Origin of the sequence: Limnospira indica PCC 8005, assembly GCF_000973065.1 — a bacterium.
GTDB lineage: Bacteria > Cyanobacteriota > Cyanobacteriia > Cyanobacteriales > Microcoleaceae > Limnospira > Limnospira fusiformis.
In genome coordinates, this window is the sequence record NZ_FO818640.1 from 2,800,480 (window position 1) to 2,915,822 (window position 115,343).

96 protein-coding genes, 6 pseudogenes and 1 riboswitch (2 of these 103 only partly in view) are annotated in these 115,343 nt (G+C 44.7%); of the genes and pseudogenes, 55 read left to right on the top strand and 47 right to left on the bottom strand.

All coding sequences use genetic code 11. From position 1 onward, the window contains the following. Positions 1-1,233: the 3' portion of an ABC1 kinase family protein gene (locus tag XZ46_RS12145; RefSeq protein ID WP_008050759.1), read on the top strand. It extends 414 nt beyond the left edge of the window; 1,233 of the gene's 1,647 nt are visible here — the last part of the coding sequence; the start codon falls outside the window, past its left edge; it ends in the stop codon at positions 1,231-1,233. A gap of 6 nt (positions 1,234-1,239) precedes the next feature. On the opposite strand, the gene XZ46_RS12150 is transcribed toward XZ46_RS12145, so the two are convergent. The 13 genes from XZ46_RS12150 to XZ46_RS12210 all read right to left on the bottom strand — a co-directional run bounded on the left by XZ46_RS12150 (position 1,240) and on the right by XZ46_RS12210 (position 15,620). After that, the gene (locus XZ46_RS12150; protein ID WP_006625697.1) at positions 1,240-1,902 is read right to left on the bottom strand and encodes a Na(+)/H(+) antiporter subunit B; all 663 of its coding nucleotides are present in this window, start codon (positions 1,900-1,902) and stop codon (positions 1,240-1,242) included. Continuing rightward, positions 1,902-2,531 (bottom strand): DUF4040 domain-containing protein, encoded by a 630-nt coding sequence (locus XZ46_RS12155; RefSeq protein WP_006625696.1) that lies wholly within the window; start codon positions 2,529-2,531, stop codon positions 1,902-1,904. The genes XZ46_RS12150 and XZ46_RS12155 overlap by 1 nt, the downstream gene beginning before the upstream one ends. Beyond that, complete coding sequence (locus tag XZ46_RS12160) at positions 2,521-2,802, bottom strand: monovalent cation/H(+) antiporter subunit G (RefSeq protein ID WP_006669178.1); 282 nt, start codon at positions 2,800-2,802, stop codon at positions 2,521-2,523. The genes XZ46_RS12155 and XZ46_RS12160 overlap by 11 nt, the downstream gene beginning before the upstream one ends. A gap of 3 nt (positions 2,803-2,805) precedes the next feature. Continuing rightward, entirely contained in the window at positions 2,806-3,066 is a 261-nt protein-coding gene (locus XZ46_RS12165) for a hypothetical protein (protein ID WP_008050762.1), read from the bottom strand. Next, positions 3,063-3,461, bottom strand: coding sequence for a Na+/H+ antiporter subunit E (locus XZ46_RS12170; RefSeq protein ID WP_006625693.1), 399 nt, complete (start codon positions 3,459-3,461; stop codon positions 3,063-3,065). The genes XZ46_RS12165 and XZ46_RS12170 overlap by 4 nt, the downstream gene beginning before the upstream one ends. After that, the gene (locus XZ46_RS12175; protein WP_006625692.1) at positions 3,458-4,918 is read right to left on the bottom strand and encodes a cation:proton antiporter; all 1,461 of its coding nucleotides are present in this window, start codon (positions 4,916-4,918) and stop codon (positions 3,458-3,460) included. The genes XZ46_RS12170 and XZ46_RS12175 overlap by 4 nt, the downstream gene beginning before the upstream one ends. Next, a complete protein-coding gene (locus XZ46_RS12180; RefSeq protein ID WP_006625691.1) occupies positions 4,915-5,253 on the bottom strand; it encodes an NADH-quinone oxidoreductase subunit K in 339 nt (112 codons plus the stop codon). Before XZ46_RS12180 ends, XZ46_RS12175 begins: the two co-directional genes overlap by 4 nt. A 135-nt stretch (positions 5,254-5,388) precedes the next feature. Continuing rightward, the gene (locus XZ46_RS12185; RefSeq protein ID WP_008050772.1) at positions 5,389-6,849 is read right to left on the bottom strand and encodes a cation:proton antiporter; all 1,461 of its coding nucleotides are present in this window, start codon (positions 6,847-6,849) and stop codon (positions 5,389-5,391) included. A 191-nt stretch (positions 6,850-7,040) separates the two neighbouring features. Further along, positions 7,041-9,707, bottom strand: coding sequence for a bifunctional acetaldehyde-CoA/alcohol dehydrogenase (gene adhE, locus XZ46_RS12190; protein ID WP_008050776.1), 2,667 nt, complete (start codon positions 9,705-9,707; stop codon positions 7,041-7,043). Between the two features lie 245 nt (positions 9,708-9,952). Next, on the bottom strand, positions 9,953-12,559 hold the full coding sequence (locus XZ46_RS12195) for an adenylate/guanylate cyclase domain-containing protein (protein WP_008050779.1): 2,607 nt from the start codon (positions 12,557-12,559) through the stop codon (positions 9,953-9,955). A gap of 128 nt (positions 12,560-12,687) precedes the next feature. Continuing rightward, entirely contained in the window at positions 12,688-13,821 is a 1,134-nt protein-coding gene (locus XZ46_RS12200) for a glycosyltransferase family 4 protein (protein WP_008050780.1), read from the bottom strand. A 102-nt stretch (positions 13,822-13,923) separates the two neighbouring features. Next, positions 13,924-14,721, bottom strand: a complete 798-nt coding sequence (locus XZ46_RS12205) for a DUF3153 domain-containing protein (RefSeq protein ID WP_006669183.1) — start codon at positions 14,719-14,721, stop codon at positions 13,924-13,926. Positions 14,722-14,804: 83 nt separating this feature from the next. Beyond that, positions 14,805-15,620 carry a carbohydrate ABC transporter permease gene (locus tag XZ46_RS12210; RefSeq protein WP_008050783.1) on the bottom strand — a complete coding sequence of 272 codons (816 nt, stop codon included), beginning with the start codon at positions 15,618-15,620 and terminating at the stop codon, positions 14,805-14,807. Between the two features lie 494 nt (positions 15,621-16,114). Here XZ46_RS12210 and XZ46_RS29345 point away from each other — a divergent pair. Beyond that, positions 16,115-16,507, top strand: a pseudogene (locus tag XZ46_RS29345) (zinc ribbon domain-containing protein); the annotation flags it as partial. A 141-nt stretch (positions 16,508-16,648) separates the two neighbouring features. Beyond that, positions 16,649-17,344 carry an aldehyde oxygenase (deformylating) gene (locus XZ46_RS12215; RefSeq protein ID WP_006625681.1) on the top strand — a complete coding sequence of 232 codons (696 nt, stop codon included), beginning with the start codon at positions 16,649-16,651 and terminating at the stop codon, positions 17,342-17,344. A gap of 79 nt (positions 17,345-17,423) precedes the next feature. Here XZ46_RS12215 and XZ46_RS34255 read toward each other — a convergent pair whose 3' ends face one another. Then, positions 17,424-17,570: a hypothetical protein gene (locus tag XZ46_RS34255; RefSeq protein ID WP_006625680.1), complete on the bottom strand. Its 147-nt coding sequence runs from the start codon at positions 17,568-17,570 to the stop codon at positions 17,424-17,426. Between the two features lie 681 nt (positions 17,571-18,251). Here XZ46_RS34255 and XZ46_RS12225 point away from each other — a divergent pair. The 5 genes from XZ46_RS12225 to XZ46_RS12245 all read left to right on the top strand — a co-directional run bounded on the left by XZ46_RS12225 (position 18,252) and on the right by XZ46_RS12245 (position 21,280). Then, positions 18,252-18,878: an IS607 family transposase gene (locus XZ46_RS12225; protein ID WP_108614909.1), complete on the top strand. Its 627-nt coding sequence runs from the start codon at positions 18,252-18,254 to the stop codon at positions 18,876-18,878. Then, positions 18,859-19,245: a transposase gene (locus tag XZ46_RS36645; protein ID WP_228116588.1), complete on the top strand. Its 387-nt coding sequence runs from the start codon at positions 18,859-18,861 to the stop codon at positions 19,243-19,245. The genes XZ46_RS12225 and XZ46_RS36645 overlap by 20 nt, the downstream gene beginning before the upstream one ends. Before the next feature lie 87 nt (positions 19,246-19,332). Then, positions 19,333-19,776: a hypothetical protein gene (locus XZ46_RS36650; protein WP_006625676.1), complete on the top strand. Its 444-nt coding sequence runs from the start codon at positions 19,333-19,335 to the stop codon at positions 19,774-19,776. After that, a complete protein-coding gene (locus XZ46_RS36655; protein ID WP_228116544.1) occupies positions 19,745-19,957 on the top strand; it encodes a zinc ribbon domain-containing protein in 213 nt (70 codons plus the stop codon). The genes XZ46_RS36650 and XZ46_RS36655 overlap by 32 nt, the downstream gene beginning before the upstream one ends. A gap of 303 nt (positions 19,958-20,260) precedes the next feature. Then, positions 20,261-21,280, top strand: a complete 1,020-nt coding sequence (locus XZ46_RS12245) for a long-chain acyl-[acyl-carrier-protein] reductase (protein ID WP_006625675.1) — start codon at positions 20,261-20,263, stop codon at positions 21,278-21,280. Positions 21,281-21,792: 512 nt separating this feature from the next. On the opposite strand, the gene iscB (XZ46_RS12250) is transcribed toward XZ46_RS12245, so the two are convergent. Then, positions 21,793-23,064 (bottom strand): RNA-guided endonuclease IscB, encoded by a 1,272-nt coding sequence (gene iscB / locus XZ46_RS12250; RefSeq protein ID WP_048895068.1) that lies wholly within the window; start codon positions 23,062-23,064, stop codon positions 21,793-21,795. A gap of 312 nt (positions 23,065-23,376) precedes the next feature. Beyond that, on the bottom strand, positions 23,377-24,579 hold the full coding sequence (locus XZ46_RS12255; protein ID WP_006625671.1) for an argininosuccinate synthase: 1,203 nt from the start codon (positions 24,577-24,579) through the stop codon (positions 23,377-23,379). Between the two features lie 122 nt (positions 24,580-24,701). Between XZ46_RS12255 and XZ46_RS12260 the strand changes: the two genes are divergently transcribed. The 5 genes from XZ46_RS12260 to XZ46_RS12280 all read left to right on the top strand — a co-directional run bounded on the left by XZ46_RS12260 (position 24,702) and on the right by XZ46_RS12280 (position 28,564). Next, positions 24,702-25,628, top strand: a complete 927-nt coding sequence (locus tag XZ46_RS12260; RefSeq protein WP_006670832.1) for a glycosyltransferase family 2 protein — start codon at positions 24,702-24,704, stop codon at positions 25,626-25,628. Between the two features lie 43 nt (positions 25,629-25,671). Next, positions 25,672-25,832: riboswitch (cobalamin riboswitch) on the top strand. A gap of 20 nt (positions 25,833-25,852) precedes the next feature. Further along, the gene (locus tag XZ46_RS12265; RefSeq protein WP_008050788.1) at positions 25,853-26,608 is read left to right on the top strand and encodes an energy-coupling factor ABC transporter permease; all 756 of its coding nucleotides are present in this window, start codon (positions 25,853-25,855) and stop codon (positions 26,606-26,608) included. Between the two features lie 8 nt (positions 26,609-26,616). Next, the gene (locus tag XZ46_RS12270) at positions 26,617-26,925 is read left to right on the top strand and encodes an energy-coupling factor ABC transporter substrate-binding protein (protein WP_008050789.1); all 309 of its coding nucleotides are present in this window, start codon (positions 26,617-26,619) and stop codon (positions 26,923-26,925) included. Continuing rightward, the gene (gene cbiQ, locus XZ46_RS12275) at positions 26,926-27,729 is read left to right on the top strand and encodes a cobalt ECF transporter T component CbiQ (RefSeq protein WP_006625666.1); all 804 of its coding nucleotides are present in this window, start codon (positions 26,926-26,928) and stop codon (positions 27,727-27,729) included. It begins immediately after the preceding gene. Further along, the gene (locus XZ46_RS12280; protein WP_006625665.1) at positions 27,713-28,564 is read left to right on the top strand and encodes an energy-coupling factor ABC transporter ATP-binding protein; all 852 of its coding nucleotides are present in this window, start codon (positions 27,713-27,715) and stop codon (positions 28,562-28,564) included. Before cbiQ ends, XZ46_RS12280 begins: the two co-directional genes overlap by 17 nt. Before the next feature lie 7 nt (positions 28,565-28,571). Here XZ46_RS12280 and XZ46_RS12285 read toward each other — a convergent pair whose 3' ends face one another. Continuing rightward, a complete protein-coding gene (locus XZ46_RS12285; protein ID WP_008050792.1) occupies positions 28,572-32,144 on the bottom strand; it encodes a sensor domain-containing protein in 3,573 nt (1,190 codons plus the stop codon). Between the two features lie 306 nt (positions 32,145-32,450). Here XZ46_RS12285 and XZ46_RS12290 point away from each other — a divergent pair, with 306 nt between their 5' ends. The 3 genes from XZ46_RS12290 (at position 32,451) to XZ46_RS12300 (ending at position 38,049) form a co-directional block, all read left to right on the top strand. Then, positions 32,451-34,478, top strand: a complete 2,028-nt coding sequence (locus XZ46_RS12290) for an amylo-alpha-1,6-glucosidase (RefSeq protein WP_008050795.1) — start codon at positions 32,451-32,453, stop codon at positions 34,476-34,478. A gap of 122 nt (positions 34,479-34,600) precedes the next feature. Then, positions 34,601-36,787, top strand: a complete 2,187-nt coding sequence (locus XZ46_RS12295) for a serine/threonine phosphatase (protein ID WP_008050798.1) — start codon at positions 34,601-34,603, stop codon at positions 36,785-36,787. An 8-nt stretch (positions 36,788-36,795) separates the two neighbouring features. Beyond that, a complete protein-coding gene (locus tag XZ46_RS12300; protein WP_006625661.1) occupies positions 36,796-38,049 on the top strand; it encodes a protein kinase domain-containing protein in 1,254 nt (417 codons plus the stop codon). Between the two features lie 14 nt (positions 38,050-38,063). Here the strand turns inward: XZ46_RS12300 and XZ46_RS12305 are convergent, their stop codons facing one another. Further along, a complete protein-coding gene (locus XZ46_RS12305) occupies positions 38,064-38,282 on the bottom strand; it encodes a DUF4327 family protein (RefSeq protein ID WP_006618883.1) in 219 nt (72 codons plus the stop codon). Positions 38,283-39,123: 841 nt separating this feature from the next. Here XZ46_RS12305 and XZ46_RS12310 point away from each other — a divergent pair. Next, positions 39,124-40,449 (top strand): serine/threonine-protein kinase, encoded by a 1,326-nt coding sequence (locus XZ46_RS12310; protein WP_228116545.1) that lies wholly within the window; start codon positions 39,124-39,126, stop codon positions 40,447-40,449. A gap of 8 nt (positions 40,450-40,457) precedes the next feature. Here XZ46_RS12310 and XZ46_RS29355 read toward each other — a convergent pair whose 3' ends face one another. Then, a complete protein-coding gene (locus XZ46_RS29355) occupies positions 40,458-41,075 on the bottom strand; it encodes a DUF928 domain-containing protein (RefSeq protein WP_071829339.1) in 618 nt (205 codons plus the stop codon). Between the two features lie 557 nt (positions 41,076-41,632). Between XZ46_RS29355 and XZ46_RS12320 the strand changes: the two genes are divergently transcribed. From XZ46_RS12320 to XZ46_RS12435, 24 genes and pseudogenes are all read left to right on the top strand, one after another. Further along, on the top strand, positions 41,633-43,222 hold the full coding sequence (locus XZ46_RS12320) for a class I SAM-dependent DNA methyltransferase (RefSeq protein ID WP_008050803.1): 1,590 nt from the start codon (positions 41,633-41,635) through the stop codon (positions 43,220-43,222). Beyond that, entirely contained in the window at positions 43,219-43,470 is a 252-nt protein-coding gene (locus XZ46_RS12325) for a hypothetical protein (RefSeq protein ID WP_006625654.1), read from the top strand. Before XZ46_RS12320 ends, XZ46_RS12325 begins: the two co-directional genes overlap by 4 nt. Beyond that, positions 43,467-43,784 carry a type II toxin-antitoxin system VapC family toxin gene (locus XZ46_RS12330; protein WP_006625653.1) on the top strand — a complete coding sequence of 106 codons (318 nt, stop codon included), beginning with the start codon at positions 43,467-43,469 and terminating at the stop codon, positions 43,782-43,784. The genes XZ46_RS12325 and XZ46_RS12330 overlap by 4 nt, the downstream gene beginning before the upstream one ends. A 55-nt stretch (positions 43,785-43,839) precedes the next feature. Next, a pseudogene (locus XZ46_RS29360) lies at positions 43,840-44,421 on the top strand (IS607 family transposase); the annotation flags it as partial. A gap of 331 nt (positions 44,422-44,752) precedes the next feature. Then, positions 44,753-45,535, top strand: a pseudogene (locus XZ46_RS38290) (zinc ribbon domain-containing protein). Beyond that, positions 45,536-45,694, top strand: a complete 159-nt coding sequence (locus XZ46_RS12345) for a type II toxin-antitoxin system VapC family toxin (RefSeq protein ID WP_006625651.1) — start codon at positions 45,536-45,538, stop codon at positions 45,692-45,694. It begins immediately after the preceding pseudogene. A gap of 7 nt (positions 45,695-45,701) precedes the next feature. Then, on the top strand, positions 45,702-45,833 hold the full coding sequence (locus tag XZ46_RS37550) for a hypothetical protein (RefSeq protein WP_006670405.1): 132 nt from the start codon (positions 45,702-45,704) through the stop codon (positions 45,831-45,833). Between the two features lie 171 nt (positions 45,834-46,004). Next, entirely contained in the window at positions 46,005-46,241 is a 237-nt protein-coding gene (locus XZ46_RS12350) for a DUF433 domain-containing protein (protein ID WP_006625650.1), read from the top strand. After that, positions 46,238-46,591 carry a DUF5615 family PIN-like protein gene (locus XZ46_RS12355; RefSeq protein ID WP_008050816.1) on the top strand — a complete coding sequence of 118 codons (354 nt, stop codon included), beginning with the start codon at positions 46,238-46,240 and terminating at the stop codon, positions 46,589-46,591. The genes XZ46_RS12350 and XZ46_RS12355 overlap by 4 nt, the downstream gene beginning before the upstream one ends. Before the next feature lie 99 nt (positions 46,592-46,690). Continuing rightward, positions 46,691-46,924, top strand: coding sequence for a hypothetical protein (locus XZ46_RS12360; RefSeq protein ID WP_008050817.1), 234 nt, complete (start codon positions 46,691-46,693; stop codon positions 46,922-46,924). Then, positions 46,911-47,135: a type II toxin-antitoxin system HicB family antitoxin gene (locus tag XZ46_RS12365; protein ID WP_008050818.1), complete on the top strand. Its 225-nt coding sequence runs from the start codon at positions 46,911-46,913 to the stop codon at positions 47,133-47,135. Before XZ46_RS12360 ends, XZ46_RS12365 begins: the two co-directional genes overlap by 14 nt. Further along, positions 47,132-47,389, top strand: a complete 258-nt coding sequence (locus XZ46_RS12370) for a DUF4926 domain-containing protein (protein ID WP_008050819.1) — start codon at positions 47,132-47,134, stop codon at positions 47,387-47,389. Before XZ46_RS12365 ends, XZ46_RS12370 begins: the two co-directional genes overlap by 4 nt. Before the next feature lie 47 nt (positions 47,390-47,436). Beyond that, entirely contained in the window at positions 47,437-47,697 is a 261-nt protein-coding gene (locus XZ46_RS12375) for a DUF4160 domain-containing protein (protein WP_008050826.1), read from the top strand. 2 nt (positions 47,698-47,699) lie between these two features. Beyond that, entirely contained in the window at positions 47,700-48,035 is a 336-nt protein-coding gene (locus tag XZ46_RS12380) for a DUF2442 domain-containing protein (RefSeq protein ID WP_008050828.1), read from the top strand. A gap of 106 nt (positions 48,036-48,141) precedes the next feature. Beyond that, entirely contained in the window at positions 48,142-48,315 is a 174-nt protein-coding gene (locus XZ46_RS12385) for a type II toxin-antitoxin system RelN family antitoxin (protein ID WP_008050830.1), read from the top strand. A gap of 399 nt (positions 48,316-48,714) precedes the next feature. Continuing rightward, entirely contained in the window at positions 48,715-48,873 is a 159-nt protein-coding gene (locus XZ46_RS12390) for a helix-turn-helix domain-containing protein (protein ID WP_111893796.1), read from the top strand. Positions 48,874-48,943: 70 nt separating this feature from the next. Beyond that, positions 48,944-49,333, top strand: a complete 390-nt coding sequence (locus tag XZ46_RS12395) for a type I restriction-modification system subunit M N-terminal domain-containing protein (protein WP_008050832.1) — start codon at positions 48,944-48,946, stop codon at positions 49,331-49,333. Continuing rightward, the gene (locus XZ46_RS12400) at positions 49,330-50,646 is read left to right on the top strand and encodes an ATP-binding protein (protein ID WP_321201303.1); all 1,317 of its coding nucleotides are present in this window, start codon (positions 49,330-49,332) and stop codon (positions 50,644-50,646) included. The genes XZ46_RS12395 and XZ46_RS12400 overlap by 4 nt, the downstream gene beginning before the upstream one ends. Before the next feature lie 264 nt (positions 50,647-50,910). Continuing rightward, positions 50,911-52,050, top strand: a complete 1,140-nt coding sequence (locus XZ46_RS12405; protein ID WP_228116590.1) for a DUF3387 domain-containing protein — start codon at positions 50,911-50,913, stop codon at positions 52,048-52,050. Positions 52,051-52,639: 589 nt separating this feature from the next. Beyond that, positions 52,640-52,891: a hypothetical protein gene (locus tag XZ46_RS12410; protein ID WP_006670412.1), complete on the top strand. Its 252-nt coding sequence runs from the start codon at positions 52,640-52,642 to the stop codon at positions 52,889-52,891. Positions 52,892-53,175: 284 nt separating this feature from the next. Continuing rightward, positions 53,176-53,775 (top strand): GerMN domain-containing protein, encoded by a 600-nt coding sequence (locus XZ46_RS12415; RefSeq protein WP_006625638.1) that lies wholly within the window; start codon positions 53,176-53,178, stop codon positions 53,773-53,775. Positions 53,776-53,956: 181 nt separating this feature from the next. Further along, on the top strand, positions 53,957-54,682 hold the full coding sequence (locus XZ46_RS12420) for a Bax inhibitor-1/YccA family protein (RefSeq protein WP_006625637.1): 726 nt from the start codon (positions 53,957-53,959) through the stop codon (positions 54,680-54,682). A gap of 496 nt (positions 54,683-55,178) precedes the next feature. Next, complete coding sequence (locus XZ46_RS12425) at positions 55,179-60,575, top strand: DUF4347 domain-containing protein (protein ID WP_008050844.1); 5,397 nt, start codon at positions 55,179-55,181, stop codon at positions 60,573-60,575. Positions 60,576-60,663: 88 nt separating this feature from the next. Then, positions 60,664-61,008, top strand: a complete 345-nt coding sequence (locus XZ46_RS12435; RefSeq protein WP_006625632.1) for a hypothetical protein — start codon at positions 60,664-60,666, stop codon at positions 61,006-61,008. Between the two features lie 24 nt (positions 61,009-61,032). On the opposite strand, the gene XZ46_RS12440 is transcribed toward XZ46_RS12435, so the two are convergent. Next, complete coding sequence (locus XZ46_RS12440; RefSeq protein ID WP_006625631.1) at positions 61,033-61,695, bottom strand: class I SAM-dependent methyltransferase; 663 nt, start codon at positions 61,693-61,695, stop codon at positions 61,033-61,035. A gap of 103 nt (positions 61,696-61,798) precedes the next feature. On the opposite strand from XZ46_RS12440, the gene XZ46_RS12445 reads away from it, so the two are divergent. Beyond that, complete coding sequence (locus XZ46_RS12445) at positions 61,799-62,302, top strand: sterol desaturase family protein (protein WP_008050847.1); 504 nt, start codon at positions 61,799-61,801, stop codon at positions 62,300-62,302. A gap of 376 nt (positions 62,303-62,678) precedes the next feature. Here XZ46_RS12445 and XZ46_RS12450 read toward each other — a convergent pair whose 3' ends face one another. Further along, on the bottom strand, positions 62,679-64,559 hold the full coding sequence (locus tag XZ46_RS12450) for an alpha/beta hydrolase (RefSeq protein ID WP_008050848.1): 1,881 nt from the start codon (positions 64,557-64,559) through the stop codon (positions 62,679-62,681). A gap of 461 nt (positions 64,560-65,020) precedes the next feature. On the opposite strand from XZ46_RS12450, the gene XZ46_RS12455 reads away from it, so the two are divergent. Further along, the gene (locus XZ46_RS12455; protein ID WP_048895070.1) at positions 65,021-65,905 is read left to right on the top strand and encodes a hypothetical protein; all 885 of its coding nucleotides are present in this window, start codon (positions 65,021-65,023) and stop codon (positions 65,903-65,905) included. A gap of 24 nt (positions 65,906-65,929) precedes the next feature. On the opposite strand, the gene XZ46_RS12460 is transcribed toward XZ46_RS12455, so the two are convergent. From XZ46_RS12460 to XZ46_RS12475, 4 genes are all read right to left on the bottom strand, one after another. Next, positions 65,930-66,940: a patatin-like phospholipase family protein gene (locus XZ46_RS12460; protein ID WP_006670420.1), complete on the bottom strand. Its 1,011-nt coding sequence runs from the start codon at positions 66,938-66,940 to the stop codon at positions 65,930-65,932. A gap of 30 nt (positions 66,941-66,970) precedes the next feature. Then, complete coding sequence (locus XZ46_RS12465; RefSeq protein WP_006625625.1) at positions 66,971-67,603, bottom strand: HAD-IB family phosphatase; 633 nt, start codon at positions 67,601-67,603, stop codon at positions 66,971-66,973. Positions 67,604-68,129: 526 nt separating this feature from the next. After that, complete coding sequence (locus XZ46_RS12470) at positions 68,130-68,360, bottom strand: hypothetical protein (RefSeq protein ID WP_008050854.1); 231 nt, start codon at positions 68,358-68,360, stop codon at positions 68,130-68,132. Between the two features lie 395 nt (positions 68,361-68,755). Beyond that, positions 68,756-69,838 (bottom strand): metallophosphoesterase family protein, encoded by a 1,083-nt coding sequence (locus XZ46_RS12475; RefSeq protein ID WP_008050856.1) that lies wholly within the window; start codon positions 69,836-69,838, stop codon positions 68,756-68,758. 74 nt (positions 69,839-69,912) lie between these two features. Here XZ46_RS12475 and XZ46_RS12480 point away from each other — a divergent pair, with 74 nt between their 5' ends. Continuing rightward, positions 69,913-71,358: a YcjF family protein gene (locus XZ46_RS12480; RefSeq protein WP_008050857.1), complete on the top strand. Its 1,446-nt coding sequence runs from the start codon at positions 69,913-69,915 to the stop codon at positions 71,356-71,358. 149 nt (positions 71,359-71,507) lie between these two features. Here the strand turns inward: XZ46_RS12480 and XZ46_RS12485 are convergent, their stop codons facing one another. Beyond that, positions 71,508-74,024 carry a glycogen/starch/alpha-glucan phosphorylase gene (locus XZ46_RS12485; protein WP_008050858.1) on the bottom strand — a complete coding sequence of 839 codons (2,517 nt, stop codon included), beginning with the start codon at positions 74,022-74,024 and terminating at the stop codon, positions 71,508-71,510. Between the two features lie 186 nt (positions 74,025-74,210). Continuing rightward, positions 74,211-74,690, bottom strand: coding sequence for an ankyrin repeat domain-containing protein (locus tag XZ46_RS12490; protein ID WP_006670571.1), 480 nt, complete (start codon positions 74,688-74,690; stop codon positions 74,211-74,213). A 254-nt stretch (positions 74,691-74,944) separates the two neighbouring features. Here XZ46_RS12490 and XZ46_RS12495 point away from each other — a divergent pair, with 254 nt between their 5' ends. After that, positions 74,945-75,799 (top strand): methyltransferase domain-containing protein, encoded by an 855-nt coding sequence (locus XZ46_RS12495; protein WP_006625616.1) that lies wholly within the window; start codon positions 74,945-74,947, stop codon positions 75,797-75,799. Between the two features lie 11 nt (positions 75,800-75,810). Here the strand turns inward: XZ46_RS12495 and XZ46_RS12500 are convergent, their stop codons facing one another. From XZ46_RS12500 to ltrA, 3 genes and pseudogenes are all read right to left on the bottom strand, one after another. Then, on the bottom strand, positions 75,811-78,246 hold the full coding sequence (locus XZ46_RS12500; RefSeq protein ID WP_008050860.1) for a DUF1565 domain-containing protein: 2,436 nt from the start codon (positions 78,244-78,246) through the stop codon (positions 75,811-75,813). A 226-nt stretch (positions 78,247-78,472) separates the two neighbouring features. Next, positions 78,473-78,970: pseudogene (locus tag XZ46_RS12505) on the bottom strand (HNH endonuclease); the annotation flags it as partial. Between the two features lie 912 nt (positions 78,971-79,882). Further along, positions 79,883-81,199: pseudogene (ltrA, locus tag XZ46_RS12510) on the bottom strand (group II intron reverse transcriptase/maturase); the annotation flags it as partial. Positions 81,200-81,965: 766 nt separating this feature from the next. Between ltrA and XZ46_RS12515 the strand changes: the two are divergent. The 3 genes from XZ46_RS12515 to iscB (XZ46_RS12525) all read left to right on the top strand — a co-directional run bounded on the left by XZ46_RS12515 (position 81,966) and on the right by iscB (XZ46_RS12525) (position 86,114). Beyond that, entirely contained in the window at positions 81,966-83,231 is a 1,266-nt protein-coding gene (locus XZ46_RS12515) for an inorganic phosphate transporter (RefSeq protein WP_006625611.1), read from the top strand. A gap of 126 nt (positions 83,232-83,357) precedes the next feature. After that, entirely contained in the window at positions 83,358-84,548 is a 1,191-nt protein-coding gene (locus XZ46_RS12520; protein WP_008050871.1) for a ferrochelatase, read from the top strand. 294 nt (positions 84,549-84,842) lie between these two features. Then, the gene (gene iscB, locus XZ46_RS12525; protein WP_008050874.1) at positions 84,843-86,114 is read left to right on the top strand and encodes an RNA-guided endonuclease IscB; all 1,272 of its coding nucleotides are present in this window, start codon (positions 84,843-84,845) and stop codon (positions 86,112-86,114) included. Positions 86,115-86,278: 164 nt separating this feature from the next. Here iscB (XZ46_RS12525) and XZ46_RS12530 read toward each other — a convergent pair whose 3' ends face one another. From XZ46_RS12530 to XZ46_RS12575, 10 genes are all read right to left on the bottom strand, one after another. Then, positions 86,279-89,029: a bifunctional acetate--CoA ligase family protein/GNAT family N-acetyltransferase gene (locus tag XZ46_RS12530; protein WP_008050875.1), complete on the bottom strand. Its 2,751-nt coding sequence runs from the start codon at positions 89,027-89,029 to the stop codon at positions 86,279-86,281. 431 nt (positions 89,030-89,460) lie between these two features. Then, positions 89,461-91,614 carry an FAD/NAD(P)-binding protein gene (locus XZ46_RS37830; protein ID WP_008050877.1) on the bottom strand — a complete coding sequence of 718 codons (2,154 nt, stop codon included), beginning with the start codon at positions 91,612-91,614 and terminating at the stop codon, positions 89,461-89,463. A gap of 121 nt (positions 91,615-91,735) precedes the next feature. Then, the gene (locus XZ46_RS12540) at positions 91,736-93,613 is read right to left on the bottom strand and encodes a family 2A encapsulin nanocompartment cargo protein cysteine desulfurase (RefSeq protein ID WP_008050878.1); all 1,878 of its coding nucleotides are present in this window, start codon (positions 93,611-93,613) and stop codon (positions 91,736-91,738) included. After that, the gene (locus tag XZ46_RS12545; RefSeq protein ID WP_006670576.1) at positions 93,613-94,536 is read right to left on the bottom strand and encodes a family 2A encapsulin nanocompartment shell protein; all 924 of its coding nucleotides are present in this window, start codon (positions 94,534-94,536) and stop codon (positions 93,613-93,615) included. The genes XZ46_RS12540 and XZ46_RS12545 overlap by 1 nt, the downstream gene beginning before the upstream one ends. Before the next feature lie 180 nt (positions 94,537-94,716). Further along, on the bottom strand, positions 94,717-95,676 hold the full coding sequence (gene epsC / locus XZ46_RS12550) for a serine O-acetyltransferase EpsC (protein ID WP_008050881.1): 960 nt from the start codon (positions 95,674-95,676) through the stop codon (positions 94,717-94,719). Positions 95,677-95,727: 51 nt separating this feature from the next. Further along, entirely contained in the window at positions 95,728-96,705 is a 978-nt protein-coding gene (gene cysK, locus XZ46_RS12555; RefSeq protein WP_006670577.1) for a cysteine synthase A, read from the bottom strand. A 336-nt stretch (positions 96,706-97,041) separates the two neighbouring features. Continuing rightward, positions 97,042-97,647, bottom strand: coding sequence for a Crp/Fnr family transcriptional regulator (locus tag XZ46_RS12560; protein ID WP_006625600.1), 606 nt, complete (start codon positions 97,645-97,647; stop codon positions 97,042-97,044). Positions 97,648-97,701: 54 nt separating this feature from the next. Beyond that, entirely contained in the window at positions 97,702-98,118 is a 417-nt protein-coding gene (locus XZ46_RS12565; protein WP_006670578.1) for a YidH family protein, read from the bottom strand. Further along, complete coding sequence (locus XZ46_RS12570) at positions 98,093-99,091, bottom strand: sulfate/molybdate ABC transporter ATP-binding protein (protein ID WP_006619898.1); 999 nt, start codon at positions 99,089-99,091, stop codon at positions 98,093-98,095. The genes XZ46_RS12565 and XZ46_RS12570 overlap by 26 nt, the downstream gene beginning before the upstream one ends. A 41-nt stretch (positions 99,092-99,132) precedes the next feature. Beyond that, positions 99,133-99,927 (bottom strand): Crp/Fnr family transcriptional regulator, encoded by a 795-nt coding sequence (locus tag XZ46_RS12575; protein WP_006625597.1) that lies wholly within the window; start codon positions 99,925-99,927, stop codon positions 99,133-99,135. Between the two features lie 175 nt (positions 99,928-100,102). On the opposite strand from XZ46_RS12575, the gene XZ46_RS12580 reads away from it, so the two are divergent. The 4 genes from XZ46_RS12580 to XZ46_RS12600 all read left to right on the top strand — a co-directional run bounded on the left by XZ46_RS12580 (position 100,103) and on the right by XZ46_RS12600 (position 106,089). Beyond that, positions 100,103-101,164 carry a sulfate ABC transporter substrate-binding protein gene (locus XZ46_RS12580; protein WP_006670579.1) on the top strand — a complete coding sequence of 354 codons (1,062 nt, stop codon included), beginning with the start codon at positions 100,103-100,105 and terminating at the stop codon, positions 101,162-101,164. 79 nt (positions 101,165-101,243) lie between these two features. After that, complete coding sequence (gene cysT, locus XZ46_RS12585) at positions 101,244-102,095, top strand: sulfate ABC transporter permease subunit CysT (protein WP_048895071.1); 852 nt, start codon at positions 101,244-101,246, stop codon at positions 102,093-102,095. Between the two features lie 36 nt (positions 102,096-102,131). After that, on the top strand, positions 102,132-102,998 hold the full coding sequence (gene cysW, locus XZ46_RS12590; protein ID WP_006619894.1) for a sulfate ABC transporter permease subunit CysW: 867 nt from the start codon (positions 102,132-102,134) through the stop codon (positions 102,996-102,998). 2,203 nt (positions 102,999-105,201) lie between these two features. Then, positions 105,202-106,089 (top strand): mechanosensitive ion channel family protein, encoded by an 888-nt coding sequence (locus XZ46_RS12600; RefSeq protein ID WP_008050884.1) that lies wholly within the window; start codon positions 105,202-105,204, stop codon positions 106,087-106,089. Here the strand turns inward: XZ46_RS12600 and XZ46_RS12605 are convergent. After that, entirely contained in the window at positions 106,082-107,470 is a 1,389-nt protein-coding gene (locus XZ46_RS12605) for a helix-turn-helix domain-containing protein (protein WP_008050887.1), read from the bottom strand. The two genes, XZ46_RS12600 and XZ46_RS12605, sit on opposite strands and share 8 nt — an antisense overlap. A gap of 170 nt (positions 107,471-107,640) precedes the next feature. On the opposite strand from XZ46_RS12605, the gene XZ46_RS12610 reads away from it, so the two are divergent. Next, positions 107,641-109,326, top strand: coding sequence for a GTPase family protein (locus XZ46_RS12610; protein ID WP_228116547.1), 1,686 nt, complete (start codon positions 107,641-107,643; stop codon positions 109,324-109,326). A 45-nt stretch (positions 109,327-109,371) separates the two neighbouring features. Continuing rightward, entirely contained in the window at positions 109,372-109,578 is a 207-nt protein-coding gene (locus XZ46_RS12615) for a hypothetical protein (protein WP_006625590.1), read from the top strand. Between the two features lie 997 nt (positions 109,579-110,575). On the opposite strand, the gene XZ46_RS36675 is transcribed toward XZ46_RS12615, so the two are convergent. Both XZ46_RS36675 and XZ46_RS12625 read right to left on the bottom strand, forming a co-directional pair. Next, positions 110,576-110,707: a type II toxin-antitoxin system HicA family toxin gene (locus XZ46_RS36675; RefSeq protein WP_006625586.1), complete on the bottom strand. Its 132-nt coding sequence runs from the start codon at positions 110,705-110,707 to the stop codon at positions 110,576-110,578. An 83-nt stretch (positions 110,708-110,790) separates the two neighbouring features. Then, the gene (locus XZ46_RS12625; protein ID WP_006625585.1) at positions 110,791-111,021 is read right to left on the bottom strand and encodes a type II toxin-antitoxin system HicB family antitoxin; all 231 of its coding nucleotides are present in this window, start codon (positions 111,019-111,021) and stop codon (positions 110,791-110,793) included. 176 nt (positions 111,022-111,197) lie between these two features. Here XZ46_RS12625 and XZ46_RS36680 point away from each other — a divergent pair. Next, a pseudogene (locus tag XZ46_RS36680) lies at positions 111,198-111,761 on the top strand (Uma2 family endonuclease). Positions 111,762-111,845: 84 nt separating this feature from the next. Here the strand turns inward: XZ46_RS36680 and XZ46_RS12640 are convergent. The 4 genes from XZ46_RS12640 to XZ46_RS12655 all read right to left on the bottom strand — a co-directional run. Beyond that, positions 111,846-112,781, bottom strand: a complete 936-nt coding sequence (locus XZ46_RS12640) for a hypothetical protein (protein WP_008050889.1) — start codon at positions 112,779-112,781, stop codon at positions 111,846-111,848. Continuing rightward, entirely contained in the window at positions 112,782-113,891 is a 1,110-nt protein-coding gene (locus tag XZ46_RS12645) for an AAA family ATPase (protein WP_006625582.1), read from the bottom strand. Next, positions 113,888-115,021: a DUF262 domain-containing protein gene (locus XZ46_RS12650; RefSeq protein WP_006669943.1), complete on the bottom strand. Its 1,134-nt coding sequence runs from the start codon at positions 115,019-115,021 to the stop codon at positions 113,888-113,890. The genes XZ46_RS12645 and XZ46_RS12650 overlap by 4 nt, the downstream gene beginning before the upstream one ends. Positions 115,022-115,218: 197 nt before the next feature. Continuing rightward, positions 115,219-115,343, bottom strand: partial view of an ABC transporter permease gene (locus tag XZ46_RS12655; RefSeq protein WP_006625579.1) — the end only. 1,126 nt of this gene lie beyond the right edge of the window; only the last 125 of its 1,251 coding nucleotides appear in the window; its start codon lies off the right edge, out of view; the stop codon is at positions 115,219-115,221.

Below are 115,343 nucleotides of genomic sequence, written 5' to 3' on the forward strand. Positions count from 1 at the left end.
TTGAAAGTACAGCGCCCAGGAATTTCTATTATTGTTGAACAGGATATTGAGTTAATTAAATCCTTGGCGGATTTAGTGGCGATTACTGACTGGGGAGAAGATTATGATATTGTGGCGATCGCTGAGGAATTTACTAGCGCTTTAAAAGCTGAATTAGACTTTACCTCAGAAGCTGAATATACAGACAAATTGCGGCAAAATCTCTCCAAAACTCGGTGGTTTGACCCCGAAAAGTTAATTATTCCCAAAGTTTACTGGGAATTTACAACTCCTAATTTACTGGTATTAGAATGGTTAGATGGTGTACCTTTATTGCTGTCAGAACCTTCTAAGAAACAGACAAATGAGGATGATCCACGCCGGGGAGAAATTACCAGTTTATTATTTCGTGCCTTTTTTCAGCAAATCTATTTAGATGGCTTTTTTCATGCGGACCCCCACCCAGGAAATCTGTTTTATCTTAATGATGGACGGGTAGCTATTTTAGATTGTGGAATGGTGGGAAGGCTAGACCCTCGGACTCAGCAAATTTTAACCGAAATGTTACTAGCAGTTGTGGATATAGATGCTAGACGTTGCGCCCAACTTACCTTAGAATTAGCAGAATCATCGGAATCGGTGCAACTGGGTCGCCTGACTAATGATTATGATAGTATGCTGAGACGATATTATAATCTGAGTCTGGCGGAAATTAATTTTAGTCAGGTATTCTATGAGATTTTGCAGATTTCTCGCAATAATAGAATTCGCCTCCCTAGTAATATGGGATTATATGCTAAAACTTTGGCGAATTTGGAGGGAGTCACCCGCAGTTTTAACCCGGAAGTTAATTTACTCAATGAGATTAAACCATTGATGACGGAGTTATTCCGCAATCAATTGTTAGGAGATAACCCCCTAGAGACTCTGTTAAGGACGGCTTTAGATCTCAAAAGTTTATCATTGCGATCGCCTAGTCAAATTGAACTGTTTTTAGACCGGGTTACTTCCGAAACTCTCAAATGGAATATTAGAATCCCAGAATTAACTAGCCTGAAAAATAGCCTAAATGATGCGGCTAACCGCCTGTCTTTTAGTATTGTACTCGGTTCGTTAATTATGGGGGCGGCGATGATTTCAACTGGGGCGCAAACTCCCCAGTTGTCTCTGATTAGTAATATCCTCTTTGCGGCGGCTTCCCTGGTGGGGTTATGGCTGCTGGTGAGTGTATTGCGATCGGGAAATTTACGGTAAATTAACCTATAATAAGCCCCGATAGCGAATAAAAATTAACACCGCCGCCCAGGACCCCAAAGCCACCTTTAAGGCAACTAAAATATTCAGTAATGGCATAATCCCACCACTGACTAAACTCCCTAATTCACCATGAGGTAATTCTATACCAAACAGAGTAATTACCGCCAATAAAATAAAGATGAGGACGGAAATTTTCTCCCAAATAGATGCCTGCCAACGCTGATAAATTCCCTGCATTAACTCCGGTGGAGAAGTGATCGCAATTAAACCGATCGCCGTCCCTCCTGCTACTCCGGCAGCAAAACCACCCCCAGGGCTAAGATGACCCCTAATGGCTAATTCAATACTCACCAAAGCCGCAATAGTCGCGCCTAGTCGCGCTAAAACAACGGAAGGCTGATCAGTAAATCGATACACTTTACTAAGGGGTTTCTCATTGGCGAGTAAAAAATTACAGCCCATAATTGAGATGGTAAAAACCACTACCTCGAAGATGGTATCATAGAGGCGATTTCTGAAAATGATGCCGGAAACCGCATTAGGTACACCACTATCTTGCACTACTACTTCCACAATGGAAGGACCCAACCATTCATCGATCGGGTTGGCAATCAGCAACATCTTGAGATAAAGTATCACACCCACAGCGACATAAACCCATTTCATTAGTGTTTCTCCCCAGATTCTGTTAAATTAAAATAGTTTAAAATGGTTCGGGATGATGTCAGTTCGGCTTGCATAATGTCATAGAGCCGTTTCAGCCTAGTAGTGGTATAATAGGGTAAAGGTTCCGGTTCTGCCGATTCTGGCGATTCTGGCGATTCTGGTTGATGAGATTTGGTCGGGTAAGGACTGGCAAATATTGAATGTAAAGGCTGGATACAAGTGGCATGAATTTCCTTGGTGACTAAGGCATGATGTAACTCTTCTAAGTCCTTATAAGGTACTAATTCAACCCGCATATAATGTTGGCGAAAAATTCCCCGTAATTCATCGACCAGTTGACCAAAAGGGCGATCGCTTTCCGGCTGTTGTAATTCCTCTTTCAGGACACCCAAACGCATAACCAAAGAAGAACGCACCGCCACCCCATACAGGGTAATTGCCAGCATCGTCCCCACTAATGCTTCAGTTAAGGCTACATCTGCAGCCCCTAAGATCGCATAAACCAAAGCAGCCACAGCACCCAATATACCACGAATTACTAAGGCATGATAGGGGTTAACTTGTAAAACTACCATGGCGGTGGCTAGAGGCATTAACGCCGTGATTAGATAGATAGTATTATCGTTCATCGTCACCTTCACTACTGGAACAGTAAGCTAATACATATCCTAAAACAGTATTCCAAATTGCCAAAGAAATAATGGCAAGAATCAGCAGGGGCCATTCGCTGGGAATTCTCAGTAATAGTCCGAAAACTATGGTCATGGAACCCAAGGTATCAGAGACTGATAAACCATGTAGTTTGAATAATACTGAGCGATCGCCGACTAGGGGAAAAGTTCCCCAAAACCAAAAGACCACCCCAACTAACATCAAAAGGTCACTGAATAAGTTAATCATGATTCACTTAGTTAATACATCACTCATGCGTCTAAGAATTTGAGCCAATAGCATTAAAGACGCATTCCCAACACTGAGAATAATTACCCCAACTACGCCAATCATCCAATCATCTCTTAAAACCGAGACAACTAGAATCATGATCGATGTTTTACTAGCAATACTAGAAAATGCTAACACCTTTTGCCAAATATTATCATCTTGGCAGGCTTCGTAAATAGGAATCATTAAAGCTACCAGCATTATCATTAAAATAGTGTTCATGAATCAGGCCTCCGGCGACGTACCCAATGGACTTCATACCAGCCCTCTTGGTGATATTTTAAAACAATTGTTTTCGGGGTAAAGGTAATGATAAAGATATCTAAAAAAATTAAACCCGGTGTTCTTTGGGGTTTCACTCTTTCCATGGTGATATCTTCATAATTATGGGGTTTTAAGATAATCTCAAAAGCCTCTAGGTAGGCTTGAGGCACTGACCTAATGACTTCCCCAAAAGCCCTTAACCAGTCGTTTAAAGCCGCCTTAGAGGGGCTACGACCGGGTAATAATAAACACACACTCACCCCGATAATGATATTAGCTAAACTCAGGTCAGCAGTAATCAGAAACCAAATAGCTAATCGCAGAATTAAGTTGAGAGACAGATATTTAATCATGCTATACCCACCGCGAAAATAAACCAAAAGAGCACTGTTAACATGATGGTCATTCCACCAATAATATGTTCCAGCTTTTCCCAGGATCTGGACAGGTTCACTACTAAGTCTTTAAACAGCACAAAATAAGCCAACCATCCGACACTTATAGTTACCAGAGATTTGACAATATTATCAATGGTGTAAACTGATTGATAATAGAAAAAGTTAGCCAAAATCAGCCCCCCCAGCAGAATTACCATGGCTGGTAATAACCCCCGTTGCTTTTCTTCAGTTTCTGGGGTTGCTGGTAGTTGAGTATGGGGAATAAAGATGAATTTAGCAAAGTATATGGTTGTTCCTATGGCGGCTATATTAAGGATGATTTCTTGCCAAGACCACAGATTTTTAAAGGTGATAATCTTCGCACCAAAGCCAGACAGTAAAGGGAAACCAGAGACAGACAAACTAGCTATCAATAATGGTATCCAAACTGAGGTATTAATGGGCTGCGCCTGTAGTTGCTTAAAGCTGCGACTAGGTAAACTTCCAGCTATTAAGAATAAAGCTGATTTAACCAAGCCGTGGGTGAGGGCATAAAAACCGCCAACTACTGGGGCGGCAAGAACAAATCCTAACTGGGAAATGGTGCTAAAAGCTAGGGTTAGCTTGGTGTCTTTTTGAAAAACTGCATAAACCACACCGAAAATGGCGGTGCTGATACCAAAGATTCTTAGCACTGGGTCAATCTCTGGTACAATTAGGGCGCAACGAATTAGGGGAAAGACTCCGGCTTTGACTACGACTCCTGAGAGAAGGGCGGAAACGGGGGTTTCCGATTCGGAGTGGGTTAGCGGTAGCCATAACCCAGAGACAAACACGCCACCTTTGACTAATAGTGCCATTAAGATTAGGGCTATGGCTTCTGGAGGTGAAGTCCGTAAGCCACTAAAGGCAAAGGAATGATCGGCTTGGTAGACAAGACCGACCCCGATCAGGTAGAATAGCATGGCGGTGTTGCTCACAAATAGATAGCGTAGGGCTATCCAAATTGAGCGATCGCTACGAGGGTAGGAAATTAACAGGAAAACTGCGATTCCTAAAACCTCTAGGGCTACATACAGGCTAAGAAAATCCTGACAAACAAATGTGGCATTAACACTGCCATGTAAAATCATTGTCTGGGCATAAAAAAAAGCGACTTTCTCCCGGTTCCAACAGTAAAAAATCACTGCAGTTGTGACTAGGGCGTTGGTCACAATCAAGTAGCCACTTTGTTGATCAACTAATAGTTGAACACCGAAGTTATCTAGTAGTTTGATTGGCAAATCTGTATCATTTAACAGAACCTGCAACCCATAAGCTAGGGAACAAAGGGCTGCCAAAACAGCTAGATAGCGATCGAATTTGGGAAGTAAATAGATACTGAACCCGATAAACATTGGTAATGCTATCAATGCGATCGTAATATTGGTCATGGGGTATTGTTCTTTTCGATCTCGTCGGTTTCTAGGGTGGGGTTATCGCGGGCTAACTTCATGACACCAACCAGCATTAATGCTTGGACGGAAAAGCCAATTACGATCGCTGTCAAAATCACCGCCTGTGGCACGGGGTCGGCATAATTGCCATTATCTCTGGCATTACCGATAATCGGCGTAAAAAAGCCATCTCGGGAGGCGATAAGTACATAATAGGCGATTACCCCTGTACTCATCACATCCATGGAGATAATTTTCATCATCAGGTTCTTTTTGAGAATGATGCCGAAAAATCCGAACATCACGGAGGCGAATACTAACGACTCTAACACAATGATCTGTCAGCTAAAGGAGTTGGTTAATTATATGTAAAGCATACACTATTTCCGCAAAAAACAAAATATCTTTTTGGGAATTTTGGCAAAATTTTAGTTAGCCAAAATGCTCGGGTTTATCATGGCAAAAATTTAGGAAATTTTTAACCACACAACCAGCCAAAATATACCAGTTAAACTCAGAGTCATGACCCCAATCAGATGGTCTAATTTTTCCCAAGTTTTCGGGAGGTTAATTAGGGAGTTTTTGAAAATCATAAAATAGGCTAACCAACCCACCCCAATAGTAGCTAAAGCCTTAGTAATCTTCTCGACGGTATAGGTAGACTCGTAGTAGGGAAGATTAGCGAAAATTAAGGCAATAAACAGAATACATATAGCTGGCAGTAATGCCACTTTTTGAGAGTCAAATTTTTCGGAGGCGGCGGACTGTTCGTGGGGAATAAAGATAAATTTGGCAAAATAGATGACGGTTCCCACTGAGGCAATATTGAGAGCGATATCTTCCCAGGCTGACAAGTCTTTAAAAACGAGGGCTTTTGCTGAAAAAATAGATAACAGGGGGAAACCAGATATAGATAAACTAGCCAGGAGTAGAATTAGCCAGAGGAAAGTGGTAATCGGCTGCTGGTGCAGTTGTTTAAAGTCGCGACTAGGTAGACTTCCTTCTATGAGGAATAAAGCTGATTTAACTAAGCCGTGAGTGAGAGCATAAAAACTTCCGGCGACGGGGGCGACAATCATCAAACCTAATTGGGAAATACTACTAAAAGCGAGGGTGCGTTTGGTGTCTTGTTCAAAAATGGCATAAATTGCACCTAACAAGGCGGCGGCTACCCCAAAGATGCTTAGAACTGGGCTAAATTCGGGTAGAATTAAAGCTAAACGTACTAAGGGAAAAACTCCGGCTTTGGTGACAATTCCTGAGAGAAGGGCGGAAACAGGGGTTTCTGATTCAGCATAGGTCATGGGTAGCCATAACCCTGAGACGAAGATACCACCCTTGGCTAATAAACCCATGAAGATTAGGGATATAGCCTCTGGAGAGGAACCCCGTAAGCCAGCAAAAGCAAAGGAATGATGGGCTTGGTAGACAAGGGCGACCCCTACCAGGTAGAATAGCATGGCGGTATTGCTAACAAATAGATAGCGTAAGCCTACCCAAATTGAGCGATCGCTGCGAGGATAAGCAATTAATAAAAAAACGCCTATTGCTAAGACTTCTAAAGCCACATATAGACTAATAAAGTCCTGGGACATAAAAATTGAGTTAAGGCTGCTATGAACAATTAATATCTGAGTAAAAAACAAGCCAGTAATCCGGGACTGCCAACAGTAGACAATCACTGCCATAGTGACTAAGGCATTGGTCAAGATTAAGTAGCCACTATTCTGATCAATTAATAATTGAACTCCAAAGTTATTCAATAATTGAATATTCAGGTTGGGGGGTTCTAAGATAACCCATAACCCGTAAGCAAAAGACATCAGGACAACCGCCATAGCCGAATAGCGATCGATTTTGGGGAATAGATAAATGCAAAATCCTACCAAAATTGGCAGTAATATCAAGACGATGGTGATATAGGTCATGGGCTGTTATGGTCATCCAGATAATTACTCAAATCAGGTTCTTAGTGAGAATCTAATATTCGGATTATACATGATAGACACCAAAATATTTATGGCTATGCTGGCCCCCATTTGAGCAAAAAAAAGAGGCGATCTGATCTAGTCAGAAACTCGCCTCTCAAATGGGCTTCAATTTATAGGTAACTCACAACCTATTCACCCATCATAACTGGTTCCGGGCCAAAAGTCGGAAATACAGTTTTGCCATTATTTTCGGTAGCGACGACTGGATGCCCATAATAGGCATCAATAATCAGTTGTTTGAGATCCTCAATTAAGGGATAGCGAGGATTGGCCCCTGTACACTGATCATCAAAGGCTTGATCTGCGACTTCATCAACCTTAGCCAAAAACTCGGCTTCGCTTTCTTTAACGACTTCTTTCATGGCTTTAGGAATTCCTACCTTATGCTTGAGTTCTTCAATAGCCAAAATTAGGCGATCGATTTTTTCATCATCAGTATTTCCGCCCAAATTCAAATAATCCGCGACGCGAGCATAACGCCATTTAGTGTTAGGATATTTGTATTGGGAGAAAGTGGCTTGTTTGAAGGGTGCATCAGTAGCATTGTAGCGAATTATATAGCTAATCATTAAGGCATTCGCTAAACCGTGGGGAATGTGGAATGTCCCCCCTAATTGGTGGGCAATAGAATGGCAAATACCCAAGAAACCATTAGCAAAAGCCATCCCGGCCATGGTAGAGGCATAGTGCATTTTTTCCCGCGCTTTCGGGTCATTCGCGCCATTGTTATAGGAACTAGGTAGATACTTGAAAATCAGCCGAATTGCTTCTAAAGCCATACCATTGGTGTATTCGGAAGCCAACACGGAAACAAAGGCTTCTATGGCGTGAGTTAAGGCATCAATACCCCCAAAAGCGGTTAAACTTTTTGGCATATTTAAGACCAATTCGGGGTCAACGATCGCAATATTAGGAGTCAAGGCATAATCTGCCAAAGGATACTTAATATTATTGCGGCGATCGGTAACCACAGCAAAGGGTGTCACCTCGGATCCAGTTCCCGAAGTAGTAGGAATTGCTACCATTACTGCTTTTTCTCCCAGCGGCGGCAAATCATAGACCCGTTTACGGATATCCATAAATCGCATCGCCAAACCTTCAAACTCAATATCTGGATGTTCATACATGAGCCACATAATCTTAGCAGCATCCATAGGCGACCCACCACCAATGGCAATAATGACATCGGGTTCAAAGGTATTCATGAGAGTTAAACCCCGTTGTACGGTATCCAAAGACGGGTCAGGTTCAACATCATAAAAAACGTCATATTTCACCCCGATTTCTTCGAGAACTTCCTCAAGAGATGCGGTAATTCCCAAATTAAACAAAGGCTTATCAGTGACAATAAAAGCCCGTTTTTTACCCGCCAACTCTCGCAAAGCGACGGGTAGGGAACCATACTTGAAATAGATTTTGGGAGGGACTCGGAACCACAGCATATTTTCCCGTCGTTCGGCAACGGTTTTAATATTCAACAGGTGAGTAGGTTCGACGTTTTCACTAATGGAATTACCGCCCCAAGTTCCACAACCCAGAGTTAAAGAAGGGTCAAGACGGAAGTTATACAAATCTCCGATCGCCCCTTGAGATGAAGGGGTATTAATTAACACCCGCGCGGTTTGTACCTTACCCTCAAAGGCATTAATATGATCAGTATTATTAGGGGAAGTATACAAAGCGGCGGTGTGACCACGACCTCCCAACTGTACCAAACGTTCAGCTTTCAGAACGGCATCCTCAAAATCTTTCGCCCGATACATAACCAAAACCGGCGATAGTTTTTCATGGGCGAAGGGGTCATCATCATCAATATCTGGTCGTTCGCCGATAATCACACGGGTATTATCAGGAAGACTTAGCCCCGCCATTCCTCCCAATTTATTAACAGTTTGACCGACAATTTCGGGGTTAAGATGACCGTCTACAAAAATCACCTTCGCCATGCGATCGGTTTCTTCTGGGGTGAGGAAATAAGCACCACGGGAGAGAAATTCCTCCCGTACCTGGTCATAAATAGAATCAACGACAATTACAGACTGTTCACTAGCACAAATCATGCCATTGTCAAAAGTTTTACTGAGGATAATCGAAGATACCGCCATTTTAATATGAGCAGAATCATCAATTAAAGCCGGAGTATTCCCCGCACCAACACCTAAAGAGGGTCGCCCGGAAGAATAAGCAGCCCGCACCATTCCCGGACCCCCTGTAGCCAGTATCAGTTTAACATCTTGATGCTGCATCAACGCCTGAGATAGGGGAACTGTCGGTTCATCAATCCAACCAATAATATCTTCGGGCGCACCGGCTTCAACGGCTGCTTCCAGAATAATACGCGCCGCCTCATTAGTACATTTTTGGGCGCGGGGGTGGGGTGAAAAAATAATCCCATTGCGAGTTTTTAAGGCAATTAAAGCCTTAAAAATAGCGGTAGAGGTGGGATTAGTAGTGGGGACAATACCTGCTAAGATGCCCACAGGTTCGGCGATTTTTTGGAATCCGAAGGATTTATCGGATTCAATAACACCACAGGTTTTGGTGTTTTTATACTTGTTATAGATGATTTCTGAGGCGAAGTGATTTTTAATCACCTTATCCTCAACTACCCCCATACCGGTTTCTTCGACGGCTATTTTAGCTAGAGGTATACGCGCAGCATTAGCGGCTAGGGCTGCTTTCTTAAAAATGTAGTCTACCTGTTCTTGAGTGAAGCCAGAGAATTTTTGCTGGGCTACTTTTACCCGCGCAATCAAGTTCTCTAATTCTTCGATATTGGTCACTCGATTAACCATGAAAATACCTCAGATAGGACTATTACCCAACTATGTACAGGGTCTTAGGCTGACCCATGCAGTACAGTAGTGGCTCAAAGATTTTGACTATCAGACAGTATAGCGCTTGTTTGTGATTTGTGTAGGTAGCATCTGCTCAAACATCAAGTTTGCTTGACTCCCCTACCGTTGATTATAGCCAAAGGGTGTATCCCATGATACATAATCAATCAATAATAATGAATTATTGAATCATTAATTATTAATTATTTAGTTGTCATAGTATGGATACCATCCCAGTCGGGGGGTGGGGGATTTTGTAAATAATTCTGGGCGCGACCGATGTGAATTTCGACAGCCCTATCATCCGATCGCATTTTTTGAGCTACTTCAAAATGCTGAATAGCCAAAGCAAAATCCCTAGCCAAATAAGCCTGTCGTCCCAGGTTATAATAGCCCAAAAAATCGACCAATTTATCATCTAAAGCCTGAGATTTTGAGGCAATCAACTCATAAATATTAACGGCATTATTTTTACCTTTCACCCGGACTTTATCCAACTCTCTCACCCAAATGCGATCGCCACACAAATGATAAGTCATCTCACTTAAAATAATATCACAGCCATACAATTTAGTCAGTTGTTCCAAGCGGGAACTCAAATTAACCCCATCGCCAATCACAGTATAATCCATCCGTTTTTGAGAGCCAATATTTCCCGATACGACTTCTCCGGAACTCATACCAATACCAATTTTAATTTGAGGTTCATTAGGTCGAGACTCATTAAAATCTTTCAACCGTTTTCGCATATCCAAAGCGGACTTAACCGCCATCCAAGCATGATTATCTCTGAGGGGAAGAGGCGCACCAAACACAGCCATAAGTGCATCCCCGATAAACTTATCCAAAGTTCCCTCATGGGAAAAAACGGCTTCGACCATAGTTTCAAAATATTGATTTAACAACGCGACGACATCAGAGGCTTCCAAATTTTCAGTTAAGGTGGTATAGCCACGAATATCAGAAAATAGAATAGTTACTTCTTTCCTTTCCCCAATCATCAAAGCATCTTCTCCCAAAGCCATAACCCGTTCAGCCACTCCGGGAGTCATATAGCGATACATGGTAGTTTTCATACGTTTTTCGCGGCTAATATCTTCCAAAACCACCAAACCACCCCGGACACCACCTTCGGGGTTAGTCAAAGGATTAACAGTCAAATTAATGCTACGTTCTAGCTGTCGAATTTCGGAAGCGATCGCCTCATTATCAGCCAAAGCATTGCCATCCAAAGGCTGATATTCTTGACCCCAAACATGATAAATATCTGGTTTTTTCTCATCAGGAACCACCAAAATGGGGATGGGTGTTGTATCTCCAAATTCCCCAACTATCATTTCGACTAATCCTACAGTTAAACTTTGTTCGGGGACAAAATGGCGGGCGGCAAATTTGAGACTATCCTCAAGACGCAATTGCAAATTTTCAATAGGAAGAACATCCCAGATATATTGTCCGCTAAGTTGAGATTCCCAATATTCGCGAATTTGTCGATGGCGGGGACGGTGACGGGGACAGCCGAGCAATTCTAAAGCGGCATCATTAATGGTAACAATGCGACCTTGTAAATCGGTAGAAATAACCACATCTGAGAGACTTTGGAGAATATCTTTTTGATACTGTTTCTCCACCATGACATTTTCAAACAGTTGGGCATTTTGCAAAGCAATACCCGCCTGAGCATTAAAAGCCCGCAGAAATTCCTCATCAGAATCGGTGAAACTGCCTTTATGTTTATTAATTAACTGAGTGACACCAATCAGCTCACCCTTAGCGTTGTAAACTGGCATACAGAGAATATTACGAGTGCGATAGCCAGTTTTGCGATCGGTTGTCGGGTCAAAGCGGGGGTCTGCATAAGCATTGGTAATATTTAGCACTTGACCTGTGGAAGCCACATAACCCGCAATTCCTTTATTAGCGGGAATGCGAATTTCCATCATGGTTTTACCATCAGCCTTAGCTACTTTAGTCCAGAGTTCCTCGGTTTCTTTTTTGAGTAGGAAAATGGTACTGCGATCGGCTTGCATTAGGTCTCTCGCCTGTTCCATTACGGATAACAAAGTAGTTTCGAGATCTAAACTTTGACCGAGGGTAGTGGTAGCCTTGAGGAGGGCTGCTACACCTCGCTGGTTACGGGCGGCCACAAAAAATGATTGACAGCTTTCGAGGATAATGCCAATAGAATCAGCAAAGGAGCGAAATTGCTGTTCGTCTTCCTCGGTAAAAGGGCGATCGCCTGCTTTATTGAGGAGTCGCACCACGGCGACGGCCTCTTGAGGATTTTGGGTGCTAAAAATGGGCATACAGAGAATGCTGCGCGCTTCGTACCCTGATGGTTGATCAATAGCGGGGTCGAAGAACTCATGGGTTTGAGCATCAGTGATATTGAGGGCTTCTCCGGTACAGGCGACATGGCCAAGAATACCCACATCCATAGGTAGGCGAATTTCCTCGGTATGTTTAGAGTCGGAGTTCCCCTCGCCGTCAGTTTCGTTGTTTTCGGGAGAGGTTTTGTACCAAAGCTGACCCTTGCTGCGATTAATCAAAAAAATGGTAGTGCGATCGGCTTCTAAGATTTGTCCGATTTTGAGAGTAAAGGCATCGAGAAGCTGTTCGAGGAGGGTTTCGATCGCTTCATTGTTAATCAGTTCGATAGCTCGGAGAAATTGTTGAAATTCTGCGGTAATGAAATCGAGAATACAAATAAACTCTCCCATTGGCAGATTTTTTACACGATCTGCCAACAAGCCCATGCGATTAACTTGAGTCAATGTAGCCAGAATGCTACCTGCGTGGGAAACTGTCATGGGTCGGGGTTAAATTGACAAAGGACTCCATCTGAACGGTTGATCCCCCGATTCAGTAGCCTAAAAAGGAAGAAGCAAGGAACAGCGATAATCCATTCCTTGTCTCAAGTCTACGGGTTTCCTCTCAACTAGGCAACAGAGGGCAGTGATTGACGAGTCAAAATATTTTGATAATAGCGCCTCAGTTGGCTAGTGGCCGCAGCCCACCCCCAGCGTTCGGCTTCTAATCGAGCATTTTGTCGCAACCTTTCCCGCTCATCACTATGGGATAACAGTCTACTGGTGGCTTTGATGGCTCCTTGTTCATCCTTGGGGTCAAACAGATAGCCATTTACTCCGTCAGTGACAATATCGGGAATTCCCCCAGACCGCGCGGCTACTACGGGGGTTCCTGCCGCCATAGCCTCGAGGAGGACTAAACCTAGGGTTTCTGTCCGGGAAGGGAAAATGAAGGCATCAGCGCAGGCGTAAGCGGCCGCTAATTGTTCTCCCCGCAGATAACCCACGAAGTTGGTGGGAGTTCCGGCGAAATGTTGTTCTAGGTTTTCTCGGTTCGGACCATCTCCGACTAGAGCTAGACGGGCGTTGGGTATTGCTGCTAGAATAGGTTTAATGCGATCGATTTCTTTTTCGGCTCCTAGTCTCCCCACATACAACAGTAGGGTATCGTCTGGGTTTCCCATACTGAGGCTCGCGCGCATTTCTTTAGTGGCTTTGTGGGGCTGGAACAGTTCTGTATCCACCCCCCTCTGCCATAGGTCTACCCGTTCAATGCCATGATTGCGTAATTCCTCAACCATAGCTGTGGAGGTACACAGGTTTAACATAGCCTGATTATGGGCTGTACGCAATAACCCCCACAGGAATTCCTCCAGCATTCCTAAGCCGTAGTGGTGCAGGTATTGGGGTAGATGGGTATGGTAGGAGGCTACTAACCCGACGTTGAGTTTTTTACCATAATATAAGCCACTTAATCCTAATACAGCCGGGTTAGCCACATGGATAATATCTGGTTTAAATTCGGCTAATTTTGCCCCAATTCCCGGATGAGGAAGACCGATTTTGAGTTCGGGATACATAGGGAGAGGAAATCCATCTACACCGTAGATTTGACAGCCTTTATATTCGGTTAATCCACCTTCTGGAGAAACTATTAGCACCTCATCACCTAGGCGATTTAGTTGTTCGGCGGTATGACATAAACGGGTAACAATCCCATCTATTTTCGGTAAAAATGTTTCAGTAAAAAGGGCGATTCTCATAAAAAGTTAGCGCGGCTTGTCAAATATTTGGGAGGGCTTTAGAGACCATAAAAAACGAGTCTTTAAAACTACAGTCATCACCATAGTAAAATTTACCCAGTTTTAGCTATCCGAGGTAAGGGGTTGATTATTATTGGCGGCTGGTGTGACAGTCGGTGATAACAGTCGATACTTCAGCAGGAAGCCAAAATATGCGAAAACGGCAATGATAGCTGTACCAATACCTACAGGACTAGGAACCCAGAAAATGGCTTCGAGTCGGTTAATCTCTCCAGGTTTGAGAGTCCATACTACCAACTTGCCGTTTTCTTCTGTGGTCGGGTTGGAGTCAGAGTCGGGGTTGCCGTCTCCTATGACCCGCGCCCCCCAAGGAGTAATCAGCCTAAATTCTAGGTCGATCAGGTTTTCGGCCCCAACAATAACGTTATCCTCGCTGGCTACTAGGGCTAGGGATGTTAGGTCTAATTCTAGGTTAATCCGATTACGCAGAGCAAATATTAAGTTATTTTGCTTTAAACGCAAATCTGAGGCAAATTGTGGTAGTTGCCCTTCTGTAGCCGGAAGCGATCGGCTAGAGGGGGGGGTCATGGGGTTAAAAAAGGCGCTAAATTTTTTCTGCAAATCTGCCCCATTGTCAAAGGGGATAGTAACTTCAATCTCCTGATTGGACAATTGTTTAGCTTTACCGTTGAGAAGTTTGGCGCGACGACGCAGACTCGGAAGCCACTCATCTAAAGCGTCAGATCCGAAGTTAGTCACTCCTTCGGCTAACCGGATATGCTGGACAATTTTGCCGTGGGTCTGATCAGAAAATTCAATCCCTATATCGGAGTGAACACATCCCCCCAGCATCAGGGAAACTAAACAACTGATGATCAGAACTCGCAATCGTTTCAACATCCAACTTGGCCTCACCAGAAAATCGGCTGCTCATCTGTTTCTCATCAAACCCGATCGCCAAACCATTGTCAATTGCTGAGGGGTTAATTTTTAATTCCTGTGGTAGCAATACCTCGGATGAACTGTCGCTGACCCAACAGGAATAAGATCACCACGGGGACAGTGGCAATAACTACGGCGGCCATTAGTAGTTGCCAACTGCTGGTAAACTGTTCCTGAAATTCGGCTAAAGCTAGTTGTACGGTTCTTAACTCAGGTCTGGTGGTAAATACCAGGGGCTTGAATAAATCATTCCATTCGCCAATGAAGGTAAATAGAAACAGGGTTACTAGGGCAGGACGGGCTAGGGGTAGCATAATTTGGGTGAGAATTTGCCAGCGGTTGGCCCCGTCAATGGTGGCCGCTTCCTCTAAGGCTACGGGAATGGTGATGAAATATTGGCGTAACAGAAAAATCCCGAAGCCGTTGACGGCTGTGGGTAGGATTAAAGCCCAGTAGGAGTTGAGTAAATGACCCCATTTGAGGACGAGAAAAATGGGAACGACTAATAATTGAAAGGGAATGACTAAAGTCGCTAACACTACTAAAACGATCGCCTGGCGGCCGCGAAATTTGAGTCGCGCTAAGGCATAACCCGCTAAGGCTGAGGTGATCACCTGAAAGGCGGTTACAGATAAGGCGACAAAGGTGGAATTGGCGAAGGCTAACAGAAAGCTACCCCGCTGCCATGCCTCTTGGTAGTTTTTCAGGGTAAGCTGAGAACTATCGACGGCACTAGGTTCTGATAGGGAGGATCCTACCACAATCACTAGAGGCAGCAGGACAATTCCCGCCCCCACCAGTAACAACAACAGGGTCAGTACCTGAAAAAAAGTAGTCCAGTTTACAGATTTTTTCATAAAGTTGAGTTATAAGGCGATCGCTAATTGGATTAAGATAAACTTATCAAAAATGCTATGATCATTAAGTTTAACTGGGTAGGTCAGGAACTAATCCTAGAAAATCCTACAAAGTTGGTCAATTCCTGGAATAAATAGATAAAGTAAACTATAAAGATCCTAATGCTTGCTGATGCTCAAGGCCATTGAGTTGGTCAGATACCATGATTGTGTGTGTCTGGATTATCAGTATAATGGCCAATAAGGAGTGAGGCAAGCTATAAAATAGACGATTTTTCGACCCCACTGTACGGTCAGGCAGATCGAAACAGGTTCTCGGGAATGAGAGCATGATTTAATCTCAAATTAGGTTAACATTTTACGGCAATACGGTATAATACCAAGTATGGTGCGAGACCTTCGGGTATGAAATAGAGCTGAAATGGGCGAAATAACTACCCGGTGAGGACTTCAACCCCTTGGTTGATTGGGTCGCATCCCTAGCCATCCCATAACACAGCCTGATTTTTTTGCCCCCCTTCGAGACTTCCAATATGGTTGCCAAGGTGAAGCGTCTAATCAGGTCTAAGACTGCCCGCGCCATGCTGAAATGGGCGCATTATCGATTCAAACTAACCCTGAGACATAAGCGCGGAAATAACTGAACAGTTGTAGATGTGACCGAAGAATACACCAGCAAAACCTGTACTCACTGTGGTCATGTCCATTCCCAGCTAGGTGGCTCAAAAGTGTTCCGATGTCCGGAGTGGGGGTTCACTCTACCACGGGACTGGAACGGTGCTTTTGGAATCTTTCTAAAAGCTTTGCGGGATACCGCCTCTGTTACCTTAACGGGTAATAGTGCTATCGTCGCATTGTCCGGGAACAACCGGATAAATGTCGCGTAAATGTATCAGATATCGACCTCTGGGTATCTGGCTTTTGAGTTAGATGTGTAAGTCGGATCGCTGAACCAAGAATTCCACTGTTAAGGGGCGTGGGAGTGTCAAGAACAGCTCATTTGTTTGTTACCAGGAGAAATCTAATTTATGCCACAGCTTGAAACAATTACTGAACTGGACTTTCAAAACGAAACCTATAAAGATGCCTATAGCCGGATTAATGCGATCGTAATTGAAGGTGAGCAGGAAGCATCTGATAATTACATCAAACTGGGTGAAATGCTACCTGAAGAACGGGAAGAGCTAATTCGTCTGTCGAAAATGGAAAAGCGTCATAAGAAAGGGTTTCAGGCTTGTGGTCGCAACCTGGAAGTTACCCCAGACATGGACTTTGGCCGTGAGTTCTTTGCTAAACTTCATGGTAATTTCCAAAAGGCGGCGGCTGAAGGTAAGTTGGTGACTTGTTTGCTGATCCAATCTTTAATTATTGAAAGTTTTGCGATCGCTGCTTACAACATCTATATCCCTGTGGCTGATCCCTTTGCTCGCAAAATTACCGAAGGCGTGGTTAAAGATGAGTACGAGCATCTGAACTTTGGCGAGGAGTGGCTGAAAGCTCACTTTGAGGAGTCCAAAGCTGAACTAGAAGAAGCTAACCGCCAAAACCTACCCCTGGTCTGGAAAATGCTTAACCAGGTGGAAAAAGATGCCAGTATCCTGGGAATGGAGAAAGAAGCCTTAATTGAGGACTTCATGATTGCCTATGGGGAAGCTCTGAGCAATATTGGTTTCACTACCCGCGATATTATGCGGATGTCTGCTTATGGTTTGGCAGGAGTTTAACTTAGTCAGGTTGAGATTTTGAACAAAAACGGTCGGTGCGGTCGGTGAGCTCCGCCGAACTGATCGCAGCCGAACCGCGCTAACAGGTGGGATCTGCGATCGCCAGAGTCTTAGTCGTCATAGCCTTATCAGAAAAAATGGGTTGAAAACCTCGTCCTTTTAGGGCGACTTGGTGTGAACATAAATTTAATTCGTTGACTTTGGGAACGCCGGAAACAAGAGACACTCCGTAATCCCTAAAACTCTAGCCATCACTGGTAGAAAATCTTTCATCGTCAGTCCAAATGGCCAGAGCGAAGTCAAAATCAAATAGGGTAGGGCATACCCGGATTTACGCTTGGGGAGTATTCTTGAAGAGTGCTTACTGTAAAAGGTGTAGTCAGATACGACATGAAACTGTAAGACCAAAACTAACGAGGGTTAGTGGAGGCAGGATTCAGCCCAAGAATCCCCATGCCTTTAGGCTGGGGACAAGGGTTCAGATTACCGGACTACGGGAACGCCATGAGATACCCGGCTACCAAATGTTGTCCCCCGCTCTGATTTTCAATGACCAGGCTTGTCATCTTTCCGTTCCGTTTCATTGTGTACAGCGCGAAACGGAACCCGGATCAAAATGTTGTGGCGGTTGATTTGGGTATCAATACCACAGCAACAGTCACAGTCGTAACCTTTGACGGCACTGTAATCCATCGTGAATTAATTCACCCTGGACCAGACATAGATCGTCGATATCAGCGACTCGAGTCTGTGGCAATGCGGGCCCTAATGACGATGGGAAAAGGAGGGAAACTTCACAAAGGCTTCTGCGCCCAGACGTGCTTGCTAGTAACAAAAAACTTACTCAAACCTACACACAAACCCAAAACCTTGTACTATGCAAACAACCACAATAACCGGAGTTAAAGTGCCAAAATATGTTACACCGAAGGAAGCCGGAGAAATCTTCTCCGTCAGCGTTGCCACCTTGCGAAGATGGGAAAAACTCGGCGCAATTAAAGCCGTTCGTACCGTTGGCAACCAACGAAGATACATCATCGAAGAAGCCGAGAAACATTCATGCATTGTCTGTTACGCAAGAGTCAGCACCCATTCCCAAAAGGATGACCTCACTAGACAAGCTGAATTTCTACGCAGCGCATACCCAACAGCAGAAGTTATTACAGAAGTTGGCAGTGGACTCAATTTTAAACGGCGAAAGTTCCTCGCTATATTGGAACGAATATACGAAGGAAATATCGGCACACTTGTCATCGCTCACGCCGATAGACTGGTCCGTTTCGGATTTCCACTCATTGAATGGTTATGTGCAAAAAGTGGATGTGAACTCGTGGTTCTCAGGAAAAAGAGTCTCTCTCCAGAACAAGAACTCGTTAGCGATATCTTGTCCATCCTCCACTGTTTCTCTGCTCGGCTTTACGGACTACGAAAGTACGAAAAACAAGCCCGTCAAGAACTTCAAAAAGAAACCCCGTCATCAGACAAGCCAGATGACTCCAAACAGTTTGAGCCAAGTGAGATTGTATCCTTGTAAAGAATTACACACCGTTGGGAAACGTTGGTTAGCAGCTTATAGGTGGATTTATAACCAGACCATTGCTACTTGGAAACAAGGGGTTCAAGGGAGCTGTTTTGACTGCCAAAAGTTAGTCAGAAATAGTGACAAACCGGAATGGGTAAAATCTTTACCAGGACATCAATTACCGGAAGCAGTAGCCGATGCTTTCGATGCTTTTAAACCAGCCAAAGTCAACCAAGGTAAAGTCCAATTAAAGTCCTGTAGGGCACCATCTCAAATCATTAAATTCAAGGTGAATAACTTTAAAAAAGGGACGTATCCCCGTTTAACTAAAGGTTTAACCTTTACTTCACCTCAAGCTCTACCTAAGAATTGCCTTTAGGTCACACAACTAAAATACGCAAGGGGTAAATGGTATGGTTGTTTTCCAGAGCATCAAGAGCGGGAAACAACAGAGCCAGAGCGAGTTATGGCTTTAGCTCCTGGCCTTCGCTCCTTTTTGGTGGGTTATGATGGTGAATCAATTACTGAATTTGCCACTAATGATATTAGCAAAATCAATCGCCTTTGCTACCATGTAGACGTGTTAATGAGCCAGATTAGTCAATGTCAAATCAAACGAAAACGATATCGAATGCGTAAAGCTTCTCATCGAATGCGCGAGCGTATTCGTAAGCTAGTGGACGATTTACATAAGAAAGTCGCTCATGTCTTGGTTAATCACTATAAACTTATCTTTCTTCCTACTTTTAATTCGAGTGAAATGGTTGTCAAATATCGTAGAAAGCTCAACTCTAAGTCAGCGAGACACTTGTTAACTTGGAGTCACTACATATTTTCTAAACGTCTCATGCAACAAGCAGAAAGAAAAGGTGTTTTAGTTGTCCGCGCTGAAGGAAAGTTATACCTCTAAAACCTGCCCCCATTGTGGTCAAATCCATGAGAAACTAGGGGGAAGTAAGGTTTTGAAATGTCCTAATTGCGGCTATACAGCACCCCGTGACTGGGTAGGCGCACGAAACATTATGCTTCGTGCTTTGCCGGCTACTGCCGTTGTCTTCCAAGACAATGCGATACTTTTTCAATCGGCGTAAAGCTTTAATAAGTTTTATACAGGTTTGAGAAGGTTAAATGTAGCACTCAGGCGAGTCCGGGATTAGCATTATGACACCCCCACCTCGCGCCGGAGCCGGTGGGGAGAGCTTTATTCGGAATTGCTGGCACTATGGGCAGGTTGGTGATAAGATTAAACATAAAATCACAAGCAAACCTGCTCCTTTGCAGGTAAAATTAATTTCTATGGTCCGGCATCGACTCATACAGCTCGTGCCGGGAGATGGGTAAATAAAATAGCCTCCCCCAAGAGGATGTTAACTCAAAAATAACTCAATCGAATCATGTTTGGTCTCATCGGTCATCTTACCAGTTTGGAACACGCCCAGGTTGTAGCTCGGGATTTGGGTTATGCAGAATATGCTGATCAAGGTCTGGATTTTTGGTGCAGCGCACCACCCGTAATTGTTGAGGATCTTAAGGTAACAAGTATTACGGGTCAGGTAATTGAGGGTAGGTATGTAGAGTCTTGCTTCTTACCCGAAATGTTGGCTACTAACCGCATGAAAGCTGCTACTCGCAAAATTATTAATGCTATGGCTCATGCTCAAAAAAATGGCATTAATATTACGGCTTTGGGGGGGTTTTCTTCGATTATTTTGGAGAGATTTAATTTGGATCAACTGGGTAGAATTCGCAACATTAAGTTGGAGTTTGAGCGCTTCACTACCGGAAACACCCACACGGCTTATATTATTTGCCGTCAAGTGGAACAAGCAGCGCCGAAATTGGGAATAGATTTGTCTAAGGCTACTGTGGCTGTTTGTGGCGCTACCGGAGATATTGGCAGTGCGGTCTGTCGGTGGCTAAATGGCAGACTTGATGTGGCTGAAATACTATTGATTGCTCGCGATCGCCAAAGACTCCAAAACCTACAAGCTGAATTGGGACGGGGTAAAATTATGGCTTTAGATGAAGCATTACCCCAGGCTGATATCGTGGTTTGGGTCGCTAGTATGCCACAGGGGGTGGAAATTGACCCGGAAGTTTTGAAAAAACCTTGTTTGTTGATTGATGGGGGCTACCCTAAAAATATGGCAACTAAGTTTCAAAGTCCCGGTGTTCATGTCCTGTCTGGGGGCATTGTGGAACACGCTTTAGATATTGACTGGAAAATTATGAAAATTGTCAATATGAATGTTCCCGGTCGCCAGCTATTCGCCTGTTTTGCCGAATCTATGTTATTAGAATTTGAGTCTATATATACCAATTTTTCTTGGGGCCGAAATCAAATCACTTTGGATAAAATGGATATGATTGGTCGGATGTCTATTAAACATGGTTTTAAACCACTGATGCTATAACTTTTCCCCCTCCTCACCCGCTACCCTCCAACTCGGTTAAACTCCCAATTTCGGGTGAGGATCTCATTATTATTTATGGCTTTGGGGGGTATGCACAAAATGTCGTTTTTGTCAAGGTCGGTAAAAATAGCCTAGGTATTTTCCCGAAAAACTCGTGAATCGTGAATTTAAATTTTTGCCGGGAGAATAATTTTAACCGCGATACAATCAGGGTTTCGGGCTTTATTTTATCCAATAGACACAGAAAGCCCTTGGTAGCAATTTCTGTAAGCAAACCACAACCCCCATAATCTCGTCAACTTTTGGCGAGCAATTTTCCCTAAAATTGTATTAATTCTTAACAATCTTTGCCAAAAACAATCTATTTGGTTGTATGAATTAGCAAAACTTATGTAAAATCCCATAAGTAGGGGGTGGGCGAGTTTCACGTAAACCTCTTGGGAGCGTGGAAGCCCCGTGTCTTTAGACCGGGGAGGAAACGCGACAGGGGGACTTTAGTCCCCGTCAATCTTTCAAGCATAGGCGTAACCATCCTTCCTGTGAATGGGTTGGCAGTATTTGTGGCTGATGCCTGCCACCCGTACCGAAGCGGTGGTAATATCAAAACTACCAGACGCACGGCAGAGAACCCGTCCTAGATATGAGCCAATTTTCTTCCCCGCTGTGACCAGTGCCGTCACCATGTCGCCAGTCTGAAAGCCTTTATGAATTTGCCTCCTGGAGCGGTGACGATTCGGGAATCCGTACTTATTCGTCCCGCACATCTGACGGGTTCCATGCCCCTTTGCTAAAATCAGCAACGGTTTTGAAGTCAGAACTTCGAGTGATTCGACTGGTCCAACACAGGCAGCATCAAGCCAGTGAGCTTTAGGTAGGTTGAGCCTCAGTCGATTGAACTTCGTTTGTCCGCCCGTTCCTGTGGTAACTGGGAGTCCTGTTGCTTTCAGAGCCTTGAACAAGGCCCATCGGGTCGAGTTAACGGCAGCCGCATCTTTAAGGGGTGATTTGGCCTGCCTGAGAAGACGACTCAGGACATCAGGCTGGCCCGATAAAAAATCCCGAATGTCCCCATTGCCTTTGGCTTGATTGCATGAGTGGCAAGCCAGGGTCAGGTTAGAAACCCGGTCAGAGCCACCCTTAGAGCGAGGCTGGATATGCTCAACTTCAAGTAGTACATTTTGAGCCCCACAGTAAGCACAGGTTCTGCCCCACTTTTCCAACAGGTATTCCCTGATTTCATAGCCTTGTAATTCTCCCTGCTGATACTCAACACCTGAAATCTCAGGGTTTTCCATCAATTGCAGGTCGAACCGTACTAGCTCTTGGGTAATGCGGCCAACTGGGGCAAGTCTACGAAATCGGTGAACCCAGGTCATTAGAGTATCTACTCGATGCTGCAAGCTGGGAGCTAACCAACCTTCGGGACGAGTCCGATTCAAGAACCGAGCTGGTCGATATCGGGTCTTGCGGTTTCGTCGAGAACGTCGGAGTTGACGACGAGAGAGCAATGCTTCTTTAATCTGCTGTCCTCGGTGCTGCAACTCGGCAGCAAAGATAATATGATTCCCTTGCTTTAAGGCAATTCCAGTGACTTTAGAGCCTGGGTCTAATTTGAGTTCGAGCGGTTCAGGATTAGCGTCAACCTCCTTGTTTAGAATAATGGTGAATGGGTAGCGTCGAAATACCGATGCTTTCCCGGCTTTGAGCAGTGATCGTGCCATCCCTGGCTTGCACGGTGTCAGGGGCTTGCGGTTGGTATCTAAAACGAAAATATGGTTAGACATTGTTGCGTCTGTTCTGATTGCTCGTAACGTTTGCGCTTGCGCTAACGCGCACGCTGCGCGAACGCTAATGTTCAGAGTCGGTACTTTCCAAATCGCACTGTCTTAACCCCTTAGAACTGTTTAACGATTTGGTTCTAGTGCCTGGAACTAGCACGCATTCCAGGGTAGGAACTTTAACTCTTGCTCGCTCACGTAGCCAGTTAAGGCTTAAGCTGGTCAGCTACCTGAAAGCGGGGGGCACGAAGCCCCCGTGCTTCAGCCGGGGGTGCTGACTTAACTGTAGAACCCGCCCCAATAATTGACAATTAAATCTTACTCTCTGATTTTTTCGGACCAAACGCGAGTGGGAAGACCCCAAACATAGATAAATCCTTCGGCGGCTTTGTGGTCAAATACATCTTCAGAACCGTAAGTAGCCAGGTCAAGGCTGTAGAGGGATTTGTCAGACTGGCGACCGACAATGTTGCAATTGCCTTTAAACAGTTTGACCCGTACAGTGCCGCTGACCCGTTCTTGAGTTTGTTTGATAAAGGCATCGATCGCACCTTTGAGGGGACTAAACCAGAGGCCATTGTAGACAATTTGGCTATAGGTTTCCTCAATGCCGCGTTTATAGCGGGTGACATCGGAAGTGAGAACCAGACTTTCAAGATCTCGGTGAGCCTGAATGAGTACAACCATGGCAGGGGATTCGTAAACTTCCCGAGATTTAATGCCTACCAAACGATTCTCGATCATATCAATGCGTCCGATACCGTGGTTTCCGGCGATCGCATTTAAGCGAGAGATGAGGTCAACGCCGTTGAGTGCTTCCCCATTGAGGCTAACAGGAATGCCAGATTGAAAGCCAATTTCTAAATATTCTGGCTGGTCAGGAGTATCAGCGATCGCTTTAGTCATCCCATAGACATCCTCTGGGGGTTCAACCCAGGGGTCTTCCAGAGGTCCAGCTTCGATCGCCATACCAAGCAAGTTGCGATCGAGACTGTAGGGGGAAGACTTTTTAACGGGGAAGGAAATGCCAAATTTTTCCCCATAAGCGATCGTCTCTTCCCGACTCATACCCCATTCCCTAGCCGGAGCTAAAATCTTAATATTAGGGTTGAGAGCGCCGATAGAGACATCAAAGCGGACCTGATCATTGCCTTTTCCCGTGCAACCGTGAGCGATCGCATCTGCTCCGTATTTTTCGGCAACTTCCACCAAAACCTGAGCAATCAAAGGACGTGCTAAAGCCGTAGCCAGGGGGTAGCGGTTCTCATACAAAGCATTAGCTTGAATAGCCGGAAAAGCAAACTCCTGTACAAATCGCTGTTGTACATCAATCACTAAAGACTCACTCGCGCCAGAGTCGAGGGCCTTTTGTTTCACTGGTCCTAGTTCATCACCTTGTCCCAAGTCAACCGCCACAGTAATTACTTCAGCTACCCCAAACTCATTTTTGAGATAAGGAATACAGACAGAGGTATCTACACCACCAGAGTAGGCAAGTACAGCTTTTTCAGCGCGACCCATAATCTACCAAAGCTCCTAGATCAACAAACATTTCATTATCACCCCAATCGCCACCATTGAAAAGTAAGGCTGTAACAATTAGGTTATAGTTGCAGAGCATCGCCAACTGTCCCAGAAAATATATGTTTTTTAGCGTTGTTATCCCTACCTATAACCGTTTGCCGATTTTACAGAAGTGTCTGAGAGCATTGGAAAATCAAACCTATAGCGCCGCCGTGACTGGCTATGAGGTGGTGTTAGTCGATGATGGTTCCACTGATGGGACTGTGGAATGGTTGGGAACTAACACCCTCGAATTTCCCCATCTTCGCATCTACCAGCAAGACCACCAGGGACCAGCGGCGGCGCGAAATTTGGGAGTTGAACAGGCGAGGGGAGATCTGATTGTTTTTATCGATAGTGATTTGGTGGTAACTGATAGCTTTCTTGCCGCTCACGCTACCGCCTTAATTGCCAACTCTCAAAAAAGCGATCGCATCTTTACCTATGGTCGAGTTGTGAATACCTGCAATTTTGAAAATCCCACCACAGAACCCTATAAAATCACCGATTTTTCTGCCGCTTATTTTGCCACCGGAAATGTGGCGATCGCCCGCCATTGGCTAATCGAAGCCGGATTATTTGACCCTAAATTTCAGCTTTATGGTTGGGAAGACCTGGAACTAGGAGTTAGGCTAAAAAAATTAGGCTTAAAATTAATCAAATGCCCCGCCGCCGTCGGATATCATTGGCATCCCCCCTTTAACTTAGACCAAATACCCGCCCTAATTGAAAAAGAAAAACAAAGAGGCAGAATGGGGGTAGTTTTCTATCAAAAACATCCTACCTGGTCAGTCAAAATGATGATTCAAATGACCATTTTGCATCGGATACTCTGGGGCATTTTATCCCTAAGAGGTCAACTCAATGAAAGGACCATGGCGCATTTTTTACAGTGGTTAATTAATCGTGGTCAGCCTCAATTAGCCTTAGAAATTTCTCGGATTTTTTTAAATTGGTATAACGTCCAAGCCGTCCAACAATATTGGGCCAGGCGAGAGCAAACTTAATTAAATATTTGCCAGCTTGGTTCACTGTTGACCTACACATGATACAATAGCGCCAACTATAGGTTCTAGTGGGGAACAGCCACTAGGAGTAATGGGGAAAGTTCGGTGTAAATCCGGCGCTGTCCCGCAACTGTAATCAGATTTCCGGCTAATTTGTCCACCCCATCTGTGAGTCAGGATGCCCGCCTATAGTTATTTCTCACTCACAAATCTGCGAGGTACAGATGAGCAAAAATCATCGAATGATACACCTAATCGCCATGATTGGGTTAACATTTTATTTGGTAATAGGTGCAGCCACTCCAGCTCAAGCAATGCACATTATGGAAGGTTTTTTACCTATTACCTGGTCAATTTTTTGGTGGGTGTTAATCATCCCTTTCTGGGTTATTGGTTTTCAAAAACTCACCAAAATTACCCGAAACAACCCCGAACTAAAGCTATTAATTGCCCTAGCAGGAGCCTTTACTTTTGTCCTGTCAGCTCTAAAAATCCCCTCAGTTACAGGGAGTTGTTCTCACCCCACCGGAACCGGATTAGGAGTGGTTTTATTCGGACCGTCAGTGATGACAGTTTTAGGCAGTTTAGTCCTACTTTTCCAAGCCGTATTACTCGCTCACGGCGGTTTAACTACCTTGGGAGCTAATGTATTTTCTATGGCGATTGTCGGCCCTTGGGTTGCCTATGGCATTTATCAACTATTCTGCCAATTTAACCAACAAAAGTTAGGTATTTTCTTCGCAGCAGCCTTGGGAAGTTTAGCCACTTATTTAATTACCTCCATACAGTTAGCCGTAGCTTTTCCGGCTGCTTCTGGGGGGGTTATGGCTTCCTTTATCAAATTTGCGGGGATTTTTGCAGTCACTCAAATTCCCCTATCAATTAGTGAGGGACTATTAACTATGGTAGTTTGGAATTGGTTAGAGTCCTACGCCTCAGAAGAACTGCAAACCTTGAAAATTGGGAAAGCTAATAGCTAAGTAAAATCATGACACCAACTTCTGATAAAGCTGTAAAAAATGGCAATTTGTGGATGATTTTAGCCGTCGTTATTTTATCGGTAACGCCGCTAATTTTTATCCGAGGAGACTATGAGGGAGCCGATGAACAAGCCGAAAATCTCATCGGCGAAATTCAACCGAATTATCAACCCTGGTTTGAACCTATCTTAGAAGTTCCCAGTGGCGAAATTGAGAGCCTGTTATTTGTTTCTCAAGCTGCTATTGGTGCGGGTATCGTCGGCTATGTGATTGGCTTATATAAAGGCCGTAAACAAGGCAAAAATCGCTCATCCTAAATGTACCATCAAATTGATGCGATCGCCTATACCAATCGGTTAAGGTATTTACCCTCAGAACATAAGTTAGCCTTTGCCGCCATCCTGTTTTGTCTCAGTTTGGCGGCTCCCCCCCTCCTGCAAATATTGATCACCATTTGGGTGACAATTTGGGTCGTGATTTACGCTAAAATTCCCCTAGGAATTTATCTGAAATTGCAAGCCATCCCCTTCAGTTTTTGGTTAACTAGCATTCCCGCCTTACTATTGGGGGTGGTTAATTCAGCTAATATTGAATTAATTAAAACTGATATTATCTGGGAATTTAACCTAGGTAATATCTTGATATATTTCAGTAATCAAGGAATGCAACAAGCTGGTTTTCTACTAACTCGCTCCCTAGTTTTAAGCTCCTGTATGTATTTTCTTTTACTCACTACCCCCTTCGTCGAAATCATTAGAATTTTCCGTAAGATTGGCTGTCCCAGTTTAATCACAGAACTATTAATGTTAATGTATCGGTTTATTTTTATGTTAACTGAAACCGCTAGTCAATTATTAATCGCTCAACAGGTTCGTATCGGTTATGGTGACTGGAAAACTACAATCCGCAGTTTAGGAATTGTCACCAGTCAACTACTCCAACAAACCCTAGAAAATTATCGACAAATTTGTTTAGGATTAACCGCGCGGGGGTTTAACGGAGAGTTGCGGGTTTGGTCGGTTTCTCGCCATCAATCCAACCCTCGATATACCTGGGAAGGATGTTGTGGTTGTCTACTATTATTGGTGATTATTGGATGGTTGTATGTCATCGGAATTTGAGTTACTAGAATTTGATAATGTTCAGTATACTTACCCCGGTAGTCAGCAGCCAACTCTGGAAAATATCACTTGTCAATTTGGTAGATATCAGCGTTATGCTGTCATTGGACGTAATGGCTGCGGAAAAACTACCTTATTTCGATTAGCTAATGGGTTATATCGTCCTCAGTCCGGGGTGATTAGTTGGCGAGGTCAACCGCTACAATATAAACGGCGATGGTTGAATCAATTGCGCCAAAAGGTGGGTTTAGTGTTCCCAAATCCTGAACAGCAGTTAGTAGCAACTACCGTGTCAGAAGATATTTCCTATGGCTTGTGTAATTTGGGTTTATCTACCTCAGAAATTGCTCAACGGGTGCGCCAAATTTTGGCTGAATTTGATTTAGTGGGTTTGGCGGATTTCCCGATTAATTATCTGAGTTTGGGGCAGAAAAAAAGGGTGTCAATTGCTGATATAATGGTGTTGCAGCCACAACTCTTGTTTTTGGATGAACCTACGGCTTATCTTGACTCCTATCAAGTTACTAATTTTCACTGCTTATTAAATCAGATTCAACAGCGAGGAACTACTGTGGTTATCGCTACTCATAATTTGGATTTTGTCGAAGCCTGGGCGGATTGGGTTTTGGTACTTGATAGGGGAAAACTGGCTTTTCAAGGTACACCAGAAGCCGTTTTTAGTCAAAGTCAACAACTCCAAGATTTAGGTTTGGGGGTTCCTTTAGTGGGGGATTTAATTAATTGGTTACAAGCTGAGAATATGGCTTTATCTCAACCACAGTTAAATCAGATTCAGCAACAGATACGCGATCGCTATTGGCGGTCAAATTCTTAAAATTTGGTTAAAATTGGGCAGGTAGTGGTAATCCCCTTTGATCATGGTTTAATAATGCTTCTACCGCTTGACAATTGAGGGGACGGAAGAAAAAATAACCCTGTCCATATTTACACTTAAAATTCTGTAAATGGTGGAGTTGTTCGGCAGTTTCAATACCTTCGGCGATCGCATCCATCTTCAGACTTTCAGCCAAAGCCACAATGACCCGGACAATTTCCCGCTTATCCTCACCTTCGGGAATTTGACTAACAAATGAGCGGTCAATTTTGAGGATATCTACTGGGAATTTATGCAGATAACCCAACGAACAGTAACCTGTACCAAAGTCATCAATACAAATTTTGATTTGTTGTTGTTTGAGTTGTTGTAAAGTGGCGATCGCTAATTCCGGGTCATTCATAATCGCCGTTTCTGTAATCTCTAATTTTAACTCCGAACCCGCCACCCCCGTCTCAACTAAAATCTTGCTAATGCGCCGACTTAAATCATTAGTAAATTGCTGAGAAGACAGGTTAACACTCATCATCAAATTAGAATAAACCGCAAATTTCTCTTTCCATTCGCTTAACTGAAAACAAGCCTGTCGCAATACCCATTCCCCAATATCAACAATTAAACCCGCTTCCTCAGCTATGGGGATAAACTCAGCCGGGGATATCAAACCCTCTTGGGGGTGGTCCCAACGCAATAAAGCCTCAAATCCTGCAATAGTCCCCGTCGATAGTTCAATAATAGGTTGATAGTTCAGCTCAAACTGTTGTTCTTGTAACGCTAAACGTAGCTGGGTTTGCAGGTATAAGCGCCGCAGAGCATTGGTTCGCATCGTCGAGTCAAAAACCACATAACAGCCTTTTCCTTGCCTTTTAGCGCGATACATGGCCGTATCTGCATCTCTTAATACCTCTGGAGAACTTTGATAATTAGAGTTACCCTCAACAATACCAATACTCGCACCCGTAAAAATCTGATTTTTTTCGAGGAATATCGGCAATTTTAAGGATTCCTGAATCCTTTCCGCCACATCGATCGCCTCTTGAATATCCCTAATATTTTCTAATAAAATCGTGAACTCATCCCCTCCCAATCGTGCGAGGATATGTGAATCCACAGAATCTGTAAGCCGCTTACTAACCTCGATTAGCAGTTGGTCGCCGATGGCGTGTCCGAGGCTATCATTAATAAATTGGAACCCATCCAGGTCTAAGAACAGAATAGCAAATTGATAATTATCTAGGGTCTTACACTTTCTAATAGAATCATCTAATTTATCTAGGAAAAATGCCCGATTCCATAAATCGGTAAGAGAGTCATGGGAGGCGCTATGACGCAGTTTAGCTTCCGTTTCTTTCAGGTGGGTAATTTCCATAATTGACCCTTCATAGTAAAGCACACGGTTATGGCGATCGCTATAAATAGCCCGCGCATTTTGCCAGATCCAAATTGCTTCACCATCCCGCCGATAAACTTGGGCTTCAAAATTAGAAACTGAACCCCGAGTTTGTAAAAGATTAATAAACCTATTATAAGTTTCCGGATCAGCATAAACATTCTTAATTTGGCTACCCCTAACCAACAGTTGTTGTTGAGAGTCATAGCCCAAGATTTGAGCTAAAGCCGGGTTAGCACTAATATACTTTCCTTGTAGGTCAATTTGAAAAATTCCCTCTAAAGCATTTTCAAAAATATCTCGATATTTCTCCTCTGCTTGCTTCCGTTGAAATACCGAACCCAATTGCATAGCCACTGAAGACACCAGTTTAACTAAGCGATTATCTTGTTCGCGCGGCATTGACATCAAAAACACTAACACCGCCAACACCCGATTATCTGCTAAAATCGGCACACCCAACCCCGCTTTAAACCCATATTGTTTAATCAGAGAATAGCGGGAAAAATTAGCCTGAGATTCCTCAGAAATATCTCGATCCCATTCCGGTTCTTGACCAGCCCATACCCTCCCGGCTAAACCATCATTTACACCCAGTAAAAACTTTTTACTCTGTTCATAAAAACCCGCGAAATCTGGTTTTTCTTGATAGCTAACTAAACTATATTCCAGATGAGTTTGTTCAGGGTTAGGAATCCATGCTTCCCCAAATTCCCAGCTTGTGGTTTGACAAAGAAGATCTAAAGCCACTGCTAAAGCTGAGTCAAAATCTACGGCGATGCTGACAGCGTGGGTAATTTGTTGAAGTAGTTGGAGTTCTTCATCGGCGCGTTTGCGATCGGTAATATCTAAACCAGCCCCCACAAAATATTCATATTCATCTGTTTCTTTATTAAAAACCGCACGACCATACCATTCTACAATAATTTCGCGATCGTCTTTCGTGATCATAGTTTCTTCCGTGCGTATGGGGAGGCGACGATTAATCATTAATTCAAATACCCAGGGCGCTGATTTTCCCTCTTCCTTCGGCACAAATGTGGCGCTGTAGTTCATCCCTTCCACTTCCTCTTGCTTATAGCCTAGAGTATTCAGCATCGAGGGATTCATGAATTTGACTTTTCCTTCCACATCTAGGACTATAAAAAAAGCCGGATTAGCTTCTAGTAAGGTTTGGGTAAAGTTTTTTTCTTTAATTAATTCCGCCTCCGCTTTATGGCGTTCCCAGATTTCTTGGCTAATTTGATTAGTTAGGGGACGTATAATCACCACTAAACAGGCTGTTCCCACCATGATAAATAGCATCATCGTTCCCGATAATAGTAAAATCTGGCGATAAACTGGGCTGTAGAGTTGCCGTTTCTTTTCACCCAGAATTAATGATGCTTCCAAATTGCGAATCGGACTGTAGGCGATGAAAGCATCACAGGAATTACACCATAGCCCCCCCGTTTGATTTCCGCGTTGGTAATTTCTTTTGATAATTTCTAAAATATCCGTTTGTTGACTCAGTGCCGATATTACCTGATTTGGTTGATTATAGTCAATCAAAATAGGCTTCAATTCATGATTATTTAAAATCGCCAATTCTAAGTAATTTGAATGATAAAAAGTGGCTTTTTGTCTGATTTTTTGGCGCAGATGTGATAAATTAAATAAAAATAAATGGCTGCCGTTAAATGTCCCATGCTTCTCAATCAGAATATGGGGAATATTATCAATTTCAAAGGGACCGATAATATCTCCTGTTACCGTAGAAATTTTATGCTTATTTAAAAATTCTATTGGTATGGATTGACCTACTGCTAAAATTACCGTTTTTTGCTCATTTATATAGGCAATTCCCGTCAGATAATCCCCCAATAAATCTTGCCACATTTCGCGGGTATTTTCTAGGGCTTGCGGAGAAATATCGGTTAGTACCTCAGCATTAATGGTTCTACCAATGCCTGGTTTTTGACTTATTTTTAATGATTTATCTAAATATTCATCAATCAAGTTATTAATAATTGATACACTGTTTTGACTCTCAAAAATAAGTTGTTTTTCCTTATTGTTTTTAAGTCGATTATATAGAGGAATTAAACTCAGGATAGCAATAACTGTACTAATCAATAGTAAACCGAGGGCAGAACCATTGATGATTGATGATTTAATTTTTTGTGTTTTTAGACCCGACTTCTCCTGCATATATTCCCCAAAAGTTAATGATTATCAAAGGTTAAAAATGAACTGAGGTATAAAAAAGCACAATCCTAAGTTTTTAGGGTACTGTCAAAGGTCGAAACAACAGAGCTTATACATAATACATTTCCCCAATCAGTAGGAACATTAACCATCCAGATTATGGTGGGTATACTAATAACCACACCAGATATGGTCTAGGTAAGTTATATTATTACTCATTACATGGGCATCTGAATTAATTTAATTTTTCTTTAAAGATAGATTATAATACATTTAAGTAATCTACACCACAGAAATTCAAGATAGAACATGGTTTTAGCATTTGGTCGAGAAATTTGCAATTATCTGAACTCAAGTGAATGTCGAGAGTGGTTAATCACTAATGGTATTGGGGGTTATGGTGCGGGGACGGTCAGCGGACTGTTGACCCGCCGTTATCATGGATTAATGATAGCGGCTTTAAATCCTCCTCTCAATCGAACCCTGTTATTAACCAAGTTAGATGAAACAGTGAGCTATGATGAGCAATTTTTTCCAATTTATACAAATAGGTGGGCTGACGGCAAAGTAGATCCCGAAGGTTTCAAGCATATTCAACACTTCAGACTAGAGGGGACTATTCCCGTGTGGGACTTTGCTTGTGGAGATGCTTTGCTAGAAAAACGAATATGGATGAAACCAGGTGAAAATACAACCTATGTCCAATATACCTTACTCCGGGCTACAAAAGCGATAAGTTTGTCGCTCAAAGCGATGGTCAATCATCGGGATCACCACTACAATACTCATGCCAATCATGGGAATAACTGTCAGATGGATATTAAATCCAGATCACAAGGGGTAGAGATTCGATTATTCCCGGATACTAGCCCCCTATATCTGTTCACCCAGGGAAGTGGGGAGGAAGAGGTAATGATTTCTACGCCGGGTAATCCTTGGTACTATGGATATGATTTGGCAATAGAACGTTACCGAGGGATGGACTGGACGGAAGACCACCTCCATGCTTGTACTTTACACACAACTTTGACACCGGGTAGCGCGGTAACTGTGATTGCCAGCACCAAAGCTGATCCCAATCTGGATATGATGACGGAGTTAGAGGCAAAGCGCCAAAAAGACGGCATCTTATTGGAGTATAAGTCACCCGCACCACAGACACCAGATTGGATAACTCAACTGATACTAGCTGCAGATCAGTTTATAGTCGATCGCACTCTAAAAGACGGAACCCCAGGAAAAACTATCATTGCTGGTTATCCCTGGTTTGGAGATTGGGGACGAGACACGATGATCTCGCTACCCGGTTTGACCCTATCTACCGGACGCGCAGATATTGCTCGCACGATTTTACAAACCTTTTCCCATTATGTTGATCGCGGAATGTTGCCCAACCGATTCCCAGAAGTAGGCGAGACCCCAGACTATAACACGGTCGATGCCACCCTCTGGTATTTTGAAGCCATCCGCGCCTATTTCGACCATACCCTAGATATTAACTTATTAGCAGAACTTTTCCCGGTCTTAGATTCGATGATCCATTGGCATCATCAAGGGACCCGCTATAATATCAAAGTTGATCCAGAAGACGGACTACTCTATGCAGGAGAACCCGGTTCACAACTAACCTGGATGGATGCGAAAGTAGGCGATTGGGTAGTCACACCACGAGTCGGTAAACCCATCGAAGTTAATGCCCTGTGGTACCATGCCCTACAGGTAATGATCCGCATTGCCAAAATATTAGATAAACCCAGTCAGGACTATGAAACCTGGGCAAAAAAAACGGCCCACGGCTTCTCCCGATTCTGGAATCAACAGGCAGGCTACTGTTATGATGTTCTGGACACTCCCGACGGGGACGATCGCTCCCTGCGACCTAATCAAATTTTCGCCATATCTCTGTCTCAATTAGGGAAAGTCGGCTATAGTTCCCTACTCACGCCGCCACAACAACGTCAGGTAGTAGATATCTGTAGCCAGAAACTGCTAACATCTTATGGTCTTCGCAGTCTGTCGCCGGAAGATGCGAAATATCAGGGTGTCTATGGTGGTGATGTGTTACAACGGGATGGAGCCTATCATCAGGGAACTGTTTGGGGATGGCTACTAGGCCCCTTTGCATTGGCTCATTTTCGGGTCTACGGCGCGCGCTCTCAAGCACAGTCATTTTTAGCACCCATGGCAGATCACCTCAATGCTCATGGACTCGGCACCCTCAGCGAAATTTTTGACGGCGATCCCCCCATGTCTCCGCGCGGATGTTTTGCTCAAGCCTGGACGGTTGCAGAAGTTCTCAGAGCCTGGTTTGAGTTAGAATCTAATCAAGGAGCCTGATTTAGGGTCGCCAACCCACTTCTGCTGAACTTAGCGAGGGTCGGAAAAATCCGGCGCTAACTTTCGGGTTAGTGTCGGGAATATGTCAAAATGGAAATAATTGCGCGCGGGGAACCCCAAAAATGCTTGTTTGTCCCCAATGTCAGTTTGAAAACCCAGACCATCATAAATTTTGCCAAAGCTGTGGCACATCTTTGAGTTTTCTGTTTTGTCCTCAGTGTAGCTGCGAAGTTTCCCTTGATCAGCTAAATTGTTGGAACTGTGGGGCTAAAACTGGGAAGGTGTGGCAGGCGGTTATATTGTGCCAGAAGCCAGCTCAGGAATCGCCACCCCAAGAAATACCCCCAAACTTGGCGGCTACAGATAACTTTGATCACCTCATGGGTGGAGTTGATGGCGTTCAGGATCAGATGTCCTCAAATTGGGATGTGATCACTACTCTATCTGCTGCTGAGGTGACATCAACAGAGTCTAGTCTGATGTTAGCTCAGGACTATGATACGGATTCGGTTTTGGAGACGGTAGGGGATGATTCTATGGCTGTGTCACTCTCTGATGAGCATGAGGAGGAGGGATTATTGCAGATGTCTAATGCTGAACAGATCGGAGATCGGGATTTGCTCTCGACGGATACGGAATTATCCCCCCCCTCGACTTCTATGGCTGAAGTTGATACGTCTGAAGAAGCTACTGTGGTGGATAAACCGGTTTATTTGGATTCCCAAGGACGATATAAACTGCTAGAACCCCGAGTGAGTTTACAGTTGGGGGAAATGGCAAGGGTCCCGGTGTTGGATTGTAAACCTTTGCAGGTCTCTCCCCTGGAGGCTTTGCAGTTGACTCCCGATGATCCCCAAAATAGGTCGGCTTTGCTAATTCCGGCGGCGCAAGTGTATTGGGATTTATACTATAGCTACCCCCAACATTTTCCCAAGGTCCATGATGCCTGGGAAGAAGCAGATCAGGCGATCGTGTTGTTGCCAGATTGTTCGGATTTGCCGGATTTTGAACAAAAGTGGCACGATATCCAGACTCCACTTCAACAAATTGTGGCTTGGTTACAACAGATGGCGCAACTCTGGGAAGTTCTCGAGCCTGGTCACTATCGCCAAAGTTTATTGCGGTTGGATAATTTGGCAATTTCTGGCACTGCTCCCGGCAGTTTATTTATTAAACAACTTTATGCTGATGACCCGGAAAAATTGCCGACTTTGGGGGATTTGGGACAACTTTGGCAAAGTCTATTTAAATTATCTGGACGGACTTTGATGGGTTCGATTACCCAAATGTTGCGGGATCTACGGGAGAGCAAATTGGAAGGGGTTGAACAATTACGCTTAAAGTTAGATGAAATTATGGCAGGACTGACACCACCAGAGCAACGGACAACAGAACCTCAGCGATCGTCTGTAACTCGTCTACAGACAGATGTGCCGATTACAGGATCTTCAGGGCAAATTGGAGATGCACCAACGGTTCCTAGGTTGCCTCAGTTGTTGGATTTACAGGCTTGTGGTCGTACAGACGTGGGAAAAGAGCGATCGCAAAATGAGGACTGCTTTGGTCTGCAAACTTTGTTAGAGCGTCAGGAAATCCCCGGTAGTCAGACTCTCTATGCTCGTGGTTTATATATCATAAGTGATGGTATGGGTGGACACGCGGGGGGAGAGGTGGCTAGTCGCATGGCTGTACATAGCCTGAAAGAATATTTTCAGACTCACTGGGCTGATAGTGATAGTTTACCCTCGGAACAATTAATCTTAAATGCGATCGCTGAGGCTAATGAGGCTATCTATAGGGTTAATATGCAGGGGACTCGTTCTGGTAGTGGTCGCATGGGAACTACTTTGGTATTAGTGATTGTAGCTAATACTCAGGTGGCGATCGCTCATGTGGGAGATAGTCGCCTTTACAGTTTTACCCGCAGTCAAGGTTTGCGACAAATGACTGTTGATCACGAAGTCGGACAGCGGGAAATTGCTAGGGGTGTAGACCCAGAAATCGCCTACACCCGTCCTGACGCTTATCAACTTACCCAAGCCTTGGGACCTAGGGATAGCAAGTATTTAAAACCAGATGTCAGATTTTGGGATATCACTGAGGATACTTTGCTACTGCTGGCTTCTGATGGGTTGACAGATAATGATTTAGTCGAAACCTATTGTCACACTCATATCCAACCTTTGATTGATTCTCAAGTTAGTTTAGATCGGGGAGTTGATGGCTTGATTGATTTAGCTAACGAACACAACGGCCATGACAACATTACCGCGATCGCTATTCGAGTCCTAGCGCATCACAGAGACTAACTCTAATTATGTCCGATATCTTGACATTGACCCTACTTGATGGCACTCGAACCAACCCCATTCAACAATGGCGGTTTCAAACGGAGCCTTTAGTTAAAATTGGTCGCGCTCCCGATAATCACGTCGTGGTTGTCGATCCCTTGGTTTCTCGATACCATCTCGATTTACAAAGATCTACTACTACCCAAAATTCTCGGTGGATGTTCAATAGCCGGGGAACTAATGGCACTTTTGTTAATGGTATTTTAGCGACCCAGGGACCTTTGACTGATGGCGCTTTATTAGAATTGGCTAAGGGTGGACCCTTACTGAAGGTCGCCATTGAACAACCTCCACCGCCTCCCCCTGTGGTTATTAATAAACCTAATTGTAATCATGATGGTAATCTACCAGATAGTCTATTCTGTATTCACTGCGGCTGGCCAATCAAGATTGAACGGAGTATCCGAACTTATCAGATTTTGCGAACCGTTGGTCAGGGAGGTATGGGAACCACCTCTTTAGCCTGGGATAGCAATAATAGCAAGGCTAATGCGCCTCAGACTCATTCCGGAAAGCCAATCCCCATTTTGGTGGTACTCAAGGAGATGAATGCAGATATGGCTAAGATAGCTAAGGCGCAAGAATTGTTTGAACGGGAGGCTAGAACTCTTAAATCCCTTAATCATCAGGGAGTCCCCAAGTTTTATGACTTTTTTGTGGATGGGGGTAAAAAGTATTTAGTTATGGAGATGATTCACGGTCAGGATCTGGAAAAACAAGTTGATCAAAGTGGACCCCTAACGCCGACAATGGCGATTAAATACATGATCCAAGCCTGTGAAGTTTTGGATTATCTCCATACCCAACAACCCCCTATCATCCACCGGGATATTAAACCGGCTAACCTGATGGTGCGCCATCGCGATCGCCGGATTATTGTCCTCGATTTTGGCGCGGTTAAGGAAATTGGTACCCCCCTAGAAACCCGTATTGGGGCGGAAGGTTATAGCGCACCAGAACAGGATAGGGGACAGCCACTCACTCAGTCGGATTTATATGCGATCGGTGCGACTTTGATTTTTTTATTGACTGGTGAGAGTCCCCTAAATTATATCGGGAAACAAGACCAAGAATACGGATTTGATCTCGATCGCATTCCCACTATTGCCCCGGACTTACGCGAGGTAATTAAACGGGTAACTAAATATACCCCTCGCGATCGCTATCAGACCGCGACAGACTTGGCTGATGCCCTCGCTAAATGCTTACCAAAATGTTAACGCTTCACAGAGTTTTATTCTTCATCCCAAACATCAACAGCCAACAGTTCACTAATCGGATCTTGCATGGAAAAACCGAATTCAATCAGTTCTGCTTTCCAATACTTCCACTTATCCCCAAATAGCAGTGCTATTTTCCACAGGCTATCTTCAGGCTTAACAATGTCAGACTTCACTAGGGAATGCACCTGACGCTGAAACTTATCCATCGGGTGTATAACCTTTTGGCTCATAATACCTCTTCAATTTTTGAAATCTTAAAGAACTTTTCGGGTTTTCCCCTCACGCGATGTCGCACCGATGCCTAAATTATCCGCATTTTTGGGGGAAGAGACCTCCTGATTATGTACAATAGCATACTTTCCAAAAAATGTCTAACTTTTTTTTCCACGTAAAACTCCTGGGAGGGTTGGAAGCTCCGTGATTGATCACGGAGAGGAAAACCGACTCAAGCGGCTGACCGCCGCCAGCACCCCTTTGCGGGGTGGAGGGGTATGGTTGCCCCTCCATGGAGCTATGGTTGGCTCCGACTCCCTTGCGGGGTAATGTTTGCGCTTGCGCTAACGCGCACGCTGCGCGAACGCCAATGTTCAGAGTCGGTACTATCCAAATCGCACGTCCTTAACCCCTTAGAGATGTTTAACGATTCGGTTCATGAGCCTGGAACTAGCACGCATTCCAGGGTAGGAACTTTAACTCTTGCTCTGAACGGAGCCAGTTAAGGCTATAGCTGGTCAGCTACCTGAAAGGGGGGCACGAAGCCCCCGTGCTTCAGCCGGGGGTGCTGACCCACGCGAAATGGTGAGTTGAACGGGAAAACCTAATTTAGCTACCCATAGTAGCAGAACGCCTTAGCTAAGACAAGATATGATCGGCAGATCCGGGAATATGACGAACTACAAGCTGTCACGCTTAGAGAATCAGCACGATCGCAGCCAGCCAGTTGGTTTGAGGAAAAACCCTGTGATGCTGAGTAAAGTTGCACCTTGGCATCTGTGCTAAAGCCATTATACCCATAAAGTGAAATTAATGCAATCGGTGCGTTTCCTCGTTCAACTTTACCCGGTCCCGACTATGTTAAATCCATTAGACTCCCCACCCAACCCTACTGTCATCCTGAATAACCGTTACGAGATCCTATTGGCGATCGCCAGCGGTGGCTTTGGCGAAACCTTTTTGGCGGAGGACAACCAAATGCCCTCTCGCCGCCGTTGTGCCATCAAACGCTTAAAACCGAAAGCTGATGACCCGAACGTTCATCATATCATCACGGAACGTTTTAGGCGCGAGGCGACAGTCTTAGAAAAATTAGGAGAAATTAGCGATCGCATTCCTAGCCTGTATGCTTATTTAGAAGAAGACGGCCAGTTTTACTTAGTCCAGGAGTGGATAGAAGGAGAAATTCTGACCAGTCGCATACAGCAACAGGGGTCGATGTCGGAAACCCAAGTCCGGGATCTTTTGTTAAACCTGCTACCAGTCCTCCACACCATCCACAGCCATGGTCTAATTCACCGAGACATCAAGCCAGACAATATCATCCTGCAACCTCCCCACTACAAACCAGTTTTGATTGACTTTGGCGCGGTTAAAGAGATTATGGGGACTGTGTTAAACTCTCGCGGTAATCCCACCCCGTCGATGGTCATTGGTACACCGGGATTTATGGCCTCTGAACAGGCGACGGGACACCCGTTTTTTGCCAGTGATTTGTTCAGTCTGGGAGTCACTGCTATTTATATGTTGACGGGGAAAACCCCCCAGGAGTTAGCCATCGATGAAAACACGGCGCAAATTCAATGGCGGCACTTAGTCCCAACGGTGAACCCAGAATTTGCGGATATTTTAGATCGCGCCACTCGCTTTCACCCTAGCGATCGCTTTTCTGATGCTCAAGAAATGCTGACCGCCTTAGAAGGATTATCCCATCCCATAGCATCGACGGAAATTTCTGTTCCCCCTTCGACAGTCATTTTTCCCAAAGCCACCTCACCGAAGCCACCCCAACGGCGACCCGATTGGCAAATCCCGGCTATAGTAGGTGTGATCTTAGGGATTCTCGCCGGTTTAGGATTGACCATATTTTGGCATTCGCAGTCAGAACCCAAGGAATCGGAAGCGATCGCCGAAACCTATCAACTACCCCTATCATTTTATTTTATTGGGGATTCTGCCTTTTATAGTCCCCACCAAGCGGAAAATAAGCGTCATTCTCTGTTGGAGGACGGCTACACCCAGGCTGATTTTTTCTGGTCAGCCAACTATAGCAACCTATCGAGCCATAATTCCTACCAAGTCTATAGCAAGTGGTTTGAGACTCAAGACGACTGCGAAGCCGCTTTAAAAGAGTATCATCAATATAACCCCAATTCTTATTGTGGATTTGCGACTAAACTTTAACCCCCTGTTCAAAACTCCCCATTCTCGATTATCGATTTTGGCAAATCTATCGCTCCCAATAATTCTTGCCAATCTTCTCGGTAAATGGGATTTTCCGGTTGTTCTTCTCGGAACTTCATCACCAGAGTTAACAGGTCGAACCAGATACTGTTGGCTGCATAAACTAGAGCCAAATCTCGACCGGATTTGTCTCGGATTTGTGCTTGTAAATCCTGGTCAAGTTCCCGTTTTAAGACTTCACCCCTGACGACTAAATCCCCAGTGCGATCGCTCGGTTCGCAAATAATTGACAAACGCCAATAGTAGTTAGTTTCGGTTTCCTCCAAATAAATATCTTCCGGGAGAGTGACTGCTATCAGTCCGGGGTTGACAGTTAAGCTAAATTCAACCAGGCGGTTTTTCCGAGGGTCTTGTAGTTCAAATTCCGCCGACCAGGATGAATCTTTAGATGCCGTTAAGTAAAACCAAAATTTCGGGTGCGCCGATAGGGTATAGCCCCAATTTTGGGTAGGAACTAAAGCGGTGATTTGGGTGTTTCTGGTGCAGTTTCCCCGCGCTCCAGCGCTACTGCTGCGATCGCCTGGTCTACCGCGATCTGGGAGTTGAAAATTGAGAGATTCTCTGATATTATCAGAGGTATGCGGTGCTGTATAATGCTGGGTTTACCGACTATCGAAAACCCGGAAAACAGAGGTATTTAATGCCAAGAGTAGGGCGAAAATCCCCACAAAAATTGTGTTTAAAAAAATCATAAAAACGGTTTATGGCGCGGGGGAAAAACCCCAAAATTCTATTCCCTCGTGGTCTAAATATAGTGGTTATGCTTCCAGTTTCTGAGTACCGGTTTTTTGAGGATGATTGCCCTCAGGGCAAAACCTAATCCAGAGGTAACCAGAGGTATCCAATACCCTACCAGAAAGCTGACAAAACAGATACCATATATGATAACTATGCTTATCTGCGTGTGTCCTTCCAGACCATCAACCGCTGGGAGAAGGGACGGGCCACCCCCTCCCCGATGGCAATGACCCTGATTGAGTTGCAGTTGGGGCAGATGAGAGAGCGAGGGGCGGATTTGATGTCCGGCTTATTTTTCAGAGTAGGTGCTTTCTTTGAGTGCGATCGCCTAGATTGAGTTAAAAAAAATCGATATTGTCCATTTTCTATAGAGTTCCATCCCTGAATGCCAAAGTCCAAGAAAACCCAATCCACCTCCAAGCAAAACGGAAACGGAGCCAATCTCGGTTTTGAACAAACGCTGTGGGCTGCTGCCGATAAAATGCGCGGTCACATGGATGCTGCTGAATACAAGCACGTCACCTTGGGGCTGATTTTCCTCAAGTACATCTCTGATGCCTTCCAAGAACGCTACGATGACCTGGCAGCAAGGCAAGAAACAGACTACACCGACCCCGAAGACCGCGATGAATATGTTGGGGAAAATATGTTCTGGGTGCCGCAGGAAGCGCGATGGTCAACAATTCAAGCCAGCGCCAAGCAACCGGATATCGGCAAGCGCATTGATGAGGCGATGCTGGCGATCGAGAAAGAAAACCCTCGACTCAAGGGCGTTTTACCGAGTAACTACAACCGCCCCGACCTGGATAAGCAACGCCTAGGGGAACTCATCGACCTGATTAGTACCATCGGATTGGGCGACGCTGAGAACCGCTCAAAGGATATTTTGGGGCGAGTTTACGAATATTTTCTGGGACAATTTGCCGAGAAGGAAGGTAAGGGTGGCGGTGAGTTTTACACGCCGCAGTCAGTGGTCAAGCTGTTGGTTGAGATGATTCAGCCGTACAAGGGACGAATCTATGACCCTTGCTGTGGTTCCGGTGGAATGTTCGTGCAGTCCGAGAAATTCGTGGAAGCGCACGGCGGACGTAAAGGTGATATTGCCGTTTACGGACAGGAATCGAACCCAACGACGCGGCGACTGTGCTTGATGAATCTAGCCATTCGCGGGATAGATGGCAACATCGGGGATAGACAAGCAGATAGTTTCACCAACGATTTACACAAAGACTTGAAGGCAGATTACATCCTGGCAAATCCTCCATTTAACATCAGCGATTGGTGGAACGAGAAGCTGGCAGAAGACGTGCGCTGGCAGTACGGGACACCCCCAAAGGGAAACGCTAACTATGCTTGGATTCAGCACATCATTCACCATCTCGCCCCCAATGGGATTGCTGGGTTCGTGTTGGCGAATGGTTCCATGAGTTCCAACCAGTCCGGTGAAGGGGAAATCCGCAAAGCCTTAATCGCTTCCGATTTGGTGGATTGCATGATTGCTTTACCTGGACAGTTGTTCTATACCACCCAGATTCCTGCTTGTTTGTGGTTTGTGGCGCGGGATAAGTCGGGCAAACCCACTGCCGGTCATAAATCCTGTCGGAACCGCAAAGGCGAGACCTTATTTATTGATGCTCGGAAGTTGGGGGTGTTGATGGACCGAACCCATCGGGAACTGATTGATGAGGAACTCGCCCGGATTGCTGGAACCTATCAGGCATGGCGTGGGGAACCGGAGGCAGATGATTATGAAGACGTGCCGGGATTTTGTAAGAGTGCCACTCTGGAGGACATCGCTTCTCATGGTTATGTGTTGACCCCAGGGCGCTATGTGGGGGCGGAGGAACTGGAAGAGGATGATGAGCTGTTTGAGGAGAAGATGGAACGGTTGACGAAGAAGTTGTACGCACAGTTTGAGGAAAGTGCCAAACTAGAAGCAGCGATTCGGGAAAATTTGAGGAGGTTAGGGCTATGAGTCCATTGCTACAAAACCTATTGCAGCAAGTTGAGCAGTTGTCCTATGAAGAACGGTTAGAACTGATTAGCGGTGTAGCACAGAGTCTGAAATCTCAGCCACACCAGACCAGCCCTAAACGGAAACTTAGTGAATTTCGCGGGATGGTAAAGCACCCATTTTTTGGCGAGGATGCTCAGGAATGGGTGACGCGAACTCGTCGAGAAGGGGATGAGCATCGGGAACGAGTCCTCAGAGGCGAATTATGAGGATTGATGAGGCGCTTTCTGGGGTATCGCGGCTGTTTTTAGATACATCGCCTGTTGTGTATTTTGTGGAGGAAAATCCTGATTTCTGGCCGCTTGTCAGGATGATTTTTGACCGGATTGAGAATGCAGGATTGGTGGGTGTTGTGGGGCCTATCACCCTGGCAGAATGTCTGGTAGTCCCCTACAGAACGGGAGATGTGAAGGGACAAAGAGAGTTTAGAGAGCTGCTAACGAACACAGAGAACATTCAATTTGTAGAAATTGGTCAATCGATGGGACAACTGGCAGGGGAGCATGATTTAATCTCAAATTAGGTTAATATTTTAGGGCAATAGGGTCTAATAAGCGAGAAGAGTTGAGGATAAACCTATTGCCAGATATGTCAAACCCAAGGAAGCCGCCCAAATCCTTGGAGTCCATGAAAGAACACTCCGCAGATGGGACGACAATGGCTCAATCGAGACCATCAGAACCCCCGCTGGGCAACGACGATACAACGTTGAGTGATATACTGCTGCCAAATCAGGCAGTGACAAACGCAAAGTCGTTATCTATGCCAGAGTTAGTAGCCGCGCCCAGCAGTCCGACCTCAACCGACAGGTGGCCGCACTGTCCAACCTCTACCCCGAAGCAGAAGTCGTCTCAGAAATCCGAGGCGGGCTCAACTTCAAGGGAAAGGGAAAGAAAATGCTGGCCTTACTGGGACAAGTCTTGTCAGGAGATGTCGGCATGGTTGTCGTTGCCCACAAAGACTGATTGGCAATATGGGGATTTGACTTGTTTCGATGGCTCTGTGAGCAAAACAGGTGCTCACTCATGGTTCTCAACCAGACAAGTCTCAGTCCAGAACCAGAAATGGTTGAGGACATCCTCGCCCTCCTCCACTGCTTTAGCTCCCGATTATACCGACGGAGTAAATACAAAACTCAGGTCAAAGAAGATCCGGATTTACCCCAGCCCGGAGCTAAATCAAGTCTGGCGTAAATGGCTGGCTGCTTGTCGGTATTGCTACAACCAAGCAATTGCATTATCCCGGAGTGGTAAACGACTAAGCAAACTGAAATTACGCAACGAAGTGATGCAGAGCGACTTGCCTGCATGGGTCAAAGAAACACCCTGCCACATTCGGCAAAATGCCATCTTTGATGCCTATCAGGCTTTGAGCGCCAGTCCTGATGCCAGGTTTAGAAGTTGTCGTGACAGCTCTCAAGGGATTAAGTTCAATAATACTAATTTCTCTTCAGGGAGTTGGTATCCAAGGCTCACGAAAGGATTAACTTTCATGGTTTCCGAAGCTATCCCTAAAACTTGCGGGCAAGGGACTCAGTTGGTGTTTACCAAAGGTCGATGGTTTGCGGTGTTTCCTGAACCTGTGGCCGTTACCCCAACTGAAGCGAATGGCGTAATTGCATTAGACCCGGGTGTGCGAACTTTCATAACCGGGTTTGATGGTTCACGATTTCTGGAATTGGGCTCCGGGGATATTGGACGCATTACTAGGCTATGTCAACATTTGGATGATTTGATGAGCCGAATCGCCAAGGAAACCTGTCGTTCAAGGAGGCGACGGATGAGGCAAGCGGCTCAACGAATGAGAACTAAAATCCGGAAATTTAGTGGATGAAGCCCACAAACAAATTGCTCACTACTTGACTCACAACTACAGCCCTAATTTTTTTGCCCCACCTTCGAGACTTCCGATATGGGTTGCCAAGGTGAAGCGGTCTAATCAGGTCTAAGACTGCCCGCGCCATGCTTGACATGGGGCCGCATTATCGATTCAAAACTAACCCTGAGACATCAAGCCGAGATAACTGGAACCACAGTTGTAGATGTGACGGAAGAATACACCAGCAAAACCTGTACTCACTGTGGTCATGTGCATTCCCAGCTAGGTGGCTCAAAAGTGTTCCGATGTCCGGAGTGTGGGTTCACTCTACCCAGGGACTGGAACGGTGCTTTTGGAATCTTTCTAAAAGCTTTGCGGGATACCGCCTCTGTTACCTTAACGGGTAATAGTGCTATCGTCGCATTGTCAGGCAATAGCCGGATAAATGTCGCGTAAATGTATCAGTTACGGGCAAGATACAATCTTCAATTACCAGATTCGCTGCAAATTGCCACGGCATTAGATGCTGGCTGTGAGGCATTTTTAACTAACGACCTGCAACTAAGGCGGATAACAGAATTAAAGATTATTGTTATTAGTCAATTAGAGGTTTAATTAGCCAATGAATGTTAGGCATTTAATTAATATTTTATTGCAGTTTGATAGAGAAACGCAAGCTGTCGTGGCGGAATATGAAGGGGGATTTAATAACATCACCGAGATTCAACCCCAAAAGCTCCGGCTGAATGTTTAAGTAAATCTTTGGAGGTAGGGGCTATGACGATCGCCGCTGAACCTCGCTCAGTGTGCAGGATTATCACCGCAGGGTAGAAGTGGAAATGTTGGCTGCTTCGGAGCGTGTAAAATTGATTGACGGGATGTAGCGGTGTTGATACACTAGAAAACAGTAGAGGAACGATTTATTATGGATAATTCTTTGTTAGAACGAATCACGATTAATCCAGAAATCTGTCATGGCAAACCCTGTATCCGAGGGTTGCGCTATCCAGTGGAATTTTTGCTAGAACTGCTGAGTTCCGGTATGACTCATGGGGAGATTTTGGCGGATTATGAAGATTTGGAAGAAGCTGATATTTTATCGGTGCTGCTATTTGCAGCCCGGTTAAGTCAAGTTAAGCGGGTTTATACCCTGGTCTTATGAAATTTCTAGTCGATGCCCAACTTCCCCTGCGGCTGGCTCGGTTCCTTCAAAATGCGGGTTATGATGCCATTCACCCGAGAGATTTACCCCAAGAGAATGCTACCCCTGACTCTGCTCTGAATGCTGTGTCAAGGCAAGAAAAGAGGGTTTTGATTACGAAATATGCTGATTTTGTAGAATCTTTTTTGCTCAAAACTGAGCCTTATAAACTTTTGCTGGTTTCTACGGGGAATATTAAAAATGATGACCTAGAAAATTTATTTCAACAAAATGTAGGCCAAATTATAGAGCTTTGGGAACGGCACAGTTATATTGAAATTAGCCGAAATACTCTCATTATTCATCAATGATAAAAAAAGGAAAGAATTGATAAAGCAGTTGGATGCACCGTTTGAGGAAAGTAGGAAACTAGAAGCAGTGATTCGGGAAATTTTGAGGAGGTTAGGGTTATGAGTCCGTTGCTAGAGCAGGTGTTGCAGGAAATTGAGCAGCTTACAATCGAGGAACAGTTAGAGGTGATTAGCCACGCCACAGAACAACTGAAGCGGCGGACGTTAACCCAACACAACCCTAAACGAAGCTGGCAAGAACTGCGTGGCATTGCTCCCAATTTGTTAAATGGGCAGGATGCTCAGGAGTGGGTAAATCAGTTACGGAGGGAGCAGGATGATGAGTCAATTTAAGTATCGGGTTAATCTTGTTTGGTCTGAAGTAGATGCAGCTTATCTGGTAGAATTGCCAGAATTTGCTACAGAAATTCAACGCTATTTTACCGATGGAGAAACCTACAAAGAAGCCCTCAAAAATGCTCAGGAGGTTCTGGAACTGCTGATTGAAAGTTATCAAGCCGAGAATCGACCTTTGCCCCAACCGCAAATTTTACAGGTAGGGTGAGAAATGATGCAGCGATTCTGGAGTTGATTTTCAGTGCAGCCATGATAAAACTTTTAGATGTGGTAGCCTTAACCGAAAATTTACCTGACTTCAACCTTCATCAAGGTCAAGTGGGTACGATTATTGAAGTTTACGAACCCGATGTATTTGAGGTGGAATTCGTAGACCTTCAGGGTAAAACCTACGCTTTAGAAATGTTAAGGGCCAATCAAGTGCTGCAACTTCACTATCAACCGCTTCCTCAAATGGCTTGAGGCATCAAAAGGCTAGGTTGATTTTGATATTTTGAGGAGGTGACGTGATGCCAGAGATTAGCCGCTTTTTTGGTATGGTGATTACGATGTACTATAACGACCATGCCCCACCACACTTTCATGTGCGTTATGGTCAACAAAAAGCCCTAATTACTATCGAGACCCTAACCCTGCTAGAAGGACAACTCAAACCCAGAGCATTAGGACTGGTGATTGAATGGGCGGCCCTGTATCAATCTGAACTGATGGATAACTGGGAACTAGCCAGACAAAATGCAGAACTTAACAACATCGAACCCTTAGAATAATCATGTTAAAAGATATAATTGAGGCCAAACCGCTAGAAGGATATGAACTTTATCTAAAATTTGAAGATGAGGTTCATGGGGTAATAAACATCACAGAAATCATTGAATTTACCGGCATCTTTGCACCCCTGAGCGATCCAGCTTATTTTGCTACAGTCACCGTTAATCCAGACTTGGGTACTATCTGTTGGGACAATGGGGCAGATATCGATCCGGTGGTTTTGTATGCGAAAGTTTGTCAGGTCAACCTAGAGGAGTATTTTGAAGCAAAAAATCAGCCACATGGCTCAGAGCATTACAAGCCGAGTCTGTGCAGAAAGCCTTCACCGGCGAACTGACCGCCAACATCCCAAAGATGACTGAGGAGGCTGCTTGAAGTCAATCCCTAGACTAAACTTAAAATAGCTTGAAATCACTCCCAATTCAACAACTCTATCACGCACCATGAAAGCAATTGAAACCACAGCCACAATTAACGAGAATGGAGAACTAACCCTCGATCGCTCTCTGGAAGTGACCAAGCCTCAGCGAGTCCGCGTCATCGTCTTGATGATTGAAGAAGGCGAGGAAGACCCGGATGAAACCCCTACGGAAATCGCCATAGAAGGTATTCGGTAGGGCTTACGGGAAGCCTTGACAGGAAAGATTATGCCCCTTTCACAAATGTGGGAAGGCATTGATGCAGAGCTATCACCCAAGTTTTAGAGGCGATCGCCTCGAAGAAATCACGCCCCCAAACGGTCACCCTTTGCCGCTTCACCCCAGCCCCATGATAAAAGCTGGAGTGCCTATTGCGACCCCCCTCCTGCAATCCCTGGACAATCTCAGCGAGGCCGCTTGTCTGAGTTGCACGGGACTGAATGGACTGAAATGCTGCACCAACAAGACATTCAGAAATTTAAGGAAATATTCAGAATGTTAGATTGCTTGTTGAGGTTATTGTAATAATAAGGAGTCCACCGACTTTGCAGACCTAATAACTCCTTCGGGCATTGCGTAACCGACTGAACCTCTCTGATGGAGAAGTTCGCCGCTTACCTCGGTGTTTCCTTTCAGACCATCAACCACTGGGAGAAGGGACGCGCAACCCCTTCACAGATGGCGATAAAGCTGATTGAGTTGCAGTTGCGGCAGATGAGAGAGCGAGGGGCTGATTTGATGTCCGGCTTATTTTAAAGATTAGGTGCGTTACGACCCAAACCGGCTGATATCTAGCCGAACCACTATAAGTAATTGTAAAGATTGAATGTTTGAGCAGACTTTTGAAAATATTAATGATTTCCTCTGGAAAGAGGCCGGTTGTACCACTGAACTCGATTACACGGAGCAAACTTCTTGGGTGTTGTTTCTTAAGTATCTGGATGACTTAGAACAGGAACGGGCAATGGAAGCCGAGTTAGTGGGCAAGTCTTATGAGTTTATTCTGGACGAACCCTATCGCTGGTCTTATTGGGCTGTGCCGAAGTTGCCCCGTGGAGAAATCGACCGCAACAATTCTTTAATCGCCGATGATTTGGAGGTAAATGCGGAATCATTACCCTGGAAACCCTTGAAAAATGGCTGCTTGTACCCACAGAGACAGAACGTCTTGAATTTAAAGAAGCCAAAGAACAGTATGATACGACTAAACTGCTGAAATATTGTGTAGCGCTGGCCAATGAAAGAGGTGGTTATATTGTTTTGGGCGTTACCGATAAACTGCCTCGCAAAGTAGTAGGTTCCCTAGCTTGGTCAACAGCAAGGGAGTTAAACAAGATTAAGGCATATATAGTTGAGCAACTCAAATTTCGTGTAGACGCGACAGAATTGCAGCATCCTGATGGACGAGTGCTGGTGTTTGAGGTGCCAACCCGTCCCGTCGGGCAACCATTAGCCTTTAATGGAACCTACCTAATGAGAGCGGGAGAAGATTTGGTGCCGATGACACCAGATGTACTCAAGAGCATTTTTGCTGAAGACAAACAGGAGTGGTTTTCCCAACCCGCTCAATGTAACGCAAGCCCTGACGATGTAATTGCTCTGTTAGATACCCAAACCTACTTTGAACTGCTAGAAATTCCCTATCCGACTAGCCGTGATGCCGTCCTTGAAAGATTGCAGAGCCAATATTTAATCAAACAAACAGTACAGGGTTGGACAATCACAAACCTAGCTGCCATACTTTTGGCAAAAAAACTGGATGCCTTTTCCCCTGCATTGGCTCGTAAAGCACCCCGTGTTGTTATATATGAAGGGATTAATAAGCTGCAAACTCGTGATGACACAACAGACAACCGAGGATATGCCGTTGGCTTTGACAAATTAGTAGATTTTGTCCACTCAGCAGCACCGCAAAATCGCTTTATCGAAGAAGTTGTGCGAGAAGAAGTAAAGATGTTTCCAAAACAGGCTTTACGAGAACTTATTGCTAATGCTTTGGTGCATCAGGATTTTCTAGTAACAGGTACTTCAGTGATGATCGAGATGTACAGCGATCGCATTGAGATATCTAATCCAGGCATCCCATCCATTAAAGTAGAGCGATTTATTGATGAATATCGTTCCCGGAACGAACAACTCGCCGATATAATGCGACGTTTCGGCATCTGTGAGGAAAAAGGTAGTGGTATTGACAAAGTGGTAAAGGCAGCAGAGGTATTTCAACTACCCGCACCAGATTTTCGAGTAGGTGACACGCGCACTACAGCAGTGCTGTTTGCCCATCAGAATTTTGCCGATATGAGCAAAATAGACCGAATTCGAGCCTGCTACCAGCATTGCTGTCTGCTGTATGTCAGCAATCAACGAATGTCGAATCAAACCCTACGGGAGCGGTTTCGTCTAAGCGAGTCAAAGGTAGTAATGGTTTCTCAGATTATAAAAGCTACCAAAGAAGACGGCTTGATCAAGACAGACGAATCCGAATCAACTTCTACCCGCTATGCTCGCTATGTCCCTTATTGGGCATAAAAGTGCTTAAAAGCAAACCGAGATAAGTCCCTCTCAAATCCTGGAACCCTGGCAGAGCAAACAAAAAAGTGCTTAAAAGCAAACCGAGATAAGTCTCTTTCAAATCCTGGAACCCTGGCAGAGTAAACAAAAAAGTGCTTAAAAGCAAACCGAGATAAGTCCCTCTCAAATCCTGGAACCCTGGCAGAGCAAACAAAAAAACGCGATCGCCTCCTTTGACCCATACCCTACCCGGATCCACCAATACGCACCGGCTTTTAGGCGATCGCGAAGCGTCTACTTAAGGAGAATCGCCTCTCCCAAACTGTCGGTGCCGACACTTATTCGACAAATCCGGCAAGACCTCAGAGGCGATCGCCTCTCCCAAATTGTAAAAACGCACTCAAAGATTACACCGAAGGCGATCGGACAGAAACAGGCATCCCCATCGAACAAGCGGTTGCCGTCATGCTGGAAAAATACGAAATCGTGGGGGCAATGTTTCACGGCTTCGATTATTCTGGTTTTCAGACCGGCACCCCACCGCAACGGCTCACCCTTTTGCACAACGCCACCGACTGGATTTTGCGTCCGGAGTTTGCAGGGGAGAACGGCATCCAGCGTTACATTCAAGCGGTTACCGAACTGTCCAAAGCCTTCGCGTTATGTTCTTCTGAGGATGAGGCGATCGCTCTGCGAGAAGACTTGGGCTTTTTCCAAGCGATTAAAGCCACCCTCGCCAAACATACCGTGGAAGGGAGCAAAACCAAGGCCGAACTGGATGCGGCAGTGCGGCAAATCGTCACCCGTGCGATCGCCTCTGACCAGGTTATCGATATTTTTGCCACGGGTGGACTCGACAAACCCGAAATTTCCATCCTCTCGGACCAGTTTTTAGAAGAAGTGCGCGGACTCCCCCAGAAAAACTTGGCCCTAGAGATTTTGAGGAAACTGCTCAATGATGAAATTCGGTCGCGGTCCCGCCGGAATGTGGTGCAGTCTCGGCAGTTCTCGGAAATGCTCGAGAACACCATCAAGCGCTACCAAAACCGTTCGATTGAATCGACTCAAGTTCTCCAGGAACTGATTGCCCTAGGTCAGCAAATCCGTGAGGCTCACCAACGGGGAGAACAACTAGGCTTGACTGAAGACGAACTGGCTTTTTATGACGCGCTGGAGGTCAATGATAGTGCGGTAAAACTACTCGGCGATGCTACCCTCAAGAAAATTGCTCGCGAACTCGTAACCGCAATTCGCCAAAGTGTGACGATTGACTGGACGGAAAGGGAAACCGTGCGTGCCAAAATGCGAGCTACTGTCAAACGATTGTTGCGAAAGCACGGCTACCCGCCCGACAAACAACCTAAAGCGATTGAAACCGTCATCACTCAAGCTCAAACCCTTTGCCGAGATTGGGCGGCTTGAATGGACTCTCATATCCAACCCTTGATTTCATAAACTTGTATCTAGTGAAACGGGTAGTCCGGGTGAGTTTAGAGACGGTAAAAATTGTGGAAAATTTACCGCCTTTAAATGATATGAACTAAACCAATAGGAAAAATGTACAGAATCGCTGTTATTCATTTTTTTAGGTCCTATCAATGTGGTGGTCAGGACTTTCAGTTTTTATGCAGGGAGTGAGGAATTTGGTAGGGAAAGTGGGAAGCGACAACAACCACAGGAAGAGACTCTACCTAAGTTTTTCCTTCCGATCTGCATAAAAGTCGGGTGTGTCAAAGATAACTACTTTAAAAGCACTTGCAACCTTCGGGAGGTTCTGTAACATGAATTTGACAATCACAGCAGTTTTATTCCTATCTCTGTCCACGCTGAACTTGATTTACGTCCCCTACCAGATCGTCGATACGGAAACTTCACCACTCTTTGTGATCTCAACAATTGATAATGTTGCGCTCTGGTTAATCCGGCTTAACTCTCGATCGCATTAGGGGGAATTGCTGGTCTTGAGACATTCCCCGAATGTCAATTATAATCGTTTTGTAAGGAGAAGATTATGACCTGCCCAATGGATCACTACGGCCGACCTAAATGCCACATTACCGCCCATCCAGACCACCCCCAGCAGCAGTTTTGTTCCGCCTGTGGCCGTCGTTTTCATCATACCGAAAAATGGAATGATATTTTTTTCTTAACTGTAGCCGTTTTCACATTACTACTCATCGCCATTAATCGACTGCCACAACCCTCCGGCATCACTAGAGAAATTCCCACCCTGGAAAATGCCGAATATATCATTCCCCGGTAATAATATCCTCCTCGGCTTCGGTTTCTTCGATGCCTTCAACCAGTCGCTTGGCTTCAGTTTCCCATTGTTTGAATTTCTAGCAAATCTAACCCCGACTTTAGATCAAGATTAAAAAATGGGCAGCGATCGCCCCCCGGTTCATCACTGGTAGCTGGTGAAATCGATCGCTGGTAACCGTGGGTGTGGGGTGGGCTTGAGAGCCTCAATCCCCACGACGATCAAATTAATTTGCCAGAACCCCCGATCGCCAGTTAAACTCAAAAATACAGTTGTCGATAGAAGTCATGAAAGAGCCACAACCCGATCGCCATCAAAATATTGCTATGATTGCTGGGGTAGCGCTATTCCTTGCCGCGATCGCCGCTGGCGTGACTTGGTGGCGAGTGAGTTTTGACACTGACCAACCCCCACAGATCATATCTCCTGAACCCCCAGAAACAACCGATGCGATCGAAAAAACCGTGAATATTTACTGGGTCGATGAAGCTGATAACCAACTTGTCTGGGTTCCCAACCCCGTCACCCTCACCGTCAGTGCTTCCCAACCCGATACCGTCCTAGCTGCCGCCTTCGATCGCCTACTCTCAGGCCCCCAGGAAGCCAACCAATATAGCGAAATTCCCCCAGGTACTCAACTACTAAATGTGACCGCCACCGAAGCTGGGGCGATCGCGATCGACCTATCGACCGAATTCACCACAGGCGGCGGTAGTGCCTCCATGATTGGCCGTTTAGGGCAAGTAGTTTACACCGCCACCAGTCTCGACCCCCTCGCACCAGTACGGATTTCCGTCAATGGCTTACCCTTAGAAGTCCTCGGCGGAGAAGGCTTAGAAATCCCTCAACCCATTACCCGACAACAGTTTGAACAGGATTTTAGGTAGGTTTCATCAGGCATAAGCTGTGCTTCCCAACCCTTGTCTAATCTTATGTGGCACTTGGTTTTCTGGTAGTTTATATTACAATATTCTTAGTGTTGGGTCCCCATTCACCCCGTCGTCAATTGCCTGATGATGCGGGTCTTCTTGCTAAAACTAGATAAATGCAAAACTTTTAGGAGTTGCTATGGCAAATACCAGTAATTTTCGGCAAGCAATGGCTCAAGCCAAAGGCCAAGCCCTTGTAGGCCCTAACGTCATTGCCAATGCCCTCCCCTTTGTGGGAGGTGGTTTGCTTCTCACTGCTGTTGGTTCCTTCGCCGGTCTGAATATCATCAGCACCAACCCGGGCATCTTCATGACCACCTTCTGGGTGGCTTTGATTGCTCAGTTAGCCCTATTTTTTATCGCTAGTAGCGTTCTCGCTAACGATAATAACCAGGTGGCCCTCCCCCTGTTAGCAACCTATAGCCTCATCACCGGATATACCCTCAGTGGCTTGTTATTTGTCGCCTTGGGAACTCAAGGTGTTGGCATTACTGGTATTGGTTTTGCTGCTCTCGGTTGCGGTGTCACTTTTATCGCCGCCCGTCAAATTGGGTCTAACCTGTCCGACTCTGATGGTATCGCCCTTACTCAAACCATCAGAATTGGTATTATTGCCCTACTGGTCGCTGTTTTTGGCCAGTTGATTTTGTCGTTTTTCGGCGTTTTTACCCCCACTTGGCTAGAAATTGGTATTTCTGGACTCGGTGTCTTCCTATTCGCTGGGGCTGCGGTGGTAGATTTTTATATTCTCCCCCGCACTTATCGTGATGACCAGCCTATTCCCGCCGCTTTGTCCATGTACCTCACCTACATCAACCTGTTTATCTTTATTTTGCGCTTAATGAATGTTCTTAATCGCAACTAAGTACCCAGTTGATAGCCACGGTTAATCTCACCGACTTTAACCTGGTATAACTACTTCTCCAACTTCTCCAAACCGTAGCTATAATAACCGTGCTACGGTTTTGTTGTGACTTTTTCTGGGCGCAAAAATCGCCCATAATCCTGGTATTATTTGACAGATATACTATGGCTTTTGTTAAGTTGATACAACCGTAAATTACCAGATTTGACTCGGACTCAGCCTCCAAATTGCGCTCAAAAGTTCAGTAAAAATACTGAGGCGATTTAAATCAAAATCTGTTATTTATAGAATAGGACTCAACAGGAAACACCTTAAAACTCAATTAAGGATTCCAATTAACGCTCTTTTAGGTTGGGCGGTGAGTCAACGGGGTTGGTGCTTCCTCCTGGTGGCTGAAAGGAAGTGCCAATTCTTTTACTAATGGAATTGGCAAATTAAACCTGAATTCATTAATCCAGGGTTGAATCTACCATTACACCTTTATGGATTATGAATTATGATGGCAATGTCTCGAAATGTAGCCTTATCTGCAACTGGTGCTTTACAGACGGCGAAAAGGTTAGTTTTTATTGACGCAGACCTAGAACATCCCGAAATTTTGGCTGATGGGGTGAGAAATGGCTTAGAAGCGATCATTCTCGATCGCCATCAAGATGGGATAGCACAGATTGGGGCTGTGTTATCTCATTATAGCAGCCTGGGTGCAAAAATTGCCCAGGTTCATATTTTGTCCCATGGCAGTCCAGGCTGTTTATATTTGGGGAGTGGGGTTGTTAATAGCGATACCCTGAAAAGCGATCGCCTTCACGGTTGGCGAAAGGCTTTATCAGAAACGGCTACTTTGTTCGTTTATGGTTGTCGGGTCGCCGCCGAAACCGGAACCAATTTTATCAATCAGTTAGCAGAAATTACCGGAGCAACAGTCGCCGCCTCTGGGGAAATTGTCGGTGCTGGCTATTGGCATTTGGAATATTCTACCGCGACGGTCGAGTTAAGTTTACCGTTGACGGAAAAAGCGATCGCTTCTTATCGGGGAACTTTCGGCACTATTACCGTCACCAATAACAACGATTCTGGACCTGGTTCTTTACGGGAGGCGATCGCTAATGCCAGTGACGGTTATACTATCACATTCGATAGCAGTTTGTCAAGTCAAACCATTAATCTTAGTCAAGAATTAGTCATTAACAAAAGCATCACCGTTGACGGAGAGTCTGCGTCAGGATTAACCCTAAGCGGTGGCGGAAATACTAGGGTTATTGACATCCAAATAAGTCCTGATTTTATCCCTCCATCAGTCACCTTAAAAAATCTAATTATTGCGGACGGTCTAGCCACAGGAGAAGGAGAAGATGGCGCGGGTGGAGGTATCCGCATGGCGAGTCGAACATCTTTAACCTTAGAAAATAGCCAAGTCAACAATAATCGCGCTGAGTTTGCGGGGGGTATTTTAACGGGATTTAGAAGTAATACAACCATCATTAATAGCCAATTTGACGGCAATGATGGAACCGCTGGAGGAAGCGAACGGGGAGGGGGTGCGATCGCCACGAAAAGCGCCGGAACTCTGACAGTGATTGACAGCACATTTACCAACAATAAAGGTATTAATGGCGGCGCAATTAATCACCTGTTAGGAGACTTAACTGTTGAGGGTTCAACTTTTCGGAATAATGACTCGACCCCTGGAGATTTAGGGGGTGATCCATCGGGTTATGGTGGTGCAATTTTTACTGATGGTGCGAATGCGTCAGGAGAGAATTTTGGACCCGGACCTGTGGGGGGAGAAATTCGGATTAGCAATAGTTTAATTGAGGATAATAAAGGTGCTGGACAGGGTGGCGGACTGTTCTTATATGCTTATCCTCCTGACCGTGTAATCATCGAAAATAGCCAAATTATTAATAATGAGGTGGTCGAAAGTAGTCGCGGACAGGCTCTAGGCGGCGGACTGCGACATGGTAATGCAGAGTTAACTATTAACAATACAACCTTTGCTAATAATCGTTCCGAAAATCAAGGTGGTGGGTTGTGGATTGGAGAAACATCTCCAGTGACAATTACCAATACTACTATTTCTGGAAATCGCGCGGAATCAGCGGATGGCTCTGGGTTGGGGGGTGGAATTACCTTCGCCAATGGTACTAATCCCACCAATATTACCAATACTACCATTGCTAATAATTACGCTGGTGGTCAAGGCGGTGGTTTTTGGGGTGGTGGGGATAATGTGACTTTAACTAACACAATTTCCGCCTATAATGTGGCGAATAATCGCGGCAATGATTGGAATATAAACCATCACACAGGAACTACATATAATGATGGCGGTGGTAATATTCAATCGAATGAATTGAACCCTAACGATACCTTAATTACCAGTAACGTTACATTAGCCGATCCACTCCTGGGAGATTTACAGGAAATTAATGGGGTATTAATTCATCCCCTTTTACCTGGAAGTCCAGCGATTGATGGCGGAATTACTGTTAATACAATTACGACAGACCAGCGGGGAGCAACTCGTCCGGTGGATGGAGATAATAGCGGGACAGCGGAGTTTGATGTTGGCGCTTATGAGATGATTCCTACCATCGATGAACCCAGTTTAATTGTTACTAATAATAATGATGCGGGGGAAGGTTCATTAAGGGAAGCGATCGCCAATGCAGCATCGGGAGATACCATTACATTTGCAGCGGAACTCACGGGGGGAAATACTATCACCCTGACGGGAGGACAGCTAGAAATTCCGGTGGGTAAAAACCTGATTATTGACGGGGGTAATAATGCCAATTTAACTATCAGTGGGAATAACATTTCTCGAGTATTTTATCTAAATTCAACCTCAGCGAATCCCACGAGTTTAACCATTCAAAATCTGACGATCGCCAACGGATATACTCCCGAAAGAGGTGGGGGTATTGCGACCACACACCAAGGGATTTTAACAGTCGAAAATGTCACCTTTAACGACAATGTTGCTGACCAGGGTGGCGGGGCAATTTTTAGCGCCTTTGAGGGAAGATTGACGGTTAATGAAAGTGATTTCAATCGGAATAAAGCGATCGCCGGGAATGACGAAAGAGGTGCAGGTGCGATCGCCTTTCGGGGACCCAATGAAATTATCGTCACCGATAGCGACTTTATCGGAAATGAAGGCATTAATGGCGCGGCGATTAATAGCCTAAATGGTCGGTTAACTGTGGAAAATTCCCGGTTTATTAATAATAGCACTACTGCCGCGTTTTACGATACCGGAAATGATAACCCTTCTTTAAGGGGATATGGTGGCGCAATTTACACCGATCGCGCCAGTACATCCAGTAATGATACATCGGGAACGATTACCATTAGGAACAGTTTATTTGAAGGAAATAGCGGACGCGGCGAAGGTGGTGCGGCTTACCTATACACGGGAACCCAAGATAACGTCATCGTTGAATCCAGCGTTTTTAAGGATAATGAAATTCTCCCGCTTCCCGGTGGAAATGGCGGAAATGGTGGTGCGATCGTTCAGATGAACAACGGCTTAAATCAAGGATTTGAAGTCATAAATACAGCATTTGTTAACAACACCGCCGCCAATCAGGGGGGTGGAATTTGGATGATGAATGCGCCGACTGTCATCACTAATACGACCTTTTCGGGAAACCGCGCCGAATCTTTGACGACTTCGGGAAATGGTGGTGCGATGGCTTTATATGGTCCTGCTGATATCATCAACACTACCATTGCGGAAAACTACGCCGGATGGGTGGGTGGCGGTATCGTCGCCTCTGCTGACCAAACGGTTACGGTCCGAAATACGATTTTCTACAAAAATACTGCTGATAACGGTACGAATAATTGGGGGATTCAACAACACACGAACCGCGAATTAGTTGATGGCGGCGGTAACATTCAATGGCTGGAAAAACTCACGAACCTTGCTAATGATTATAACGCGACTGCTACGATCGCGATCGCCGATCCTCTATTGGGTCCCCTGCAACATCAAAACGAAACCTATTTCTATCCGTTATTAGAAGGAAGTCCGGCGATCGATGGTGGTGTCAATGTGGGAATATCCACCGACCAACGCGGCGAACCTCGTCCCATTGATGGTGATGGAAATGGAACTCTTGAATTTGATATTGGCGCTTATGAATTTTCAACCATAACTGAACCGGAACCTGAACCGGAACCTGAACCGGAAGTTGAACCGACTCCTGAACCGGAACCGACTCCCGAACCGGAAGTTGAACCGACTCCTGAACCGGAAGTGGAACCCGAACCGGAAATTGAACCTGAACCGGAAGTTGAACCGACTCCTGAACCGGAACCGACTCCTGAACCGGAACCGACTCCTGAACCAGAGGTGGAACCCGAACCGGAAGTTGAACCGACTCCTGAACCAGAGGTGGAATCCGAACCGGAAGTCGAACCGACTCCTGAACCGGAACCGACTCCTGAACCGGAAATTGAACCGGAACCGGAAGTCGAACCGGAAATTGAACCGACTCCTGAACCGGAAGTCGAACCGACTCCTGAACCGGAAGTGGAACCCGAACCGGAAGTTGAACCGACTCCTGAACCAGAGGTGGAACCCGAACCGGAAGTCGAACCGACTCCTGAACCGGAACCGACTCCTGAACCGGAAGTCGAACCGACTCCTGAACCGGAAGTGGAACCCGAACCGGAAGTGGAACCGACTCCCGAACCGGAAGTGGGGGTTGAACCTACTCCTGAAGCACAACCGCAACCACAACCGCAACCACAACCGCAACCACAACCGCAACCGCAACCGCAACCGGAACCGGAAGAGACTCCTATTGCTGGACCTGTTCCTGTACCGGAAACTACTCCAGAAAGCAACCTTCAACCAGAGTCGGAATTAACTCCAGTGGTGACACCAAGACTAATACAACCATTAGACATCAGTGGTAGTATTAATATCCCATTGGTAAATATTCCCAGTTTGAATATTGATTCAATCCGCTTAATTAATGTGACTGAGGAGACCCTAGAAGGAACGGAAGCCGACGACTTCAAAGTGGGTACATCGATGGCTGAATCGATATATGGACGGGGTGGAAATGACACGATTTTTGGAATGGGAGGAGACGATAATTTAGAAGGAGGATTTGGGAATAATCTGTTGTGGGGAGGTGAAGGTAATGACTTCATCTTGGGAGGACCGGGAAATGATACTTTATATGGCGGTCAAGGTGATGATTTCCTGTTGGGAGGAGAAGGAAATGATGTAATTTGGGGAGACATCGGAAATGATACTATTGACGGCGGCGAGGGAGATGATTTAATCTTCGGCGGCGAGGGAGATGATTTAATCCTGGGAGGATTTGGGAATAATACGATTTATGGGGGTCAAGGAAATGATACTATCCACGGAGGAGATGGTAATGATTTAATCTTCGGAAATCAAGGAGCTGATTACCTACAAGGAAATCAGGGTAATGATACGATTTATGGAGGTCAAGACAATGATACTCTGTTAGGAATTGCGGGTAATAATCTCCTGTTGGGAAATCTCGGAAATGATTTTCTGGTAGGTGGTTTAGAATCTGATACTCTCTATGGCGGTCAGGGAAATGATACGCTAATTGGCGGGGATGGAGATGATTTCCTGAGTGGTGATAAGGGTAATGATCTTCTGATTGGGGGTGCAGGTCGCGATACTTTTGCGATCGCTTACGGACAAGATACGATCGCTGATTTGGAAGTGGGTGTTGACCAAATCTGGATCACGGCAGCTCTAGATCCTCGACAATTAGCGATCGCTCAAATTGACACCGGATCTCAAATCATCATCGCCGACACCGGAGAGGTCTTAGCCTTCTTAAATGGAGTGGAAGCGACTACCATAGATATAGAAGATTTTACCTTCTTCTAATTCGATGACCCCATCCATCTTCAAAATCATATATTTGCCACACTTAACCGATTTCGGTAAAGTAAACCAAAGGTAAATATTTGTCAATATGAAATTGAAGATTCTACTCACAACTGTGCTGGTGGTTTTCTGCGCTTGGGTGATACCAGTCCAAGCCGCAGAACCCCTCAAAACCTATTCCCTGAACATCCTACCAGAGATGTCCAGACAGAGCATCAAACTTGATCCCCCTGTCACCCAGATGACTGTCAGGATACTAAAGCCTGGAGATGTGGCTATTCCCTGTGGTGATGGTCAACAGACCTATACCTGCACTTCTGGGAAACTCCTCTGGATTCAATCTGACCAGGATCAGCCTATCAGCCAATTTTGGGGTCAGAATACGGCAGAAAAGCCTGTATATCTGACCCTAGAGGTTTTTCAGCAGCTATAGTCTCGAGAAGTTTAAGATGATTCGTCAAATTTGACGATGTGCAATCACTGCATAAAACGGGTCGCCGCCACCGAGTCCTAACATTTGCAAGACCGGGGGGACAGATGACTGATTGATAATTACTTCAGGGACGCTGAAGCCGGGTAATTCCCCACTACGGACTGAGTTAAAGTAGCTTTCTACGAGTTTGACTCGCTGGGGTTCTGTTCCGTCTCGCCATGCGGCGATCGCTTTTTGAAAAAACATCCGGTTAGAGAAACTCACAATCACCACTCCCCCCGGTTTTAAGACACGATGAATTTCACTAAATACGGCTTCAGGATACTGTAAATACTGTACTGATACGCAGATTAACACGGCATCAAATTCGCGATCGCCTAATGGTAATTTCGGGTCTTTATTCAGATCCTGAACAAAATAATGGTTCAGTTGACGGTTACGCGCCAACTCCTCCTCATTCATACCGTGTCCCTCTACATGGGAGAATTTCCGATCATCCGGGAGATGAGACACCCAGCTACTCATCAAGTCCAACACTCTGCTATTGTCTGAAAGGCGATCGCTATATAACCCCCTTAACCTATCAATAAATCCCTCGTCAACATGGGTCACAAATCGCGGATACTCATAAAATAATCTATCCTCGGTTTCGTCTAGTTTACTCCGTTGCTTCCCTGGTAACAACATCCCTAAATTTCTCCTATCCTAGATGATTCTCAAGTTTAACCTAACTATTAATTAAATTTAATCTCTATTGGTTACACTAGCCGCAAATTCTGAGGGTGAAGCCGTGACCGTTATCAAGATTATTCTCATAGCCGTGGTCTTACTATTGACCGGGGATTTCATCTCAACTTTTTTCTATCATGTCCCTGAACATATTTTCGGGAAATATCATGGCGCTGTTCATCATAGCCATAACCGCAGTTTTATTCGCTATGCGATCGCTACCCAAAATCCCCTCGTTTTAATTACTGGATTCTTAGCCGCCTTTCCCTATCTCCTCTTTTTACCTATCTTTTGGTCGATTTCTCCCACCGGTACTATCCTGGGTTTAGTCTTAGCACAATCTCATGTACAATTTCGTCATCTTTCCCCCACTACATGGACTACACCCAACACCATAAACTACATCTGTAAACTTCTCTTTATCACCACCCCAGAAAGACATTGGCAACATCATCGCAACTCCCGAATTGCCTACGGTGATATCTTTACATTCTACGATAAACCTGCTCAATTCTGGTTTAAATTTCTCCTACAATTTAAGCAGAAAATATCATCACAATTATAATGGGTAATTAACTCTCTATAATTACTTCCCTATTCCTTGATCGCTGCTGCTTTAGCATACTTTGATTAATGCCAATATCACAAAATGCCGTTTTTGTCAATACCCCTAAAAAGCCTGGCTAATTTTAGCCCCAAAACTCGTGTCTCGCCAGCTTAATCTTTTGGTCAGACAATAATTTTAATGGCGACATAATCGGGGTTGTAGCCTTTATTTTTGCATATAGACAGAGTAACCCCTTGGGAGCAATTTCTTTGAGCATACCACAACCCCCATAATCTCGTCAACTTTTGGCGAGCAATTGGCAATAAAATTGTATTAATTCTTAACATTCTTGAGAAAATCAAATCTATCTCACCGGAGAAATTAGCAAAACCTATTAAACATTGGGCTTAGAAAAGGGTTGACTGGGACGAAAACGAATAGGAGTATTTTCAATGAGTTGGTAAATGGTGGCTAAAGTATCTGACCGAGAGAGTTCATAGCGGGTAATCAGAAATTGTATAATCTCAAAACTGGGAGTATCAACCCAGTAATAGGCGCCGTGAACATCAATTTTATTAGCAAAGTATAAGAGGGCATTTACTAAATCTATGGGTAAAGCCGTCCCGGCGTTTAACTTCCATTTAACGCCATTTATCTTAGACATTTGGGAACAGTCGAAGTAGTTAAACTTTTCAAACAAATCATAAGCGGAGGTAGGTTCAACCGCCGCCTGAGAATTGACCATAATCCGAATAAATGGTCGATATTCCTCTTGGTCATCATGTGTTTTAACTGTTTTTAGGTAAACATTTCCCAAGCGTAAGCCAGACATAGCGACACTGGGTTCACTAAACCAATTACCCAAAACAGAAAGGTAACGCAGGACGAGATCGCGATCGCTAGAAAACAAATAAATTTCCCGACAGCGGAGAATAGCGGATCGCACATAATTATTGCGTCCCTCCCGCAAAAATTCTAAGGGGATATCTGGAGCAGATAAAATCAAGCGGTCAAGGCGCAAGTATTCCCCCATATCATTGCCTTGTTGAACTAAGCGATCCTCTTTCCCAAAGCGATCGGACAGAATTCGCAGAACATTAACCACCAATAGGCAGCCCATGCTATGACCAATGAGATTAACCTTCAAGGTAGGGAGGGGGGATAATGGTGGTTGTTCCCCTGGTAAAAAAGGCATAGAGGCATAAGGATTATCTCCCAGCGCCTTATCAAGTCGCCAGAAGAACTCTGCTAGGTCTGGTGCGCCGTAGTGAATAGCGCGATAGCGATCGCGCTGATAGACGACAATCCGCAGCAACTGGAATAGGAATAGCCACAGAAGAAACACGCTGAAAGCCACCCACAGCCATTGGCTAATTAAACCAGCCAGAGCATCCCAGGTTATCCATTGCCACAGGGAATCAACAATCGGTTTAATTCCCCATATTGTCAACAGGGGGGCTATTAATAAGCCTAGGACAAAATATAACACAGAGCCGCCCCCAAAAGCTGCGAGAGCCAGACCTACGAGAAACTTTAAAGAAATCCCCCAATAGCGGAAAGGGTCAGTCCATAGACCGGGACTCAAAATCGGTCTTTCTCCCGGCCAGCGATAGCCGATATAGACACTTTTTTCTTCCAAGGTTCCCACCTGATTAATGGGTCCTTTGAGGGAAAGAGACTCCGCCTCATTCACAAAAGCGGGGTAGAACCTTTCTGGGGGGGTGGCATAGCCGTGGGTACGGAGGGTAATGCGATTAAAATTCGCCAAGCGCATCATCTGACCTAGTTCAGCGATATTGAACAGGGGACGAAAGCGATCGCGACTGGGTAATTGGCGGTCAACATTTAGGGAACTCGGGGCGGTGCTGACCACTAAAAAAATATTGCTATGGTAGCGATCGGCATAAACTTCAAAGTTGCGACTGATCGCCTGAGTAAATTCTCGATTATGCCAACTATTGAGAGTGCGGATCACATAATCCTCATTTACCTGAGTCTCAAAGCCTGGGTATTCCAGGAGGTTACAAGACGATCGCAACACCGAGGCGATCTCTGCTTCGGAAGTGTAACCCCCATAGGTCGGCAGTCCCTCCACAGTCCCGGGTTTGGTATTGGGGGGATATGGGTAGCCAAGCTGGACAATGCGAGCTTTCGTCCAAGCGTCTGAAAACGGAGCGGTATTCCGAACAATTGATTCTAACCATCGGCGATCGTTTTCCAAGGTATCGCGATGCCAATAGAAGGGTAGGGTTTGGTAGCTGCGCTCAGTTCCCATATTGATTATCTATGAGTTATTGGGAGTTATATTATCAAACCGCAATTTAGCATTTTTGGCAATATCCCGCCGTCACCAACCCCTGGGTCTGTTTCTTCCCTAAGACATAAATTTTATCGGTTCCCAAAAACTAATGCGATCGGCTAGAAGCCTTAAATAATAGGAAAATTTCCACACTTAACATCAGGGATCAAGGAAACTTAGCCTTTCAATAACTCAAAACAGGTGATATATTATGAAGGCTTTTTGAGTCTGTTGTGGTGTTCAGAGCCTATCCTAAGCCTATTTCCCTTAGATGATAACCACCATCATAGCCACTCAATTCACTATAAACGGGGATAAAAACCATGTAAAACAATTGAACATTTGATTGTGCATCTTGTCAATATTGAAGGCTCCATAGATTATGAAAAGCCTCAAGTTGTCAGCTTCATAAATTTAGGAATTTTTGATTTTTAGTTATGGCGAAAAATCGTGCTGTTTTCAAGCATAAACTTCCATCAGGTAAATACATCAACACCCACCGTTATCATCAGCTAAATTCTCGTCAAAAAAGGCGGATTAATTACCGAATCAATTATTACCCCACCGTGACAGGAATTACTTGGTTTCTGGTAGGTTTTTTGGGATTTTTGGCTATCTACTCAGCCAAAATTAAAATCGAAAAAGATGTCGTTTCTTTGGTTAATTCACAGTCCAATAAAATCGACAAAAAGCTTCAAGCGACTAAGTTTCAGCAGATTAGTCACCGTTGGCTACTCGGTCATTCCTCTGGTGTTCATGTTCCCTTGAATACCCTATTTGCAGATTTAAACAGTCTCGGTGCTTTATCAATTTGTGCCGCCGAAGGAAACTGCGAGACCAATGGAAGACGAACTTCTCTAATTGCCGGTCATTTTGACCCAGCTACTGGCATCCTAAATAAAGGTTTTTGCAGTAACCACGGACGGGGTGGAACCCTACAGGAGGCTAACCAATGGTGTCTACAACACCTCAGATCACGGTCCTTTGTGATTGAACAGCAATTTAGGGAAGTCGGAATTAATCCTAACTCACATTTAGAAGGATTTATCAATGCGATAGATTTATGGAATCAGAGTCCCTATTTCGGCGCAAAATTTCCTCAGTTATACGCTTCTGAACTACGCGGAAGAAAAAAGGGAACTGACGCTATCCTCTCAGCCAGAGTCAACTCATTTAAAATCAATGGCAGTTATGAGCAGACAACTTTGGCTCATCCTCCTATTTGTCCATATTCCATAGATGCTAAGTCCTGTGTCAGACATGATCAGTCAAGACGCATGAATGCTATCTCTGGAGTGATGGAACATTTAGGCTTAAAATAGAGGCAATTAAGAGCAATCCCTCCATTACCTTAGCAATAAATCAACAATTGCATCTAATTCCTCACTATAGTCCTCAGCCAATTGCTGACCGACACGACGAATAGCCTGCAAATTTTCGTCAGATGACTTATCTATGGGTAGCATATTTTTATCCGTCAGGGTTGTATTTATTCTCAGATACTGTTGAGGACTTCTAGTAGCATCATAAATTTGCCTCATTTGATAATCTACGGTTTCCGCCACCCCGGTCATAATAATATCAAACAGGGGAAGTAACCATTGAAACTGACCCCAATTTCTAGCCTGTTCATAAGGATATCCCTTTTTCACGTCCCCAGTTCCCAAAGATAAAATTACCATATCTTTAGCGGTGGGATTATCTGGGAGTTTGCTACGAGCTTCCGCATAAGCACACAAGGTTGGATTATTGGCGAACACTCCCCCATCAACACAGGTATACATTTCATCACCTAAAGACCTAATTGCGGCTACCTTGAAAAAAGTCGGAGCGGCTGAGGTGGCGCGAATTACGTCTCTTACATAATAGTCTTTACTAGGACTGACTACCGCATCATGTTGAGTAAAAAAGTGGGTTTTTCTCCGAGAAATTTCATAGGAGCAAATTAAGGATGGTTTTAATAACTCGCTTAACTTTAAGTCCCCAAAAAAGTTTTGCATCATTAACTCGAATTTCTCATGGGAGTATTTTTCGTTTAACAGTCCCCAAAAGTTTTTGATGGCGTGGCTACAAGGTTGGTAAAAGATATTACGACTATTTTGGTAAAAAAAGTTCCTGGCTTCTTCCGCAGAGCATCGGGGTTTAGTGGGGTCTTGTAGGTCGGGAGATAGGTAAAGACAAGTCATAATTCCCCCGGCGCTTGTCCCAGCAAATAAATCAAAATACTCGACGAGTCTAGCTTGAGGATTGCCAGTTTTTTCCTGAATTTTATGCTCGACACTTACCAAAATTTCGGCGGGTATTAATCCTCGCAAGCCACCACCGTCAATAGAGAGAACTCTGGTAAACTCTGCCATTTGTCAAACTCCTGTTAATTATGGGATTCATTAAGCATTCCAGATTTCTCGGAGACGATCGCGAATATCTAAGAAATCTGTCCAAGCTATATAGGGCTTTTTCTGCTTATCTAAATACTCAGATAAGCGATCGCGCGCAAATACCACCGGAGCAGCGATCGCCATATTTAAGTCCGTTACCGAATCCCCGATCGCAATTTTCGGGTCACCTTTATATAACTCCATTACCCGCACTTTTGCTAGTAATTCTGTGTCCCCTTCAAACTCTGAATATACCCGCAAATTCGGTCCGTCCGTCTCCACATCCACCGCATAAATCCCCGCGACCCGATTAACTAATTCTCCTAATACTGTTTCTACCATAATCCGAATCCCCCCCGATACTACCACCAACGGCACTCCTTGGCTATCCAGAAAGTCTATTAATTCCACCAGTCCAGGACGCATTTCTTTAGTTTTTGAAAACTCGATAATCTCTCCATAAGCCCTCGAGGGTATTGATTCTAGCATCCTTCGCACCCCTGAACGTAAGCTGATCTCATGGGTGTATAGTTTCGGGATAATCTCCTCTGCTGCCTCCGGTGCGAATTGCTTTAGCATCGCCACAAAGGTCTCCTCTGCTGTAATTGTCCCGTCAAAGTCACAGAAAACAACTGGTTTCATTAATTACCCTTCACCAAAAACAAAAGCATCCTAAAGTTTACCTATCAAACTGGCATCCTGGCACTATGCACATTTTTGCTATTTTGTCAACCCCTGCCTCTGGGGCTTAAAACAATATTCGTGTCTCGCCAGCAAATTTCACTCAGGCGATCGCCCACTGCTTACCTCATATTAAATACGGCAATATAGCTGTTTCAGGTTATTTCCTGGTAGCCACAGATACTCAATAACTGCTTTTACCCACACGAAGACTAACTTTAACCTATAGACTCTACTCTATCATCCTGTTCAAGGGCTGTCAAGTGGCGTATTTTCGTGGCTAGTTGGGGCAAGAATGATAATCATTTTCACTCCATAAATTCATCAAGGTTTTGTTATTTGTATCTAACCAATCGCCAACAATAACCAAGACTTATATAAATTTCCTGGGGGTAGCTTATAGTCAAAGTTGCCATTTTCCGATCACGATAGTATCAAGTCAAATGCTGTCCCTTGACAGTCTCGCGCAGTCAAACCGGACAGTTTTTCAATCCATAGAAGATACCGATGTAGCTTTTAATATCAATAACTGACGACGAATTTTCTGGGTGTAAGCATCAAACTCATCAAGTTCTGAGGTAGTAATTATAATCCCTTTTTGAGACAACCTTTGCAGTCTATCCTGGCGTATATAGCCGGACAATTTGAAGTCAGGGTGCTTTCCGTAAGCGAACCCAGAAGATACTGGTAAGTGATGTGTATGAGCTTTGGTGGTCATAGTCGAGGGCTTTCGAGTTAATCATCAACAAAGTAAGCAGTAAGTCTTTAGGCTTATTCCCAAATCTATTCTTCTTTTATACAAACAAGCCATCATATTTGAGTAGGGTATGTGACCATCTATTGACCCATGGGGGGGAGTCAACAGCAACTCAAATTCAAATTTATTTAACAATCAAGCCTAAATCTATAGCGCGCCGAAGAAGGTAGGCAGGAAAATCGATACTTGACAATTTTTCATTCAATCTATCCCCTTTGTGTCTACCCTCTAGCCTCTAACTTATAACCTCTCTCTCATTTTGTCATGAATACACGATCGCCTATTGCTATAGATTGAGACTCCCTTGTAGTCGGTGAGCATAGAATACCCACATTCCCATATTCTGATGACATTATCTATAACCGCAAAATTGTCTGATTATCGATCGCCTCACTGGCAGTAAACCCCTCAAAATACTGTCGCGGTTGGGGGGGGAAGTCAGGAAAATCAAACCTGGCATCACCGCCAGCAATATCCGCCCAAAAATAGCGCAGACGGGGGGCCAACTCCTCGGCTTCTAATTGGGAAAGACCTAGGGGATGCCCCATTAATAACCTCATCATAAACGGAAAGGAGCGATCGCCCATCCATTCCCTAGAAATACTTGCTAAGTCAGGAAAATCGGGAACTGAGACAATGCGGTGCGACTCAATTTCCAGCTTCTGTTGACCCTGATCATCCCTGGAAAAATCGAGGATACGGTAGGGGTGAGGATAACTAACCAAAGAACCGGTAGTGATATCATAAACTCCCCGCCATTGAGCAATATCCTGCACATGGAGATGACCTGTAAAAACTAACTTAACTCCCCCCTCTTCCAGAACCTCCAACAATTGGGGAGCATTCGACAACATATAACGCCGACCTAGGGGGTTAGTAGACTGTCCGGGTAGGTGTTCAATGATATTGTGGTGAATCATCACTAACACCAATTCATCGGTGGATTTAGCCAAAACACCTTTCAGCCAATCTAGCTGCTTTTCGTCCACATATCCGATCTGATTTCCCTGTTCATCAAACCAATTGGAATTGAGACCAATTAAGCGCACTCCCGAGGTTAATTCGCAGGTGTAGTACAGACAACTCCTGTCTTGATAACCGCAGTGGGGATAGTATTCGGGAAACTCGGATAAACCAATTAGGGACCCTTCCCCTACGGCTAAAGGTACATCATGGTTTCCAGGAACTACATAAGCTGGGTAGGGTAGGTTTTTTAGGCGATCGCTTAACCAAGCGTGATTGTCCCGTTCCCCGTGTTGGGTGAGATCTCCCGGTAGCAGCAGAAAGTCTATATCCAGCTTTTCCAGATGTTTAAAGACCTGTTCTAGCGCCGGAATGCTAACTTCCACTAAATGAAAGCGTTGAGGATGATCCCAAATGGTCTCAGGAAGGGCAATATGTAAGTCGCTGGCGATCGCAAATCGAAATTTTAGAACCATAATCTAATACTTTATCATGCAGAACTCTCAGTTTTGATCTAAACTAGAAGCAGGGTTATGGCAAATTAACGGATATGGTTGATTACTTGCGTCGTCCCATCTTAGTTGGTGGTATTGGGTTATCTGTGGTTCTCTGGCTGTGGGATACAGTGGGTGAGTCGGCGGTGGAATTGGGAGAAACAGCAATTTTTGGGGCGATCGCTTTAGGCGGTGGTCTCTGGTGGCTACAGCGAAAACTTCCTCAGTCCGACCAGAACACGAAAAATTCCCCCCCTATTAGTCGGGAAGTGACCCAAGCGGCTATTGAGGAAACGGAAACCTTAATTGATCAGTTAGCGAATCAAGCGGAAACTATCCGGGTGGGAAATGACCTCTCACCGACTCTGGCTGATTGGCGAAAGCAAGTGGCTGACTTACACACAGCTATTGATAGACAAGATTTATACCTGGCTATTACCGGGAAACCACAAGTTGGGAAAACTTCCTTAAAAACCGTTTTAGAAACCACTACCTGGACTCAGAAACATTTAACTATTACGGAAGTTGACCCGGACTCCTCGGATCATTTGCTAACCGCTGATTTAGTTGTCTTTTTGGTAGATGGTGATCTGACTGAACCTGAATATAAAACCCTTGGGAATTTGTGCGATCGCCAACGCACCCTATTGGTTTGGAATAAACAAGACCAATGTCCTTTGGAACATCAGGTAGTCGTTTTAGAAAAACTGCGCCAAACCATGGCTAACCAATTGGCGGCGACTGATATCATTGGTATTTCCGCTTCTCCGAGTCCCATTAAGGTCCGCCAATACCAGGATGAAAATTCCGTTCAAGAATGGATGGAAACACCATTACCGCAAATGGAAACACTTACCGAAAATCTCGATCGCCTTTTGACCGAGACAGGTGAGGCTTTAGTTGTGGCCACCACCTACCGAAAAGCGATCGCACTTCAGCAGACCGTTAAAACCCATTTAAACACAATTCGCCGCCAGCAAGCCATCCCCACCATAGAACAATATCAATGGGTCGCTGCGGCTGCGGCTTTTGCTAACCCAGTCCCCGCCTTAGACCTTCTCGCCACCGCTGCCATTACTTCTCAGTTAGTGCTAGACTTAGGGAAAGTCTACGGTTGCCAATTTTCCCTCGAACAAGCACAGCAACTCGCTAAAACTCTCGGTTCCCAAATGGTAAAATTAGGCTTGGTCGAGTTATCCACCAAAACCTTAACAACCCTCCTCAAAACTAACACCGTCACCTATGTGGCTGGGGGAGTTATTCAAGGTGTCACGGCGGCTTATCTAACTCGCATTGCTGGCTTGAGTTTAGTTGAGTATTTCCAAACCTGCGAAACCGGAAACAACTTTTCCTTAAATATCGAGTCCTTCTCAAATACCCTCAAGTCCGTATTCCAAAATAACCAGCAGTTGTCAACATTACAGAGTTTTGTCGGACAGGCTACTAGCCATATTATCTCACCCAGGGAAGTTTCCCCAACTACCCCTTTATCTGCGAAGTGATAACAGCGGCGGCGGGTCGATTAAACCAAGTCCCAAAAGGGAAGTTAAGTCTACCCGCCAAAAACCGCCTATATATCGAAGCAATCAAGAAAGGGGAAGGTTAATCAAAATTTCCCTTCCTCCCACCCTAATTATATCATGATTAACCCTCAACTGTCAACTCTTAACGCCGTCTGTGGTTGGACATAATCAGCGAGTTGAATGGAAACTGGCGAAGAATGCCAGATCTGATCGCAGTATTCTCGGATAGCGCGGTCAGAAGAGAATTTACCACAACGCGCGGTATTGAGAATGGACATTTTCAACCAACGATCGCGATCGCACCAAACCCGAGAAATGCTATCCTGGCAGTCAAGATAGGATTGGTAGTCAGCAAATAGCATATACTGGTCTTGGTGTAGCAGGGAATCAATCAGAGGCTGAAATAGGGTGCTGTCTTCATCAGCAAAATGACCAGACCCAATCAGATCGATAATCTCCTTGAGTTGAGAATTGCCATAATAATAATCCCAGGGATTATAACCCTCAGCCTTGCGCTGGTAAACCTCATCAGCAGTCAAGCCAAAGCGAAAGAAATTCTCTTGACCAACCTCTTGGCAGATCTCAATATTAGCAGCATCCCAAGTTCCTATGGTCAAAGCACCATTAAGGCAGAACTTCATGTTACCAGTCCCAGAGACTTCCTTACCAGCAGTAGAAATCTGTTCAGAGAGATCAGCAGCCGGATAGAGGATTTGGCATAGTACATTATAGTCTGGAAGGAACACAACTTTCAAGCGATCGCCCACATCTGGATCATGGTTAATCACCTCAGCCACGGAGTGAATCAACTTAATCATTAATTTTGCCATAAAATACCCCGGAGCCGCCTTCCCGGCGAAAATAAACGTGCGAGGGGTAATATTTACAGTCGGGTCTTGCTTAATCCGGTGATAAAGAGTAACAATGTGCAGGATATTCAGATGCTGTCGCTTGTATTCATGAATAGGCTTCACCTGAACATCAAACAGAGACTCTGGGTTAACCGTCACCCCCAAACGCTGTTGAATATGACCAGCCAGAGAACGTTTTAGATCTAGTTTAACCTGTCCCCAACGATAGCGAAAATCCCCATCGTCTGCGAAGCCTTCTAACTGGCGCAAATCATCTAAATGGGTAATCCAATGTTCCCCAATTTTTTCAGAAATCAACTTAGTCATACCCGGGTTATTTTGGACTAACCAACGTCGTGGCGTTACCCCATTAGTTTTATTGCTGAACTTGTGGGGGAACAATTCATAAAAATCTCCCAGAGTATCTTTAGTCAACAATTCCGTATGTAATTCGGCTACCCCATTAATAGAGTGACTCCCCAAACAAGCCAGGTTAGCCATTCTTATATAACGTTCTCCCGTTTCATCAATTAATGAAAGTCTGGCAATTTTATGACCATCACGACCATTACTATTACGGACTTCTTCTAAAAAGCGGCGGTTAATCTCATAGATAATTTCTAGGTGTCGGGGAAGTAGACGACCCAACAAATTTACTGGCCACTTTTCTAGGGCTTCTGGTAGTAAAGTGTGGTTGGTGTAAGAGAAAGTTTGTTGAGTGATTTCCCAAGCATCATGCCACTGGATATCATGTTCATCCATTAATAACCGCATCAACTCTACTATAGCAATAGCCGGGTGAGTATCATTGAGTTGAACCGCAAATTTATCCGGGAAGGTTTCCAGGTTACCACCGGATTTTAGATGCCAGCGAATCATGTCCTGTAAAGCACAGGAAGCCAAGAAAAATTGCTGTTCTAAACGCAGTTGTCTTCCGGGTATATGTTCATCATTAGGATAGAGAACTTTGGTGATATTTTCAGATACCACTTTTTGATCAACCGCGCCGTAATAGTCTCCCAGATTAAATGCTTGGAAATTGAAAGACTCTGGCGCTTCTGCTTTCCACAGGCGCAGGGTGTTCACAGTATTGACTTTATAGCCACTAATAGGAGTGTCGTAGGGGATACCTTTAACTACTTGGTGAGGAACCCAAGTGGCTTGATAGTTGCCTTCTTCATCGGTGTAGCCTTCCGTATAGCCACCAAATTTGACCTCGACTGCGGACTCGGGACGGACGATTTCCCAAGGGTTGCCTTTTTGTAGCCATTTGTCAGTTATTTCTACCTGCCAACCATCTCGGATTTGCTGTTTAAAGGTCCCAAATTCATAGCGGATACCATAACCTATAGCGGGAATTTCTAAGGTGGATAGGGAGTCCATATAGCAGGCGGCGAGACGACCTAAACTGCCATTTCCTAGACCGGGTTCTGGTTCTTGTTCCGCCAATTTTTGCAGGTCTAAACCTGACTCTTCTACGGCTTGTCGAACTTGGTCATAAATTCCCAGGTTGATTAGATGATTGACTAAGTGGGGACCCACCATAAATTCTGAGGATAGGCAAGAGACTACTTTGGTATTATCTGATAGCTGGGTGACGGTGCGAACTGTATTTAACCATCTTGGTAAAAGGCGATCGCGCACCGTGTAAGCTAGGGCTAAATAAAAGTCATTTAAGGTGGCAATTTCTGTATATTTTCCGGTGATATAAAACAGGTTATCTGCTAAGGAATGCCGCAGATTTTCAATACTAACCTGTTGTTGATTGTCGTTATCTGATGAAGTGTCTTTCATAGTTTTTACCAGTTAAATAAGTTGTGAAAATCCAGGATTTGCGAATAATTAATGTCTTCAAAAAATTCCCTATTTACAAGTTGTTAAAATTGGGATTTTTACACCTGGCTTGTATGAGATTAATCCGGATGCAATGGGAGATTTTACACCCGGGAATTATCGTCAATTTGTGCTGGGAAGTATCAGCTAATTATGAGCGTCTCGCCATTTCTTAATCACCGCTACAACTTCTGGATGATTCTCAGAAGATGCCCAAATTAAAGCCGTCCAATTGTTGTTATCCTTAACCCGAAAATTTGCACCCTTATTCAGTAACATCTCAACCATCTGCACATGACCCCTACCAGCGGCTGCCATGAATGCTGTTAAGCCAAAATCGGTCTGAGCATCAATTTCAGCCCCAGCTTGTAGTAAACTTTCAGCTATGGTTAAATGGCCCTGTGCCGCCGCCTCCATCAGCGGAGTCCAGCCATCATTATCTCCCAGGTTAACATCAGCCCCAGCCTCTATCAGATTTTGGGCGATCGCCTCTAGTCCCTGTCCTACTGCTGTCAGCATGGCGGTTGTACCATCATCACCCACAGCATTGATATCTTTTTCCGCAGCTATTAAAGCTGATAATTCCTCAATATTGCCTGTTTTGATGGCTTGAATTAACTCGGTCATAGTCGCTTTACCCTTCTTGCCCTGATGTTATTATCTCATAACCTTAGATTTTGGGAAACTACCAAAAAGCGACTTCTTAATTAATGTTTGATTTGGCTAAAAAATGGGCTATTGTATGAGTTCAATGTACGCTATGATAGCACTAAAATCATGCGATCGCAACCCCCAGACCAGACTGGGGACTGAGACATATAGCATAACAAGTCCGTAGTGCTACCATTGACCCTAATTGATTGTCCATTAGAAAAGCAGCCATGAAATCCACTCTCAATCAACAGATTCAACAGTTTTATGATGCCTCCTCCGCCCTGTGGGAAGAAATTTGGGGGGAACATATGCACCATGGCTACTACGGACCGGAAGGGAATCGGAAAACGGAAAGACGACAGGCGCAAATTGACCTGATCGAAGAATTGCTAAAGTGGGGACTTGATGAGGGAACTCAAACGACTAAGATTTTAGACGTAGGTTGTGGCATTGGGGGGAGTAGTCTTTATTTAGCCGAAAAGTTTAACGCCAGAGTCACAGGCATCACTCTCAGCCCGGTACAAGCCCAACGAGCAGGCGATCGCGCCGCCGAAGCTAGATTAAGTGAAAATGTGAATTTCCAGGTTGCCAACGCCCTAGAAATGCCCTTTGAGGACGAATCCTTTGACCTGGTGTGGTCTCTGGAAAGTGGGGAACATATGCCCAACAAAATCCAATTTTTGCAAGAATGCCACCGAGTCCTCAAACCCGGTGGCACGTTTTTAATGGCTACTTGGTGTCATCGCCCCCTAGGGGGAGAGCAAGGACAACTAACAGACGCAGAACGTCGCCACCTCGCCCAAATTTACCAAGTTTATGCCCTACCCTATATAATCTCATTGCCAGAATATCAAGCGATCGCTACTCGGGTAGGGTTTAATGACATTGACACCGCCGACTGGTCAAAAGCGGTCGCCCCCTTCTGGAATCTAGTCATTGATTCCGCCTTTGACCCCGCAGCCATTTTCGGTTTACTCACCAGCGGACCTTCAACCATCAGAGCGGCATTATCCCTCGGATTAATGAGTCAAGGATATGAACAGGGTTTAATTCGGTTTGGACTACTGCGGGGGACTAAATAATCTAGCCTTGACTAGACAATGTAAGGAGAGTTGATCGCCTCAGCGCGCCCAGTGGCTACCAGAGTTTGATAGAGAATTGCCGAAATTTCCGCACGGGTAATATCCCGTTGAGGAGCGAGGGTAGTCCGAGTTGGATAGTTAACAATAATCCTTCGTTCTGTGGCAGTAGCGATCGCATCTGTAGCATAACTAGGAATCTGACCGCGATCGGTGTAACCATTCAAAGAATTAGGATTACCACCAGTCAACTTGAGACCATTAATCAATGATACCACCGCCTGAGCCCGGTTCAAATTCTCATTAGGTCGGAAAGTGCGATCGGGGAAACCCGCCAAAAATCCCGCCCGGTTGGCTTGTTCAATAGCCATTTTCCCCCAGAAATCAATAGCCACATCCCTAAATGCAGTCGCCTGCTGAATAGGAGCCATATCAAACGCCTTCGCCAGCAAAGCCGCGTGTTGCGCGCGAGTTAAATTCTCATTAGGTCGGAAAGTACCATCAGGGAAGCCACTGATAATATTCATATCAGTCAAGCGCACAATAAATTCTCGCGCCCAATGTCCGGTAATATCACTAAAGCGATCGCTTCCCGGAGGTGGAGTCGGAGTCGGAGTCGGACTGGGACTCGGACTCGGACTGGGACTCGGACTCGGACTGGGACTGGGACTGGGACTCGGACTGGGACTGGGACTGGGAGTCACATTAGCACTAAAATCAATATTTCCCTTCGTGTTAGTGGGGTTAATCTGATTTCCTACAGACACCAAAGTAAACTTCCCAGCATTCTGGACATCATACTTACCATTATTGCGGAAAATATTACCCCCCGCATCTTGAGGGCTACCCAAATCTGGAAAAGCATCTGCAATGACAGTCAAACCATCCTGAAGATTATTCTCAATCAGATTTTTCCGCAACACAGGCTTAGAACTACCCGAAAGTACAAGACCAGTGCGGTTGTTATAAATATGGTTGTCGCTAATCAGCGGAGCCGCAGAGGCTTGAACAGCGATCGCAAATCCAGTATCCTGTAGCTTGTTTCCGCGAATTTCTCCCTTAGCATTTCCCGCCAAAGCGATACCATTACCAGCATTTTTTTCAAAGTGGCTAGTCAAAATCTGAGGGATAGCAGTTCCGGTGACAAAAACCCCCTCCCGCTTGGAGTTAAAAAACCGACAATTAGCCACCACACAATAAACCGACTCGATCCAAACAGCAGTGCCGCGAATTTCCTCATTAGTCACACTCACACCGCGCAGGGTCGAGTTATTTTCCATGACAATAGTTACATTTTGTCCCGCCGCACTAGGACTAGCAAATCGACCACTTCCAGTAATTTGAGTCCCATTACCTTGGCTAGACTCATTACCGATCAACGTGACACCAGAGATCACATACAACGGGAAAGTCTCCCCTGTAGCTGCCGTATAAGTTCCCGGAGCCACTTGTACCACAGTTCCCGCCGTCGCCTGTTGTAAGCCACGGGTGATAGTTTTGAAAGGAGCAGAAGCCGTACCCGCCGCCGAATCATTACCTGTAGATCCGTTAACATGGATAGTAGTGGGTGAGGAAGTCGGAGCGCTCTGAGCCACCACATTGATATTACCCTGAACTCGGCCAGCACTGAGCAAATTACCAAAAGAGGCGATCGCCACTGAGCCAGCATGATTAATATCAAACCCGCCATTATTGCGAATCATATTACCACCCGATTCGCTGGCGCTACCCAAATCAGGAGCCGCATCATTAGTAATTACAACACCATCGCCAGTGTTGCGCTCAATCAAATTACGTCGTAGAATAGGGCGAGAGTTACCAGCAATTAGGAGACCCGAGCGATTTTCAAAAAGCGTGTTATCACTAATGCGGGTCTGAACTTCACCCTTAACCGAAATACCATAGCCCGTATTTTGGAAGGAATTGTTGCGTACTTCCCCTTGAACATTACCCTCCAGCGAGAGGCCATAGCCTTCATTTTCCACAAAGGCATTACTGAGGATATTAGGATAGCCATTACCCGTAGCGTAAATTCCCTCGCGCCGACAGCGGGTAAATGTGCAGTGTACAATATTAGGCGAGGTAGACTCGACCCAAACTCCCGTACCCCTCACTTGGTTATTAGTTACTGTCACCCCCCGCAGTTCAGCGTTAGTAGCCATCACGATAGTAACTTCTTGGCCGCCTGTACTAGGGCTACTATGGCGACCACTACCTTCAATCAAAATCCCGCTTCCGGTTCCCGATTCATTTCCCACCACAGTGACCCCGCTAGGAATCATAATTGGGAACTGTTCCCCAGTAGCGCTATTATAGGTTCCAGTTTCTAATTGAATGAAAGTTCCTGATTCAACTTTAGCGCAGGCTGCCGTCAGAGTTTTGTAGGGAGATGATTGGCTCCCGTCGCCCTGATCGTTGCCAGTAGATGGATTAACGTAAACTGTTGCCATAATTCTATTGTTGTTGGTGTTGCCAATTTCTGCAATATTTTCGGTAGCTGTTAAACCGCCTAGTTGATGGCACTTGCCACCAGTAACGTGGCGGATTTAGCGGTAGTGGGGGTTCTGTCTGACCCACAATCGGGAAACCATCGCGCACCATTAGGGGTCGAGAATGGAGTCGCCTCCATTCCCTCCCATTCAGAACCGTGCGTGAAAGTTTCCCTTCACACGGCTCCTAGTCTGACTGTTCCATTGTTAAGGATACAGCTTTGGCGTTGTTTAACGCCGTTTTATCATCGTGACAGTGGCGGTGTAATAGTTGAAGATTCTTATATTCATCCTTTCCACCTTGGCTTCGAGGTATAATGTGGTCTACTTCAACTAAATCCGATGGTGCGAAATACTGTCCACACCAGGTACACCTCCCCTTTTGCTTCTTGAGTAGTTTGGCTACTCTAATTGGCGTATCAATTGCTTGTCCTTTCCTGGTTGCCCAGTAAGTCCAATTTCCGTCGTATGGTGTTGCTTCCGGGCGTATTAGGGTATGTCTGACAATTGGAGTCCAGTTATGTTTCCATAATTGAATTCCATCCTTAGTCTTGAATAACCAAGTTTCATGTCTTTCTTTTCCGTTGCTAAGTTTAACCGTTCCTTTGTGGAAGTAGTTTCCTAGCTTTTCGTAACTTGCCTTTCCGCATCTTGATGATGTCCATGCCCGTAACATTAACCAAATGGTAGGGGTCGAAAGGAAAGTCACCTTTCCCAACTCCCATTCAAAACCGTGCTTGAAAGTTTCCCTTCACACGGCTCCTGATGTGGATACCCTCTTTGTCAAAGGAACAAGGTTACTACCCCCTGCTTTATGACTTCAACTTTGGGAGCTATATGCTTGCGTTAGTCTTTAAACTCGCTTTCGCCATTAAACTCTTACTTATCGCAGTCTCTATATCCATATCGTGACTAGTGGGCATATCCCAACCATTACAGTTAGGCATTGGCTTTCAGTCACATCCCTTCCCCTTATGGGCTTGCGCTTACACTTTTCACTACTCTACGAGATGTACTCGCAGAGAGCCCAACAGGGGTTTCAACGTTCCGTATATATGGGCATTCCATCTTTAGATTTGTCCTATCCACCGGGGTACATTTTAAAGGTCTGTGTAGGTGATGACATAATTACCCTACTTTTCCCCTTGTCCTTTTGGACGCAGCGTATCAGCCTATTTCGCCGCTAACTAGTTACGGTGGTTCAAGCCAGACATTCGGTTTCCCTAATCATGGATGGTTGGCAGTGGTCGCCTCTGGTAGTAGGTTCTACTTCACGCCTTCCGTTCCCCGCTTCAATCCCAGATTTGTGATTTCTGAAACTGGGGGTGGCTACCGCCTTTACTCTTTCCCAAATCACCCCAAGTGGGTTGAAATACTCCTCCTTGTAGTATACTTGGAAGATAAAAGTGTATTCTGTGATTTCTTAAATGGGATTGACCCTGAGTTCCCTGCCTTGCTTAGATTCACAACTCCCTAAGCGTCGGGACATATATACAGTTGAGGGGTTAGACCGATACTGAGTAACCGTGTAAAGGTCTAATTGCCCTCTAGGAGGTTATTTCGGCATTGCAGCCTTATTTGACTCCTAAACGTTTCGCACTATGTGGTCTAGTTTAACGAAGGTCTCAGATGAGACGACTCCTGAATAGTAGTTTGACCATCCCCTTATGATTGGGTTTAGTCTGCTAATCAGGGCTGATTGAGGTGCTGTTTTATGTTGTTCAATTACACCTTTTATCACTTCTGTATGGGCTTTAATTGCCTTTTTGTTGGGTTTGATATGAGTTTTGAGTCCCAACATTTTGTGAGGGTTTTTATTAAATAGGAAGCCTCCTTTTCTTCTTCCCCCACTTTTTCCAGATTTATATTTTCCTACTGGATATTGCCTGATATTGAATCCTAGAAAGTCAAATCCTGGTTCTTCTGTTTTGCCGTTATACTCAATGGGATTGAGCGTATGGCAAATTCGAGTCTTTTCAGGTTTTATTTCTAGTCCTACAGGTTTTAGCCATTCGGAAATGGCAATTTTGCACTGTTCAATGATTCTTAGGTCTTTGGATATGACCACAAAATCATCGGCGTATCTTATGAGGTTTACCTGAAAGGTTGTTCCTTTATTTGGATACATTGTCTTTATGAACCTAACCATCCCATCCAGTGCGATGTTGGCTAGGAGTGGACTTATTACCCCTCCTTGGGGTGTCCCTGCTTCTGTATCCTCGAATACACCGTTATCTAGCACGCCTGCTTTGAGCCATGATTTCAGGTCTCTTTTTAGACTGCTTGGACAATGAATTTTGGACAGAAGGTAATCATGGTTTATTCGGTCAAAACATTTAGCTATATCTGCATCCAGAACGTAATAACCTCCTTTGTTGATACTCTGAAAGATTCTGGATATTGCATCATGGGCAGACCTTCCAGGTCTGAATCCATAGCTAGTGTCTTCAAATCTCGATTCCCATTCAGGTTCGAGAGCCGATTTAACCAAGGCTTGCCTTGCTCTATCTTGGATGGTGGGTATTCCCAGAGGGCGTTTTTCATCCCTTCCAGGTTTTGGAATCCACTCCCGTCGCAGTGGTTTTGCTTTGAGATTTCCTTTGATGTTCTCAACAATTTCAAACCTTTGCCTTGGTGAGATTGCTCTCATTCCATCGACACCGGCTGTTTTCTTGCCTTGATTATCTTGGGTCACTCGCCGCACTGCTAAGAGTCGGGCATAATATGATTTCACCAGTAGACGTTGCAACCTTCGTGCCTTTGCGTTCTGTCCCGATTTAGCTGCTTGATATATCCTCTTTTGGAGCTTGAAAACTTTTCTCTGAGCTTTTGCCCAGGGAATTTGTTTCCATGCATTCGTAGTCTTGATTAGCTTTGATTTCTCAAAACCTTTCTTTAAACTCGCATTCGCCATAGTAACTCCTACTAGACTCTATTCTTTACAATCAAACCGTGACCCGTTAGCATATCCCTACCATTACAGTTGGGCGTTGGCTTTTGGTCACATCTCACCCCCTAATAGGCTTGCGCTTACACTTTCACTACTGATTATCTCGACCAGATACTCAGAGCCTAAAAGGGGTTAAAACGTTCCGTTTATATGGGCATTCCATCTTTAGACTTGTCCTGTCCACCGGGGTACTTTAAAGGTCTGTGTAGGTGTTGTTGTAATTACCCTACTTTTCCCCTTATTCTTTTGAACGCAGCGTGTCAACCTATTTCGCTACTTATTAATGACGATGGTTCAAGTCGGAGCATTCAGATTTCCTTAGTCATGGATGGTTGGCAGTGGTCATATTATTGGAACTAGGTTTCCCTCATGCCTTCCGTTCCCCGCTTCAATCCCAGGGTTGTGAATCCTAAAATTGGGGGTGGCTATCGCCGTTACTCTCAACGCAATTGTTAAGGAATCATTAAGATTTCCGGTTTTGCGTTTTGACCTTGAGTTCCCTGCCTTGTTTGGTATATTTTTTTATACCAAACGTTGGGACATATAAACAGTTATGGGATGGTCAGGATACGAGTTCCTTATATTCCACCAAGGGGTGAAAGTCCCACTAGGAGGTTATTTCAGGCATTGCAGCCTTATTTGACTCCTAAACGTCTCGCACGACATCATTAATATAACAAACACTCTCCCTAGTTATCCGGTTAATTTCATCTGAATTTCATCTTTGCTAATGGAAATTTCCCCCATCAACTTAATTCCCCTGTGGTTCGTCTGTCTGTTAGCTTTTTATGTGGCTTGCACCCTCGGAGCCAATGATGTGGCTAACTCTATGGGGACTTCTGTAGGGTCAAAGGCGATTACTCTCCGACAAGCTATTATCATCGCTGGGGTTCTGGAATTTTTTGGGGCGGTATTATTCGGGGGTAGGGTTTCGGAAACTTTGGCTACTGGGGTAGTCAAGCCGGAAGAATTTATCCGATCGCCTCAATTGTTCCAATTGGGTATGATAGCGGTATTAGTCTCGACCGGGTTATGGCTACAAATTGCTACCCGTAAGGGTTTACCCGTCGCCTCTTCCCATGCTGTGGTCGGTGCTATTTCGGGATTTAGTGCTGTGGCTGTAGGATGGACTGCTGTAGCCTGGAAAACTGTAGGTTTGATTTCTCTGGCTTGGTTAATTACCCCCCTCATTAGTGCGGCGATCGCTGCCTTACTCTACAGTCTCATTAAATACTGGATTTTGGAACACCCACACCCACAACAACAAATTCTCGAATGGACCCCCTGGCTCAGTTGTGCCATGATTGCAGTGTTTGGCACTTTAGTAGTCCCAGAAATTAGTCAACCCCTCGCCTCTTGGATGAAAAGCCAATGGGGTCTTAATTTTCCTACCCATGATTTGACTATTGCGATCGCTGGTCTCGCTGTAGTTGGCCTTACCTGGTTTAGTTGGCAACCTACTTTTAGATCCGGTGATAGCAAGTCCTCCATTGAAAAACAACTCGCTCAGTTTCAGGTTTTCAGTGCTTGCTTTGTTGCTTTTGCTCATGGGTCTAATGATGTTGGTAACACTGTCGCACCCCTTGCCATTATTGTCTATATCCGACAAACCGCTTCTGTCCCCCTCGGAGAGTTTCATATCCCCCTCTGGGTATTAGTTATTGGCGGCGCTGGTATTGCTACAGGTCTGGCGGTTTGGGGTCAAAAAGTGATCTCCACTGTCGGCGAAAATATTATCACTTTAACCCCTAGTGCCGGATTTTCGGCTGAACTGGCCACCGCCACCACTGTATTAATTGCTTCTAACTTAGGGATACCTGTTTCTACCTCCCATGCGTTAGTTGGCGGTGTCGTCGGGGTGGGAATTGTTCAAGGCTGGAAGTCTATTAAATTTGGGACTGTAGGTAATATCGCCTTGGCTTGGTTAATTACAGTCCCCACCGCTGCATTTTTGGCCGCTACAGGGTTTCTACTCCTGCGATATTTCATCGGGTAGCTTTAGCTATGGTAGCCCCCCACCTCCCCCACCTCCCCATAGTTATCAATATTTTGTCCCCCTCCCCCCCTAGGGGATGTTAAACTATGGGGAAATAGCTCATTGGTGAGATCAGAGGATAAAGACGTGGTGACAACTCCTGAGAAAATTACAAATCCTAGCACCCAATTAAGCGATCGCCCTAAATCAGATCGGGTAGCCGTTTTATTGATGGGTTATGGAGAAGTAGAAAGCTATGAAGACTTTGCCAATTATAATGAACAGGCTTTAAATCTGTTAACCGCCAAATTCGCCCCTGTTCCCACTTGGATTTATCCGCCTCTGGCGCGGATTTTGGCAATCTTTGACCTCCATGAATGGAGTCATCAGCATGGCAATTTCATTTCTCCCCATAATGCCATTTTTGAGAAACAACGCGCCGGAATTGAAGCACATTTACAACAAAAATGGGGCGATCGCATCCAAGTATTTAAAGCCTTTAATTTCTGCGCCCCCTTCCTACCAGAAACCGTTTTAGGTCAAATTAAAAGTGAAGGATTCGACAAAATCCTGATTTATCCACTGTTAGTAGTTGATTCAATTTTTACCAGTGGTATAGCTGTAGAACAGGTGAATAATGCCCTGGCAAAATTAGCCGATACCAACAGCCATTGGGTGACAGGTCAGCGTTATATCCCCTCCTTTTACAATCAGCCTGAATACATTGATTTAATGGCGGAATTAGTGCAGGCAAAAATTGAGGAAGAATTGGTGATCGCACATTTACCCTCCCAAACTGGCATCGTATTAATGAATCATGGATGCCCCCATAAAGCCAAGGGTTTTACATCAGGAATTGATGAAAGTCAAGCCTTATATGAAAAAGTCCGGGAAAAACTCATCAACCGTTATCCCTTAATTTCTGTAGGCTGGCTAAACCATGATACCCCCCTGATTGACTGGACTCAACCGAACGCACAACTAGCCGCCCATAATCTGATAGAATTAGGAGCAACGGCTATTGTCTTCATGCCCATAGGGTTTGCTACCGAAAACCACGAAACCCTATTAGATGTAGAACACATTATCGAGGCATTGCGGCGGCGACATCCCCAAGTAAGATATATTCAGATGGCTTGTGTCAATGACCATCCCCAATTCCTGGAGATGGCTGCTAATTGGGCAGATCCTCAGATTGAGGCATTGTTAAGCCAAACCGCATTATCTATTAATCCTAGCCTGGCAGTACAATCAGATCCAGGTCATCATAGCCATAGCCATCATCATCATAGCCATAGCCATAGCCATAGCCATGATCATGATCATCACCACCATTAAAACCTAGGGGCGGGTTCTCCAATTATCCCCTATGTCTACCAGATTATTCGTCAGCACCCCCGGCTGAAGCACGGGGGCTTCGTGCCCCCGCTTTCAGGTAGCTGACCAGCTTAAGCCTTAACTGGCTACGTTCAGAGCAAGAGTTAAAGTTCCTACCCTGGAATGCGTGCTAGTTCCAGGCACTAGAACCAAATCGTTAAACAGTCCTAAGGGGTTAAGACAGTGCGATTTGGAAAGTACCGACTCTGAACATTAGCGAAGCAAACGTTACGAGCAATCAGAACAGACGCAACAATGTCTAACCATGTTTTCGTTTTAGATACCAACCGCAAGCCCCTGAGACCGTGCAAGCCAGGGGTGGCACGATCACTGCTCAAAGCCGGGAAAGCATCGGTATTTCGACGCTACCCATTCACCATTATTCTAAACAAGGAGGTTGACGCTAATCCTGAACCCCTCGAACTGAAATTAGACCCAGGCTCTAAAGTCACTGGAATTGCCTTAAAGCAAGGGAATCATATTATCTTTGCTGCCGAGTTGCAGCACCGAGGACAGCAGATTAAAGAAGCATTGCTCTCTCGTCGTCAACTCCGACGTTCTCGACGAAACCGCAAGACCCGATATCGACCAGCTCGGTTCTTGAATCGGACTCGGAGCAAGGGTTGGTTAGCTCCCAGCTTGCAGCATCGAGTAGATACTCTAATGACCTGGGTTCACCGATTTCGTAGACTTGCCCCAGTTGGCCGCATTACCCAAGAGCTAGTACGGTTCGACCTGCAATTGATGGAAAACCCTGAGATATCAGGTGTTGAGTATCAGCAGGGAGAATTACAAGGCTATGAAGTCAGGGAATACCTGTTGGAAAAGTGGGGCAGAACCTGTGCTTACTGTGGGGCTCAAAATGTACCACTTGAAGTTGAGCAGATCCAGCCTCGGTCTAAGGGTGGCTCTGACCGGGTTTCTAACCTGACGATGGCTTGCCACTCATGCAATCAAGCCAAAGGCAATGGGGACATTCGGGATTTTTTATCGGGCCAGCCTGATGTCCTGAGTCGTCTTCTCAGGCAGGCCAAATCACCCCTTAAAGATGCGGCTGCCGTTAACTCGACCCGATGGGCCTTGTTCAAGGCTCTGAAAGCAACAGGACTCCCAGTTACCACAGGAACGGGCGGACAAACGAAGTTCAATCGACTGAGGCTCAACCTACCTAAAGCTCACTGGCTTGATGCTGCCTGTGTTGGACCAGTCGAATCACTGGAAGTTCTGACTTCAAAACCGTTGCTGATTTTAGCAAAGGGGCATGGAACCCGTCAGATGTGCGGGACGAATAAGTACGGATTCCCGAATCGTCACCGCTCCAGGAGGCAAATTCATAAAGGCTTTCAGACTGGCGACATGGTGACGGCACTGGTCACAGCGGGGAAGAAAATTGGCTCATATCTAGGACGGGTTCTCTGCCGTGCGTCTGGTAGTTTTGATATTACCACCGCTTCGGTACGGGTGGCAGGCATCAGCCACAAATACTGCCAACCGATTCACAGGAAGGATGGTTACGCCTATGCTTGAAAGATTGACGGGGACTAAAGTCCCCCTGTCGCGTTTCCTCCCCGGTCTAAAGACACGGGGCTTCCACGCTCCCAAGAGGTTTACGTGAACTCCCCCCTGTACAATGGTAGGGGTAGCGATCGCGATCGCTACCCCAGCACTAAAGAAACAATAACAAACAAATGCTAATCGGAAAGTTGAATTTCCGCCCTGACCATGGGTTCCCCAATTACCCGGTTAAGGGTAAATCCGATTTTTTCGCAGATATGCTGCATCACCCGGTTATCAGTGAGGATTTCTGCCATAATGGAAGTGAGTTTTTCCTGGCGACCAATATATAGGAGTTGTTCAAGCAACTGCGTCCCTACCCCTTGACGTTGGAAAGAATCAGCCACCAATAGGGAAAATTCCGCCTCATTGCTACCATACACCTTGCTAAGTCGTCCCAAGCCGATGATTTGTCGTTCGTGGGTTTCGGGATTGGTGTATTCTGCTACCAGAGCCATTTCGCGATCGTAATCGATAAAACAGAGTCGGGACATAGGTTCATGACCTGTCCGGGAACTAAGTTTGATCAGATGAGCATAGCGCAAATAAACGCTTTCCTCCGAAAGACTTTCATGGAATTTAACCGCCATGGGTTCATCTTCAGGACGGATAGGACGGATAGTAATAGGGATTTCCTTCTGAGAAACCCAATAGGTGACATATTGCTGAGGATAGGGTCGGATAGCCGGCTTAGATAATTGGTCTTCTGGGGTGTCTGGGTCATGAAGTACCACCCGCGCATCAAGGGCCACCAGTCGGTCTTCCGAAGCTACCAGAGGGTTAATATCAATTTCCTTAATCCAGGGTTGTTCGACCACTATATGGGAAAACCTGACCATAAGCTGTTCAAGGGCATCCATATCGACAGGAGGCCTTCCCCGCACTCCTAACAGGGCTTTATAGATTTTGGTCTGTTCCATCATCCGCCGCGCCAAAGTGGTGTTAAGGGGCGGTAAAGCCAGGATACGGTCCTTAAATACTTCCACCAGTTGCCCACCCGTACCAAATAGCAACACTGGTCCGAATTGAGGGTCAAGGCTACTGCCGATAATTAATTCATAGCCATCTAATTTAAGCATTTCCTGAACCGTGACACCTTGGAAATGTTCAGGTCCGACCTTTTCCGCTACCGAAGAAGCGATCGCCTCATAAGCCGCCTGTACTTCTTCAGCGCTAGTCAAATTAAGTTTAACCCCACCCACATCAGTTTTGTGGGTAATAGTTTCCGACAACAATTTGAGGGCTACCGGATAGCCAATAGCTTCCGCCGCCGCCAAAGCCTCCTCAACCCTTGAAGCCATGCGAGTATCAACCACCGGGATGCCATAAAGTGCTAGAAGTTCCTTAGACTCAAACTCAGTTAGCAAACTTCGTCCTTGGCTATGAACCTTATCAATCAGATGTTTAGCCGTTTCCAGTGTCGATAAATTATCCTCAGAAGCTGCGAAAGTCGGTGTTTCATACAAGCCACGCAAATTGTAGGTATAGCGCCACATATAGTTAAACATCCGCACCGCCGTATCAGGATAAGAGAAAGTGGCGATATTGGCTTGATTAAGAATCTTAGCCCCTGCCGCCACTTCTGCGCCACCCATCCAACTAGCCAAAATCGGTTTTTTGTGATCCTGCATTGCCAAAAACTTCAACTGTTCCGCCGTTTGAGTGGGGTCAGTCATAGCTTGGGGAGTCAAAATCACTAACAACCCATCCCCATTAGGGTCTTTCACCGCTATTTCAAAGGCTTTCGCGTAACGTTCCGGGTCTGCATCCCCCAGAATATCAATCGGGTTGCTGTGACTCCATTGGGGCGGTAAAACCTGGTTAAGGGCCTTAGTAGTTTCAGAGGATAGTTGTGCTAGGGTTCCCCCTTCAATCAGTAAAGTATCCGTGGTTAGCACTCCCGGTCCCCCTGCATTAGTTAAAATAGTGAGGCGGGGACCTTTCGGGCGTGGTTGTTTTCCCAGCAATTCCGACAGGGAGAATAAATGGGCGATATGATAGACCCGCAAAACTCCACAGCGCCGAAAAGCGGCATCAAGGACATCATCACTCCCCGCCAAGGCCCCCGTATGGGAGGCTGCGGCTTTGGCTGCGGCTTCTGTGCGTCCGGCTTTAATGACAATAATGGGTTTAGTTAGGGCTACTTCCCGCGCTGCTGATAGGAATGACCGTGCATCTCCTATGGACTCCATATAGATGACAATGCTTTTGGTGTTGGGGTCATTACCCAGGTAGTAAATTAGATCTCCCCATCCCACATCTAACATTGATCCGATGGAGACGAAAGCACTAAAGCCGACATTTTCCTGAAAACTCCAGTCTAAAATGGAGGTACACAAAGCCCCACTTTGACTGATAAAGCCTACACTACCGGGAATAGCCATGGCACTGGCAAAAGTGGCATTTAGTCCGGTGAGGGGGTTCATTAGTCCTAAACAGTTAGGACCAATAATCCGCATCGTGCTTTGGCGGGCATATTCCAGGATTTGTTGTTCTAATTCGACCCCCTTGGGTCCGATTTCTTTAAACCCAGCCGAGAGAATGATTGCGCCTTTGACTCCGGCTTCCACGCATTGCCGCACTATATCGGGGACTGTGGGCGCAGGGGTGATAATAATTGCTAAATCTACTGTCTCTGGGACTTCCCCTATGCTGGGATAGGCTTTGATACCTAAAACATTGCTACGTTTGGGGTTGATAGGAAATACTGTACCACCAAAGGGGTTACGAATTAGGTTCCACAGCAAGGTTCGCCCTACACTGTTGGGTTTTTCGGTGGCACCTATGACGGCTACTGTTTGGGGTGAAAATATGGCTTTGAGGGGTTGGTGGTCGTAGCGTAAAACGTCATGGGCTGGATCGGTGGTTCTTGATCTGGTGGCTTGCATAAACCATGCCTCTCTGTTGATGGGAGTTTTGCTCTGGTTGGTTGGTGAGTATATGTTACTATTATAGTTCCCATTCACTCTATTGGGCTAGAGGTATTGATTTTTTCCTGAGTTTGGTAACTTTCACTACTTTGGGAGTGTTCAGATACCTGGGGCTGATTTATCAAGGGTGCTTGACCTCGGTTTTTGAGTGGCTGCTCAATTTTTTATCATTTGGGGGTTAATTGTCGGTTAAGTTTAATTTAAATAACGAACTATAAATTCCCTACTCACAACGCTGTCCTCCCTCACAACAGCGGTCTCCCCTCTGGGATAGGGACCCAGAAAGGCGATCGCTTTTGAAGTTGTATTGCTCTTGATTAAATTTGCGGCAATATGCCAGTATTTGCTATGATTATAGATAGGTGATCTAGCGATATAATCGAGTGATTTTAAGGTCGATCGCCACACCATTCGTTGGCAGCGATCGCCTCTGCCATTTGACTCGGATAACTTAGATCAAGGTGTTCCATTAAGGTAATAAATTCTTCTCTACTGCGTTGACTTAATCGAGGATTGCACATTTTTTCTTCGCCAATGGTAGAAACCGTGCGACCCTTATAATCATGGGCAGGATAAACCAAAATATCATCCGATAGGGTAAATAACTTTCGTGTCACAGTATCATAAAGAGTTCCGGCATCTCCTGATTGTAGGTCAGTGCGTCCACAACCACGAATCAATAAGGCATCTCCCGTTAACAAATAACGATGGTTAATTAAATAAGCTAGATGACTATTAGTATGACCAGGAGTAGCGATCGCCTGAATATTTACACTTCCCAAATTGACAATATCACCATCATCTAACTGTCCATCTGCACCTTTAATTCGGTCATTTTTAGGAACTAAAACTTGACAACCTGTTAGCTTTCTCAATTGACCAGCACCAGTAATATGGTCAGCATGCAGATGAGTTTCTAAACAGTAACAAAGATTCAATCTCCAATCATTTATTAATTGTAAATCACGGTCTATTTTTGCCAACACTGTATCTACTAAAACTGCTTGTTTAGTCTCCAGATCAGCAATTAAATAAGTATAAGTGCTTGACTGTTGATCAAATAACTGACGAAATAATAAATTTAATTCACTGCTATGGTTATGATTAGATGTAGATAAAGGCGCTACAGGACGCACCCATAAAGGTAGATCATTTAATATAGTTGTTGCTAATAATTGGGCTTGTTCCCGGATTTCTTTGATAGCTGTAGTTTCCCATAGATCACCTTTCCGGGGAGGTCCAAGGGTATAAAGTAAACTAGAACCTTGACCTTGGGCATCTAATATCACCCCATTAGGTAAAGTATATAGTCCCAAACCCAAAGGGTTAGGACAGATTAATCCTTGGTTTCTTAAATCAGCAATTAAAGACTGTTTTGAGTTTCGATAATCTACTTGTATTCCCGTGCAATTAATCAACTTTTTAACTTGTATGCTTACATGAAAATTGCCTTTATAAATATCTACCAATATTCCACTATCTGTTTGTGTATAATTGCCAATTCTTCCAAATTTAATAATGAGTTTTTTAGCAATAATTAAACTTTCCATAATTTCGCCAATTTCTGAAGCCAAACGATGGCGATGAATATCCCAGTAACGGTTGACATGACGCAGAAATCTTTTTTGTTCAACGGCTGATAATTCTTGCCACAATTCTTGAGTCACCGGACGAAGCGAATCAATGACAGACTGCCAATTATAACCCAATTCCGTGGCTGTTTTAATCTCCGCACGAATAGACTTTAATAAACCCCTAATCGTTTTGGGCGCGGTATTTTTAGTTAAAAAATTCGGGTAGGGTTGGCTAGGCTGATGAGACAAAGGCAATAAACCATGACGGGAAACAGCATAAATTTTACCTTGGTGATGGCGATCGCGCAGAGACATCACCATATCCACCATTGTTAATCCTGTACCAATCAATAACACAGAATCATCGACCTCTAGCCCGGTTAACGCATCCTTTGACCAAGCATTGCGTATATAGGATGGGTGAATATTGGAATTACTCTGTAACTTACCTAAAGAAAGAGGAGGAGGAGTGGCTCCATTACCGAGAGCTAAAACTATTTTATCAGCGGCAAAATTATCTTGATTTTTGAGGCAAACAATTGCTCCATTATTTTGAGGCTTTATCCCAACAACTTCATCAATAATACGTTCGAGGTTGACATAACTTGAGGCAGTGGATTCAGCTTCTTGTAAAACCGATTGAATATATAGTCCATAAACTCGACGAGGAATAAAAAGACTGGAATCAGGTTGATTGGGCAGCCAAGTTTTTAGGGTATGATAATTAAAATTGAGCCAACGGAGGAGATGACTGGAGTCATCAGGAAAAGCACTCATTTTTCCTGCCGGAACATTGAGTAGATGGCTATTAGTTGTAGTCTTATAAGCAACTCCTTTGCCAATATCGTTACAATCTATGAGCTTTATTATCAGAGGTCTATGAGTATTTTTTAACAGGTGGACAGCCACCATTGTCCCACTAAATCCTGCGCCGACAATAGCCACGGTAAGAGAAGCATCTGAAATCATACGAACCCCCAGTTTAAAGCAAATTATTTTCTGATTTAACCAGCCTCAAAAAAAACGGAAAAAAGAAACCAGGTTTCTATCAAAAAAATTGACCAATGAAGAAACCTGGAATCTTTGCTAATTAGCCTAATTCCTTTTGTCGGATTCGTTCCAAAGCATGAACCAGAGCATCTACCTCGGATTTAGTATTATAAAAAGCCAAGGACGGACGCACAGTTACCTCTAAACCAAACCGTCGCAAAATAGGTTGGGCGCAATGATGACCCGCACGCACAGCGATGCCTTCTTGGTTGAGTGCTTGTCCTACAACTTCGGCTGAGAAACCATCCAAAACAAAGGAAAGGACAGCAGCTTTTTCTGGGGCAGTACCAATTAAATGCAGACCAGGAATAGTATTTAAACCCGTGGTCGCATATTCGAGCAATTCATGCTCATAACGGGCAATATTTGGTAAACCAATCTGTTGAACATAATCAAGGGCTGTGGCTAATCCCACTGCATCAGCAATATTCCCCGTCCCCGCTTCAAATCGGGCTGGACTATTTTGATAAACAGTGCGCTCGAAAGTGACATCAACAATCATGTTGCCGCCACCCTGCCAGGGGGGACTGGCGTTTAATAGGTCTTCGTGACCATAAACAACGCCAATGCCAGTGGGTCCAAAGATTTTATGACCGGAAAAAACAAACCAGTCGCAACCGAGTTGTTGCACATCAATGGGAATATGAGAGACGGACTGAGCGCCATCTAATAACACTTTGGCACCCACTTGATGAGCCTGGGCAATCATTTTTGCCGCCGGGGTAATGGTTCCCAAAGCATTAGAAACTTGGGAAAAAGCTACCAATTTTGTGCGAGGATTGAGCAGTTGTTGGTACTCTTCCAACAAAATTTGTCCGCGATCGTCTACGGGTGCAATACGCAACTTGGCTCCGGTCCGAGTTGCTAACTGTTGCCAAGGCACAATATTAGCATGGTGTTCTAAATGACTTAGAACAATCTCATCCCCGGCTTTGATGTTTTGTTCTCCCCAACTTTTCGCCACTAAGTTTATGGCTTCTGTGGTTCCTCGTACAAAGATGATTTCGTTGACGGAGGAGGCATTGATAAAATGACGAACTGTCTCTCTGGCGGCTTCGTAGGCATCTGTTGACCGGGCTGCTAATTCATGGGCGGCGCGGTGAACGTTGGAGTTTTCATGGGAGTAATAATGAACTAGGCGATCGATGACGGCTTGAGGTTTTTGAGTGGTTGCGGCATTATCAAACCAGATCAGGGGTTTACCGTTGACTTTTTCCTGAAAAATGGGAAAATCACGGCGGATAGTTTCGACATCGAAAATATCATGTTTTGTCACCGCCGCCAGAGGCACAAAAAATGGGTCAATCGGTGAATTTTGCCTGTAATTCTGTGGGGAATAATCCTCAACAGTTTTAGGGATGCTCTGATCTGGTTTTTGTCTTTCTACCCCTTGACTTAAATGTTCTAAAAAATAGAAGTTGGGGGTGACAGTTGGGATAGATGGTGTGGGAACCGATGCTAAGGATAGATCCGGAACTGTAGGAGTTGCGGGAGTTGCGATCGCCTGGGGAATTTCTTTGGGAATATGGGATGCAGCAGCGCGTACTTCCTCTACGGAATGGGGGGAGTCGGGGCGATCGACACCGGGATCGCTAAAATAGAATTGCGGCTCCCCAACAGATAAGTGAGGTGTGGATACTGACGGTAATTTCCCATCGAGATTTTGTTGATGAATATTGGAGCCCGGACCACTAACATCCTGAGCCGATTGAGGGATATTTAGGGAGTCGGGCAATGGCACATCAATGCCGCTGCGCTTCACTTCTTGAATAAAAGCATTCGCCAGTTGCTCAAAAGTGTCCGCTTTAAATAAGGGGTTGATGCCATCTCCCCCCAAATCAGTGACAGAGGGACTAGGGTTGGGTTTCGCCTGCCCTTCTGTCAGGGAATTTTCCGGGTAAAGTTTGGGGGTAGTCATTAGTAGGTGTGATACTGGTTGACATCAACGTTCTGAAGAACGGCAGCCGCATCGTCGGTCAGGACGGCTAAGGAACAGTACAGAGAGACGAGATAAGAGGCGATCGCTTTGCGGCTAATTCCCATAAAGCGCACGGACAGTCCGGGTCCCTGTTGACCGGGCAAATTCGGTTGATACAAGCCAACTACCCCTTGACGACTGTCGCCGACCCGCAGCAGTAAAATATTGGTTTTGCCCTCATTATTCACCGCGAGTTTATCGGAAGGAATTAAGGGCACTCCGCGCCAGGTGATGAATTGAGAACCAAATAAAGAAACGGTAGCAGGGGGAACGCCACGGCGGGTGGCTTCGCGACCAAAGGCAGCGATCGCTTTAGGATGAGCCAGGAAAAAGGCGGGTTCTTTCCAAACTTTCGCCAATAACTCATCAAGATCATCTGGAGTAGGAGCCAGACCTCGGGGCTGTACTTTTTGACTGTCAACAATGTTATTGAGCAACCCGTATTCAGGATTATTAATCAGTTCACTTTCTTGACGTTCTTTCAAAATTTCAATCGTCAAGCGCAACTGTTCATGGATCTGATCGTGGGGACTGCTATAAAGGTCAGAAACACGAGTGTGAACATCGATAACCGTATTAACAGCGCTGAGAAAATATTCTCGCGGCTGTTCTTGATAATCCACAAAGGTTTCAGGTAATTCTCGCTCATCTCGTTCTGAGCAAGCCACTTCGACTTGAGAAGGATTTTTGACTTTGTTGAGACGATATATCCCGGCTTCAACAGGTGTCCAGTGCAGCAGACGCACAAACCAACGGGGACTAATTGTGTCTAATTGAGGAACGGTTTTTGTGGCATTAGCCAACTGACGCGCTGCAACATCATTAACGGCTAATTGCAGTTCAGGGTTATTGGTGCTAGTCATCGATTGTAACTCCGATTTATTCAAGGAATGAGGTTAAAATCTATCGCTAAAATCACTGTCGCTTATTTTCCATAAACTGGGTTTCTGCTGTCTGCAGTGATTTATCAGCGGGTTGATAGGCGGGGATATCTTATTCCCTCTTTATAGCTATATGATCTGGCTGGGAATTAGAGAGGCAAGTTAAATGCCTGCCCCTGCATCAAAAATTTCCTCCCGTACTTGAGCTTGGGAGACAAAAGCTCCGGCTGGTACACTACGGGTTAGCCAAACATTGCCGCCTATGGTTGATCCTTGACCTATAGTGACTCGGCCGAGAATTGTTGCCCCGGAATAAATCACTACATCGTCTTCGATAATTGGATGACGGGGATTGCCTTTAATTAAACTGCCAGATTCGTCGCGAGGAAAACTTTTTGCCCCTAAAGTAACGGCTTGATAAATCCTGACGCGATCGCCAATTACAGTGGTTTCACCAATTACTACTCCTGTACCGTGATCGATAAAGAAACTATTGCCAATAGTAGCCCCAGGATGAATATCTATTCCCGTTTCTGAATGACCAATTTCCGCAATAATTCTAGCTAATAAAGGTGAGTCAATACGATACAGTGCATGAGCAATTCGATGATAGGTAATTGCCGTAATTCCCGGATAGCAAAACAGCACCTCGTCTAAATTCTTGGCGGATGGATCGCCATCATAAGCGGCACAAACATCACTTTCTAGCAGGTTTTTTATTTCAGGTAGTTGTTCGGCAAAAGCCTGCACTATTGACCTAGCTTTTTCCCGAATTTTAGATTCTTCTACCTGATTTTCTGAAGCAATCAACGACTGCTCTCGTTGGATTTGATGTTCGAGTAATTGCAGAGATTCATTAAGGGTATGACCTATAAAATAATGGGTAGAAGTTTCTCGGAGATCGGGATTGCCAAAGTGGAAAGGAAATAAAGCCCCCCTGAGTTTATCCACCATCTTAAATAAGATTTTACGGGATGGCAAGGGAACATAATTTCGCTCTTGTGAACAACTCCTAAAAGCCTGCTTGCGAGGCTGGGATAAAGCTGTAATCACTGACTCAATATCCCATGGAGTTTTGCTAACGGGGCTATAAGTTAGGGAAATATAGCTATCATTGGTCATGGTTTATTGTCAGCTAATACCGGGGCAAATATTAGGAAATTTAAGGCAAAATTAAACAGCTAAACCTTGCTCGTTAAATACTCCTTGGAAAAGAATAGAACTGAGATAACGTTCACCAGAGTCTGGCAAAATAACCACAATAGTTTTGTCCTGATTCTCTGGTCTATGGGCTAGTCTGACTGCCACTGCTGTCGCTCCTCCGCAGGAAATACCTGATAAAATTCCTTCTTCTTTAGCTAACCGTTGAGCGTAGAAAATTGCTTCTTCATTGGTGACAGTTTCTACGGCATCAACTATTGATAAATCCAGCACTTCTGGGACAAAGCCTGCACCAATGCCCTGGATTTTATGGGGGCCTGATTTTACTGGATCTCCGGCAATGGTTTGGGATATAACTGGGCTGGCTTCCGGTTCTACTGCCACTGATAATATGGCTTTACCTTGAGTGTGTTTAATATATCGGGATACTCCGGTAATTGTTCCGCCTGTACCCACTCCTGAAACCAGAATATCGATCGCTCCTTCGGTTTCTTCCCAGATTTCTGGCCCAGTGGTCTGCTCATGGATCCGGGGATTTGCTGGGTTACGAAACTGTTGCAATAAAACATAGCGATCGGGATTAGAAGCTGCAATTTCCTCAGCTTTTGCTACTGCGCCCACCATGCCTTTTGAGCCTTCGGTTAAAATTAGATTTGCTCCATAAGCCCGCAGCAATTTCCGTCGTTCCAAACTCATCGTTTCAGGCATGGTTAAGGTGAGGGGAATGCCTTTGGCAGCAGCGACAAAGGCTAAGGCAATTCCTGTATTACCACTGGTGGGTTCAACTATTTCTTTACCGGATCCTAATAAGCCTCGTTGTTCTGCATCCCAAATCATCGCCGCACCAATACGGCATTTAACCGAATAGGCTGGATTACGACCTTCAATTTTAGCCAGAACAGTCGCGCTACTATCACCAACTACGCGATTTAAACGGACTAGGGGAGTCCTACCGATGGCGAGACTGTTATCTAAAAACCATTTCACCATATTCAATACTCCTAGTTATATATTTCGGGACTGATGTTGTGCCCGGTCTAATAGGGCGACAACTTGCTTGTCAATCTGTAAATCTAATATACATGAATTTCAAAACATTTGCAATACATTTTTGAATTTTTTTAAATTTTGCGAGCGATCGCTTGTGTAACTACTAGATTCTTTGCTATCAAAGGGTTTCAGCTACTCGCTGCCGAGGGGAGTCAACTTCTGCTCAGGAAAAAATCTCCCTCTCCGAGAATTGGGAGGGGAGGTAGTATCAAAAACTCTTCTTCTTGAAATACAGTGCTTAGATCAAATCTTCAACCCAACTTGAGGTTATACCCATCAAATTTGATAGTACCAAGTGCTGTACTCATCGTTGAGGATAATTCTACTAGAATTTCTATAAATTAATCCTTCCGATTCAAATTGTTTGAGTAAACGAGTAATTGTGACTCGAGTCAATCCGCATAATTCGGCTAAATCTTGATGTGTCAACCTCACATCAATTAAATATCCCTCACTGGTACGATTACCAAAACGCTGAGATAACCAGTTGAGAACATTCAGCAAAATAAACCAAGCGCTGTGATTGGCACGAGCCATCAGTAACGTCTCGGTATTTTGCCAGTAGTTGAAAATTAATTCAGAGGAAGGTTGCCAAGAACTTGTGGGAATTGCTATCACTTTAACTGGGGTTAATGCTTCTATAATATAGGGTGAAGTTCGCGATAAAGGTTTACCCACAATATCATCAACTAACCAAATTCCGGTGCAGACAACTGTATTGTCTTCTGTATAAGCTATACTTCGGACAACTCCTTTTTTAATTAACCAAAAAAACTGACTTTCTTCAGGTAGAAAATCTCGCCGATTAAAAGACCTACTAGCAGCATTTTGTGGAATTTGGCTGATTTCTTGTTGGCTAATTCGGTGTGTTAAATCGCTCATGTTGATGGTCTATCAAGAGATAATGAAAATAATTCTGGGCTATTGAGATTCATCCTAAATATCAGTGATATTTAAGATTCCATAAACTAGGATTATCGCTAGTACCAATAAAGCGGAGCTGAAAACCACAATCCACCCTCCGGTTGGTTCATAGGTTTGACCATCAATTTTTTGTCGTACTAAAAAGTATTGATGTGTAGACATCACGATAGTTAATATTCCTAAACATAAGGACCCTAAACTTAGGAACAAAATCTGATTATTTTTAGCAGAAATATCTGGGATAAGATAACATAGACGAGCTATCAGAAGTCCAATGCCGACTAATCCTAGAGAGGTTCGCACCCAAGCTAGATAGGTGCGCTCATTGGCGAGATGATCCCGGACTCGAGAAGAATTTAAGACCGGGCTTTTTATCTCCTGAGAATGATGAGTTGATTGACGACTAACTAACAGCTTGAAGTGCTTCATCAAAGGCAACAACTTTATCTGAGAAAATGTAGACTTTTTTCTGGATATCCACACCTAGAATATCCCATTCATCCCGGGTTAATTGAGCATTAATCTGAGTGCCATCCCTTAAAGATAAGGCTACCTGTACATCCCATCCTTTATAGACTATCCGTTGAATTACTGCGGGGATAGTTTTATGATTAGCTATATTACTAATGCGGATATCGTGAGGGCGGATAAACACAGGAGAAGGACTATTAAGGCTGTTTTCCGGGAGCATATTAACGGGACCAATGAAACCCATGACAAAGGGAGTTGAAGGGCGATCGTAAATCTCTTGGGGAGTGCCGACCTGTTCAATCATACCCTTATTCATGACTACAATTTCGTCGGCAATTTCCATGGCTTCTTCGCGGTCATGGGTGACAATTAAGGTGGTGACATGAACTTCATCATGGAGGCGGCGCAACCAAGACCTTAAATCTTGCCGCACATTGGCATCTAAAGCGCCAAAGGGTTCATCTAATAATAACACTTTGGGTTCGACTGCTAAAGCGCGGGCGAGGGCTATGCGCTGGCGCTGTCCGCCGGATAGTTGCACGGGATAGCGATCGCCTAATCCTTCTAATTTAATTAAATCTAATAATTGGGCAACTCGCTGGCGAATATAAGACTTAGGACGGCGGGCAATTTCCATCGGAAAAGCGATATTTTGGCGCACGGTCATGTGTTTAAATAGGGCATAATGTTGAAACACAAACCCCACTTGTCTATCTTGAACCTGGGCATTAGTTACATCACCATTTTCTAAATAAATCCTCCCATAGTCTGGCTTTTCCAATCCAGCGATCGCTCTAAGTAAAGTCGATTTACCGGAACCAGACGGCCCCAATAGAGCCACCAGCGACCCGGTTTTAACTGTTAAATTGATGTTGTCTAAAGCTACAAAATTGCCAAAGCATTTTACCAGGTTTTCTACTTGAATAGTCATGGCTAAAATTCCGTTAATAATTGACAGTTGATAATTTGACCTTAACGCAGAGGCCACCAAGATACCTTGTCACGGGTGGCGCTGTAGATTTCTTTGAGTCCTTCGGGGTCACAAACCCGGATGGTGTCGTTAGAGGAATCGTCATTTTGAGGGGGTAGTAAAAGCCCTTGTTTACGCATTCCTTTTAAGACCTGTTCAACGGTGCGGTGGTTAAGTTGGGCGGCGTGAGCGATGATATCAATGGGTAGGTCAAAAACATAAATATCATCGGCTTGGGGTTGATTCAAAAGCGATCGCTCTTGGTAGATGAGTCCCCTTAATAATGCAGCCACCGCTTGGGGGGGATGGGTACTACAGTTAAGTAGGTGATATTGGAATTTTTCCCGCAGTTCAAATAAATAATCGTAGCGATCGCGGAATATCTCATTCTCAGCGTGGAGGGTTTTAATAATGTCTAGGTCAATCTCGATCGCATCAGTGGTTTTGTAAGCCTCCACCAAACTCGGAAAAGACCGCGACACTCGCCCATAGCCTAAAGCCAGATTTCGCATTCCAAAACAACTACCCGGATAGGTGATAGCAATGATTCGGTCTAAAGGTGAACTCCGCAGGATTACCGGACCACCACTGCTGACCACATAAAGGGATGCGATCGACGTATCAGGACGGAAGGCCGTATACACCGAACGACCCGAGTACAGCTTTTGGGGTGTGACTTCTCCCGTGGAGAGTACCTCCGACAGTTCAGCCACATCCAAACCCCGAAACAGATAGTTGTTTTGACTTAGTTCCTCCGCAATCTCCTGGATTGCCCCTGGTTCTGCTGGCTTGGCCATTGCCACTTAATTGTTCTCCACTTTTATAATACACCACCTGTATTTATTTTGCAAGCGTATCGCAAAACATTTATATTTCAGTTACACTTGACATATAATTAAAATGTGCTACGATTGCAATCAAAGCCCAATCAGACTCCCATCTGGGAACCTCAGATTTAAAAAAGATGTAGCCATGAAAGCCAACTTCCCCAGCCGATATCTCAATTCCAAGCCTTGGCGACAGCGCCTTTCCCTGTTTATCGTGGGAATTAGCGCCAGTGGGGTGATTGCTGCCTGTGGCACAACAGGGGATACAGCCCGAGATTCCGTAGATCTGACCCTAGTCTCCTACGCCGTCACCCAAGCCGCCTACGAACAAATCATTCCCCAATTCGCCGAGGAGTGGAAAGCCCAACATGGTCAAGATGTCCGTATTCGCCAAAGCTATGGCGGTTCCGGTTCCCAAGCTAGGGCCGTGATTGATGGTTTAGAGGCTGATATCGTAGCCCTCGCCTTAGCCCTGGATACCCAAGCCATTCAGGAAGCAGGACTAATTGAACCGGGATGGGAAAATGAAGCGCCCAATAATGCGATCATCCACCGTTCCGTCGCGGCCATTATTACCCGCCCTGGGAACCCCAAAAATATCCAAGACTGGCAAGACCTAGCCCGCGATGATATTCAAACCATCACCGCCAACCCCAAAACCTCTGGGGGGGCTCGTTGGAATTTCCTTGTCCTGTGGGGAGCCAAAACCGAAACCGGTCAAACCGAAGCCCAAGCCCTCGACTTTGTGCAACAGGTTTTTAGAAACGTTCCCGTATTACCAAGAAATGCCCGGGAAGCTACCGAAGTTTTCTATCGACAAGGACAAGGGGATGCCTTAATTAACTATGAAAATGAAGTGCTACTGGCTCAACAGCAAGGTCAAACTTTGCCCTATGTAATTCCCCAGACTAATATTTCTATTGATAATCCCATTGCCGTTGTTGATGCCACTGTAGACAGACGCGGAACCCGCGAAGTGGCGGAAGCCTTTGTGCAGTTTCTATATACTCCCCAAGCCCAAAGGGCATTTGCTCAGGCTGGTTTTCGTCCCGTAGACCCCACAATTGAGGCGGAATTTAGCGATCGCTTTATTCCTATCACCAATCTATTTACAGTAGAAGACTTGGGGGGATGGGATGCCGTCCAAAACCAATTTTTTGCTGACGGTGCTATGTTCGATGAAATCCAAGCCCAAATCGGTCGCTAGTTCAAATTCTCACAGCTTGTAATCAGGTTGCCCAGCCATTTGAATTGTTTTCCAACTTCCTTTAATTGGCGCAACCATCATGCTCACAACCTTATCAATATCTCTATCATCATTCACCCGGTTTTTACCAAAAATTCCCTGGTATTGGTGGGGAATAGGTGGTTATCTCAGCATCATGCTGTTACTGCCCATTCTTGCCCTAATTTCATTTACCGCCAATCTTACTTGGGCAGAAATATGGCGAATTACTACCCATCCCGTCGCTTTATCTGCCTACCGAGTTACATTTTTTACGGCTATTTATGCCTCCTCTATTAATGGTATAGCCGGAGTCGCAGTCGCCTGGGTTTTAGTGCGCTATCGTTTCCCCGGAAAGGAAATAATTGATGGTGCCATAGATTTACCTTTTGCCCTACCCACAGCCGTTGCGGGACTCACCCTTGCTACCGTATACGCTGAAAATGGATGGATAGGAAGTTTATTAGCTCCCCTGGGTATTAAAATTGCTTTTACCCGTCTAGGGGTCGGTTTAGCTATGGTGTTTATTTCTCTTCCTTTTGTCGTGCGAACTGTCCAACCCGTGCTTCAGGAATTGGAACCCGAACTCGAAGAAGTCGCTTGGTGCATGGGTGCTTCCCGTTGGCAAACCTTTCGCCGAGTTATATTACCTCCCTTAATTCCCGCTATTTTAACCGGGGTCGCTTTGGGATTTTCTCGCGCTGTCGGAGAGTATGGTTCCATTGTTATTATTGCTGGTAATATCCCTTTTCAAGATTTGATTGCTCCCGTGCTGATTTTCCAACGTCTCGAACAGTTTGACTATGCCGGTGCTGCCGTTATTGGTACCGTTATGTTACTGGTTTCTTTAGCCTCCTTATTAATCATCAACTGTCTGCAAAGTTGGGGTAATCGCATTAACCAAAGACCGTAAACTTGCGGGCAACTATTTTTTTAATAAGGATGATATATGAAACCCCAAAATATCGGATATTTGCATCCCAAAAAATTAATCCAACCCGCCCAAAACTCTCAAACCCAGGTGAGCAATTTTGAGGTGGCTTTAGTCCTCGCTGTCATTCTGTTTGTCGGGTTAGTCTTATTTGTACCTGCTGCTAATATTTTTGTCGGTGCATTTAGAAACGGCTGGAGTGGTTTTGCCCGTGCTGTGACCTCACCGGAATTTCTGCACGCTGCCAAATTAAGCGTCATGATTGATGCTATTGTAGTACCAGTTAGTGTGATATTTGGAATTGTGACCGCTTTGGCGATCGCTCGTCATCAATTCCCCGGAAGAACACTATTATTAAGTATAATAGACCTCCCCTTTTCCATTTCCCCCGTAGTAGTCGGATTAATGCTAGTATTACTCTACGGACGACAGGGTTGGTTTGGTGCAGCCTTACAGTCTGCTAATATCAGAATATTATTTGCCTTCCCCGGTATGGTTTTAGCCAGCGCTTTTGTCTGTATGCCTTTTGTCGCGCGGGAAGTTCTCCCAGCCTTAGAAGAAATTGGCACAGAACAAGAAGAAGCCGCCAAAACTATGGGAGCCAATGATTGGCAAACCTTCTGGCGGGTGACTTTACCTTCTATTCGCTGGAGTTTATTATATGGCATTCTTCTCACTAATGCCAGGTCTATGGGAGAGTTTGGCGCGGTGGCGGTAGTTTCGGGAAATATTATCGGCAAAACTCAGACTTTGCCCCTATTTGTCGAGGAAATGCACGTTCAATATCAGACTACTGCATCCTATTCTGCCGCCGTAGTTTTGGGAAGTTTGTCCTTTGTAACTTTGGTATTCAAAAAACTGTTGGAGGCGAAAAAGACCAAGTGAGGAAATTCTAGGTGCGATCGTTTTTTTCACTTCAAAAACTGTCAAAACCCTTCTCAATTAGAGTCAGAAGCGTATCTTTTCACCTCAATCTATCCACCAGAAGCTAGTCCTACCTATAATATAATCAAACCACACCACCCCAGGTTGGTGACCAGTCTAATTAACTTCAGGGGTCCTTTGGTTTCGGGGGCGGGTTTATGACGTTGACTGGTGACAAGTCTAATTAACTTCAGGGGTCCTTTGGTTTCGGGGGCGGGTTTATGACGTTGACTGGTGACCAGTCTAATTAACTTCAGGAGTCCCTTGGTTTCGGGGGCGGGTTTATCAGGTTGACTGGTGCTAAGTCTAATTAACTCCAGAACCCGCCCCTACAGGAACCCACCTCACTGGTTTCGGGGGCGGGTTTATCAGGTTCACTGGTGCTAAGTCTAATTAACTTCAGGGGTCCCTTGGTTTCGGGGGCGGGTTTATCAGGTTCACTGGTGCTAAGTCTAATTAACTCCAGGGGTCCCTTGGTTTCGGGGGCGGGTTTATCAGGTTCACTGGTGCTAAGTCTAATTAACTCCAGGGGTCCCTTGGTTTCGGGGGCGGGTTTATCAGGTTCACTGGTGCTAAGTCTAATTAACTCCAGGGGTCCCTTGGTTTCGGGGGCGGGTTTATCAGGTTCACTGGTGCTAAGTCTAATTAACTCCAGGGGTCCCTTGGTTTCGGGGGCGGGTTTATCAGGTTCACTGGTGCTAAGTCTAATTAACTCCAGGGGTCCCTTGGTTTCGGGGGCGGGTTTATCAGGTTCACTGGTGCTAAGTCTAATTAACTCCAGGGGTCCCTTGGTTTCGGGGGCGGGTTTATCAGGTTGACTGGTGCTAAGTCTAATTAACTCCAGAACCCGCCCCTACAGGAACCCACCTCACTGGTTTCGGGGGCGGGTTTATCAGGTTGACTGGTGCTAAGTCTAATTAACTCCAGAACCCGCCCCTACAGGAACCCACCCCACTGGTTTCGGGGGCGGGTTTATCAGGTTGACTGGTGCTAAGTCTAATTAACTCCAGAACCCGCCCCTACAGGAACCCACCCCACTGGTTTCGGGGGCGGGTTTATCAGGTTGACTGGTGCTAAGTCTAATTAACTCCAGAACCCGCCCCTACAGGAACCCACCCCACTGGTTTCGGGGGCGGGTTTATCAGGTTGACTGGTGCTAAGTCTAATTAACTCCAGGGGTCTCTTGGTTTCGGGGGCGGGTTTATCAGGTTGACTGGTGCTAAGTCTAATTAACTCCAGAACCCGCCCCTACAGGAACCCACCTCACTGGTTTCGGGGGCGGGTTTATCATGTTGACTGGTGCTAAGTCTAATTAACTCCAGAACCCGCCCCTACAGGAACCCACCCCACTGGTTTCGGGGGCGGGTTTATCAGGTTGACTGGTGCTAAGTCTAATTAACTCCAGAACCCGCCCCTACAGGAACCCACCCCACTGGTTTCGGGGGCGGGTTTATCAGGTTGACTGGTGCTAAGTCTAATTAACTCCAGAACCCGCCCCTACAGGAACCCACCCCACTGGTTTCGGGGGCGGGTTTATCAGGTTGACTGGTGCTAAGTCTAATTAACTCCAGAACCCGCCCCTACAGGAACCCACCCCACTGGTTTCGGGGGCGGGTTTATCAGGTTGACTGGTGCTAAGTCTAATTAACTCCAGAACCCGCCCCTACAGGAACCCACCCCACTGGTTTCGGGGGCGGGTTTATCAGGTTGACTGGTGCTAAGTCTAATTAACTCCAGAACCCGCCCCTACAGGAACCCACCCCACTGGTTTCGGGGGCGGGTTTATCAGGTTGACTGGTGCTAAGTCTAATTAACTCCAGAACCCGCCCCTACAGGAACCCACCCCACTGGTTTCGGGGGCGGGTTTATCAGGTTGACTGGTGCTAAGTCTAATTAACTCCAGAACCCGCCCCTACAGGAACCCACCCCTACAGGAACCCACCCCTACAATTATTAATTATTAATTATTAATTATTAATTATTAATTACACGGGATAATTGCCGCATTCATTCCTGGCTGCTGTATCTATCTGCGGGTAGAAGCCACAATCCCACCCCAAGGGTTATGATATTATAGGTTTTTAGCTATTGGCTCACATATCCAGCTAACAGCAATTATTCCCCTGTTCAAAATCGGGATAAATCCTATTACTACTCAATCTTTATGAATGCCTTAGTCCAAGAAATTCAGTCTAGCCTATTAAGTTTAGTAGGTTCAGCTATCCAAGTAATCCCAGCCTTAATTCTTGCCATAATCGTATTGTTAATAACTCGGTTCGCCGCCAATTTTGTTAGACAATTCTTAAACTCCACAGCACCGAGATTTGTCCGCAGTACATCTTTACAAGTTCTGCTGATTCACACAGGTTATGTATTGACTTGGGCGGGAGGAGTAATTATCGCCTGTGTAATTGCTTTCCCTGACCTCCGCCTAGGGGATATTATCGGTTTATTAGGACTTAGTTCCGTAGCCATTGGTTTTGCCTTTCAGGATATATTTAAAAATTTCTTAGCCGGGATTTTATTACTGTTACAAGAACCTTTCCAAATTGGTGATCAGATAGTTGTAGAGGATTACGAAGGGACTATCGAAAATATTTCCATTCGGTCTACCCAAATGCTAACCTATCACGGGGAAAGGGTGGTAATTCCTAATTCGATACTGTTTACCAGTCCCGTACAGGTCAAGACAGCCGAAAGTCATCGTCGCACTGATTTAGCCATTGGAGTAGACTATAATACCCCCTTACCAATGGCTGTAGAAACCCTATTAAACGCCACCAAAACCGTCGAGGGTGTCTTGTCAGAACCAGAAGTAGAAGTCGATGTAGTGGGTTTTGGAGACAGTTCTATTGACCTCATGGTTCGCTATTGGACTTTCCCGGAACGGAAACAGGTACGACGGGTGACAACGCAGGTTATGATAGCTCTTAAACAGGCTTGTGATGAGGCTGATATTAATATCCCCTATCCTATCCGCACGTTATATTTCTTTAATCAGGAAAGCTATAACGACCATTACCCAGCGGCGGCTAATTCTCAGACTAATTGAGGGTAAAACTCGCAGTGCTGACCCCCACGGTTTTAAAATATTCTTTAATCGGGGGTGTCAGTGTCAAAACCGAGACATAATTTTCGATTTTAGTTTCAATTAAACTGCGTCTTTTCAGAGATTGTACGGCTTTTAAATAGTCAGATTCGGACAGATTTTCTGCTAGTTTATCGGCAATTTCAGTGATACCGTTTTGATTAGCCAAGCCCAGCATAACTAATTTTTCGGGTGACGATAATCGGAGATAATGTTGGTTTAATATAGGTTCAATATCTCCCAAAAAGAAGCTAGGATAAGATAGGAATTGGGAGACGCTACCGTTAAATAAATCGAAAATAGTGGCTGCTATTATATTTAACCATAAGGGGTTACCGCCATAAAGCTGGATTAGTTCTATCCAGTGTTCTGTATCTTGGAGGTTGTGGGTCGCTAAAATTTCGGTTGCAGATGCTGAGAAACCTTGTAAATACAGGGTTTTTCCGTGGCGGTTTTCGGTTTCCATGGTGGCAATTTCGGTAGGCTGTTCCCAACTGAGGACAAGGAAACAACTTTGATGAGGCGATCGCCCTATTTCGTAAATGAATTGACCATAACGGTCATATTCTGGGCGGTAAGTTCCGACAAATTCGCCGGGGGTGAGGGTTTCTTGGAAGTCGTCGAGGATGATTAAACAACGATGCGATCGCAAGTAATCTAAGATGGAATTATGGCTAGGTGTAGTGGTGTCGATAAACTGAATTAAGTCGCTTTTCAGTGCGTTGAGGTTGGGGTATTTTCGATGCGATCGCCATATAATGCGATCGAAGTTTTCTTTGATGTCTTCCACGAGTTGTCTAGCGAGGCTGGTTTTACCGATACCAGACAGCCCGGTAATGGCGATGATGCGATGATGTTCGGCGAGTATCCATTGTTTGAGGGTATCGAGTTCGTGGGTTCTGCTGTAGAGGGGATGTATTTCTGGGGCTTCGCTGAGGTCGTGGTGGCGTTGATATTCGGTGGTGGCGGCAGGTTGCGATCGGTTTTGGGTGTTGGGGGGGTGGTTGTATGGGTCGCTACAGATATTGATGCTACCCTCTGATACGAAATTACTCTGTCCGAAATTAAATAAACTAGAAAAATTAGAAATGTAATAGCGTTCCATCGTGGCACGAAAATTTTTTTTATCAACTTTCTCGTCTAACTCTTCTGATATCAGTTTCCATAAGTTACCCGCCACTCTCTTGACATTCGCTTCGGTGCAGTGATACTCATCCGCAATCTCATTATATTTTTGATGATCCCAGACCCCTGTTAAAACTGCCTGTTGCAGGCTGCTCAGGTGTTTTCCGGTTTTGTCAAACACTAAGCGATCGGTCCATTGTAAGACTTCTTGAACGTCCATAGGTCAACGGGGGTACTGTTATCAAATTATACCATAGTACACTATTTTCTCCTTTTGTGAACTAAATTAGACTTTTTGCACAAAAGTTGCACCTGAGCCTCAATTATTTTTTTATACTAAATTAACCAGATTTATTCTTGTTAATTCATATTTTTTGTGTCAAAATATTGATGTCATTTTACAGTCAAGCAGGGAGCAACTGTTTGTCACTTACATCATGGTTAACGAAAATAATCCTACACCTAGTCAGGTGGCTTGAAAAAGACCGACTAACGGTTGTATTTTTCGGCAAAACTGGAGTGGGGAAGAGTAGCACCCTCAACGCTATGTTTGGGCTAAACTGGGATACAGATCATGCGATCGCCTGTACTAAAAAGCCTCAGTTTGCCGATTTCCCTATTGTCAGTCGTAAACAAGTGGTCATTTTTGCTCTCTATCTCTTGATCAACAATGGATTATACAGACTTGCATTACAACTTCTACAACACTACCTAAATACCTTTAAGTACGCTGACTGTCTTTACCATCAACTACGAGTTGTCGATCTGCCTGGAATTGGAGAAACTCCGACTGCAGATCGAAAATATATGGCTTACTACAAAAAATGGGTCGCTAAAGCTGATGTTTTGGTCTGGATCACTCAAGCAGATACGAGAGCCTATAAAAGGGACGAGATATTTTTAAAGAAATTAAAGCCGTTCTTTAAACCATCTATATATCTGATATTAGCTCTCAACAAAATTGATTTTTTAGGAGTTTATGAAGGACAAAAAAAGTTTGCAATTGACAAAAAAGAACCTTCACCAGACCAATTAAAGCTCATACCTGAAAAAATAGATGACATTTACGGAATCTTCCAAAATGCGCTAAATGGTGCGATCGTTTTTGATAAAAGTCAAATTGTCCCTTACACATCCTTTTACGGTTGGGGATTAGAAAATCTGAGAACCAAAATATTAGCAAGGAGTTCAAAAGTTATGTTTAAAAATTGGAATGAATTATGGCCATCTTTTTGGAGAAAACCAAAACCTCCTGAGATACCTCTCCGGTTGGTTGTGGCTTTAAACCAAGTTGATAAAATAATTCCTGATGGATGGAATAATAAATTAAACGCTCCCCAAAAAGAAGCAGAAAAGGAGATTGAACGTCAGTGCCAAGATATTATCAAAAAGCTAAGGGAAGAAACACAAATAGATGACTCAAATATAGAATATTACTCTGCTTTAAAACGATATCGTTTGATATGTTTGCTCAATAAAATAATTCAAAATGCTTATGGTGGTTTTAAGCTGGGCAATATAGATCCAAAAGATCCATTTGAATTGGCAGATGATCCAGAGGTAAAAGAATTTACCGATCAACAGCGATCCAAAATGGACAAAAGTTATGAAAAAAAAATCGATTCTGACAATCAAATTTTTAAGAAACTTCTAGAAATTATTTCAAAGGTTGATTTAGAATTTATCAGAAGACTACTGGAACAAGAAACTAAATTGCCCCCCAAAGTAGCAGTGATTGGCAAAGCTGGTGTCGGTAAAACAACAACCATTAATAATCTCTTTAATGCCGAGCTGAAAACAAGTCCCACAACTGTTGGTACGACGCAAGCGCAAACCAAAGAGTTTACACTCTCAACAGGCGGAACCTTAACCGTGATTGATATGCCTGGATATGGACGCAGCGAAAAGGAAGATCAAGAGTACGAAAAAATATATAAAGATCTCATTCCTTCCTGCGATCTAATTTTATTGATTTTACAAGCAGATATAAAAGGTATTGCCGATGATATCGAGATGATCAAGACAATCAAAAAATGGTTGCAGGATTGTCCGACTCCCCAAAGACCAACCAATTAAATCGTATCCGAAAAATTGTAAATTTTTAAACTGAAGGATGTTGACATGGCTTTAACCCAAGAAGAGGAAAAACAAATCAGAGAATTGTTGCAACAACAAGACCAACAAAAACGAAAGTCGGTTTTGTCTAGCAAGGAAAATTTGAAACGTTGGCTATCAAGCGCAGCCTCTCATATTGCCGGAAAGGTTGTTGGTGCTGCTTTCGACATGCTATGGAATTCTATTTTGGGCTGGTTCCCCGACTTATTTTAACACATATACCCCGGCTCCAAATCTTTCCGACTATTCCCGAAATACGATCGCTACTTGATATTGAGAAACCCGGTTTCTTACCAAAACTTAGGTGAGGATACCGAGATGGTCGTAGAAACCCGGTTTCTTTGAGTCACCGGAAATGCGATCGCTACTTGATATTGAGAAACCCGGTTTCTTGCCAAAACTTAGGTGAGGATACGAAGATGGTCTTAGAAACCCGGTTTCTTTGAGTCACCGGAAATACGATCGCTACTTGATATTGAGAAACCCGGTTTCTTACCAAAACTTAGGTGAGGATACCGAGATGGTCGTAGAAACCCGGTTTCTTTGAGTCACCGGAAATGCGATCGCTACTTGATATTGAGAAACCCGGTTTCTTACCAAAACTTAGGTGAGGATACCGAGATGGTCGTAGAAACCCGGTTTCTTTGAGTCACCGGAAATGCGATCGCTACTTGATATTGAGAAACCCGGTTTCTTACCAAAACTTAGGTGAGGATACGAAGATGGTCGTAGAAACCCGGTTTCTTTGAGTCACCGGAAATGCGATCGCTACTTGATATTGAGAAACCCGGTTTCTTACCAAAACTTAGGTGAGGATACCGAGATGGTCGTAGAAACCCGGTTTCTTTGAGTCACCGGAAATACGATCGCTACTTGATATTGAGAAACCCGGTTTCTTACCAAAACTTAGGTGAGGATACGAAGATGGTCGTAGAAACCCGGTTTCTTTGAGTCACCCGAAATGCGATCGCTACTTGATATTGAGAAACCCGGTTTCTTACCAAAACTTAGGTGAGGATACGAAGATGGTCGTAGAAACCCGGTTTCTTTGAGTCACCCGAAATGCGATCGCTACTTGATATTGAGAAACCCGGTTTCTTACCAAAACTTAGGTGAGGATACGAAGATGGTCGTAGAAACCCGGTTTCTTTGAGTCACCGGAAATGCGATCGCACAATTTATCAACCAGGCTTCTTATATAACGTCCGGTTCATTCATCAATCTCAAATAAAGAACGAGACAAACCGGACTGTCGAATAATCGATCGCAAAGTTCCAATTTTTAATTCTTTATAATTGGGAACGGGAATGGTTATTGTTGATTCGGCTTCCCGCCGTTGCATGATAATATGACTGCCACGCCAACTCGACGAAACCCTGTTCTTCTAAAATTCTGCACACTTCCTTCGCCGATAAAACCCTCAACTTACCCAACTGTAATCTCCATCGACTCAACGAAAACCTCATTATTATTGAAACGACGTTCAATTTCCGAAGCATCAGCCATCTCCAAAAAAAGTTCGATCGCTTCCATTAAATTCGATCGCGCTTCTTCCACCGTGTCACCTTGACTCGCCAGATCGAGTTCGGGACACAAAGAAAAATATCCGTCGCCTTCTCTCTCAATAATTGCAGTTAACTGTCGAGTTTTTTGCATTAGCCGTGAATCAACCGGGAACATTAATTATAATTATACCTAAAGTTTAACAAATCTTGGAGCGATCGCCTTCTTCTTCCCCCAATGCGATCGCCTAACTCGAACCGGAAGCCAGGGTATACTGTATCAATTTCCCAAAATGGCTAAAATCAAATATCAGATACAGGTCAAAGATGATGGTACAAACCCAAGGGCGATCGCTCACACTCCCAGAATTTCTGGAATTGCCGGAAACCCAACCCGCCAGGGAATACATCAACGGCAAAATCATTCAAAAACCCATGCCCCAAGGAGAACATAGCACATTACCGGGAGATATCCTCAGCCACTTGAATGGGATATTAAAGCCTCCGAAAGTCGCCCGGGTTTATCCTTAGTTACGCTGCACCTTTCGAGGGCGATCGCTGGTTCCAGATGTATCCGTTTTCCAGTGGGAACGCATTTCCCGCCTGGCTGATGGCCGAGTCAAAAATTATTTTAATCTCCCGCCAGATTGGGCGATCGAAATTCTCTCTCCCGATCAAAGTCAAACCAAAGTCATTCGCAATATTCTCCACTGTCTCAATCACCGAACTGAGATGGGTTGGCTTTTAGACCCCTAGGAATCCTGCATCTTTGTCTACAGTGCTACTAATTTAGTACAAGTCCTTGAAGACCCGGAACAGGTTTTACCCGTCCCAGAGTTCGCCCAAGCCCTTCAACTAACCCTAGGAGAAGTATTTGACTGGTTAAAAGGATAGCGTCTTATAAGTTTCAACTGTTATTTTAACCCTGACTTTCCCTCTGTTCTCATGGGTTAAGGAAACGCTATATATTTTCTTTAGCTATAAAATCTTTTGCCCAACATAACCAATAAGAATAGTTCCAGGAGTTAACGGAAAAAAATAGAGTCTCCAAGCCCCAGGAGTCATTCTCAAGTGTAAACTAAATAAACGCCATTGATCATCGGGACATTCAATCGTTAGTTGATTTTGAAAATTTTGCAGTCTTGAATCACTTTCTGGGGTGGCTTTGCTAGGAAGAGTGTCTAAATTAAATCCCTCTTCCGTCCAATTTTGGGCAGCTTCTTCAAGTTCAAATAATCGTTTTTTGACCTGTGTTAGCATCGGATCACCAGAACGAAGACTGTTCATCTGTTGCTTTACTGCTGGACAAAACTCCAAATGAGGAAATAAATCGTCTCGACGTTGCCAAAGATCTCCTCCATCTCTTACGCTGGTTCGTATTTGATTTTGAATCCAGTTGATATGTGCTGGAATATGCTGAGTTTGACTGGCATGAAAAACGTTTACTTGTTCTTCAATTAAATTATCATTTTCATCCAATTGGATAATATCTAGTGTTAAATGACTCTCATTCCAGATGGGTTCGGAAAGTAGACTCACAGCCAATGAATCACTAACCCATGCAAAACCTAGTCCGGGAGCGACGTTACCTCTGTAGGAAATATCTGATAAATCAAACTTACTTTTAATATCTTCAGCAACATCAGTCCAGAAAGGAGCTTTTGTTGTCAACGATCGAAAAAAACGTTGTTCTTCGCGATTGACTTGGGGATCGTTGCGCCATTTGGCGAGAGGATATTCGGGAGCAAGTTGTATGCTATTGATATCATCTTGGGTACGAACTACTCTCTTAACACCACTACGGGTTGCTTGACGTAAAGTTTGAATAAATACAGACATCCATTGTCTGGCTGTGGGAATATCTGCTGCAAGAGTCCGCAGAGAAAGTTCATTCAATACCATTTCTACAGTCATTTACTCTTCTCCTACGGGTTCTAATAAAGCCTCCAAACTTTTGTCCCATTCATCAAAGAAACCATCGGGCCACTGGTCGATGCGTCCATTTTGATCAATGTGGGGTGAGACGACCTCAATATTCGATTCTCCTCGCATTTCTTTCCGTTCAAAATAATGTAGTTGCACGTCACCCGGAGCAAGTTTTCTGCTGTGAACGGCTAAACGAATACCATTCAAAATATGATCGCTATGAGTTTCTACGACAATCTGAATTCCACAACTAGCCGCGAGAGCCAACAACTCTCCCATCTTGGCTTGTCCTTTGGGGTGTAGATGCGCTTCTGGGTTTTCTAGCAAGATTAAGGTTTCTGGTTTTGAGGCTAAAATTGCGACAATAATCGGTAAAGTATAGCTAATCCCAAACCCTACATTTGTAGCCCGGTAGAGGTTGCTCAACCCGTAAGAATATTGCAAACTAACTAAATCTAAATCCGAACTATCTTTGATATTAATTCGGGTTCCCGGACTAATTTCTCCCATCCATGCTTCTACTTGGTTAGTGAGCGTCATAGATTCTTCATCAGGATGGCGTAATGTTTGATGTATAATCTCATCTCGATAAACAGATAAAAAATGAGGTGTATATTGTCCTTTAGAACCGAGTTGTCTATGTTGTCGGACTTGAGATTCTGATATTTCTAGATAAGTACGTGGACCAATTCGTTCTGCTTGAAGATAATGAAATTTATCGCTAAATAAATTGGATTGATAGGCTTCGTGTTCTCTTGGTGATTTGCTAATTTCTAAAACTTCTACTTCTCGATTGTACTTAAAACACCATTTTGCCTCAGTTTCGTTTTTCCAGATAATCTCAAAACTGATGAAATCTTCTGTAGCTCCTTCAAACAGAGCATCTTGTGCTGTTCCAATACAAACTAAATCACCATTTAGGGCTAAACCTGTATCGAGTAATAAGTCTTGTTGATAAGATTGGCGCAGCAATAGCAATGCTTGTAAAATAGAGGACTTGCCACTACTATTTAATCCAGATAACAGTGTCAGATTTTGGAAGGCTAGGGATTTATCTTCAAAACACTTAAAATTTTGCAACCGTAATAATTTAATCATGTCAATACCTCTTGTATTAAGTTTTCAATACGACTAAATCGAATATCTACTTTGTTGGTGACTTGCGAAATGGATTCCAGAAATTCATCATCAGAATCTACTAAGTTCTTAAAGCGATTTATGACATCATCTTTTTTATGTTTCAAGGTTTCTATTTCTGAATCTTTAAGCTGGCTTAAATTGACAGACCAAGCCTCAAATAATGCTTGATTCACTGGATAGCGTCGGGAGGTGTTGTTGGATAGCTTGCGAAAAGCATCGTCCCCAAAGATATCATAGGCAGCTATCATGGCTTTGGTGAAATCATGCTCAATTTGTTCGAGTTTATCATCAGAAATCTTCTGGTTAATGATAGTCATGGTTTCCACTAAAAATTTATCACGACTTTCAAAGTTTTTATATTTGGTGTAACCATAAATTTTGTGAGCCATAAAACCTAGTATAAATTCCCGATCAGACATTCGTTTTTGTTTTTTTGACTGACTGAATTTAGTAGCTTTTAAAAATTCATGAGACTTCGCCAAACGTCTTAACATTTCTGTAACCTTACCTTGGTTTAAAGCATGACGAATTTCTTGCGGGGATAGCGGTACTCCTCCTGTATTAATTCGACGGAAAATGTTGTATTTAACGGCTGGAGGTGTTCCTGGTTCAATAGTAGAGAGGGTTAATTCAGTTTCCAGAATACGACGTTGATATTTGCGGGGAAGTTCATCATATTTTTTATGTTCAAGTTCGCTGAGATACTGAAGTCCCGTTAAGACTAAGGTTTGATCAAAGATAAATTGCTTGAGGGCCGTTAGTCTTTGTAAGCCGTCAATGACTAGCCACTTATCATCATCAGTGGCATCTATATAAAAGGCAGGTAAGGGAATGCGGATTAAAATAGACTCGATGAGTCTGCTTTTTGCATCGTTAGTCCAGATAGCCTGACGCTGAAAATCAGGAGCTAAATCTAGCTCTTTATACTCAATCCGTTTGAGGACGAGATCGATGGTTATTTTACGAGTGTCAACCCGAATTTTTGTGGGATCAAAAGGTTCATTGAGTCCCTCATCGTTGCTTTCTACCTCGTCATCGATATCTATCTCGTCATCAAAATCTGTATTCAAGTTATTATTTTCTGTCATGGAGTCGTCTCCTAATATTGACGATATATTGATGATTTTTTTTGGCGATGATCATGCTATCCATTCATTAATTAATTTCAGGAATGACGGGGTATTTTATGTTACCACAAAATATTGAAATATTTTACAATTATATAAAACACACGGGAAAATAACAGTATTTTTTTCTATATGTCAACCTTTTTATAGAGAAATTTTTAAGCCTTAAAGACGATCGCAGGGTCTACGCGAGTGACTTTTTGGATAGCAAAGAAAGCTGAACCGCCACACATTACTAAAGTTAAGAAAAACACCCCTACAGCAGAAGCCGGGGTAATCAAAA

What these genes read in the sequence shown, in the direction of transcription:
- XZ46_RS12150 (WP_006625697.1), bottom strand. Translation starts at nt 1,902, where the DNA reads ATGAAATGGGTTTATGTCGCTGTGGGTGTGATACTTTATCTCAAGATG.
- XZ46_RS12155 (WP_006625696.1), bottom strand. Translation starts at nt 2,531, where the DNA reads ATGAACGATAATACTATCTATCTAATCACGGCGTTAATGCCTCTAGCC.
- XZ46_RS12160 (WP_006669178.1), bottom strand. Translation starts at nt 2,802, where the DNA reads ATGATTAACTTATTCAGTGACCTTTTGATGTTAGTTGGGGTGGTCTTT.
- XZ46_RS12165 (WP_008050762.1), bottom strand. Translation starts at nt 3,066, where the DNA reads ATGAACACTATTTTAATGATAATGCTGGTAGCTTTAATGATTCCTATT.
- XZ46_RS12170 (WP_006625693.1), bottom strand. Translation starts at nt 3,461, where the DNA reads ATGATTAAATATCTGTCTCTCAACTTAATTCTGCGATTAGCTATTTGG.
- XZ46_RS12175 (WP_006625692.1), bottom strand. Translation starts at nt 4,918, where the DNA reads ATGACCAATATTACGATCGCATTGATAGCATTACCAATGTTTATCGGG.
- XZ46_RS12185 (WP_008050772.1), bottom strand. Translation starts at nt 6,849, where the DNA reads ATGACCTATATCACCATCGTCTTGATATTACTGCCAATTTTGGTAGGA.
- adhE (WP_008050776.1), bottom strand. Translation starts at nt 9,707, where the DNA reads ATGGTTAATCGAGTGACCAATATCGAAGAATTAGAGAACTTGATTGCG.
- XZ46_RS12195 (WP_008050779.1), bottom strand. Translation starts at nt 12,559, where the DNA reads ATGACAGTTTCCCACGCAGGTAGCATTCTGGCTACATTGACTCAAGTT.
- XZ46_RS12200 (WP_008050780.1), bottom strand. Translation starts at nt 13,821, where the DNA reads ATGAGAATCGCCCTTTTTACTGAAACATTTTTACCGAAAATAGATGGG.
- XZ46_RS12205 (WP_006669183.1), bottom strand. Translation starts at nt 14,721, where the DNA reads ATGTTGAAACGATTGCGAGTTCTGATCATCAGTTGTTTAGTTTCCCTG.
- XZ46_RS12210 (WP_008050783.1), bottom strand. Translation starts at nt 15,620, where the DNA reads ATGAAAAAATCTGTAAACTGGACTACTTTTTTTCAGGTACTGACCCTG.
- XZ46_RS12215 (WP_006625681.1), top strand. Translation starts at nt 16,649, where the DNA reads ATGCCACAGCTTGAAACAATTACTGAACTGGACTTTCAAAACGAAACC.
- XZ46_RS36650 (WP_006625676.1), top strand. Translation starts at nt 19,333, where the DNA reads ATGGCTTTAGCTCCTGGCCTTCGCTCCTTTTTGGTGGGTTATGATGGT.
- XZ46_RS12245 (WP_006625675.1), top strand. Translation starts at nt 20,261, where the DNA reads ATGTTTGGTCTCATCGGTCATCTTACCAGTTTGGAACACGCCCAGGTT.
- iscB (WP_048895068.1), bottom strand. Translation starts at nt 23,064, where the DNA reads ATGTCTAACCATATTTTCGTTTTAGATACCAACCGCAAGCCCCTGACA.
- XZ46_RS12255 (WP_006625671.1), bottom strand. Translation starts at nt 24,579, where the DNA reads ATGGGTCGCGCTGAAAAAGCTGTACTTGCCTACTCTGGTGGTGTAGAT.
- XZ46_RS12260 (WP_006670832.1), top strand. Translation starts at nt 24,702, where the DNA reads ATGTTTTTTAGCGTTGTTATCCCTACCTATAACCGTTTGCCGATTTTA.
- XZ46_RS12265 (WP_008050788.1), top strand. Translation starts at nt 25,853, where the DNA reads ATGAGCAAAAATCATCGAATGATACACCTAATCGCCATGATTGGGTTA.
- XZ46_RS12270 (WP_008050789.1), top strand. Translation starts at nt 26,617, where the DNA reads ATGACACCAACTTCTGATAAAGCTGTAAAAAATGGCAATTTGTGGATG.
- cbiQ (WP_006625666.1), top strand. Translation starts at nt 26,926, where the DNA reads ATGTACCATCAAATTGATGCGATCGCCTATACCAATCGGTTAAGGTAT.
- XZ46_RS12280 (WP_006625665.1), top strand. Translation starts at nt 27,713, where the DNA reads ATGTCATCGGAATTTGAGTTACTAGAATTTGATAATGTTCAGTATACT.
- XZ46_RS12285 (WP_008050792.1), bottom strand. Translation starts at nt 32,144, where the DNA reads ATGCAGGAGAAGTCGGGTCTAAAAACACAAAAAATTAAATCATCAATC.
- XZ46_RS12290 (WP_008050795.1), top strand. Translation starts at nt 32,451, where the DNA reads ATGGTTTTAGCATTTGGTCGAGAAATTTGCAATTATCTGAACTCAAGT.
- XZ46_RS12295 (WP_008050798.1), top strand. Translation starts at nt 34,601, where the DNA reads ATGCTTGTTTGTCCCCAATGTCAGTTTGAAAACCCAGACCATCATAAA.
- XZ46_RS12300 (WP_006625661.1), top strand. Translation starts at nt 36,796, where the DNA reads ATGTCCGATATCTTGACATTGACCCTACTTGATGGCACTCGAACCAAC.
- XZ46_RS12305 (WP_006618883.1), bottom strand. Translation starts at nt 38,282, where the DNA reads ATGAGCCAAAAGGTTATACACCCGATGGATAAGTTTCAGCGTCAGGTG.
- XZ46_RS12310 (WP_228116545.1), top strand. Translation starts at nt 39,124, where the DNA reads ATGTTAAATCCATTAGACTCCCCACCCAACCCTACTGTCATCCTGAAT.
- XZ46_RS12320 (WP_008050803.1), top strand. Translation starts at nt 41,633, where the DNA reads ATGCCAAAGTCCAAGAAAACCCAATCCACCTCCAAGCAAAACGGAAAC.
- XZ46_RS12325 (WP_006625654.1), top strand. Translation starts at nt 43,219, where the DNA reads ATGAGTCCATTGCTACAAAACCTATTGCAGCAAGTTGAGCAGTTGTCC.
- XZ46_RS12330 (WP_006625653.1), top strand. Translation starts at nt 43,467, where the DNA reads ATGAGGATTGATGAGGCGCTTTCTGGGGTATCGCGGCTGTTTTTAGAT.
- XZ46_RS12345 (WP_006625651.1), top strand. Translation starts at nt 45,536, where the DNA reads ATGTATCAGTTACGGGCAAGATACAATCTTCAATTACCAGATTCGCTG.
- XZ46_RS37550 (WP_006670405.1), top strand. Translation starts at nt 45,702, where the DNA reads ATGAATGTTAGGCATTTAATTAATATTTTATTGCAGTTTGATAGAGAA.
- XZ46_RS12350 (WP_006625650.1), top strand. Translation starts at nt 46,005, where the DNA reads ATGGATAATTCTTTGTTAGAACGAATCACGATTAATCCAGAAATCTGT.
- XZ46_RS12355 (WP_008050816.1), top strand. Translation starts at nt 46,238, where the DNA reads ATGAAATTTCTAGTCGATGCCCAACTTCCCCTGCGGCTGGCTCGGTTC.
- XZ46_RS12360 (WP_008050817.1), top strand. Translation starts at nt 46,691, where the DNA reads ATGAGTCCGTTGCTAGAGCAGGTGTTGCAGGAAATTGAGCAGCTTACA.
- XZ46_RS12365 (WP_008050818.1), top strand. Translation starts at nt 46,911, where the DNA reads ATGAGTCAATTTAAGTATCGGGTTAATCTTGTTTGGTCTGAAGTAGAT.
- XZ46_RS12375 (WP_008050826.1), top strand. Translation starts at nt 47,437, where the DNA reads ATGCCAGAGATTAGCCGCTTTTTTGGTATGGTGATTACGATGTACTAT.
- XZ46_RS12380 (WP_008050828.1), top strand. Translation starts at nt 47,700, where the DNA reads ATGTTAAAAGATATAATTGAGGCCAAACCGCTAGAAGGATATGAACTT.
- XZ46_RS12385 (WP_008050830.1), top strand. Translation starts at nt 48,142, where the DNA reads ATGAAAGCAATTGAAACCACAGCCACAATTAACGAGAATGGAGAACTA.
- XZ46_RS12390 (WP_111893796.1), top strand. Translation starts at nt 48,715, where the DNA reads ATGGAGAAGTTCGCCGCTTACCTCGGTGTTTCCTTTCAGACCATCAAC.
- XZ46_RS12395 (WP_008050832.1), top strand. Translation starts at nt 48,944, where the DNA reads ATGTTTGAGCAGACTTTTGAAAATATTAATGATTTCCTCTGGAAAGAG.
- XZ46_RS12410 (WP_006670412.1), top strand. Translation starts at nt 52,640, where the DNA reads ATGACCTGCCCAATGGATCACTACGGCCGACCTAAATGCCACATTACC.
- XZ46_RS12415 (WP_006625638.1), top strand. Translation starts at nt 53,176, where the DNA reads ATGAAAGAGCCACAACCCGATCGCCATCAAAATATTGCTATGATTGCT.
- XZ46_RS12420 (WP_006625637.1), top strand. Translation starts at nt 53,957, where the DNA reads ATGGCAAATACCAGTAATTTTCGGCAAGCAATGGCTCAAGCCAAAGGC.
- XZ46_RS12425 (WP_008050844.1), top strand. Translation starts at nt 55,179, where the DNA reads ATGATGGCAATGTCTCGAAATGTAGCCTTATCTGCAACTGGTGCTTTA.
- XZ46_RS12435 (WP_006625632.1), top strand. Translation starts at nt 60,664, where the DNA reads ATGAAATTGAAGATTCTACTCACAACTGTGCTGGTGGTTTTCTGCGCT.
- XZ46_RS12440 (WP_006625631.1), bottom strand. Translation starts at nt 61,695, where the DNA reads ATGTTGTTACCAGGGAAGCAACGGAGTAAACTAGACGAAACCGAGGAT.
- XZ46_RS12450 (WP_008050848.1), bottom strand. Translation starts at nt 64,559, where the DNA reads ATGGGAACTGAGCGCAGCTACCAAACCCTACCCTTCTATTGGCATCGC.
- XZ46_RS12455 (WP_048895070.1), top strand. Translation starts at nt 65,021, where the DNA reads ATGGCGAAAAATCGTGCTGTTTTCAAGCATAAACTTCCATCAGGTAAA.
- XZ46_RS12460 (WP_006670420.1), bottom strand. Translation starts at nt 66,940, where the DNA reads ATGGCAGAGTTTACCAGAGTTCTCTCTATTGACGGTGGTGGCTTGCGA.
- XZ46_RS12465 (WP_006625625.1), bottom strand. Translation starts at nt 67,603, where the DNA reads ATGAAACCAGTTGTTTTCTGTGACTTTGACGGGACAATTACAGCAGAG.
- XZ46_RS12470 (WP_008050854.1), bottom strand. Translation starts at nt 68,360, where the DNA reads ATGACCACCAAAGCTCATACACATCACTTACCAGTATCTTCTGGGTTC.
- XZ46_RS12475 (WP_008050856.1), bottom strand. Translation starts at nt 69,838, where the DNA reads ATGGTTCTAAAATTTCGATTTGCGATCGCCAGCGACTTACATATTGCC.
- XZ46_RS12480 (WP_008050857.1), top strand. Translation starts at nt 69,913, where the DNA reads ATGGTTGATTACTTGCGTCGTCCCATCTTAGTTGGTGGTATTGGGTTA.
- XZ46_RS12485 (WP_008050858.1), bottom strand. Translation starts at nt 74,024, where the DNA reads ATGAAAGACACTTCATCAGATAACGACAATCAACAACAGGTTAGTATT.
- XZ46_RS12490 (WP_006670571.1), bottom strand. Translation starts at nt 74,690, where the DNA reads ATGACCGAGTTAATTCAAGCCATCAAAACAGGCAATATTGAGGAATTA.
- XZ46_RS12495 (WP_006625616.1), top strand. Translation starts at nt 74,945, where the DNA reads ATGAAATCCACTCTCAATCAACAGATTCAACAGTTTTATGATGCCTCC.
- XZ46_RS12500 (WP_008050860.1), bottom strand. Translation starts at nt 78,246, where the DNA reads ATGGCAACAGTTTACGTTAATCCATCTACTGGCAACGATCAGGGCGAC.
- XZ46_RS12515 (WP_006625611.1), top strand. Translation starts at nt 81,966, where the DNA reads ATGGAAATTTCCCCCATCAACTTAATTCCCCTGTGGTTCGTCTGTCTG.
- iscB (WP_008050874.1), top strand. Translation starts at nt 84,843, where the DNA reads ATGTCTAACCATGTTTTCGTTTTAGATACCAACCGCAAGCCCCTGAGA.
- XZ46_RS12530 (WP_008050875.1), bottom strand. Translation starts at nt 89,029, where the DNA reads ATGCAAGCCACCAGATCAAGAACCACCGATCCAGCCCATGACGTTTTA.
- XZ46_RS37830 (WP_008050877.1), bottom strand. Translation starts at nt 91,614, where the DNA reads ATGATTTCAGATGCTTCTCTTACCGTGGCTATTGTCGGCGCAGGATTT.
- XZ46_RS12540 (WP_008050878.1), bottom strand. Translation starts at nt 93,613, where the DNA reads ATGACTACCCCCAAACTTTACCCGGAAAATTCCCTGACAGAAGGGCAG.
- XZ46_RS12545 (WP_006670576.1), bottom strand. Translation starts at nt 94,536, where the DNA reads ATGACTAGCACCAATAACCCTGAACTGCAATTAGCCGTTAATGATGTT.
- epsC (WP_008050881.1), bottom strand. Translation starts at nt 95,676, where the DNA reads ATGACCAATGATAGCTATATTTCCCTAACTTATAGCCCCGTTAGCAAA.
- cysK (WP_006670577.1), bottom strand. Translation starts at nt 96,705, where the DNA reads ATGGTGAAATGGTTTTTAGATAACAGTCTCGCCATCGGTAGGACTCCC.
- XZ46_RS12560 (WP_006625600.1), bottom strand. Translation starts at nt 97,647, where the DNA reads ATGAGCGATTTAACACACCGAATTAGCCAACAAGAAATCAGCCAAATT.
- XZ46_RS12565 (WP_006670578.1), bottom strand. Translation starts at nt 98,118, where the DNA reads ATGAAGCACTTCAAGCTGTTAGTTAGTCGTCAATCAACTCATCATTCT.
- XZ46_RS12570 (WP_006619898.1), bottom strand. Translation starts at nt 99,091, where the DNA reads ATGACTATTCAAGTAGAAAACCTGGTAAAATGCTTTGGCAATTTTGTA.
- XZ46_RS12575 (WP_006625597.1), bottom strand. Translation starts at nt 99,927, where the DNA reads ATGGCCAAGCCAGCAGAACCAGGGGCAATCCAGGAGATTGCGGAGGAA.
- XZ46_RS12580 (WP_006670579.1), top strand. Translation starts at nt 100,103, where the DNA reads ATGAAAGCCAACTTCCCCAGCCGATATCTCAATTCCAAGCCTTGGCGA.
- cysT (WP_048895071.1), top strand. Translation starts at nt 101,244, where the DNA reads ATGCTCACAACCTTATCAATATCTCTATCATCATTCACCCGGTTTTTA.
- cysW (WP_006619894.1), top strand. Translation starts at nt 102,132, where the DNA reads ATGAAACCCCAAAATATCGGATATTTGCATCCCAAAAAATTAATCCAA.
- XZ46_RS12600 (WP_008050884.1), top strand. Translation starts at nt 105,202, where the DNA reads ATGAATGCCTTAGTCCAAGAAATTCAGTCTAGCCTATTAAGTTTAGTA.
- XZ46_RS12605 (WP_008050887.1), bottom strand. Translation starts at nt 107,470, where the DNA reads ATGGACGTTCAAGAAGTCTTACAATGGACCGATCGCTTAGTGTTTGAC.
- XZ46_RS12610 (WP_228116547.1), top strand. Translation starts at nt 107,641, where the DNA reads ATGTCATTTTACAGTCAAGCAGGGAGCAACTGTTTGTCACTTACATCA.
- XZ46_RS12615 (WP_006625590.1), top strand. Translation starts at nt 109,372, where the DNA reads ATGGCTTTAACCCAAGAAGAGGAAAAACAAATCAGAGAATTGTTGCAA.
- XZ46_RS36675 (WP_006625586.1), bottom strand. Translation starts at nt 110,707, where the DNA reads ATGCAACGGCGGGAAGCCGAATCAACAATAACCATTCCCGTTCCCAAT.
- XZ46_RS12625 (WP_006625585.1), bottom strand. Translation starts at nt 111,021, where the DNA reads ATGCAAAAAACTCGACAGTTAACTGCAATTATTGAGAGAGAAGGCGAC.
- XZ46_RS12640 (WP_008050889.1), bottom strand. Translation starts at nt 112,781, where the DNA reads ATGACTGTAGAAATGGTATTGAATGAACTTTCTCTGCGGACTCTTGCA.
- XZ46_RS12645 (WP_006625582.1), bottom strand. Translation starts at nt 113,891, where the DNA reads ATGATTAAATTATTACGGTTGCAAAATTTTAAGTGTTTTGAAGATAAA.
- XZ46_RS12650 (WP_006669943.1), bottom strand. Translation starts at nt 115,021, where the DNA reads ATGACAGAAAATAATAACTTGAATACAGATTTTGATGACGAGATAGAT.